Below are 100,881 nucleotides of genomic sequence, written 5' to 3'. Positions count from 1 at the left end.
ATGTAGATATGGAAGTTTTTTATTTTGGCTTTTTCTTTGTCAAGAGCCTTTGTAAAGTCCTATTAAGTATGTCATGACCAAATTAAGGTCAAGCTTATTAATGAGGTGAAGACATCATGATTAAAAGGATTCTATTACTTTTTTTACTAATGGAACTTGGGGTCATTGGTTGGTTTTTTAATCAAAGTCACCGAGTGGAGGAGGACATGACTCATGGTCAGCCTATTGAATTCCAGGAAGAGACGAATGATGAACCAGTGGCAACAAGTCAACTAATAGAGCAGGCAAAACAGCTGTTAGCCTTAACACCAGATGTTTTACATGAACTGCATCAGTTTGGACAAGTACAGGATGAAGTGATTGATTCAAACCTTTTACAAGAATTGGATCAGCTGCAATTAGAGACAGGTAGTTCACTTGATTTAAATGATCAAGGGTTTCAAGAAGTATTACAAGAACTGCTAGAGGACCCTTCTAATAATGAAAAGATTGAGGTTTTTTATCATTGGCTGAAGGACCGAGTTGCTGAGAATGAGGAGAAAATACTTGAAGTGATAAATAATGAGGACTCATTTCATGAGAAAAGAGTGTTAGAGTAGGTGGATATCTAATCTGTTTGAAACGCAACAAGTTTTAGAAACGAGCCCTCTTACAAAGATGGGTCTTTTTGGTATCTAAAAATTTTTTTATATTTTAATAAATCCAAGTGGCTGTTATGTTTGTTGGTTTTTTCGACGTTGATGTCAAATTTAAACAGAGTAAAATGTCAAAAGTCGGGTTTTTTTATCGAAAGAAAGAAGCTATAATAAAATTCATAGAAAAAATAGACATCGTTAGTTTTTACTTATAAAAAGATTTATTAGAATCGCTCAGGCGTGGGTCATAGATAGAGCTCCAGCACCCATTACTCGAGGAAAGAGCTTTTATTTGTTGGGGCATAGAGGTGCTTGCGCCTTATATTCTATACATTAAATTTGGGGGTAAAGGAATGTCATATCCCAACGGAAAACTAAGTGAAGAAAAAGTATTTAAAGATCCTGTGCATCGGTATATTCATGTGCGGGATAAATTAATTTGGGATCTCATTGGTACACCTGAATTTCAAAGACTTCGTCGCATTAGACAACTCGGAACAACTTACTTAACCTTCCATGGAGCAGAGCATAGCCGGTTTAATCACTCATTAGGTGTTTATGAAATTATCCGTCGTATTATTGACGATGTTTTTCAAGAAAGACCAGAATGGGATGATAACGAACGTCTATTAACCCTATGTGCAGCACTACTACACGATTTAGGACATGGGCCGTTTTCGCATGCTTTTGAAAAGGTCTTCCATTTAGATCATGAGGATTTTACAAGAGCTATCATTTTAGGAGATACACAAATTAATAAAATTTTGCTAAAAATGGGTGCTGATTTTCCTAAAAAGGTTGCGGAAGTGATTGCAAAAACGTATAAGAATAAGCTTGTTGTTAGTCTCATTTCAAGTCAGATTGACGCAGACCGCATGGATTATTTGCAACGCGACGCTTATTTTACAGGAGTTAGTTATGGTCATTTTGATATGGAGAGAATTCTGCGTGTCATGAGGCCAAGGGAAGACCAAGTTGTGTTTAAAAAGAGTGGAATGCACGCGGTTGAGGATTATATCATGAGTCGCTATCACATGTATTGGCAGGTTTATTTTCACCCCGTTTCAAGAAGTGCGGAAGTGATTTTAACGAAGATTTTACATCGTGCGAAGCAACTTTTTCAGGAAGGCTATCAATTTAAAACAGAACCGAAGCATTTTTATTCTTTATATAAAGAGGATGAGAAAATTACAGTTGCGGATTATCTAAAGTTGGATGAATCTATCATTTTATTCTATTTCCAAGCGTGGATGGAAGAAGAGGATGAAGTGTTGTCGGATTTATGTAACCGATTTGTACACCGTAATTTATTTCAATATGTAGAGTTTAATCCCCATTTACAAATGCAGCAGTGGTTAGAGCTGATTCAGCTTTTCAAAAAGGCTGGAATTGATCCGGATTATTACTTAGTTTTAGATTCCTCATCCGATCTTCCGTATGATTTTTATCGTCCTGGTGAAGAGGAAGAACGTCTACCGATTCATTTGCAAATGCCAAATGGTGAACTTCGTGAATTATCACGTGAATCTGAAATTGTAGAAGCCATTTCTGGTAAACGACGTACGGACCATAAACTATATTTTCCGCAGGATTTTATTGAAGACCTTTCAAGCAAGAAAAAGGTGAAGGAACAGATCTTAGAGATACTAAAGAAACCATATTAGAGCTTGTTCAAAATGGTTGACCGGAGCTAGGAAGCTTCTGAGTTCCGTTAAGTTAACGAAGAATTGGGTATTTTGAACATCCTCTACTAAAGAGAGAAACAAACATACGCGAGAGAATGTATGTTAGATAGATAAATGTCGGAGTAAGGAGTGTTGGTGGTTTGTTAAAGGATCATATCAAGGTAATGAAGGTTTTTGCTGAAGCAGGGGAAATTATCGGTCGAAAAAAGCTTCAAAAAATGGTATTCATCGGGAAAAAGCTTCAATTCCCTTTCTATGAGCGTTATGATTTCCATTTCTATGGACCCTATTCTGAAGAATTAACGCTACGAATCGAAGAGCTATGCAACCTTGGTTTCCTTCAGGAAATGAAAGAAAAAAAGGGTGGCTACTTCCAATATCGTTACTCTTTAACCGAAATTGGGGAGCAGTTCTTAAGTCAAAATGATTTTGAAATGCCTGCTCTAAACGGCTGTATGAAAGCCATGAACGACCAAAGCTCTCGCTTCTTAGAACTAGTGTCCACGGTCCTCTACTTCGAAGATCTAGAAAAAGAAGAAGTAAAAGAAAAAGTGTTCACCCTAAAGAGCAAGCAGCGCTACACAGAAGAAGAAGTCGAAGAAGCCTATCACTATATCGAAACCTTAAAAACAAAAGTTCATTAATAGATGTTGGGGGTCTGGTTCTATGCCGCGTTGTCGTGATGACGCATTAACGCATCGAGGGCCAGGCCCCCGATGCGTTAATGCGGTAAAGTGTTGGTTTGACATATTTCTACATAATGATTGATAGTCTTATTGTATAATAGGCACAGTTGATTTTTGAAAAGAGCTATGGAAAAGGGGACTTATATGGATTTTCTTCCGTTTATGAATTTGGATGTACAGACGATTATTTACTTTATTGTGACGTTATTGATTGCTTTTACGTTGCATGAGTTTGCGCATGCGTATGTGGCGTATAAGTTTGGTGATCCTACTGCGCAGAAGCAGGGGAGGTTAACCTTATCTCCTCTTAAGCATTTGGATCCGATTGGGGCGATTGCTCTGTTTATTTTAGGGTTTGGTTGGGCGAAGCCTGTGCCGGTTAATCGGTTTTTCTTTAAGAAACCGAGGTTGGCGGGGGTGTTGGTTTCCATTGCGGGACCACTTAGTAATGTGCTGTTAGCTTTGTTGGCATTGTTTATTTGGTTTGGGTTAATGAAGATCGGTGTCTATAATAGTATTCCGGATCATATAGAGGAGATTATATACGGGTTCTTTAATACATTTATCTCAATCAATATTGCGTTATTTGTGTTTAATTTACTTCCTTTTCCTCCGCTTGATGGGTATAGAATTATTGAGGATCTCGTACCACCCACCGTTCGAGCTAAACTGACTCAATATGAGCAGTACGGAATTATCGTTTTTCTAATTTTAGTCATTACACCTCTTGATCAATATACCATTACACCTATATTTAACACGGTCATTCCGTTTGTAGCAGATTCATTATCTGTATTTGTGCTCACTTTGTTGAATATGAACGGCTAATTTCGGTAAAATGAACTCATAGAGGAGGTCGACTTTAATGGATCAAGAAAAAAAGAAGAAATCGATTGGTTTTAATATAATAAAGAATGACCCTACTGATGGACATGGTGGTTTTGGTGCTGGCGGGGCACTAAGCCTTGAAAATATTTCACCAGTTTTTGTTGATCCTGAAGAGGGAGAAGCATTTGTTGACATCGGTGCGATGCATGCGAGAAGTGTCGTCGAAAAAGGAATTAAGTTTTTGCCAGATCGTGATAAAGTTCCATCTGGAAAACTATATTGGCTAGTGTGGGTAACAATTGAGCGTTTAGAAAGCGGACCTTATTATGCTGGCGTAACCGCATGTGAAATGACAGTGAACCGAGAAGCACGTAGAGGGTATAAATCACTGCCGGAGCATGTAAATAGAATGGATAAATCGTTGAAGCGTCAAATTATCGTCTCACATATGGACGATGCATCCAAACGAGTTCTAGCGGATTTTTTACAGAAACATGATAAAGGAATGTGGGATCGTTCTCTACCACAATTAAAAGAAGATTTAACAGTAGAAGCATAAAACGACAATTTTATGACATTTTGATGAACGTTTTCATTTTTTGTTGAGCTTTTGTATGAAAAAAAGTACACTTATTTTACAGTATTAACACACTGTAAAACTAGGACACAAAAAACCGAAGGAGACTCTACTCCTTCGGTTTTTTGCATTTATGGTGTAAACCAATTCATAATCTTCTTAAAAAATCCTGGCTTTTCCTTTTTTTCTTCCTCTAGAAGCACAGGTTCCTCTTCGTATTGATGAGGTAAATGATCCTGACAATATTCAGTCGGCTCGGTGCCCTTTGTATAATAAGTTAGTCTTACAACAGGGCAGGTCTCTGTAGCAAGCATACCGTTATCCGGATTTACATAAACACCGACTACACCAGAAGTAGGTTTAAAGGCATGAACAGGCTGATCCTTCAGTGCCTCTTCCATAATAGCTGCCCAAATCTCTTTTGAATAACTTTTTTCCGAAACTAAATCAATCGTGTAATCTCGGTCATAGCCAACCCAAACCCCTGTTACGAGCTTTGGAGAATAGCCAATCATCCAGCTATCTGTACTAGTCGTTCCTGATTTTCCAGCATAAATTCTTGTCAGCTGGTCACTAATTGTCCGGCCAGTTACTTTTGTATAATCATTTAATTTTTCATCGAACATGCCAGTCATCATATGAGTGGTGACAAATGCCGCATCTTTATCCAGTACCTGCTCTTTAGAACGTTCACTCTCGTATATGACCTCTCCGTGGTGATTCTCAATTTTCCTAATAAAGGTAGGTTTAATTCTTTTTCCACCATTAGCTAGAATTCCATAGGCATTCACCATGTCCGCCATTTTGACAGTAGAGGTACCTAATGCCAAGGAAGGGATGGAAGGCAGATTGCCTGTTATACCAAGTCGCTTACTAGTATCTACAAGGGCGTTAATTCCAAGAGACATATGAGTTTTGACCGCGAATACATTGTCAGATAGCGCGATCGCCTGAGCGAGCGTAATATTTTCATTCGCATAATAATCGTTGTAATTACTAGGTGAGTAAGTTCCTTCTCCATACTGAAAGGTTGTATACTCGCTTCGCAGTGTAGTTGAAGGGGTAAACCCTTGCTCTACCGCTGTATAGTATAAAAAGGGTTTAAACGTAGAGCCTGGCTGACGTTTTGCTTGAGTGGCACGGTTAAACTGACTTTTCGAGTAGTCTCTTCCCCCGATAAGTGCTTTCACTTCTCCTGTAGAAGGATGCTGAATCATAACTGCTGCCTGTATCTCAGAGGCGGGGTCAATGATTTGCTCCATTTTTTCCTCGGCAATGGCTTGAAGTTCAGGATCAAGGGTCGTGTAGATTTTTAATCCACCCATTTGAATGGCTTGATCAGTCAGGCTAGTAATTGACTTAAATTCCTCTTTAGCAGCATCCTGAAAATAAAGGGCAATATCCCGACTTTTCACATCAAACTTACCGTAAAGGGTTAACTCTTCTGCTAACACTAGCTCTTTCTGTTGCTCATTTAATAGTTGATTTTCCACCATGGAAGTTAGGATGACTCTTTGACGTTTCTTAGCATTTTCAGGGCGGTCAATCGGTGAATAATGACTTGGACCCTTTGGAATTCCTGCAAGCATGGACGCTTCATTTAGCGTTAAATCCTTCGCCGATTTGTTGAAATAATAGTTTGAGGCAGCCTCAATCCCATAAGCACCATGGCCGTAATAAATAGTGTTTAAGTACCCCTCGATAATTTGCTCTTTCGTATAATTCATCTCAATGCGAAGCGTGTATAGAGCTTCCGTGAACTTTCGCTTCCATGTTTTTTCATGCTCTAAAAATAGGTTCCTTGCATATTGCTGTGAAATCGTACTAGCACCCTGCACCTTGGCCATCGCCTTAATATCAGCTAACGCAGCCCCGGCAATACGAACATAATCAAAGCCTTGATGATCATAGAAACGCTTATCTTCAATGGAGATTGTTGCCTGAATAATATGAGGGGAAATCTCAGAAAGTGGCACCCAATATCGAGTCTGACCCTGATGGCTCTCTCCAATCACCGTACCATCTGCTCCATAATAAATCGTAGATTGTGGAACCGCTAAAGGCGGAGGTCCCTCCACCTTTGCATACAATAATAATCCTAGCATCCCGACAAAACCTAAGATTAATAGAAACATACCGATAAATACGAATGCTCTCACATATTTTAACGTTAACCGTAACCGCTTATTTGTAATGACCTCCACCTAAATCACCTGCCTACCGTATACCGTCTATAAAATAAAGTTCTAACAGAAAACGTAAAAGTTTAAGAAACAAAGACTCTAACAGTATTGAGAAAAAAAGCGGAGTTTAAACCTGAAATGCGAGATTTTATCACTTTAAAGCATCGGGGGCCAGGCCCCCGATGCGGTAATGCTTTACTGCGTTGATGAGCCATGCGAGGTGGTAGACCAATTGTAGGTGTAAGTATGGAGGGACGTTCACAAATTTTATACTTGCATTTTTAGTAGATTACTCTATACTTTGATTTGCTGAATATTTTTACAGCAATGGTTCACTTTACATAGAAGAGGATAAAGTTGGTTTTTATTCGACCCAAACGGGTACGATAACATAGTAGGATGTAGCTTTGTATAAGGCATATATTAGAAAGGTGTGACTGTTATGGGATTATGGTTTACAGAGAAGCAAACTGAGAATTTTGGAATTACGTTAAAGATTAAGCAAACCTTACATACGGAACAAACTGATTTCCAAAAGTTAGATATGGTAGAAACAGAAGAGTTTGGCAATATGTTATTACTTGATGGAATGGTTATGACATCTCAGAAGGATGAGTTTGTGTACCATGAGATGGTGGCGCACGTTCCTTTATTTACTCATCCAAATCCAGAGAATGTACTTGTTGTTGGTGGAGGAGACGGAGGCGTAATTCGTGAGGTGTTAAAGCACCCAAGTGTGAAGAAAGCGACTCTTGTTGATATTGATGGAAAAGTAATTGAATACTCTAAGAAGTACCTTCCTGAGATTGCAGGTAAGCTTGAGGACCCACGTGTAGACGTGAAGGTTGGCGACGGATTCATGCATATTGCGGAGAGTGAAAATGAGTATGACGTGATCATGGTTGACTCTACGGAGCCGGTTGGTCCAGCAGTAAATCTGTTTACAAAAGGTTTTTATGCGGGTATTTCAAAAGCGTTAAAAGAAGATGGAATTTTCGTAGCTCAATCGGACAACCCTTGGTTTACACCAGATTTAATTAGAAATGTACAACGAGATGTTCGTGAGATTTTCCCATTAACTCGTCTTTACATTGCGAATATCCCGACATATCCAAGTGGAATGTGGACATTCACAATGGGGTCTAAAAAATACGACCCGTTAGAAGTAGCAGAAGATCGTTTCCATGAAATTGATACAAAGTACTATACAAAAGAGTTACACAAAGCAGCCTTCGTATTACCGAAGTTTGTTAGTGATTTAACTAAGTAATCACTAAGAGGGAGGGTTTTTCCATGCGTTTTGATGAGGCCTATTCAGGTAATGTTTTTATAAAAAGTCACTCTAACTTTGAAGAAAGTAGTGTCGTTCTATACGGTATGCCAATGGACTGGACTGTTTCTTATCGTCCAGGGTCCCGTTTTGGTCCAGCTAGAATCCGTGAAGTATCAATCGGACTTGAAGAATATAGCGCATATTTAGACCGTGAGCTCGACGAACTAAACTACTTCGATGCTGGTGATATTCCACTTCCTTTTGGAAATCCTCAAAAGAGCTTAGATATGATTGAAGAATTTGTGGACAAGGTACTAGCTGAAGGAAAGTATCCACTTGGAATGGGTGGAGAGCATCTTGTATCATGGCCTGTCATTAAAGCCATGTACAAGAAATACCCGGACTTAGCTATTATTCACATGGACGCTCATACAGACCTTCGTGAAGACTATGAAGGAGAGCCACTTTCTCATTCTACGCCAATTCGTAAAGCAGCAGATCTAATTGGTCCAGAGAACGTCTTCTCTTTTGGTATTCGTTCTGGAATGAAAGAGGAGTTTCAGTGGGCAAAGCAGGTCGGTATGCATATTTCGAAATTTGAAGTACTTGAGCCATTGAAGGAAGTTCTGCCAAAACTTGCAGGTCGTCCAGTTTATGTAACAATTGATATTGATGTGCTAGATCCTGCACATGCACCAGGAACGGGAACGGTGGATGCAGGTGGAATTACATCAAAAGAACTGCTAGCTTCTATCCATGAAATTGCGCATTCTGACGTGAATGTCGTGGGATCTGACTTAGTAGAAGTTGCACCAATTTACGATCACTCTGAACAAACCGCCAATACAGCTAGCAAAATCATTCGTGAAATGCTATTAGGCTGGGCATTGAAAAAATAGACAGATTTTTAACACAGTAAAGCGGTGGGGGACAGGCCCCCACCGCTTTACTGTGTTAAAACATAAAATCCGAGGTGTTTCTGCCTCAGATTTTATTTCTTGTAATCAGTGATCCATTCTCTCTAAACCTTCGTTAGCTAATGGAAACGATTAAAAGGGAGAGGTTTATATGGCATCAAAATTTGCAAGAACGTTGGGTATCATTTTTATCGTATCAGGAATTGTAGGGTTCTTTCTTCCTCTTGAAGCAATTTTTCATCTAACCCCTGTGCATAATATCGTTCATTTACTATCCGGGGTCATAGGTGTTGCAGTTAGTGGAAGTGAGTCAAGAAGTGTTTGGTATGCCAAGGTGTTTGGATTCGTCTATTTACTCGTCGCGTTTTTAGGATTATTTACACATGAATTTGCTGGCATCATCTTCTTAATGGCGGATAATGTACTTCATTTCCTTATCGCTTTTGCTTCAATTTATGTAGGGTTCAATTCTGCTTCACAATCTAAAAATGTAAACGTAAATGTCTAGACAGAAAAAGGAAGCCTAGTGCAAGGCTTCCTTTTTATTTGGTTAACGTCACTAATCCTGTAAAACAGAGTTCAATGAAAAATCTGTGGAGTCGTAATGTCCTGTTGTTTTTCAGTAATCATTATATTATGTTCCCGGTTGATAGACGCAAAAAATACATCCTCAATGTCAGTAATTCCTTTTTGATTAAGTGCGTGATAGAGCCATGCTGTACTTAAAGAAAATTCGTCCAACACACTTTCATAAAGCTTTCCTTCCACAATGACAGGATAACCAATTGATATACTCGGATCTACTACCCCAAGGTCCTTCCGTGTAACAGGAGTATGAGCGGCCTTTTTCAAGACAGACAAATTCCCACTACCTTCAATGATCGCCAAATGTACTTCGCTAATATCAAAAACATCCTTCTCCCTCAGCATCAATAACAAATTATCTATGGAATATTGAATGCGATTAATGTTCCTAACCACAAACGCTCCATCTTGAATGACAACGACAGGTTCAAACGTAAGTCTCCGTCCAAACAATCGGTTATGAATCTTAAGCCTCGCCACAAGTTTCTGAAAGATAGCAATAATAACAATAGCGAAAGCAGTATGTAAATGTTCAATCTTTGGGTCCGCAATATCTGCCCCCACCACAGCCCCCAGTGTAATAATCGCTAAAAAATCAAATACCGGCAACTGCCCAATCGACCGTCTACCCATATATAGCGTCATAAACAAAACAAGGGGCAATATGGTAACAATTCTGCCAAAAACAATAGCCAATTCCTTTAACGTATCCATCAAAACATCCTCACCTCTATGTCATATTTTTCTACCAACTATGCAAGATTATTCGGGTGGTGACAGGCACCGCCCGAAATTTGTCGATTTTCCTTCACGCTGTTGAAAGTTTACTAAGATATCTATATACTTATAAAGTTATAATGGATAAAGGTGTGAGATGGTTGGGACAAGCGATAAAGATACCGGTTGAGATCTTGTTTTCTAGTGAAATAAAGGATCAAGATGAGAGAGCTCATGTATCATTCGAAACAACTGGACTATATTACATAAAAGAAGGTCAATACTATTTAATGTTTGAGGAAAGGCTGGAAGGGCAGGGGCCGGTTAAGACGACGGTTAGATGGAGCGAAAAAGAGGCCTGGATTAAAAGGTCTGGCTCTGTGAATATGCGGATTCCTTTTGAGCTTCATAAGAAAACAAAGGGGATTCATGAAACACCGGAGTTGAAATTTGAAGTAACGGCTCATACTGAAAAGCTTATACATACTTGGGATGAACAGAATCAAAGCGGGCAGTTTGGCTTGACTTATACGTTGAGGATGCAAGGGCAATTAGTTGGACTATATAAGCTTACGATAGATTTTAAGGAGGAATAAGTCATGAATGTTGTGGATCAAATAAAAGAACGTTTGAAGGAAGAAATTAAGGCCGCTGTGTTAAAGGCAGGATTAGCGACGGAAGAGCAAATTCCAGATGTAATCCTTGAGCTACCGAAAGAGAAGGCGCACGGTGACTATGCTACGAATATGGCGATGCAACTTGCGAGAGTCGCGAAAAAGGCACCTCGTGCGATCGCTGAAGACATCGTCAAAAACATTGATCAATCCAAAGGCTCTATTGAAAAAGTAGAGATTGCAGGACCTGGTTTTATTAATTTCTATATGAATAACCGCTACTTAGCGGATCTAATTCCTGCCATTTTAGAAGCAGGTGACAACTACGGTCAAACAACAGCAGGACAGAATCAGAAGATTAATGTCGAGTTTGTATCTGCCAATCCTACAGGTGATCTGCATCTTGGCCATGCACGTGGAGCAGCAGTAGGGGACTCTTTATGTAATATCCTTGAAAAAGCTGGGTATGACGTAACTAGAGAATACTATATCAATGATGCTGGTAACCAGATTCACAATCTTGCTATGTCGGTCGAAGCACGTTATTTCCAAGCGCTAGGTCAGGAAAAGGAAATGCCGGAAGATGGTTATCATGGCGCTGATATCATTGGAATCGGTCAAGAACTTGCCAATGAATTTGGTGACAAATACGCTAATGCAGGGGAAGAAGAACGTTATAAATTTTTCCGTGAGTATGGCTTAAAGTACGAGCTTGCTAAGCTTCAAAAAGACTTAGAAAACTTCCGTGTTCCATTTGATGTATGGTATTCAGAGACATCTCTTTACGAAAATGGAAAGATTGATGAGGCACTAAACACGCTTCGTGAAAAAGGAATGATTTTTGAACAAGACGGTGCTACTTGGTTACGTTCAACTGATTTTAAAGACGATAAAGACCGTGTGTTAATAAAAAATGATGGGTCATATACATATTTAACACCAGATATTGCTTATCATAAAGATAAGTTAGAAAGAGGACATGAAAAGCTAATTAATATTTGGGGAGCCGACCACCACGGCTATATTCCTCGTATGAAAGCGGCGATTCAATCCCTTGGTTATGATGAGAAAGCATTAGAAGTCGAAATCATTCAAATGGTTCAGTTATACCAAGACGGCGAAAAGGTGAAAATGTCAAAACGTACGGGGAAAGCTGTTACCCTTCGCGAGCTAATGGATGAAGTAGGAGTAGACGCGATGCGTTACTTCTTTGCGATGAGAAGTGCTGACTCACACATGGATTTCGATATGGATTTAGCTGTTTCAAAATCCAATGAAAATCCTGTTTACTATGCACAATATGCGCATGCGAGAATTTGCAGTATTTTACGTCAAGGTGAAGAAATGAATCTACAAGCAGCTGGAGATTTAAACCTTGATTTAGTTCAGTCTGAAAAAGAAATTGAGCTCTTAAAGAAGCTGGGCGAGTTCCCGGCTGCCGTTACAGAAGCAGCTGAAAAAAGAATGCCTCACCGTATCACCAATTATGTATTTGAACTAGCATCTACTCTTCACAGTTTCTATAACGCTGAAAAAGTTCTAGATGCGGAAAAGCTGGAGTTAAGTCGAGTACGTTTTGCTTTAATGAAGACGGTTCAAATTACGTTGAAAAATGCTTTACTATTACTTGGCGTTTCTGCTCCAGAGAAAATGTAGTCCTAAATAGAGACAGGCGGTACAAAGAAAGGATGTCATCTTATCTATGAAGGAAGTTATTCTAGCATTAGGTACAGGGGTCATTGTTGGTTTTTTATTCGCACTATTGAAGCTTCCCATTCCAGCGCCACCTGCTTTAGCAGGTGTAACAGGAATTGTGGGTGTGTATTTAGGATATAAGTTATTTATGTGGCTAGGCCCATTATTGCCTTGGGTAAAATAAAGGCTCTTTTCTAGAACTTTGTTGCTTTTTGATTAAACTGATTTTTTAAAGCTTAGAAAAGAGCGACTCTCTAAATTTAAAGCAGGGATTTTGTCTTAACATGTTTTACGAAAGCAACAATCTAGACGAAAACAGCCAAAATAAAAAAGAATCCTTCTCCTGCTTGGGAGAAGGATTCTTTTTACCATTCAACAGCCCCGCCACTAATACGCTTTACACCACGAATCTTCGAAACATCTTCAACAAGTGCAAGCAGTGCCCGGTCTTTTTCCTTCGCCTCGATCATAATATCAAAATCCTCACCCATTGATTTAGCTAATGTAAGGAAAGGCATAATGAATTCAAGGCTCACGTTGTCAGCATGATGCCTAAACTGCTTTTCTGATTTAGGTGATGAGATATGAACCTTTGGAATCAGTCCGAAGTCTTTCCACGTGTCATAAACTTTTGGAAGAAGGTCTTCAAGAGATTCTTCTCCTTCATTCGCCATATGGTGATGATAATCAAACAAAAGAGGTACCTCATGCTTTTGACAGACATGTAAAGTTTCAGCAGTTGTATAGGTTTTATCATCATTTTCTAATGTCATTCTTTTCTTTATATGACGCGGGAGAAGCTTAATATTCTCGTCAAACCGCTTCAAAGCTTCCTCTTTGTTCCCATACGCCCCACCAACATGAATATTAATTAAGCAACGATCCTCTACACCCATTGCCTTAAACATATTATAGTGATATTTCATATCTTCTACAGCATTCAAGGTCACCTGTTCCCGGTCACTTGTAAAAAGCGTGAACTGATTAGGATGAAGACTAACTCGCAAGTGGTATTGCTTCACCAGCTCTCCTAATTCCTCAAAATCTTCTTTCAAATCTTTCATATAATTCCACTTCACCTCTGGGTGTGTAGCAAGAGGAACGATGGACGAAGACATTCGATAAAGTTCGATTTCATGAGAAATGTTATAAAGCAGTGCACGCTTCGTATTGCGTATATTTTGCTTGGCAACCTCAATAAGCCTCGTTTTTCTTTCACCTTTTTTTAACTTCTTCCAGTTGGTAAACGTGATAGTTTTAGAAGGTGAGCTATCATATAAAGAAAGGGCAGTCGATACATACCCAAACCGAATTCGCACAACTCATGCCCCCTTATAATAATCCCGAAACAAGTGTAGAAAAGGCTTCTTTTCCTCGTTGAAGGAAAGAACGGTTATCCAGAAATTCCAGCGTCACTTCTTCCGAGAATTCAATATCGTGCAATAGCTTTTGTTTGACGTCTTTCACAAATTCAGTGTCGTATATAAAACAATTGATTTCATGATTTAAATAAAGACTGCGTTTATCAAAATTAGCCGTTCCGATATCGCAAACTTCTTCGTCGACCACGATAATTTTTGCATGAAAAAAACCAGCATAATACCGATATACTTTGCAGCCTGCTTGCAGTAACGGTTTAAAATAAGGAAATGCAGCTTCTCTGACTAAAGGGTGATCGGCCTTTAAAGGAACAATGATATTTACATGAACCCCTCGTTTAGAAGCATTTAGAACTTCCTGAAATAAGGCAGGACTAGGAATAAAATAAGGCGTTCCAATTGTAATTTCGCTTTTTGCCTGTTTAATCAGGTCGATAAAAATTTGCTCTAGATAAACAGCATTGGTAGGCACAATTTTATGAAGAAGTTTCCCAGCAAGTGGGCTTGGATAGTAGGAAGAGTTGGTCGGAATCACATCATTAGTGGCATCATCCCAGTCATAAATGAACTGCTTTTGAAGGTCTTGTACCCCTTCTCCTTCGATTCTTAAATGATAGTCTCGCCATTCACCGAGCTTTGGATCTAATCCAATATACTCTTTGCCAATGTTGAACCCGCCTAAATACCCGATTTTCCCATCAATTACGGTGATCTTACGATGATTTCGCTCATTAATTGAATAAAATAAAAAGGGTAGTTTCGGTATGTGACAAAAAGAAAAAAGAACTCCATTCTCTTTTAGGTCCTTTTTTTGCTTCTTCGTAATATTTTTGCTTCCAATTCTATCTAATAAAAGCCTCACTTCGACTCCTTCCTGCGCTTTTTTCATAAGTAAGTCGAGAAAACGCTGACTGACATAATCATTCTTAACAATATAGAAAAGGATGTGAATATGATGATTCGCTTCACTAATTTTTTTGTAAAGATCATCATATAACTCCTGCCCTTTTGTAAATAAAGTAAGATTGCTTTTTCTAAGAGGAAATTCTGGCTTACTTACTCTTTTTATATGATAAAAACGGCCAAGCCTGTAATCAATCGCAACCCATAATAATATAATGAAAATAGCGAGCAGGATAAGTTCCATTACTATGCCCTCCCTAGTCATATGAGTAATGAACGCTGAATGTTAGTTTCACCTAAAGTAAAGAATTGATTCATTTACAAATAAAAGCATATTGACTGAATGCTCATTCATATTATAATAGAGATAAGAGTTTAGTAGTCTGAAAATTAATACGCTTCTGGCAATGACTAAGAATAAGACAGAGAAAGGGGTCATCCTATGAGTGGACTATTGTGGGTAAATTTAATTGCTTTCCTTGCTGTAACCGCTTACGCTGTACACTTGTTTGTTTATTTAATTCGGACACGCCTAGCCTACATTAAATTAGGTAGAAAAGTGGAGTTCGATGGAAAGTTTAAAGAACGTATGGAAAAAATCTGGGTCAATGTATTTGGGCAGAAAAAGCTTTTAAAGGATAAGAAAAGTGGAATTATACATGTGATGTTCTTTTACGGATTTATCCTTGTCCAATTTGGAGCGATTGATTTCATTGTGAAGGGAATATCACCAGGTTCACATTTACCGTTAGGGCCATTGTATCCTGCATTCACTTTCTTCCAAGAGATTGTAACGTTCATGATTTTAGTAGCAGTTGTATGGGCATTTCACCGTCGTTATGTGGAAAAGCTTGTTCGATTAAAGCGAGGCTTTAAATCAGGCTTAGTCCTTCTTTTTATCGGTGGACTAATGATTTCTGTTCTTTTAGGAAATGGAATGGGACTTGTCTGGCATGAACATGATCTAACATGGAGTGAGCCAATTGCTTCAGGATTTGCCTTTTTATTAGGTGGAATTGGAAAAACAGCATCGATAGTTGTGTTTTATATTGCATGGTGGATTCACCTTTTATTCTTACTAACTTTCTTGGTGTATGTACCACAATCCAAGCACGCTCATTTAATCGCAGGACCTGCTAACGTATTTTTTAACCGCTTATCAAAACCAGGTAAGCTTGAGAAAATTGATTTTGAAGATGAAACGAAGGAATCATTTGGAGTTGGGAAAATTGAAGAATTTACTCAATCACAATTAATTGATTTATATGCCTGTGTGGAATGTGGACGCTGTACAAATATGTGTCCGGCAACTGGTACGGGAAAAATGCTTTCACCAATGGATTTAATTTTAAAATTACGTGACCATTTAACGAATACAGGTGCTGTGGTGACACAAAAATCACCTTGGGTACCTGCAGTAGCATTCTCGAATACGCAAGGTAACCAATTAGCTATGATGGCTTCTGGTAAAGGGGTAGAAGAGTCTGCAAGTGCGCTTGATATGTATAGCCCGAGCCTGATCGGTGAGGTCATTACAGAAGAAGAGATTTGGGCCTGTACGACCTGTCGTAACTGTGAAGATCAATGTCCAGTTATGAACGAGCATGTTGATAAGATTATTGACCTTCGTCGTTATTTAGTATTAACAGAAGGGAAAATGGATGCAGATGCTCAGCGTGCAATGACGAACATTGAACGTCAGGGTAACCCATGGGGCTTAAATCGCAAAGAGCGTGAAGATTGGAGAGACGCTCGTGAAGATGTAGTCATTCCAACTGTGAAAGAACTAAGTAAGCAAGGTGAAGAGTTCGAATACTTATTCTGGGTTGGATCGATGGGTTCATACGATAACCGTAGTCAAAAAATCGCGCTATCTTTTGCAAAGCTTTTAAATGAAGCGGGTGTGAAGTTTGCGATTTTAGGAAATAAGGAAAAGAACTCTGGAGATACGCCTCGCCGTTTAGGAAATGAATTTTTATTCCAAGAACTTGCGACGAAAAATATTGAAGAGTTTGATAAAAATGAAGTTAAAAAGATTGTCACAATCGATCCTCATGCTTATAATATCTTTAAGAACGAGTATCCAGATTTTGGATTACAAGCAGAGGTGTATCACCATACTGAGCTATTAGCACAGCTTGTAAAAGAGGGACGTTTAAAGCCGCAGTATGAGGTGAACGAAACAATCACGTTCCATGATTCTTGTTACTTAGGGCGTTACAACGAAGTATATGATCCGCCTCGTGAAATCTTAAAGTCCATTCCAGGGGTGAAGCTAGTGGAAATGGAGCGTAACCGTGAAACGGGTATGTGCTGTGGAGCTGGTGGAGGCTTAATGTGGATGGAAGAGCATTCAGGAACGCGTATTAACGTAGCCCGTACAGAGCAAGCATTAGCTGTAAATCCTTCCGTCATTAGTAGTGGATGTCCATACTGCTTAACGATGATCAGTGATGGAACAAAAGCGAAGGAAGTAGAAGAAACCGTTCAGACTCTTGATGTTGTTGAGATTTTAGAGAAGGCTGTAGTCGGTGAAGTGAAGGAATTAGCTTCTTAAATTTTAGTCTAAGTCTAGCAATCTAGGAATATATATAAGAGGTGTACGATCTGCGTACACCCCTTTTTTGGGAAATGCCTGAGCGAGCGTTCAGTCGACTTAAATAGTTCTGGGTAGATAGGATATGACTTTTTTGTTTTAGTAGTTTGTGTAAGCGTTTACCGTTGTTTTGGGAGAAACTGGTGTCTCAAAATAAATTCTATAGAAAAGTTAAATGGGGGAGAGCAAATGGGGAGAACAGTCATTCTAAGTGGAGTACGTACACCTTTTGGAAAATTTGGTGGCGGTCTTAGTTCATTTTCTGCAGCAGAACTGGGTGGTTTTGTTGTAAAGGAAGCATTGAATCGAGCAAACGTTAATCTAGAAGACGTACAGGAAGTGATTTTAGGATCTGTATTACAAGGCGGACAAGGTCAGCTTCCTTCCCGACAGGCATCTAGACACGCCGGCTTACCTTGGAATGTAAAAACAGAAACGATTAATAAAGTGTGCGCTTCTGGCATGCGTAGTGTGACGTTAGCAGATCAGATGATTCGAGTAGGCGATGAAGAAGTCATCGTTGCTGGAGGGATGGAGTCGATGAGCAATGCTCCGTATATCCTACCGAAAGCTCGTTTTGGGCTTCGCATGGGAGATGCCGCTGTGACGGATCTAATGGTCTATGACGGATTAACCTGTTCGTTTGAAGGTGTACACATGGGTGAATACGGAAATGGTGTAGCGAAGGAAATGGAGCTTTCTCGTGAAGACCAAGATGCATGGGCCTATCAAAGTCATCAGCGCGCTTTACTGGCAATCGAATCTGGAAAATTGGCAGAAGAAATTGTTCCAGTAACGGTACCCGTTCGAAAGGGAGAGCCTTTGGAAATTAACAAGGACGAAGCTCCAAGAAAAGAAACTTCATTGGAAGCTCTAGGTAAACTCAAGCCAGTGTTCGGTACAGAAGGTACCATTACCGCTGGAAACGCACCAGGAATCAATGACGGAGCAGCAGCACTTGTCTTAATGAGTGAAGAAAGGGCCGAACGTGAAGGTAGAACTCCACTCGCAACCATACTAGGTCATACGGCAATAGCAGTGGAAGCAAAGGACTTCCCTAAAACACCAGGTCTTGTCATTAACGAACTGTTAAAGAAAACAGGCAAGACGCTCGAGGAAATTAACCTGTTCGAAGTCAACGAAGCCTTCGCAGCAGTAGCTCTTGCAAGCAAAGAAATCGCAAGCTTAGACCCAGCCAAAGTTAACGTCAACGGAGGTGCTGTCGCCCTAGGACACCCAATCGGTGCAAGTGGTGCAAGAATCATCATCACCCTCGCCCACGAACTGAAAAGAAGAGGCGGCGGCATCGGCATCGCCTCCATCTGCAGCGGCGGAGGCCAAGGCGACGCAATCATGATCGAAGTAGCAAAGTAACGCGGTAAAGCATCGGGGGCCTGTCCCCCGGCACGGTAATGCGTTAAAGGGATGGGGGTCTGTCCCCCAACACGTTAATAGGCTAAAGCAAATGCGCATATATGATATAAAGTTATTCATTTACATAAGGAGGCGTAGAAAATGATGAACGTTCAAAGAATCATGGTAATAGGTGCAGGACAGATGGGATCAGGAATTGCACAAGTTTGTGCGATGGCTGGTTATGACGTCATTCTACATGACCTGAAAATAGATTTTGTAGAGAAGGGACTTGGTGTCATCCAGAAAAACCTTACTCGCCAAGTGGAGAAGGGTAGATTAACCGAGGATGAAAAAGGTTCAATCGTAGATCGCATTAGTAGTTCAACGGATCTGACTAATGCTCGAAACGTTGATTTAGTAATTGAGGCAGCTGTGGAAAACATGGAAATCAAAACAAAGCTGTTTGCTGAGCTAGATCAATTGGCACCTCAGCATGCAATCTTGGCTACTAATACCTCCTCCTTACCGATTACAGAAATCGCCGCAGCAACGAACAGACCTGAACAGGTTATTGGCATGCATTTTATGAACCCTGTACCTGTCATGAAGTTAGTAGAAATAATTAGAGGGCTGGCTACTGCAAACGAAGTTTATGAAGCCATTGAAGAAATCACAAAAAAACTAAATAAAGTACCAGTTGAAGTGAATGACTTCCCTGGTTTTGTTTCAAATAGAATTCTCATGCCGATGATTAATGAAGCAATATATACCCTTTATGAAGGCGTGGCATCAGTAGAAGCCATTGATGAAGTCATGAAGCTTGGTATGAATCATCCAATGGGCCCACTTACATTAGCGGACTTTATTGGTCTAGATACTTGCTTATACATTATGGAGACACTTCACGATGGATTTGGTGATGACAAATACAGACCATGTCCACTTCTACGTAAATACGTAAAAGCCGGTTGGTTAGGAAAGAAGACGGGAAGAGGTTTCTACACGTACGAATAAATTAACTGCTTTAACACTTTAATGGAGTGGGGGCCAGGCCCCCGTTACGGTAGTGTCCTAAAGGGAGGCGTGCAACATGAATTTACTTTTCACTGAAGAGCAAGAAATGATGAGGAAGATGGTACGGGATTTTGCAGAAGGAGAGATTGCTCCTTATGTAGAAAGGATGGAAGCTGGTGAGTTTCCACGTCCCGTTTTAAAGAAGATGGGTGAGCTTGGATTGATGGCAATCCCGGTGCCTGAGAAGTATGGAGGAGCAGAGATGGATTTTATTTCATATATCTTAGCCATCCACGAAATTTCTAAGGTTAGTGCTACCGTGGGAGTTATTCTATCAGTTCACACCTCAGTGGGAACGAATCCAATTTTATATTTCGGTTCCGAAGAACAAAAGCAGAAATATGTACCTAAGCTTGCTTCAGGTGAATATTTGGGTGCATTTGCTTTAACGGAGCCAAGCTCAGGATCGGACGCAGCGAGTTTAAAGACTAGAGCCATAAAAGAGGGGGATAACTATATCCTTAATGGTTCAAAAGTGTTCATTACAAACGGAGGAGAAGCGGATACGTATATCGTGTTTGCTAGAACCAACCCTGAAATTCCAGGAAGTAAAGGAGTTTCTGCCTTTATAGTAGAAAAGGACACACCTGGTCTATTAATTGGTAAAGATGAACATAAAATGGGGCTCCATGGATCACGAACAGTTGAATTAATCTTTGAAAACGCGAAGGTGCCAAAAGGTAATCTCCTTGGTCAAGAGGGAGAAGGATTTAAAGTTGCAATGGCTAACCTTGATGTAGGGAGAATTGGTATAGCAGCCCAGGCACTAGGTATCGCAGAAGCGGCTTTAGAGCATGCCACTGAATATGCGAAGCAGAGAAAGCAGTTTGGGAAACCAATTATTGAACAACAAGGGATTGCCTTCAAGCTTGCAGATATGGCGACAAGTGTGGAAGCTGCCAAACTACTAATCTACCGAGCTGCAGAGCTACGAATGCAAGGGAAGTCATGCACAATGGAATCTTCCATGGCAAAACTCTTTGCTTCAAGAGCAGCGGTAGAAGTAACGACTGAGGCCATTCAAGTATTCGGTGGTTATGGTTACACAAAAGATTATCCAGTTGAACGTTTCTTCCGAGATGCGAAAATCTGTGAGATTTATGAAGGAACAAGTGAGATACAACGGATTGTTATAAGTAAAAATCTATAGAACACTGTGACGTATTAACGCAGTGGGGGCCTGGCCCCCGGTGCTTTAAAGTGATAAAGAACTACTAACTCAAGGAGGAGAAACAATATGCAATTTAGACTTACAGAAGAGCATGAAATGATTAGAAAGATGGTTCGTGATTTTGCGAAGAATGAGGTGGCTCCGACTGCTGCTGAGCGTGATGAGGAGGAGCGATTTGATCGCGAGATTTTTGATAAGATGGCGGAGCTTGGGTTAACTGGGATTCCTTGGCCAGAGCAGTACGGTGGAATTGGCAGTGATTATTTAGCGTATGTGATTGCTGTGGAAGAGTTATCGCGTGTGTGTGCGTCTACTGGGGTGACGTTGTCGGCACATACTTCATTGGCTGGTTGGCCGTTGTTTAAGTTTGGTACGGAGGAGCAGAAGCAAAAGTATCTTCGTCCTATGGCTGAAGGAGCGTCTATTGGGGCTTATGGTTTAACGGAGCCTTCTTCTGGATCGGATGCGGGTGGCATGAGAACGTATGCCAAAAAAGATGGAGACGATTATATTATTAACGGCTCTAAGATCTTTATCACAAACGGTGGAGTAGCTGATTTCTACGTGGTGTTTGCCGTGACTAACCCTGAGCAAGGAACTCGTGGAACGACTGCATTTATCGTGGAGAAAGATTTCCCAGGTTTCTCGGTTGGGAAAAAGGAAGCTAAACTAGGAATTCGTTCATCTCCTACTACGGAGATCATTTTTGAGGATTGTCGTGTACCAGCTGAAAACATCCTTGGTGAAGTAGGTCAAGGATTTAAGGTGGCGATGATGACGCTTGATGGTGGCCGTAACGGTATTGCAGCTCAAGCTGTTGGGATTGCCCAAGGTGCACTCGATGCAGCAGTAGAATACGCAAAAGAGCGTAAGCAATTTGGTAAGCCAATAATTGAACAACAAGGTATTGCTTTTAAGCTTGCGGATATGGCTACAAGCATTGAAGCGGCAAGACTATTAACCTATCAAGCTGCTTGGCTAGAATCACAAGGACTTCCTTACGGGAAAGAATCTGCTATGTCTAAGCTATTCGCTGGAGATACAGCGATGAAGGTAACGACAGAAGCCGTTCAAGTATTCGGAGGCTATGGCTATACAAAGGATTATCCGGTTGAACGTTTTATGCGTGATGCTAAAATTACGCAAATTTACGAAGGAACACAAGAAATTCAACGTCTCGTTATTTCAAGAATGCTCGCAAAATAATAACGAGAATCTTTTAAAAACAACTAAACACAATGAACTCTAGTACAGGCGGTGAGAAGGATGAAACAGAACGTTCATGCATCTGTGAAAGATGAACGTTTAGTCGAGATTAGAAGAAATCAAATGATTACAGGTGCTGTTTCCTTATTTAAAGAAAAGGGCTTCCACCGCACGACAACGAGAGAAATTGCCAAAGCAGCCGGGTTTAGCATTGGAACCCTCTATGAATATATAAGAAAAAAAGAAGATGTTCTGTACCTCGTTTGTGATCGTATTTACGATCAAGTCCGTGAACGGCTTAACCAGGACATCGACCCTAACCAAGGAAACATCGACAACCTAAAAAAAGCAATCTCTAACTATTTTATCGTAATGGATGAAATGCAGGACGAAGTACTCGTCATGTACCAAGAAGCGAAGTCCCTTACAAAAGACGCGCTTCCGTATGTCCTAAAAAAAGAGCTAGAAATGGTGGAGATGTTTGAATCTATTTTATCTAGCTGTGTAAAAAATGGGGAAATTAGCCTGACCGATCACGAAAGAAAACTCATCTCTCACAATATATTTGTTCAAGGACAAATGTGGGGATTTAGAAGATGGGTGCTACAAGGGCTATATACATTGGAAGAATATACAGAACTACAAATTCACAATTTGCTAGAAGGTATTCGCTCAAAATAGCAATAGGAGGTTTCATGATGGTCCAAATTTATAAACCTAAACACCATATACGTTTTGTTACCGCATCAAGTCTATTTGATGGACATGATGCTTCCATAAATATCATGCGTAGAATCATTCAATCTACTGGCGGAGAGGTCATCCATCTTGGCCATAATCGCTCGGTAGAAGAAGTAGTAACAGCAGCCATTCAAGAGGATGTTCAAGGAATTGCCATCTCATCCTACCAAGGAGGACATGTAGAATACTTTAAGTACATGTATGACTTGTTGAAAGAACGAAATGCTTCCCATATCCGAATCTACGGCGGTGGCGGAGGTGTAATCATTCCAAGAGAAATCAAGGAACTTCACGATTACGGGATTGCTCGTATCTTCTCACCGGAAGATGGGAGAAAGCATGGTTTACAAGGAATGATTAACCAGATGATAGAGGAGTGTGATTTTCCGACGGTCACCTCTATTGAAAATGAACTAGAGGGCTTACAAGAGGGAAACACTCAAGCAATTACTAGACTTATTACAATAGCAGAGAGCCAAGTGAGTGCAGAAACAAAACAACCAGACGCACAGGCTGTACTAGAAAAAGTAAAAGAGCTTGAGCAAAATGTACCGGTCCTTGGAATTACCGGAACTGGGGGAGCAGGAAAAAGTTCATTAACTGACGAGCTAGTTCGACGCTTCTTAAATGAAATACCAGAAATAAAAATTGCAGTCCTATCCGTTGATCCAACTAAGCAAAAAACGGGCGGAGCGCTATTAGGTGACCGAATTCGTATGAACGCAATCTTTAATCCAAGAGTTTTCATGCGAAGCTTAGCGACACGTGGATCAAAGTCCGAGCTTTCATTAGCCATTAAAGATGCCATCTCCGTTGTAAAAGCTGCAAATTTTGACTTAATCATCGTTGAAACGAGTGGAATTGGTCAGGGTGATGCAGAAATTACGGAGATCTGTGATGTATCCATGTATGTGATGACAAGTGAGTTTGGTGCTCCTTCACAGCTTGAAAAGATTGATATGATTGATTATGCAGACCTCATTGTCATTAATAAATTTGAGCGAAAAGGCTCAGAGGATGCAAAGAGTCAGGTTCAGAAGCAGTATCAGCGCAGTCATATGCTGTTTGAAACAGACCTTTCGGAAATGCCGGTTTATGGCACCATTGCAAGTCAGTTTAATGATAAAGGAACGAACTCCCTATTCGCTGCGTTAGTCGAAGTGATTAATCAAAAATGCGAAAAGCAATGGAGTTCCACTTTTTCAAAAGATAATGTAGTAGAAAAGCAAAACGTCATTATCCCAAACAATCGTCGTTATTACTTACGTGAAATTGCTGATGCTGTTCGAAACTATCATAAAAAATCTGAAGAGCAGGTAGAAGCGGCACGAAAGCTTTTCCAACTAGATGGGGCTATTGAAGCACTAGAAGGTCAAGAACAAACTGTCCTTGCTTTAAAAGAAGCTCGTGAAAAATTCGAGTTCAAGCTGTCACCAGAATCGAAAAAGCTAATTGAAACATGGCCGAAGGTAAGAGAAAGTTACTCTGGAAAAGAATATATTACAAAAGTTCGTGATAAAGAAATCGTGACGAAACTGACGACAAAGAGTTTATCAGGACTGGATATTCCAAAAGTAGTGTTACCGAAGTTTGCAGATTATGGTGAAATTCTACGTTGGATTTATAAAGAAAACGTTCCAGGTGCCTTTCCTTATACAGCAGGAGTATTCCCATTTAAGCGCGAGGGTGAAGATCCGAAACGTCAATTCGCAGGTGAAGGGACACCAGAAAGAACGAACCGTCGCTTCCACTATCTCTCTAAAGATGATACGGCTAAACGCTTAAGTACGGCTTTTGACTCTGTAACGTTATACGGAGAGGACCCAGATTATCGTCCTGATATTTACGGTAAAGTCGGGGAAAGTGGAGTTAATATATGTACACTAGAGGATATGAAAAAGCTGTATGACGGCTTTGATTTGTGCGCACCTTCTACTTCTGTATCCATGACTATTAATGGTCCAGCTCCTATTATATTAGCTATGTTCTTTAACACGGCCATTCACCAGCAGATCGAAAAACGTGAAAAAGAGCTTGGTCGAATTTTAACAGTGGAAGAATATATAGAAGTAAAAGAGTGGACATTGCAAACCGTTCGTGGAACCGTTCAAGCTGATATTTTAAAAGAGGACCAAGGGCAGAATACGTGTATTTTCTCAACGGAATTTGCACTTAGAATGATGGGGGATATTCAGCAATACTTCACGGATCATAAAGTAAGAAATTACTATTCTGTTTCTATTTCTGGCTATCATATTGCAGAAGCGGGCGCAAATCCGATTTCTCAATTAGCATTTACTCTGTCAAATGGATTTACCTATGTCGAATACTATTTAAGTCGTGGAATGAATATTGATGATTTTGCACCAAATCTATCATTCTTCTTTAGTAATGGTTTAGACCCTGAATATACGGTGATTGGCCGTGTCGCAAGAAGAATTTGGGCAGTAGTTATGAGAGAAAAGTATGGAGCAAACGAGCGCAGCCAAAAGCTAAAGTATCATGTTCAAACAAGCGGTCGTTCCCTACATGCTCAAGAAATTGATTTTAACGACATTCGTACTACGTTACAGGCTTTAATGGCAATCCATGACAACTGTAATTCGTTACACACAAATGCGTACGACGAAGCCATTACGACACCAACAGAAGAGTCGGTACGCCGAGCAATGGCCATTCAAATGATCATCACAAAAGAACATGGCCTGACTAAAAATGAAAACCCACTTCAAGGTGCTTTTATTATTGAAGAATTAACAGACCTTGTAGAAGAAGCTGTGCTACAAGAATTTGAAAGAATCAACGACCGTGGTGGCGTGCTTGGAGCAATGGAGACTCAATACCAACGTGGAAAAATACAAGAGGAATCCATGCACTACGAAATGAAAAAGCATTCTGGGGAGCTTCCAATCATCGGAGTAAATACCTACCTAAATCCAAACCCACCATCCGATGAAGACCTAGATAATATCGAGCTAGCCCGTGCTTCACAAGGAGAAAAAGAACAACAAATCAAAAACCTTACATCCTTCCATCAACAACATGAAGGCCAAGTAGAAGAAGCATTAAATAAATTGAAGAAAGTCGCAGTTACAGGCGGCAACATCTTCGAAGAATTACTAGAAACCGTCAAAGTAGCAAGTCTCGGCCAAATCACAAGAGCCCTCTACGAAGTAGGCGGACAATACAGAAGAAATATGTAAATCTATAAGCAACGGTCATAAGAGGAGTTGGTGAACTCCTCTTATTTTTTCGTCCATTCGACAAATTTCGGGTGGTGACAGGCACCGGTCGAAAAAAAACGTTACACATATATAGCATAATTGGTATATTTTTGTTTATAATGAAAAGTATGTTTGCTATAGGGTTTATTCTACATAATAGACTTTTAGAGGAAGTATACGAGGTATGGAGAAAGGGAGTGCTATGACTTGAGTTTAGCGAATTACTCACAGGAAGAAATTAAGCAGTTGTCAATGATTGAGCTGGCTTATGAAATAATGATTTCAGGGAACAAGCAAGCAATCGTCTTTAGTGATCTGTTTAAAGAAATTGTTAAGCTTCTAGAACTTTCAGAAGAAGAGGCTCAAAAACGTATATCACAATTTTATACGGACTTAAATATAGATGGACGCTTTATTGCAGTTGGAGAGAACAAGTGGGGACTAAGAAGTTGGTATCCATATGATCAAATTGAGGAAGAAATCATTCCAGCAGCGAAGCCGAAGAAGAAGCGTAAAGCTTCAGAAGATGATGAAGATGATCTAGACATCGACGGATTCGATGAAATCGATGAAGAAGATTATGATGAATTAGATGATCTAGACGAAGAAGAAGATCTTCTAGATGACGACGACGATGATGATGACGATGATGACGACGACGATTTAGATGATGATCTTCTAGATGAGGATGATTACGACTTAGACGAAGATCTTGAAGATGATCTAGACGATGACGATGAAGATTTAGACGACGAAGATGAGGATCTAGATGACTTCGATGATGAGGAAGATGACAACAAATAATCTCCTCTTGACTTTTTAATGGCCTGTCTATAAAATCATATTTGGGCTCTAGAAAAGCAGACGTTTAACACGTTAATTACAAAAGCAAAAATTGCTCCCTTTACAAAAAGGTGTAGCAGTTTTTGCTTTTTTTATTTTAAAAATCTAAAATTAAGGCATTTTATTAATAGAGTTGTTTACATAGAACTTCGACTAAGTAAGTGCCGTTAGACAGAGAAGGGGGATCAACATGACAAAATATATTTTTGTAACAGGTGGAGTTGTATCATCATTAGGAAAAGGAATCACAGCCGCTTCTTTAGGGAGACTATTAAAAAATAGAGGGTTAAATGTAACGATTCAAAAGTTTGATCCATATATAAATGTCGATCCTGGTACAATGAGTCCATATCAGCATGGTGAGGTTTTTGTTACGGATGATGGCGCAGAAACGGACCTAGACTTAGGACACTATGAGCGTTTTATTGATATTAACCTAACAAAATACTCGAACGTGACAACAGGTAAAATCTATTCAACGGTTCTGAAGAAGGAAAGACGTGGAGATTACCTAGGTGGTACAGTTCAGGTTATTCCTCATATTACAAACGAAATTAAAGAACGTGTATTCCGTGCGGGAAGAGAAACAAATGCAGATGTTGTTATTACTGAAATCGGTGGAACAGTAGGGGATATTGAATCACTTCCATTCCTAGAAGCCATTCGCCAAATCAAGAGTGATATCGGTCGCGATAATGTTATGTACATTCACTGTACATTAGTTCCTTATATTAAAGCAGCGGGTGAGTTAAAAACAAAGCCAACTCAACACAGCGTAAAAGAGCTTCGCAGCTTAGGGATTCAGCCAACGGTTATTGTCGTTCGTTCAGAAATGCCAATTTCACAAGATATGAAGGACAAGCTTGCTCTATTCTGTGATATCGATCCGAAAGCTGTCATTGAAGCACTTGATGCTGACACACTATACTCTGTTCCATTATCTTTACAAGCACAAGGTTTAGACCAAATTACGTGTGATCACCTAAAACTTAACTGCAACGAAGCGGATATGACAGAGTGGAAAGAACTTGTAACGAAAGTAACGAACCTTTCTAAGAAAACAAAAATCGGCTTAGTAGGAAAATATGTTGAGCTTCAAGATGCATATATTTCAGTAGTAGAAGCTCTACGCCATGCAGGTTATACGTTTGATAGTGATATTGAAGTAAAGTGGATCAATGCAGAACAAGTAAACACAGAAAATGTAAAAGAGTTACTAAATGACGTGGATGGAGTGTTAGTTCCAGGTGGATTCGGGGACCGTGGAATTGAAGGGAAAATCGCTGCCATTCAATATGCTCGTGAAAATAAGGTGCCATTCCTTGGAATCTGCTTAGGGATGCAACTTGCTTCCATTGAATATGCACGAAATGTTCTAGGTTTACGTGGGGCGCATTCAGCAGAAATTGATCCTAATACACCGTACCCAATTATTGACCTTCTACCAGAACAAAAAGACGTAGAAGACTTAGGTGGTACACTTCGTTTAGGTCTACAACCTTGTAAGCTACAAGAAGAAACATTGGCATTTACAGCTTACCAAGATGAAGTGATTTATGAGCGTCATCGTCACCGTTATGAGTTCAACAATCAATTCCGTCAACAAATGGAAGAGTCAGGTTTTGTTTTCTCAGGAACAAGTCCAGATGGTCGCCTTGTTGAAATCATTGAAATTAAAGATCACCCTTGGTTTGTGGCATCACAATTCCACCCAGAGTTTATCTCTAGACCAACTAGACCACAACCATTATTTAGAGATTTCGTACAAGCTTCATTACAGAACAGCGAAAAATAAAGATTATAACAAAACCCTCTTCCTTTTTCGGAGAGGGTTTTTATTATTTTCAGGAAGACAGTCTACTCTTCGTCATACTCCGCTAAAATTTCTTTAATCGTAAACATTAATCCGTAATAGGCATATATAGCAACCATTGTACTTGGTAATCCATATCGGCTACCATCCTCATCAGGAATAAGACCCTTGGTTAGATAACTGTTAATATGAACATCTGCCAATTGATGTAAGCCTTCTTCTTCTTCATTCACAATGCTTGAAACAGCTACCGTCAATACACCTTGTTCGGATAAGGATTTTATCAAGGTAATCGCCTGTTCATCATGTGCATAGCGAGCAAAAAGTAGTACCCGATCAAAGGGCTTGATCATAGCGGGTTTTCCATTTTCAACATAAGATTTAAATCCTTCTAGTTTTTCAGGTCCTGCAATAGCTGTCAGTTCAGCTGCTTTTAATTCTTCCATTCCATGCACATATACAGAGCCATCTCCTACTAACGCTTGAGACAGTAAACGAGCTCCCTCTTCCAAATGAAACTCTTCTTTTTCTTCTATCTTTTTAAAAACACCTTGTAACTGTGTCGAAAATATTTTTAACATGAACTCACCTCTACATTTATAGTTAAATGTATTATATCGAACTATGTAAAAAACATAAAAAGATAGAATTTAGTAGGAATTTGTCGGAAACTAATTTCGACAGAAAAAAGGATATTTAGATAAGAAGAGAGAATTACATGCAATAGCAAGGTATTCGTAACTGTCTTTGAACCGAAAAATCGGTCTTAATAGATAAAAACTAACTAGGAGTGTTAACAAATGAAAGAAAAAATACTTATTGTTGATGATCAATTTGGAATTAGAATTCTGTTAAATGAAGTTTTTCAAAAAGAAGGATACCAAACCTTTCAAGCTGCTAATGGGTATCAAGCACTTGAAATTGTCGATAAGCATTCTCCTGACTTAGTCCTGTTAGATATGAAAATTCCTGGAATGGACGGAATTGAAATCTTAAAAAGAATGAAGGCAGTTGACCAAGAAATTCGTGTAATCATTATGACAGCTTATGGTGAGCTAGATATGATTCAAGAAGCAAAAGACCTTGGTGCGATCACTCATTTTGCAAAGCCATTTGATATTGATGAAATCAGAGAGGCTGTTAAAAAGCACTTGCCAATCCGTTCTTAATCGGTTGAACATAGCTGTAGCCTTTAGCAAATAGTCCAGGGAGAGAAAATAGGGAACACCCCTAATTACCCTCTGGAATTATTTGCTTTTTAGGGCTAAACGGGGCGCTTGCGCCTTTTGTTCATAGTTGGTATGCTATGTACAGTTAAGCTTCAACATTCAACCTGTTACATATTTATCCTCGAAAATGAGAAAAATAGGCCAGATCGAATAATTAAGCTTAGGTAGTAGGATACATAAGGAGGACAAAATAATGCCTTTAGTTTCAATGAAAGAAATGCTAGAAAAAGCAAAAGCAGAAGGATATGCAGTAGGTCAATTTAACCTAAATAACCTTGAATTTACTCAAGCTATTCTGCAAGCTGCACAAGAAGAAAATTCACCTGTAATTCTAGGTGTTTCAGAAGGTGCTGCAAAATATATGGGTGGTTTCAAGACAATTGTTGGCCTTGTAAATTCTTTAATGGAAGAATACAAAGTAACAGTACCAGTAGCCATTCATCTTGACCACGGTTCAAGCTTTGAATCATGTGCAAAAGCGATTCATGCTGGATTCACGTCAGTAATGATTGACGCTTCTCATCATCCATTTGAAGAAAATATTGAAACAACTACAAAAGTAGTAGAACTTGCTCATTTCCACGGAGTTTCAGTAGAAGCTGAACTTGGTGTTGTAGGTGGACAAGAAGACGACGTTATTGCTGAAGGCGTAATCTATGCAGATCCTAAGGAATGTGAAGAGCTTGTGAACCGCACAGGTATTGATTGTCTAGCTCCAGCTCTTGGTTCTGTTCATGGACCTTATAAAGGTGAACCAAACCTTGGATTCAAAGAGATGGAAGAAATCGGGAAAGCAACAGGCGTTCCGTTAGTACTTCATGGTGGAACAGGAATCCCAACAAAGGATATTCAAAAAGCGATTTCTTTCGGTACGGCAAAAATTAACGTAAATACTGAAAACCAACTTGCGTCTGCTGCTAAAGTTCGTGAAGTACTAGAAGCAAATCCAAACATGTACGATCCACGTAAATATTTAGGACCAGCTCGCGATGCTATTAAAGAAACAGTTAAAGGAAAGATGAAAGAATTCGGTTCATCTAACCGCGCATAACTGAAAACCGCCTACCATAGGCGGTTTTTGCTATCATTTAAATAAGGGGGAAAAAACATGAAATTCTTTATTGATACAGCTAATATTGATGAGATTAAAGAAGCAAATGCGTTAGGTATTCTTTCAGGTGTTACAACGAATCCATCCCTTGTTGCAAAGGAAAAGGGAGTAAGTTTTGAAGATCGTCTTCGTGAAATTACGGCAGAAGTATCTGGTTCCGTCAGTGCAGAAGTAATTAGCTTAGATGCAGAAGGTATGATTAAAGAAGGTCGTGAGCTTGCAAAAATTGCGCCAAACATCACAATTAAGGTACCTATGACTCCAGACGGTTTAAAGGCAGTAAAGGTATTTAGTGAAGAAGGCATTAAGACAAATGTAACGCTAATCTTCTCTGCAAACCAAGCGTTGTTAGCAGCGAGAGCGGGAGCAACCTATGTATCTCCATTCCTAGGTAGACTTGATGATATCGGTCATGATGGCTTAGAGCTTGTTAGCAAGATTGCTGAAATCTTCATTGTACATAATCTTCCAACCGAAATTATTGCGGCTTCTATTCGTCATCCTCAACATATTACTGAAGCGGCTCTTCGAGGAGCTCATATTGCAACCGTACCACTAAAAGTCATTCTGCAACTTTTCAATCATCCTTTAACTGAAAAAGGCATTGAGCAGTTTCTAGCAGACTGGAATAATCGTTAATACATCACAGTAGAAGCGTTGGCTTCTGCTGTTTTTTTATGTAGAGCACCAAACCTATACAAAACGTTAAGTCCGAACAGGTCTTTCTGGAAATAAACAACTAATCTCAAGCACTTAATTTTGTATTCACTTCAACCAGACCATGATATGATGGTATGTAGTTTGGAAAAAAGTGACTAAGTAGATAATTTGTCGCAATTTTTCCTTTTGATTACATATTTTTTAAAATTTCGTGTAAACTAAGGGTTAAATGATAGGTTAAGTATATGTCCAGAGCCATAGAAAATATAGAAGGGAGTTCTATATGGAAAAGCTAAAAATCGAAGGTGGAAACAAATTAAATGGGACAGTTAGAGTGAGTGGAGCAAAAAATAGTGCAGTAGCTCTAATTCCTGCAACGATCTTGGCTGAATCTCCTGTAATAATAGATGGATTACCAAATATATCAGATGTACAAACGTTAGCTGACTTGTTAGAAGAGATTGGTGGAACGGTTTCTGTGAATGAAGGTGAGATTATTGTAGATCCTTCAAGAATGATCTCTATGCCACTGCCAAATGGAAAAGTGAAAAAGTTACGTGCTTCTTATTATCTAATGGGTGCTATGCTTGGTCGTTTTGGAAAAGCGGTTGTGGGCCTTCCGGGAGGATGTCACCTTGGACCTCGTCCGATTGACCAACATATCAAAGGTTTTGAAGCACTTGGGGCAACAGTGACAAATGAACAAGGCGCCATTTATTTACGTGCAGATGAATTAAAAGGGGCAAGAATTTATTTAGACGTGGTCAGTGTAGGTGCAACCATTAATATTATGCTTGCTGCCGTTAGAGCAAAAGGTCGGACAATCATTGAAAATGCGGCAAAAGAGCCTGAGATTATTGATGTTGCCACTCTATTAACAAGTATGGGAGCTAAAATTAAAGGTGCTGGGACAGATGTCATTCGTATCGATGGTGTAGAATCATTACAAGGGTGTCGACATAGTATTATCCCAGACCGTATTGAAGCAGGTACATACCTTATTTTAGGTGCAGCCATGGGTGAAGAGGTTGTCATTGATAACGTAATTCCACTGCATTTAGAATCATTAATTGCGAAGCTTCGTGAAATGGGCGTGTCCATCGAAACAAAGGATGATAAGATTTTGGTGAGAGGAAACGACACATTAAAAATGGTCGACATCAAAACACTTGTTTATCCTGGATTCCCAACGGATCTACAACAACCATTTACTTCTCTATTAACAAAAGCACAAGGATCTGGCGTCGTAACGGATACGATTTATGGCGCAAGATTTAAGCATATTGATGAACTTAGAAGAATGAATGCTTCGATAAAGGTAGAAGGTAGATCGGCAATTGTGAACGGACCGTCTTTATTACAAGGCGCTAAGGTTCGGGCAAGTGACCTTCGTGCAGGAGCAGCTCTTGTCGTAGCGGGTCTTATGGCAGAAGGGATTACAGAAGTAACAGGTCTTGAACATGTTGACCGTGGCTATGAAAACCTAGTCGAAAAACTAAATGGATTAGGCGCTGTAATCTGGAGAGAGAGTATGTCAGAACAAGAAATTGAACAACTTCAAAATTCTTAATATTTACCTATAAAAATATGTTATACTAATTGTGTAAATACACATTATTGGTATAACATATTTTTTTATATAGAATAAGGGGAGAGATCTGAGATGGAACGTAGTTTATCTATGGAGCTTGTTCGTGTAACAGAAGCAGCAGCACTTGCATCTGCTCGTTGGATGGGAAGAGGTCTAAAGAATGAAGCGGATGATGCAGCAACTTCTGCTATGCGTGATGTCTTTGATACGGTTCCAATGAAGGGAACTGTTGTCATCGGTGAGGGAGAAATGGACGAAGCGCCAATGCTCTATATTGGTGAGAAATTAGGTACAGGCTATGGACCAAGAGTGGATGTAGCAGTTGATCCTCTTGAAGGCACAAATATTGTTGCCACAGGGGGCTGGAATGCGCTAGCTGTTCTTGCCATTGCTGATCACGGTAATCTATTACATGCACCAGATATGTATATGGATAAAATTGCAGTAGGACCAGAAGCAGTCGGGAAAATCAATATTAACGCTTCTGTATTTGAAAACCTGCAGGCTGTGGCAAAGGCTAAAAATAAGGATATTGAAGATGTTGTGGCAACTGTTCTAAATAGACCTAGACATGAAAAAATTATCCGAGAAATTAGAGAAGCCGGGGCACGTATAAAATTAATTAATGACGGTGATGTTGCTGGAGCAATTAACACGGCTTTTGATCATACCGGTGTTGATATTTTATTTGGATCAGGCGGTGCGCCAGAGGGAGTTATTGCAGCGGTTGCGCTTAAATGTTTAGGCGGGGAAATTCAAGGAAAGCTTTTACCACAAACAGAAGAAGAGCTTATTCGTTGTCGTAAAATGGGAATTGAAGATGTAGACCGTATTCTTTATATGCATGACCTTGTTAAAGGTGATGATGCAATCTTCGCAGCAACCGGAGTAACAGACGGAGAGCTTTTACGAGGAGTGCAATTTAAAGGATCCATTGGTACAACTCAATCTCTAGTTATGCGCGCCAAGTCAGGGACAGTTCGATTTATTGATGGAAGACATAGCTTGCATAAAAAGCCTAATCTAGTAATTAAACCGTAGTAGAAATGAGGAGCTCCGACAAAATGTTACGAGCTCCTTGTTTTTTTGACAAGTAAAACTTGGACAAGCACGGAACTTGTCATATGTTTTATGTCTTTCAGCAGTTGATTAAAACGCTATGTTAAGGGTAAAATAGGAATTGCTACGTATTTTCATTCGCTTATCATACTTCTTCAACCTAACTTCGAAGAAATCTTCTTATTTCTTTTCCTTCCATCATTTAGGTCCGATTGTTTGAAAGTAAAGATGGATAACTTAAGCGCTTGCATGTAACGTACAATAATTATGTCAAAAGAGTGGTGTTCACATGAGTAATAGTCTTACTCTATCAAGTTTAGAAGAAATGAAATTAAAGGATTTATATGAACAGGCCCGTCATTTTAAGGTGTCATATTATAGCAAACTTACTAAAAAAGAATTAATATTCTCTATTTTAAAAGCACAGGCTGAGAAGGACGGCTTCATGTTCATGGAAGGTGTTCTAGAAATCATTCAGTCAGAAGGTTTTGGATTTTTAAGACCGATTAACTATTCACCGAGTTCAGAAGATATATATATTTCTGCGTCACAAATTAGACGTTTTGATTTGCGTAATGGTGATAAAGTATCAGGAAAAGTAAGACCGCCAAAAGAAAATGAGCGTTACTACGGTCTACTTCATGTGGAAGCGGTAAATGGTGATAATCCGGAATCCGCTAAGGAACGTGTTCATTTTCCAGCCTTAACTCCTTTATATCCAGATCGTCAAATCGTTCTGGAGACAAGCCCTACACAAACATCAACTAGAATTATGGATATGATTGCTCCAGTTGGATTTGGTCAGCGTGGATTAATTGTGGCGCCTCCAAAAGCAGGTAAAACGATGCTGATTAAAGAGATTGCCAATAGTATTACAACAAATCATCCTGATGCTGAATTGATTGTCCTTCTTGTTGATGAGCGACCAGAGGAAGTAACGGACATTGAACGTTCGGTTGCCGGTGATGTTGTAAGCTCAACATTTGATGAAGTGCCTGAAAATCATATTAAGGTAGCAGAACTTGTTCTTGAGCGTGCAATGAGATTGGTTGAACATAAAAAGGACGTTATCATTTTAATGGACAGTATTACTCGTTTAGCGAGAGCTTATAATCTTGTCATCCCACCAAGTGGTAGAACACTTTCAGGGGGAATTGATCCAGCTGCTTTCCACCGTCCAAAACGTTTCTTTGGTGCAGCCCGTAACATTGAAGAGGGTGGTAGCTTAACAATCCTAGCAACTGCTCTAGTCGATACAGGTTCACGTATGGATGATGTTATCTATGAAGAATTTAAAGGGACAGGAAATATGGAATTGCATTTAGATCGTTCTCTTGCAGAAAAGAGAATATTCCCTGCCATTGATATTCGTCGTTCTGGTACAAGAAAAGAAGAGTTATTAATTTCGAAAGATCATTTAGAGAAGCTTTGGACCATTAGAAGAGGTCTTACTGACTCACCTGACTTTGTTGAGCGTTTCTTACGTCGTCTGCGTCAATCAAAGACAAATGCCGAATTCTTTCAGATGATGGAAGAAGACAAAAAAGGCTTGAGTTCTAATCGCTCATAATTTGGTAAGAAGTCTATCTTTTAAGACGGTTGCAAAAGAAGCACTGTCCTGATATAATTTCCTCATGTGTGATTTTAGTAGTGAGATATATGCATCTTGCTATGATCTCACTTACGTTATGAAAACTTACTCTGATTCAAAAACGGTTTCAGGGCAGAAGGAGATGAAAAGAACATGAAACAAGGAATTCACCCAAACTATAAGAAGATTATGGTTAAGTGTGCTTGCGGAAACGAATTTGAAAGCGGATCTGTATTAAATGAGTTAAAGGTTGAGGTTTGCTCAGAATGTCACCCATTTTATACTGGACGTCAAAAGTTCGCTAGTGCAGATGGTCGTGTAGATAGATTCAACAAGAAATATGGTCTTAAGTAATAATATCTTTTGATATTTTAGCTTTACCCATATGAGAAGATAGGCAGGCAAGTGTTCATCCCTTGCTTGCCTTTTTACTTGAAGAAAATTCGAAAATACTTAGATATAAATTGGAAATGAAATATACACATTCCCTGGTTAGGAAAACAGGTATAATAATAAATATAGTCATTCATTAAGTAACAAAAACGTGAAGACGAGAAGAAAGGGAGAGACCGTCTTATGTATGAAATGAGAAAAAGTGGTTGGATCGAGGTCATCTGTGGAAGTATGTTTTCAGGAAAATCGGAGGAACTCATTCGACGTGTGAAGCGTACACAATATGCCAAACAACAGGTGCTGGTATTTAAACCGGCTATTGATAATAGATACAGCGAAGAAAACGTAGTTTCACATAACGGTACGGCTGTACAAGCCCGCCCAGTTTCATCTTCTCGTGACATTTTAAAGCAGACTACAGCGGATGTGGATGTTGTAGCCATCGATGAGGTACAATTTTTTGATGAGTATATTGGTGAGGTAGCTCAACAATTAGCGAACCAAGGTCATCGTGTCATTGTGGCAGGTCTTGATCAAGACTTTAGAGGTGAGCCTTTTGGTCCGGTTCCGGATTTATTAGCGGTTGCGGAACATGTGACAAAGCTTCAAGCGGTTTGTTCATCTTGCGGGTCTCCAGCAAGTAGAACGCAGCGTCTAATTAACAATGAACCAGCATCATATGATGACCCTATTATTTTGGTAGGTGCATCTGAATCATATGAGCCACGTTGCAGACATTGTCATGAAGTGAGAAACACACCTTCACTTATAAAAGCAACATTAAATTCATAATATTTTCCATGTAAAGCAGCTTTCACTCAGGGTAATCCTACTAGTAGGAGGGATATCATGAGAATAAAGCTGCTTTTATTTTGGTGTATTATTCTACTACTAGCCGGTTGTAGCAATGTAAAAACCACCCAAGACCAAAATGGTGCTAACTTAATGAGCTATGACGGTGGAATAGATGGCTTCTATGAACGTGACCTTGATGACGATGGAGCGTTCCCAAATAACCAAAGTTCAACAAACTATATAGAACTCACAGAAGATCGCCCAACTATCGGAACAGACCAAGATAAAATTAGAGAAGTCGTTGATACATTTGACGGGGTAACCCCTGGATCTGTATTCATAAACGGAAATAAAGCTTATGTCACTGTACACTCTACTGATTCATACTCCGAAAAAGAGCGAGACAAGCTGCGTCATAAGTTACTTCATGACATTACCAAAGCCGTGCCACGCTATCAAATTCTTGTGCGTGTTCATGACGGAGACGGGGAGTAACAAAAAAAACAGGTGGTGACATAAATCGGGTGGTGACAGGCACCACCCGATTTATGTCGATTTTTCTTGCAGGAATTTTAAAGATTTAATAGAAATACTTAAAGATCTTCCAACAGTATTGTTTTCGTGCGCACACATCACACCTAAATAAAATAGAGGTGAAAGAATGGCAAGAAAAAGACGTGTGTGGCATCCAGAGATGATTTATCATGTCGTTTCCCGTGGGAATCGAAGGGATGCTTTATATTTAGACGCTAAAGATCATAAAACATTTTTGTGCATCCTCAACCAAACGCACCTAACATGCCCCGTTCAGATTTACTCGTATTGCATGATGACAAATCATTATCACCTTCTCATTAAATCTCCTTTATATTCAATTTCAATGGTTATGGCAATGATTAATAAGAGGTATGCAAGTTATTTTAATAATCGCTATAGATTGACTGGACATGTATTTGAATCGCGGTTTTTTAGTGAGCCCGTGATCTCAAAGCATGGGTTATTAGAGGTAAGTCGTTATATCCATTGGAATCCTGTTACCGCTGGGGTGGTTCGCTCACCACATGACTATGAATGGAGTAGTTATCGTTATTATGGCTCTAGAAAGGTAAAGCCCCCTCGCTTTTTTGAGCCCAATTGGATTTTGGAGCATTTCCATGGTTCACAGAAAGAAGGAAATGAGAAATATAGGTTCTATTGTATGCTAGCGGATGATGAGCAACGAAAGGAGTTTTTGGCAAGGGAGATGGTGAATACGAGATAAAGAAAATTCGACAAGTGCCTGTCACCACCCGAGTTTGCTTTGACTACCTATTTTCTCTATACTATAATTAGAATGTTATGGCTAAAAAATGAGGTGAATGATTGTGTTAGATCGATTACAATCTGTTGAAGATCGTTACGAGAGACTGAATGAGCTATTAAGTGATCCAGATATCGTAAATGATCCAAAGAAACTGCGTGAATATTCTAAGGAACAATCTGATATACAAGATACCGTTATGGCGTATCGTGAATATAAAGATGTGCACGAGCAGCTGCAAGATGCAAAGGCGATGCTTGAAGAAAAGCTAGATGCTGAAATGCGTGAAATGGTAAAGATGGAAATTAATGAATTAGAAGACCGTGAAGAAGAGCTTACGGAACGTTTACGTATTTTACTTTTACCGAAGGATCCGAATGATGACAAAAACGTTATCGTTGAGATTCGTGGGGCAGCTGGTGGAGATGAGGCTGCTTTATTTGCTGGTGATTTGTATCGTATGTATTCACGTTTTGCAGAAGCGCAAGGCTGGAAGACAGAGGTTATCGAAGCTTCTTCTACAGGTGTCGGTGGATATAAGGAAATTATTTTCATGATTAACGGAAAAGGTGCTTACTCAAAATTGAAGTTTGAGAATGGTGCCCACCGTGTTCAACGTGTACCGGAAACTGAATCTGGTGGACGTATTCATACTTCTACTGCAACGGTAGCAGCGCTTCCGGAAGCTGAAGAAGTAGAAGTGGACATTCATGAAAAAGATATTCGTGTAGATACGTTTGCTTCAAGTGGAGCAGGTGGACAGTCCGTTAATACAACGATGTCGGCAGTACGTCTTACGCACATTCCAACCAACACAGTTGTTTCTTGTCAGGACGAAAAGTCTCAAATTAAGAATAAAGAAAAAGCGATGAAGGTATTACGTGCACGTGTTTACGATAAAATTCAAAGAGAAGTACAGGCAGAACTAGATGCAACTCGTAAGTCTGCTGTTGGTACAGGTGACCGTTCGGAACGTATTCGTACGTATAACTTCCCGCAAAACCGTGTAACGGACCACCGCATTGGTCTAACGATTCAAAAATTAGATCAAATTCTTCAAGGGAAGCTTGATGAAGTAATTGATACGTTAATTATGGAAGATCAGGCATCACGCATGGAGCAAGCAGAATAAATGTTTACAAAAGTGTATGAAGCCCTAAACTGGGCTTCTTCTTTTTTAGAAGAAGCAGGACGAGAAGCGAAAGCGGGAGAGCTTCTCTTGCTACATATTTTAAAGATGAACAGAACGCAACTTTTTATGGAAATGAGAGCAGACCTAACCGAGGAGCAGCGAGAAGAATTTATGAAATCCGTTCAACTCCATCGTAACGGGATACCGGTTCAACATATTATAGGACACGAGGAATTCTACGGACGTCGATTTGAAGTCAACCCGGAAGTATTAATACCGAGACCAGAAACAGAAGAATTGGTGTTAGGTGTTCTTGATCGATTAAAGGAACACTTCCCTGAAAACGAAAAAATATCGTTAGTTGATGTTGGAACAGGCAGTGGTGCGATTGCCATTACTCTATCATTAGAAGAGCCGCGCCTAGAAACGTTTGCTATAGATATTGCTGAGGTTTCATTGGAAGTGGCACGACAAAATGCTCAACAACTACATGCAGACGTGAATTTTATGTGTGGTGATTTATTATCACCTATAAAAGAAATCAGTAAAAAGATAGATGTAGTTGTATCCAATCCTCCCTATATACCAAATGATGAACTTCTTTCCGATGTTGTAAAAGATCATGAGCCACATCGAGCTCTTTTCGGAGGACAAGATGGACTTGATTTTTACCGTCGCTTTATGACGGAGCTGCCTGAAGTATTAAACGATAAATCACTAGTAGCTTTTGAAGTTGGAGTTGGCCAAGGTGAAGTGGTCGCTTCAATGTTAAGAGCCACGTTCCCAACAGCTACTGTTGAAGTCAAGGATGACATTAACGGTAAAGACCGAATGGTATTTGCTTTGGTTCAAAACTAGTTTTATGCAATTAATTCACGTTTCTGTGCAATTCGGACGAACTAGTGTGCAATTACTCTCAAGTTCTATGCGATTTTTTAAAACAACTGTGCAATGCACTAAATCTACTACTAAAAAACGACCTTGTTCTAACCAGCAAGGTCGTTTTTTTTTCACAATTCCTCCCCTCAGTAAATATTTCTACTAAAAAAATCTAAGATTACTAGTTTAAGATGTTACTTTTCTGTCTAGACTGTTCTACTGAAGGGATGGTGCAGAGGAAAATGAGAAAACATACAAAACTTGCTATTATATATATTTTATTATTATTTATAGGTGCTACATTAACAGTGAATATGAAACCGGTAGAGGCAGAGGTGACGGTACCGGTCGTGATACCAGATGAAGCAATTCGACTTAGAATACTAGCAAATAGTAATTCAGATGAGGATCAAGTATTAAAGGAAAAGGTTCGAGATGAGGTAAACAAGGAGATTACAGTTTGGGTTGAGGAGTTAACATCAATCCAAGCGGCTAGAGATCTCATTCAAAGTCGTCTTGGTGACATTGAGCAAATTGTAGAAAAGGTGTTACAAGAAGAGAATAGTGATTTTGAATATACGGTTGGCTACGGAAAGCAAGTCAAGTTTCCTACTAAACTATATGGCTCTTATCTTTATCCGGCTGGTGAATATGAGGCAATCCTCATTACGATTGGAGAGGGTCAAGGTAATAACTGGTGGTGTGTCCTGTTCCCTCCACTTTGTTTCTTGGACTTTGGAAATGGTGAAGCGGTTGATGCAGCAGAGGGTGAATCAAAAGAAAATAATGTACAAGTAGTAGTTGAAGAAGAACCAGAAGTAGAAGTGAAATTCTTCGTAGTAGAATGGTTATCTAAACTTTTTAGTTAAACAATCTAGTAAAATGGTCTATTTTTTCCACAACTCTCATAGTTTAGTACTAAAGAACAATGATGAGGGGGAAAGAAAGATGACAACCATTATTCGTACGGCAGAACCAAAAGATTTAGGAGAAATGATGTCATTCTTAGGACAGGCTCAAGTGAGTACAAAAGGATTGGCTGAGCAGATTGATCATTTTATCGTATTAGAGGATTTAGAAGGAACGATGCTTGGTACATTAGGCATTCAGCGAATCGAACAGGATGGATTACTAAGATCTCTAGTGATTTCACCCAAAGCTGAACAAACAACCATTCTTGATATGTTTCAACAAATATTAAAACTAGCAAAAGAAAAAGAACTAAGACGCTTGTACTTGGCGACAAATAAAATTGTATCGATTGAATTCTTTACATTACTAGGGTTTCGCAAAACAGAAAAGCATGAATTACCGAGCTATATACTAGAAGCAGACCATGTGGTTGACTCATTAGCGTTAGAAGAAACAGTTATCATGGAGTTTGTAATCTGAGTTATCCACTAAGTTATACACAATAGGGGAGAGTTATCCACAGAATTGTGGAAAACTCTCCTCTTTTTGTGTATAAGTAGCTCTATTTTTATGAAAATAGGTAGTAATGTTTATAATTTGAATCAATTATGTTTTAATAGTGTAAGAAATTTCTCGTACTAGAGGTGTTTAGAATGGAAACAAAGAAATGGGTTGTGGATATAGAGGGTAATTTATCCACAACTTATCCACATATTAAGGAAGCAGCTGAACTCTTGAAGAAAAATGAAGTCATTGCTTTTCCGACAGAAACGGTTTACGGGTTGGGGGGGAATGCTAAAGAGACAGAAGCTGTTAACAAAATCTTTCAAGCGAAAGGTAGACCTAGTGACAACCCGTTAATTGTTCATATTGCCGACCAGGCCCAACTCCAAGAATTTGTATCAACAGTTCCAACTGTTGCTCAAAAGCTAATGGACCACTTTTGGCCTGGCCCATTAACAATCATTTTACCAGCCATTAAAGACGTGGTATCAGAAAGAGTAACAGCAGGGTTATCCACAGTGGGGGTTAGAATGCCAGATCATCCTGTAGCTCTTGCTCTATTAAAAGAAGCAGGATTGCCTTTAGCTGCACCAAGCGCTAATTTGTCAGGAAAGCCAAGTCCTACTTCAGCCAAACATGTCTGGAAGGATTTAAATGGTAGAATTGCAGGAATTGTGGATGGTGGGATAACGGGGGTTGGTTTAGAATCAACAGTCATTGATTGTACGAGCGTACCACCTATCATTTTAAGACCAGGCGGCGTAACAAAGGAACAAATACAACAGGTGATCGGAGAGGTGAACATTGATCCAGCTTTAACAAAAGAGGATGAGGCACCTAAATCTCCTGGAATGAAGTATACACACTATGCACCACAGGCTCCTCTGCAGATTTTTGATGGTAGCGTTACATTTGTTCAAGAAGCAGTGAATCGAAGTAAGAGTTCTGGTCGTAAGGTTGGTGTGTTAGCAACCGATGAAACGAAGCAACAATACGAGGCAGATGTCGTCATCTCTTGTGGATCCAGATCCGACTTATCCACAATTGCTAACCGGTTATATGATTCATTACGAGCTTTTGATGAAACAGATGTAGATATCATTATTAGTGAATCTTTCCCTAAAACAGGTATTGGTGAAGCAATAATGAACCGTCTTGAAAAAGCAGCAACACTTCCAATCCAGCGAGAAGAATAAATTTTCTTCTATTTTCACTTGGACTTGCATAAGTTGAAGTAGCAAGTCCAAGGAGGTTGGAAATAGAGATGTCATCTATATCAGGAGAAGTACTAACATTATTCATTATGGCATTTGCACTAGGAATGGACGCCTTTTCTGTTGGGCTTGGAATGGGATTAATTCCACTTCGATTAAAACAGATTTTTTACATAGGAATTACAATTGGCCTTTTTCATGTATGGATGCCATTAGTGGGAATTGTAATTGGTAGCTTTTTGTCAGATCAATTCGGAAATATAGCGTCTATTGTAGGTGGAGTGCTGTTACTACTGTTAGGAATCCAAATGATTATATCTTCCTTCAAAAAGGATGATGAGCCAATGATTACACCAAAGGGCTTTGGGTTACTCATTTTTGCGCTCAGTGTTAGCCTAGATAGTTTTTCTGTTGGATTAAGTCTTGGGATCTATAAGGTTCCTGCCATACTAGCGATTTTAATGTTCGGCTTTGTCAGCATGGTGTTAACATGGGCTGGTTTGTTACTAGGAAGAAGAGTACAGGAGTGGCTGGGCTCTTATGGTGAGGCGCTAGGGGGAAGTATTTTATTTGCATTTGGAATCAAACTATTATTACCTTTATAGAGAGCGCTTTTTTAGGAAGGAGTTTTATGTTTGATCAACCTGTTGTTTGTATGTACAGGAAATACGTGTAGAAGTCCGATGGCTGAGGCCATTGCTAAACAACATGCACAAGAAATGAATATAAAGTCAGCGGGCGTTTTCGCTGCAGATGGAAGTCCAGCTTCTACAAATACAGTCGAGGTACTAACGGAGAAGGGTATTACAATAGACCATTCTGCAAAGCTTTTAACAAAAGAGCTTGTGGACTGGGCGAATTATATTTTTACGATGACTCATTCACATAAGCAACTTGTCATGAAGCAGTTTCCTGACTCTTTGCCGAAAGTGTATACGTTAAAAGAGTTTAGCCTTAATCAGCTAGGGGATGTGGTCGACCCTTTTGGAGGACCGATTGAGGTGTATCGTGAAACCTATCAAGAGCTGAATGAAAGTATCCAAGCTTTAGTAAAGCAGCTTGAAAAGGATCATAATAAATTCTAAGCCTGGCGAAAAGCCATTTGATAATACGTAAAAAACGCTTTAGTATAGAGGTAGCAAGATATATAGATGAGGTGTGAATATGAAGGTAGCAATCGCGTCAGATCACGGTGGAATCAATATCCGTGAGGAAATTAAAAAGTTAATGGAAGAAATGAATATTTCTTTTGTGGATTTAGGCTGTGAATGTAGTACATCTGTTGATTATCCTGATTATGCCCTTCCGGTAGCAGAAATGGTTGCAAAAGGTGAAGTAGACCGTGGAATATTAATTTGTGGTACAGGAATTGGCATGAGTATCGCAGCTAATAAGGTACAAGGGATCCGTTGTGCACTCGTTCATGATATGTTCAGTGCAAAAGCGACAAGAGAGCATAATGACAGTAATGTATTAGCAATGGGTGAGCGTGTAATTGGTCCAGGCCTAGCGAGAGAGATTGCAAAAATTTGGCTGACTACTGATTATGAAGGTGGTCGACATGCCAATCGTGTTGAAAAGATTACAAGTTATGAGCAATCACTTCAAACGAAGTAGGGGTTTATCTATATGAAGCATGAATTAGATACATTAAAAGAGCAGCTCCATCAAATTATTTCAGATTTTCAAACACAAACCAATTTATCACACAATAAGATAGTTGTCATTGGCTGCAGTACGAGCGAGGTCATCGGTGAACGAATAGGTACAGCGGGTACGGAGGAGGTAGCAGGGTTAATCTTTGAAGAGCTAAAGGTACTTGCAAGCGAAACGAAAGCTCATCTCGCATTTCAAGCATGTGAGCATATAAATAGAGCACTGATAGTTGAAAGGTCGACTGCCGTTCAATTCTCGTTAGAAGAAGTAACGGTCATACCGGTTCGAAAGGCTGGGGGAGCAATGGCTACGTATGCCTACAACCATTTTGCCGACCCGGTTGTGGTAGAATTCTTAAAGGCGGATGCTGGTATTGATATTGGAGACACGTTCATTGGCATGCACCTTAAACATGTCGCCGTGCCTATTCGTGGAAAGCTCAAGGAATTAGGTTCAGCTCATGTAACAATGGCCACTACTAGGCCGAAGCTTATCGGTGGTGCAAGGGCTGTTTATACACAAGATGATCGTAATCTCTCCTGTTAAGCTGGAGGAGATTACGTTTTTTTTTTTTTTTTTAGAAATAGTAGCTTGAAAAAACAACAAATTTTTAAAAAAAAACCTTAATTTACCAAAAGTATTCCAATGCCTGTTATAATAAAAGTTAAAAAATGGAGAGGTACGACATGAAAACGAAACAACCTTTTTTTCGTAAATTTAAAAACACAATTATAAAACCAAGTGAGTATCCGATTATGGTTCAGGAAGGTGTCAAAAGAGCAATTCTTTACTTGCTCCTTCTTACTCTTACAGTAGGTCTAATTAGTGCGGTCTTTCATTCTGTAAGTATGGCAGTTTCGTATAATACCTTCTTAGACACGTTAGAAGAGAATGTCCCAAATTTCACGTTTGAAAATGGAGTGTTAGACGTTGAAGGGGATGAGCCCTTAATCTTTGATGATGAAGTGGGTGGAGGTACAGTTATCATCGATGATACGGGTACGTATACAAGAGATGACATCGACTCTTTATTAGAGGAATATACGTCCGTATTGTTAGTGACAGATCGTTACTTCGTGACAGTTGAAGGGGCGGAGAAGACAGAATTCAGCTATGCTGAATTTGGAGATCTATCTTTTGATAGAGCGATGATTCTTGAATTCCTTCCGTATTTATCATGGGTTTTAGTGTTAGTTGGAGTGGCTATTTTCTTCTGGTTCTTTATTAGTAAGTTAGTAATGGGCTTACTATATGCTTTATTTGGTATGATTGCAGCTAAAATCTTGAAGAAACGTTATACGTATGGCCAGCTATACAGTATGGGGTTATACGGAATAACAGCTCCAAGTATTATAGCGTTAGTTGCTTCAGTGATCGGGTTTAGCTTGCCATGGCTTTTATATGTCGCGATTTTAATGGTGTATTATGTGCTAGCGATTCGCTCTATTAATGATGTAGAAGTAGAAGCGGAAGAGATTGTGGAGTAAATGTGTTGATACTTTATTGAGATAAGGTTATCTCGGTTAAATTGTTGCTTTCGTAAAAATCCTCCAAGCCGGATTTTTACTGACTAGTATAATGTCTTCTGCTTTTCATCTATAAACTCAGATAAAGTAGTTTAAAAAGTAACAAAGTTCCCTAGATAAAGACGAACATTAATTATCCTTATATAATTAATGATTCGTCTTTTCTCGCGTAAAGAAAGATGTTAGAATGAAAAGGTATTGTGTTACATATAGGTTATTTGCTTCGTCTTGTTGCTTTGGAAGTTCTAGTGATTCGCTCGGCTGCAACAGTAACAATACCTAGACAAAGCCTACATATAAAAGGGGGATTGGACAATGAGTACGTTAAGTAATCAAGATCGACTAGTGTTTGAAGCAATAGAGGCTGAACGAAAAAGACAGCAGGACAAAATCGAGCTAATTGCTTCAGAAAATTTTGTCAGTCAGGCTGTAATGGAAGCTCAAGGATCCGTCATGACAAATAAGTATGCAGAAGGTTATCCTAGCCGTCGTTATTATGGTGGTTGTGAGCATGTCGATGTAGTAGAAAACTTAGCTCGTGATCGTGCAAAAGAACTTTTTGGTGCAGATCATGCGAATGTCCAACCTCACTCAGGTGCACAAGCAAATATGGCTGTTTATTTTACGATTTTACAAACCGGTGACACGGTTTTGGGAATGAATTTATCTCATGGAGGCCATTTAACACATGGAAGCCATGTTAATTTTAGTGGAATTCAATATAATTTTGTTGAGTATGGTGTTGACGAAGAGACACACCGTATCAATTATGAAGATGTGTTAGAAAAAGCTAGATTACATAAGCCGAAGCTTATTGTTGCCGGAGCAAGTGCGTACCCAAGAGAACTAGATTTTGCAAAGTTCCGTGAGATCGCCGATGAAGTGGGTGCTTATCTAATGGTGGATATGGCTCATATTGCTGGATTAGTAGCAGCTGGACTTCATCCTAATCCTGTGCCATATGCTGATTTTGTGACAACAACGACTCATAAAACATTACGTGGACCACGTGGTGGTATGATTTTATGTAAGGAAGAGTTTGCGAAACAAATTGATAAGTCCGTTTTCCCTGGAATTCAAGGTGGACCACTTATGCATGTGATTGCAGCGAAGGCTGTTGCATTTGGCGAAGCTCTACAGGAAGACTTCAAAGTATATGCAAAGCATATTATGGATAATGCAGCTCGTCTAGCAGATGCGCTTAAAAAAGAGGGGTTAACGATTGTGTCTGATGGAACGGATAATCACCTACTATTAGTAGATGTTCGTTCTCTAAACATTACAGGTAAACTAGCTGAGAAAGTACTAGATGAAGTGGGCGTAACGGTTAATAAAAATACGATTCCATTTGATCCAGCTAGTCCTTTTGTGACAAGTGGTATCCGTATTGGAACAGCTGCTGTTACTTCAAGAGGATTCGGTCTAGAAGAAATGGATGAAATCGCATCTATTATTGCGTTAACTCTTCGTGATCCAGAGAATGAAGCGGTTCTAAAGGAAGCATCTCAACGAGTGTTAACTCTAACTGAAAAATTCCCTTTATATGTGTAAGGATTTGTACAGGTGGTAGACTATGAAGGTCTACCGCTTTTTTTATGTCTAATTTCGTCGTGACAGGTGAGATTTCTGCACGCAAAGGAACGGTGTAATTAGAAAACGCCAGAAAAGGTCTTAACTGATAGAATTACTCTTAAGTAAGACGACTGATAATAAACAAAATTTAGATGTACGAAGACTTGCCCTCACGGTGCTTTTTCTGTAAAATCAATGAAGGTTAGCGCATGCACCCTGTTAGATCTGGAAAACCGCTGGGTGCTAAAAGCAAGTTTAGAAAGGGAGCTGACATAAATGAGCAAAGTTTATGTGTTTGATCATCCACTGATTCAACATAAGTTATCATATATTCGTGATAAAAAAACAGGAACAAAAGAGTTTCGTGAATTAGTAGACGAAGTGGCAAGCTTAATGGCATTTGAAATTACACGTGACCTACCATTAGCAGAGGTTGACATTGAGACGCCAGTGGCTATCGCAAAATCAAAGGTAATCGCTGGGAAAAAATTAGGACTCATTCCTATACTGCGTGCTGGTTTAGGAATGGTAGATGGGATCCTGAAGTTAATTCCAGCTGCAAAAGTTGGACATGTTGGATTATACCGTGACCCAGAAACACTTCAACCAGTAGAGTATTACATAAAACTGCCTAGTGATGTAGAAGAAAGAGACTTCATCGTCCTTGACCCGATGCTTGCAACAGGTGGTTCTGCAGCTGAAGCAATTAACTCCTTAAAAAAGCGCGGTGCTAAAAACATCAAGTTAATGTGTATTATCGCTGCACCAGAAGGAGTCGAAGTCGTTCAAAAGGCACATCCAGACGTAGACATATACTTAGCTGCCATGGATGAAAAGCTAAACGATCACGGCTACATCGTTCCAGGATTAGGAGACGCGGGCGACCGTTTATTCGGAACAAAATAATGAAAAGAACTTTAACACAGTAAAGGAGTGGGGGCCTGTCCCCCACTCCTTTACTGTGTTAAAGCGAAGTCCCTTCCTCAATATGAGAATGGAATACAGTATTGTGGAGCACGCTATGGTAAGAGGTGGGATAAATGCTTAAATTAGTCAAGGTATTGTTTTTAACAACATTGCTAGTTACTTCGATTGTACCGACTATTTCTGGAGCAAGTTCCGTCTTTTTGTTTCCGGAACGTCCTCCACTGCCAGCGGATCAGGGGGATGAAGTTGAATCTGTCATTGTTCTGACGGAGCCTTCAGAGAAACAAAAAGTCATTGAAAAGTTGAATGATTTTCCTTCAGTTACAATTTCATCAGTTTTCTCTACAGTCTTTGATGGGGTTTCGCTTTCTGGTCGAAAGCGGGATATTAAGAAGATTGCTTCTATTACTGGTGTGATAGATGTATATCCAAACCATCAGTACCAGGCGACCATTGAGAAAAGTGTGCCTTATATAGGAGCAGAGAATATTAGAAGCTATTTGGATATTCACAATCATAGGTTGACGGGGGAAGGGATAAAAGTCGGTGTCATTGATACTGGTGTCGATTATTCGCATCCTGATCTTCGTAGAAATTTTAAGGGAGGCTTTGATCTAGTCGATCATGATAAAGATCCAATGGAGACAAAGGCTTCTCAAGGCATGCCAACCCTACATGGTACCCATGTAGCGGGCATCATTGCAGCAAATGGAAAAATTCATGGTGTTGCTCCTGAAGCAGAGATTATTGCGTATCGAGCGCTTGGACCAGGAGGTATGGGCACTTCAGAGCAAGTGATAGCTGCCATTGAAAAAGCTATCAAGGATAAAGTGGATGTTATTAACTTATCTCTCGGTAATAATGTAAATGGTCCAGATTGGCCAACTAGTCTTGCGTTAAACAAAGCAGTAGAAAGTGGGATTGTTGCGGTTACCTCTAGTGGTAACTCTGGTCCGGAGATGTGGACTGTGGGCTCACCAGGAACTGCGTCTAAGGCAATATCTGTTGGTGCGTCAACTCCCCCTATTCAAGTACCTTTTCTATCATTTAGTGAAAGTAACATAACAAAGCAAATTGAGTTAACACCGATGCAAGGTGCTAAACCGTGGGAATTTTCAAAAGAAGTAAAGCTAGTAAAAGCGGGAAAAGGATATCCTGAAGAAATTCCCAATAATGTAAAAGGAAATATAGCACTCATTGAAAGAGGAACTATTCCTTTTACTGAGAAGGTCATGAATGCTTATGAAAAAGGAGCAGCAGGAATCGTTATCTATAATAATGTACCGGGTAGTTTCGCCGGAGGACTTGAAATGGAGTTCCCAATTCCGGTCGTGTCCATCTCGAAAGAAGACGGTGAGTATATTCAAAAAGAACTTGTTACCACATCATATATCCATACAAAATTTAAAAAAGTTGAAGATAGTATGGCTGACTTTAGTTCTAGAGGACCGGTTACGTACACATGGGATATCAAACCAGACGTAGTTGCCCCTGGAGTGGCCATTACAAGTACGATTCCGAACGGCTATATATCACTTCAAGGAACAAGTATGGCAGCCCCGCATGTCGCAGGTGCAGCAGCTCTTGTCAAACAGGCTCATCCCGACTGGAATCCAGAACAAATTAAGGCGGCTCTGATGAATACAGCAAAGCGACTAAAGGATGGAGCAGTACTATACGAACCAATAGTTCAAGGGGCGGGAAGGATTCAGATAGACCAAGCGGTAAAAGCAGATACCCTTGTGTACCCAGGCTCTATTTCGTTTGGAATGTTTCACCAAAAAGATCCACGTACCGAAAAGCAAATCACGCTGACAATTGAAAACCTTAGTAATAAAAAGAAAGAGGTTACCTTTAAGCAACCTAGAGCAGAAAATGGCCTACAATGGAAACTACCTTCTACATTTACATTAAGTTCGATGGAAAAACGAAAATTGACCATTACACTAGATATTTCTCCGTTTGTGTTAAAAGAAGGTATCTATTCAGACTGGCTAACGATCTATGAAGAAGGAAATCCAATTCACGTGCCTTACTTGTTTGTGGTAGAGGAACCTAACTATCCTAGGATTATGGGTTTCCAATTCGGACCTGGTGATAAGCCAGATTCATTTATCTATGAAGCCTATTTGCCAGGAGGTGCAGAGGAATTTGGTATTGCTTTGTATGATCCAGACTCATTGCGCTTTATTAAATTTCTCGATTTTACAAAAGATGTATCAAGAGGAATAGTGAAGAAGGAGTTAGTAAAAGAAGAGATTGGAGTCAGTGGTACGTTTCAAGGTTTGGTCTTTGTAAAATTTAAAGGTAAAGAGGATACAATTGAGACGATGATTACTATTGATGATTCTTATGTGTTAAAAAAATAAGTCTTAATTAGAAAGTGTTTTCTATTAATATTTGGGGATAAAAAGTTCATAACTGTGAATAATTGTAACGATGGTCACTGCGGTTGATTAGGAAGGTTCTTCAGTATAGAAGATAATTCCTTCCTCTTTATGCTTATAAATAAAGATGGGCTTGATGGTCATCTTCACATAAGAGTGCGATAGTTAGCTGCAAAAATAAATGTGAACATTTTGCAAACACCAAAAAGGGGTGTATAACTTTTTCAAAGTAACACATTGACATTGACAATACCCTATTGTATGCTTACAAAGGGTATGATGATAAGGGTTACAAGCGAGATTTACCAAGGGTTTTCCCTGAATTTTCAGACAAAGAAACTTGTCCGAAGGGAGAGCATTTATGCCCCAAAAGAATAGACATCCACTTCATGCGATGGCTTTAATGACTGCTATACTTTCACAATTAGTTGGTTCGATTTTAATTGGAATCTTCGGAGGAAGATGGATTGACCAAATGATTGGAACCTTTCCTCTATTTTTAATTATCGGCCTCCTCGTAGGACTAGCAGCAGGGGTGTTTGCGATGTTGAGGTTGGTTAGTCACTACTTCTCAGGAGAATAAATTCAATGTCCGATCTAAAAGGCATCTATGTAAGGTATAAAAAATACATATTTTATTTGCTAGCTTTATATGTACTAGGATGGGGATTCACACCTTACCAAGCTGTTTTTTTAGGGCTTATACTGGGTACAGCATTGAGTTTATATAACTTGTGGGTGATGGTCCGGAAAACAGAACGATTCGGACAGGCTGTGGCAGAAGGAAGAAGTGCAAGATCGATTGGTACCTTTACAAGACTAGCGTCAGCGGCGTTAGCAGTGTTAATTTCGTACCGATATCCAGAGTTATTTCATATCGCTGGAACAATTGTGGGATTAATGACTTTATATATTGTCATTATGATAGATATTATCATCCAAACTATACGTAAGAACCTGGAAGAGAGGTGAATACAATTTGGAACACGCAGCTCCTAGTATTGAGTTATTTGGGCTTTGGTTTAGTTTGTCAAATATGATGATGACGACTATTGCGGCTGTTATTGTGTTTATCATCGCTATTATTGCTACTCGTTCATTATCTATGAAACCAACTGGGGTACAAAACTTCATGGAGTGGGTAATGGATTTTGTAAGAGGTATTATCAGCAGTACGATGGACTGGCATACAGGAGGTAGATTCCTAACATTAGGGATGACACTATTAATGTATGTATTTGTAGCCAACATGGTTGGTCTACCATTTGCCATCATAAATGATGCAACGCATGAGCTTTGGTGGAAATCACCTACAGCAGATCCGATGATCACATTGACATTAGCTGTAATGGTGGTAGCTTTAACACACTTCTATGGGATAAAGATGAAGGGTGCTTCTGAATATGGGCGAGAGTTCTTCAAGCCGATGGCATTCTTATTCCCACTAAAGATTATTGAGGAATTTGCAAACACCCTAACATTAGGTCTTCGTTTATACGGAAACATTTTTGCAGGGGAAATTCTACTTGGATTATTAGCAGGGTTAGCTGTAAACGGCTATCTTGATGGTGTCGGAAGTGGAATCGTAGGTTCACTTGTTGCAGCAATACCAATGTTGGTGTGGCAAGGATTTAGTATTTTCGTAGGTGCAATTCAAGCATTTATCTTCGTTATGTTAACAATGGTTTACATGGCGCACAAAGTGAGTCATGACCATTAATTATATTTAATTCATGATTAAAAAAATATTTTCAACATTTTAAGGAGGACTTTTATAATGGGTTTATTAGCAGCTGCAATTGCAATTGGTTTAGCGGCACTTGGTGCAGGTATTGGTAACGGTTTAATCGTATCTCGTACAGTTGAGGGGATTGCTCGTCAACCAGAATTACGTGGTACACTTCAAACAACAATGTTCATTGGGGTAGCGTTAGTTGAGGCGATTCCGATCATCGCGGTTGTTATCGCGTTCATGGTATTCGGAGCTAATGCTTAATAATTAAGCTTTTGCAGTGGTCAAAAGCATTGCTTGATACCACTGCAGCTGAAAATGGCGAAGTAACTTCCTAGTGAATCTTCGCCATTGCTTTATGTTTGTATATGAGAATTTATCAACATCAACACGACATGTTGAGAAATGTAATGGAACTCTTCGAAGGGAGTGAACAATGTGCCGTTCAATTTAGATTTATTTATCCTTGGTGCTGGAACTGGTTTTGAATTAAATACTGGCGATATCTTATACCAGTTATTTATCTTCCTTGTTCTTTTAGCACTTTTACGTAAGTTTGCATTTGGTCCTTTAATGGGTATTATGAAACAGCGTGAACAACACATTTCAAGTGAGATTAGTTCTGCTGAACAAAGTAATGCGGAAGCTAAGAAGCTTGTTGAAGAACAACGCGAAATGCTAAAGCAATCTCGTCAAGAAGCTCAAGAGCTAATTGAAAATGCGAAGAAGCTAGGCGAAGAGCAAAAGAATAGCATTATTCTAGAAGCTCGCACAGAAGCAACTCGTATTAAAGAATCTGCAGTTAAAGAAATTGCACAAGAAAAAGACCAGGCAATTGCTGCTTTACGTGAGCAAGTTGCTTCATTATCTGTTCTAATTGCGTCTAAAGTTATTGAAAAAGAACTTAACGAGCAAGATCAACAAAAGTTAATCAATGATTACATCCAAGATCTTGGAGAAGCACGATGAGTAACGGTACAGTAGCGAAACGCTACGCGACTGCTCTTTTTCAAGTAGCTAAGGAACAGAATATTCTAGAACAGGTTGAAAACGAACTTTTAGCAGTGAAAACTGTTTTTCAAGAAAATAAAGAATTACTATCCGTTCTAAACCATCCAAAAGTATCAAAGGTGACGAAGAAATCATTAGTTAAAGATAGCTTTGCAAATGTTTCTGCACCTGTACTTAATGTATTGTTAATTCTAATTGACCGTCATCGTCAAGCTATTATCCCTGGTGTTGTTGACTTCTTTATTGAAGAAGCGAACAACGAAAGAGGAATTGCGGATGCAAAAGTATACTCTGTAAGAGAGTTAACAGAAGATGAAAAAACTTCGTTATCACAAGCTTTTGCAAGCAAAGTTGGCAAGGCATCACTTAGAATCCAAAACATAGTAGATCCTACCGTTCTAGGTGGAGTGAAACTTCGAATTGGTAATAGAATCTATGATGGTAGTGTTAGCGGTAAACTAGCTCGTGTGGAACGAGAGTTATTGAATAGATAGGGGTGAAATTCATGAGCATTAAAGCAGAAGAAATCAGTGCGCTGATAAAAAAGCAAATCGAAAACTATCAGTCTGAAATTGAAGTAAATGATGTGGGTACTGTAATCCAAGTTGGGGACGGTATCGCTCGTGCTCATGGCCTCGACAACGTCATGGCTGGAGAACTTGTAGAATTTTCAAACGGTGTCATGGGTATGGCACAAAACCTAGAAGATAACAACGTAGGTATCGTTATCCTAGGGCCTTACAAGGAAATCCGTGAAGGTGACGAAGTACGTCGTACAGGCCGTATCATGGAAGTACCAGTAGGTGACGCGTTAATTGGTCGTGTAGTTAACTCATTGGGTCAACCAGTTGATGGTTTAGGTCCAATTGAAACGTCAAAAACTCGTCCGATTGAAAGTCCAGCACCTGGTGTTATGGACCGTAAATCAGTTCATGAACCATTACAAACAGGTATTAAAGCGATCGACGCTCTAATTCCAGTTGGTCGTGGACAACGTGAATTAGTAATCGGTGACCGTCAAACAGGTAAAACTGCGGTTGCAATCGATACGATTCTTAACCAAAAAGATCAAAACATGGTGTGTATCTATGTTGCAATTGGTCAAAAAGAATCAACTGTACGTGGAGTAGTTGAAACTCTACGTAAGCATGGTGCTCTTGATTACTCAATCGTTGTAACAGCATCTGCATCTCAACCAGCTCCATTATTATACCTAGCTCCACTTGCTGGTGTAACAATGGCTGAAGAATTCATGCACAATGGTAAGCACGTATTAATCGTATATGATGATTTATCAAAGCAAGCGGCAGCATACCGTGAGTTATCATTACTATTAAAGCGTCCTCCAGGTCGTGAAGCATATCCAGGGGATGTATTCTACTTACATTCACGTTTACTTGAGCGTGCTTCTAAGCTTTCTGACGCAAAAGGTGCAGGTTCCATTACAGCACTTCCGTTCGTTGAAACACAAGCTGGTGATATCTCAGCATATATTCCAACAAACGTTATCTCTATTACAGATGGACAAATCTTCTTACAATCAGATTTATTCTTCTCAGGTGTACGTCCTGCAATCAACGCAGGTTTATCCGTATCCCGTGTAGGTGGATCTGCGCAAATTAAAGCGATGAAGAAGGTTTCTGGTACATTACGTCTTGACCTTGCAGCATACCGTGAACTTGAAGCGTTCGCTCAGTTTGGTTCTGACCTTGATAAAGCAACTCAAGCGAAGCTAAACCGTGGTGCTCGTACAGTTGAAGTATTAAAGCAAGGATTAAATAAGCCACTAAAAGTAGAAAAGCAAGTTGCAATTCTTTACGCTTTAACTCGTGGATTCTTAGATGATATTCCAGTAGGAGATATCACTCGTTTTGAAGAAGAATACTTAACTTGGTTAGAGCATAACCGTAAAGAGCTTCTTGACCACATCGTAACAACGAAGGATCTTCCAAGCGATGAGGACTTTGCTAAGGCAATTAACGACTTTAAGAAAACTTTTGTAGTTTCTGAGTAATAGATTACGCTAAGCAGCATCAGTTGCTGCTTAGCCAATTTACTGTTTTTTCAGTAAATGACAAATCGGTATTTTTAAAAAAGGTGGTGAAAACCTTTGGCATCCTTACGTGATATAAAATCAAGAATTACTTCAACAAAAAAGACAAGTCAAATTACAAAAGCGATGCAGATGGTATCAGCATCTAAGTTAAACCGTGCTGAAAACAATGCAAAAGCTTTTGTTCCTTATATGGAAAAAATTCAAGAGGTTGTAGCTAGCGTCTCTCAAGGGACTTCAGGTGTATCTCATCCAATGCTTCAAACGAGAACGGTTAAGAAAACAGGTTATATCGTTATTACGTCTGACCGTGGTCTTGCTGGTGCATACAACAGTAATATCATCCGTGCTGCTTATCAAGCGATGACAAGTCGCCATAAGTCTAACGATGAGTTTGCTGTCATTGCGATTGGTAAGATTGGACTTAACTTCTTTAAGAAGCGTGGAGTAAATGTAGTTTCTGAAATAACTGGTTTGGGTGACCAACCATCATTTGCAGATATTAAAGAAATTGCGAATAAAGCAGTGGGAATGTTTGCAGATGAAACATTTGATGAGTTATATCTATACTACAATCACTTTGTAAGTGCCATTGAGCACCAAGTAACAGAGAAGAAGCTTCTTCCTTTAACTGATATTGCTGCATCTACTAAGCTAACTTCATATGAATTCGAACCTTCACAAGAAGATATTCTAGAAGTTTTACTTCCGCAATATGCTGAAAGCTTAATCTATGGATCTTTATTAGACGGAAAAGCAAGTGAACACGCTGCCCGTATGACGGCGATGAAGAGTGCAACAGATAATGCTAAAGAGTTAATTAATAGCCTTACATTATCCTATAACCGTGCTCGTCAAGCAGCAATCACTCAAGAAATCTCAGAAATCGTTGGTGGAGCAGCGGCTCAACAACAATAGAAAAGCGGAAGCGCCCCGTTTAGTCCCGACAAGTAAATGTTCTGAAGACAAGGAAAGGGTGCTTTTCCCTTTCATTGACTTCAGGTAATTTAACCTAGGAAAAAGTGATTTTCTTTTTCACTCGAGGGACTGGGCGCTGGAGCTAGACATAAACAAAGTCTAAAAATTAATGTATTACTAGTAAGCTAGGAGGGAAAACGATGACAAAAGGACGCGTTACCCAAGTTATGGGTCCTGTTGTAGACGTACAGTTTGAATCTGGACATCTTCCTGAAATTTATAACGCCCTTACAATTAGTCATGCACCAACTGGTGAAAACGAAGTAGCGATCAACTTAACACTTGAAGTTGCTCTTCACCTTGGTGACGACACAGTTCGTACAATTGCAATGGCTTCTACTGACGGAGTTGTTCGTGGTTTAGAAGTTACTGACACTGGAGCACCTATCTCAGTTCCAGTTGGTGATGTAACACTAGGTCGTGTATTTAACGTATTAGGTGAAAATATTGACCTTGATGAGGCAATTCCTGCAGGTGCTCGTCGTGATGCAATTCACAGACAAGCTCCTACATTTGAAGAGCTTTCAACAGAGGTTGAAATCCTTGAAACTGGTATTAAAGTAGTAGACTTACTAGCTCCTTATATTAAGGGTGGTAAGATCGGTCTATTTGGTGGTGCCGGTGTAGGTAAAACGGTACTAATCCAAGAATTAATCAACAACATCGCTCAAGAGCACGGTGGTATCTCGGTATTCGCTGGTGTAGGTGAGCGTACTCGTGAAGGAAATGACCTTTACCACGAGATGAGCGATTCTGGAGTTATCAAGAAAACAGCGATGGTATTCGGACAAATGAACGAGCCACCTGGAGCACGTATGCGTGTTGCGTTAACTGGATTAACAATGGCAGAATTCTTCCGTGATGACCAAGGTCAAGACGTATTATTCTTCATTGATAACATCTTCCGTTTCACTCAAGCAGGTTCAGAGGTTTCTGCCCTTTTAGGTCGTATGCCTTCAGCGGTAGGTTACCAACCAACTCTTGCTACGGAAATGGGTCAATTACAAGAGCGTATTACATCGACTAACAAAGGTTCTATCACGTCAATCCAAGCGATTTACGTACCTGCCGATGACTATACGGATCCAGCTCCTGCAACAACTTTCGCTCACTTAGATGCAACAACTAACCTTGAGCGTAAGCTTTCTGAAATGGGTATTTACCCAGCGGTAGATCCACTTGCTTCTACTTCTCGTGCACTTGCACCTGAAATCGTAGGAGAAGAGCACTACAATGTTGCTCGTCAAGTACAGTCTACTTTACAACGTTATAAAGAATTACAAGATATTATCGCAATTTTAGGTATGGATGAACTTTCTGACGACGATAAGTTAGTTGTTCACCGTGCTCGTCGTATCCAGTTCTACTTATCTCAAAACTTCCACGTTGCTGAGCAATTTACAGGTCAACCAGGATCTTATGTACCTGTAAAAGAAACAGTAAAAGGATTTAGAGAGATCCTAGATGGTAAATACGACCACCTACCTGAAGATGCGTTCCGTCTAGTTGGACGTATTGAAGAGGTTGTTGAAAAAGCGAAATCTATGGGTGTAGAAGTTTAAAAAACGGACATAGGAGGTTTATGATATGAAGACAATCAAAGTCAGTGTAGTGACTCCTGATGGACCCGTTTATGAATCTGATGTAGAGATGGTAAGCACAAAAGCTCAAAGTGGAGAACTTGGTATTTTACCAGGACATATTCCAATGGTAGCGCCTCTTGCAATCGGAACAGTACGTCTTAAAAATGAAGGTGGTACAGAGCTTGTTGCCGTAACAGGTGGATTCCTAGAAGTTCGTCCTGATAAAGTAACAGTACTTGCCCAATCAGCAGAACGCGGAGCCGACATCGATGTCGCTCGTGCTCAAGCTGCAAAAGAGCGTGCAGAACGCCGTTTACAAGATAAAACTGCAGAAACCGATCTACGTCGTGCTGAACTAGCTTTACAACGTGCAATGAATCGTTTAAAAGTTACGGGACGTATATAGAATAAAAGCCTTAGGTGACTACTCACTTAAGGCTTTTTTGCTGTCCTTTAGAGAAGAAAAGGTGCCTGTCACTTGTCGAATAAATATCTGTCCCCCTTTTTCTAAAGGATTATCCAAGGTTTATCGACACGAATATATGTAAGTGATATAATGTTTACGGTTACAAGGAAGAATTATGAAATTTGTGTGAAACTATAATTGGAAATGGCTGGTTGAAAAGGGAGGCGATCAAAGTGGAATTATTAAATCTATACCAGAATAACTACCTAATTGTACTGATTTTCATATTATTAGGTATCATCTTACCTGTTGTTGCACTGACAGCTGGTCGTATATTACGTCCACATAAACCGAATGATGCAAAATTAACAACGTATGAAAGTGGAATTGAGCCTTTTCATGATGCGAGAGTTCAATTCAACGTTAGATATTATATCTTTGCGTTAATGTTTGTCATTTTTGATGTGGAAACCGTCTTTCTATATCCATGGGCTGTTGCATATGAAAGCCTAGGAATTTTTGCACTTATTGAAATGCTCATATTCGTCGTCATGTTATTAATTGGATTAATCTATGCATGGAAGAAGGGTGTGCTGAAATGGATTTAAAACTAGAGAATATTACACCTGAAGAAATGGAAGAGCTACAACGCAATGTATTTATGTCAACACTTGAAGAGCTAAAGGCTTGGGCTAGAAGTAACTCTTTATGGCCGTTAACCTTTGGTCTAGCTTGCTGTGCCATCGAAATGATGGGAGTAGGGTCTTCTCATTATGATTTAGATCGTTTTGGGTCATTCTTTCGTACCTCGCCTCGTCAATCAGATGTCATGATTGTATCAGGTACAGTGACGAAAAAAATGGCGCCTGTTTTAAAGCGTCTTTATGACCAAATGCCGGAACCAAAATGGGTGATTGCGATGGGATCCTGTGCAACGGCTGGTGGACCATATGTGAAGTCATACGCAGTTGTTAAGGGCGTTGACCAAATTGTGCCGGTTGACGTGTATATACCTGGTTGTCCTCCAAATCCAGCAGCCTTAATCTACGGTATAAATAAATTGAAAGAAAAGATTCGCTATGAAGCTAAGACTGGGAAGCAGGTGACTAGTCGATGAGTGATGAAAAGAGCCTTGAACAGCAAAAACGGGAAGCAGCGCAAAAGGCAAAGGAAGAAGCGCTACGTCGTCTAGCTGAGAAAAAAGCTCAAGCAGAGTCTGGTGAGGTTACACCTGCACCTGCTGAAAAAACAAAAGAAGAACTAAAAAAAGAAGCAGCCGCGAAAGCAAAAGAAGCTGCTTTAAAAAAGCTAGCTGAAAAGCAAGCACAACAAGCTGAGGAAACGGTAGAAGAAGCACCGGCTTCAGCAGAAAAAACAAAAGAAGAGTTAAAAAAGGAAGCAGCCCAAAAGGCAAAAGAAGCTGCTCTAAAAAAACTAGCTGAAAAGCAAGCTGCTGAAAGTACAATTGACCAAACGGATGAAGAAGATGCCGATTTGGCTAAAAAGAAAGCAGCAGCTGCTGCAAAAGCAAAGGCAGCGGCAGCAGCCAAGGCAAAAGCTGCAGCATTAGCGAAACAAGGTAATACTGAATTAAATGATTCAGAAGAGATGGATGATGAAGCAAAAGCGAAGGCGAAAGCCATTGCAGCAGCGAAAGCAAAGGCCGCTGCAGCCGCTAAGGCTAAGCTTGCTGCACAAGCAGGCGAATCAGCAGGAGACGATGAAAAAGCAAAAGCCATTGCAGCAGCTAAGGCAAAAGCAGCAGCAGCAGCTAAGGCAAAAGCAGCCGCACAAGCAGGCGGAGCTTCAGGAGACGATGAAAAGGCAAAAGCAATCGCTGCCGCGAAGGCAAAAGCAGCAGCAGCTGCAGCAGCAAAGAAAAAAGCGGCTCAATCAGACGAAGTAGCTGCTCCAGAGGAAGAGCAAAAACCTTCTCCTAATCAACCGTACTTAGATAAATACGTTAAGGTGATCAATGAACACCTTGGTGATGTATTAGAAGAATCATATATTAACCGATTATCAAAAGATGTACCTACCTTACTTGTGAAAAAAGAAACGTACTATAAGGTTGCAGAATTCCTAAAATTTAATGAGCAACTAAGCTTTGAATACTTATCTGAGTTACATGGAACTGATTATGTGACTCACATGGAAATCTATGTTCACTTTTATTCTTACAAAAACCGTCAGTCCGTTGCTTTAAAGGTCAAGATTGACCGTGATGAGCCAGTAATCGACTCGGTTGCTGGATTATGGGAAGGTGCTAATTGGCCTGAACGTGAAGCTTATGACTTACTTGGAATCATCTTTAAAAATCATCCAAACTTAACGAGAATCATGCTTCCAGAAGACTGGGTAGGACATCCGTTAAGAAAAGACTATGAACCGTACGATGTGGAGGTGTAGTCATTGATTCGCACAGAAGAAATGCTACTAAACGTAGGTCCACAGCATCCTAGTACACACGGAGTTTTCCGAATCGTACTTAAAATTGATGGGGAAACCATTATTGAAGCTACTCCAGTAATCGGATATTTACACCGAGGTACAGAGAAGCTTGCTGAGGATTTACAATATACACAAATTATTCCTTATACAGACCGAATGGACTACTTGTCCGCTATGACGAATAACTATGTCATTTGTCACGCCGTTGAAACGATGATGGGGCTTGAGGTGCCAGAACGTGCTGAATATCTACGTGTATTAGCGATGGAGCTTGGCCGTGTAGCGAGTCACCTCGTATGGTATGGTACATACTTACTAGATATTGGGGCAGTCAGTCCATTCCTTTACGCATTTAGAGAAAGAGAAATGATTATTAACCTACTAAATGAACTATCAGGTGCTCGTTTAACCTTTAACTATATGCGTGTTGGCGGGGTAAAATGGGATGCACCAGAAGGCTGGATTGAAAAGGTGCGTGATTTTGTACCTTATATGAGAAAGCAATTAGCTGGCTACCATGACTTGGTAACAGGTAACGAAATCTTTATGTCCCGTGTAAAAGGGGTAGGAAAATATACAAAAGAAGAGGCACTGTCTTATTCATTAAGTGGCGCAAATCTTCGTTGTACAGGTGTGAAATGGGATCTCAGAAAAGATGAGCCATATTCAATCTATGACCGCTTTGAATTCGACGTACCGGTAAGAGAAGAAGGTGACTGTTGGTCTCGTTACCACTGCCGTATGGAAGAAATTGAAGAATCGTTAAAAATTATCGAGCAAGCTGTTGAGCAGTTCCCACAAGAGGGAGACATCATGGCAAAGGTTCCAAAGATTATCAAAGCTCCTAAAGGGGAAGCATTTGTACGAATTGAGTCTCCTCGTGGAGAAATTGGTTGCTACATTTCTAGTGATGGCAAGAAAGAGCCATACCGCTTGAAGTTTAGAAGACCATCATTCTATAACCTGCAAATCTTGCCTAAACTCCTTGAGGGTGAAAATATGGCGAATTTAATTGCAATCTTAGGTGGAATTGACATCGTGCTTGGGGAGGTTGATGGTTAATGATCGAAGGTTTATTACAATCAGCTCCAAGTCTAACAAACTTTCTTATATTTTTTGGATTAGCAGCGGCATTTCTTATGGTCGTTTTAGGATTCGTAACGTATGGGATTCTTGCAGAACGTAAAACAATGGCATTCATGCAAGGTCGTATCGGTCCTAACCAAGTAGGTGGTCGTTGGGGTTTACTTCAAACAATTGCCGATGTACTTAAGCTTTTACTAAAAGAAGATACAATTCCTAAACTTGCCGATCGTCCATTATTTATCATGGCACCGGTTATCGCATTCACACCAGCATTCATGGTGTTAGCAACCATTCCATTTACAGATTCATTCCAGTTTGCTGATATTGGAGTAGGACTTCTCTATTATGTAGCCATCTCAGGAATAACGACGATTGGTATTGTGACAGGAGGATGGGCTTCTAATAATAAGTATGCCTTAATGGGAGGAATGCGTGCAGCAGCACAGATGATTTCGTATGAGATCCCATTAGTCATGTCAGTCATTGGGGTAATCCTATTATCAGGAAGTCTAAATTTAAATGATATTGTGGCAGCTCAGGCTGAAACAATGTGGTTTATCTTACTTCAACCAATTGCCTTTATCGTGTTTTTTATCGCATCGGTTGCTGAATTAAACCGTACACCATTTGACTTACCTGAAGCAGAATCCGAGTTAGTTGCCGGTTTCCACGTAGAATACTCAGGGTTTCGCTGGGCATTCTTCATGCTAGCTGAATATGTTTACTTATTCGCCATGTCAGCACTAACAACTGTTTTATTCTTAGGTGGCTGGTTACCTCCATTTGAATTCTTAAGCTTTATCCCAGGAGCCGTTTGGTTCTCACTAAAGTTCATGTTAATTGTCTTCCTACTCATGTGGATTCGCTACACATTCCCACGTCTACGAGCAGACCAATTAATGGAATTCGGCTGGAAAGTACTACTTCCCGTAGCACTAGGTAACATCTTCTTCACAGCACTTATGAAGGAATTGTTTTTTTAATAAACACCTAAGGTTTTACTAAGTAAGGTTGTTTAAAGACCTTGTTGATTTATTGCACTGTTGATTGTAGTGCAGGGATGCGAGACTCCTGCGGGAAAAGCGCGGCTCGGGAGACCCCACAGGCGGGACGCCGAGGAGGCTCCCGAGCCCGCCCGCGGAAAGCGAGCGTCCCGGAACGGAAATCAACAACTGAGTTTAAACTTTACTAAAAATATGACTAAAAGAATGACTCAAAAGGGGTGTGAAAAAGCATGCTTGGATTAGCGAAAGGTTTAAAATATACCCTTCAAAACTTATCAAAGAAAAAAGTAACGTATGATTACCCAAACGAACCACTTCCTCTTCCAGACCGTTTCCGCGGTATCCAAAAGTTTTACCCGGAAAAGTGTATCGTTTGTAATCAGTGTGCGAATATATGTCCAACAGACTGTATCCAACTAACCGGTAAGAAGCATCCAGACCCTACGAAAAAAGGGAAAATTATCGATACGTATGATATTAACTTTGAAATCTGTATTCTCTGTGACCTATGTACAGAGGTTTGTCCAACAGAAGCGATTATCATGACAAACAACTTCGAGCTTGCCGAATACAGTCGCGATGACCTTTTCAAAAATCTAGAGTGGCTAGATGAAAATGATACGAATATACGGAAGGAGAATAAAGCATGAGTGGCGAATTTATCGCATTTTTAGTGTTAGCGTTAATAGCTATTGCGGGTGGCGTCCTCATGATTAACCTTACGCAAGTCGTTCATATGGTCGTAGCACTCGTTTTCTCATTTGTTAGTATTGCAGGTATTTATGTATTACTGTCGGCTGAATTTGTGGCAGCCGTACAAATCTTAATCTATTCTGGCGCCATCACGATCATCATGCTATTTGGAATCATGTTAACGAGACATAATGATCGTAGTGAACCAAAATCAAGTATGGGGAAAAAGCTCTTCATACTAGGTGGAATTGCCGCATTTGCGGTTTCTGTATATTTCGGAATATACACTCTAGAATTCCCTAACCAAGCAACAGAGCTTCATGTGGAAAACACGAAGCAAATTGGAGTGGCATTATATACGAAATATATAATACCGTTTGAATTAACATCTGTTGTGTTACTCGTTACCTTAATTGGAGCCATCATTTTGGCAAAAAGAGACGACAAAAAGGAGGCGAATGACGAATGAGTACTATTCCGTTATCTGCCTACCTCGTATTAGCATTAATTCTTTTTTGCATAGGCTTATATGGAGCCTTAACGAAACGAAACACCGTCATCGTACTAATTTCGATTGAATTAATGTTAAATGCAGCTAATATTAACTTCGTAGCATTTAGTAAACATGGAATGGCGCCTGATATTACAGGTCAAATTTTCTCTCTTTTCTCCATTACGATAGCAGCTGCTGAGGCCGCCATTGGTCTAGCCATCTTAATCGCTTTATATCGTAATCGTTCAAGTGTTAATGTGGATGAAATGAACTTGTTAAAGAAATAGTTTTTGAACGAAACTCCTAAAAATCAAAAAGGGGATTGTGATACAAATGATGGAAATGGCTTGGTTAATACCGCTTTTTCCGCTTGCCTCTTTTTTAACACTACTTCTAATCGGCAAACGGATGAAAGAAGGAAGTGCATATGTAGGCATGCTGTTCACGTTTCTCTCGTTAGTCTTATCGGTGGTTGTTCTTTTGAACAGATTGACTTCGCCGAATGTAAAAGCAGAATTTACGTGGCTTTCGATTGGAGACTTACAACTTACAGCTGGCTTTGAAGTGAATCAACTGAATGCGTTAATGTTGTTTATTGTTTCACTTGTTAGTTTTCTCGTACATATGTATTCAAAAGGTTATATGCACAGTGATGAAAGATTTCATGTGTTTTTCGCCTATTTAGGCTTATTTACATTCGCGATGCTAGGCTTGGTTCTTTCACCAAACCTACTTCAAACGTATATTTTCTGGGAACTCGTAGGGCTAGGATCGTTCTTATTAATTGGATTCTATTTTTACAAATCAGATGCAAGAGCTGCGGCGAAAAAAGCATTTATCATGACTCGTATTGGTGATGTTGGTTTACTAATCGGGATGATTCTACTATTCTGGCAGGTCGGCTCTTTCGAGTATGATGAAATTTTTGCTGTCGTTGAAGCAGGTGGAATTTCATACGAAATGATCACGTTAACGGCGATACTCATTTTTGTAGGGGCAATGGGTAAGTCAGGTCAATTTCCACTTCATACTTGGCTTCCTGATGCGATGGAAGGTCCAACCCCAGTATCTGCTTTAATCCACGCAGCAACAATGGTTGCAGCAGGTGTGTATCTAGTTGCTGCATTATTTCCATTATTCGCAGCAAGTGAGACGGCTTTATATACAGTAGCAGTGATCGGAGCATTTACAGCGATCTTCGCTGCTTCTATTGGTCTTGTGCAAACAGATATTAAACGAGTACTAGCTTACTCAACAGTGAGTCAGTTAGGTTATATGATGCTTGCATTAGGTTCTGCTGGTTATGTTGCAGGTGTATTCCACTTAATGACGCATGCGTTCTTTAAGGCTCTACTATTCCTTGCAGCAGGTAGTGTCATCCATGCGGTTCATAATCAAAATATTGAAGAGATGGGCGGCCTTTGGAAAAAGCTACGTATTACAGCACCGCTTTTCTTAATTGGTACGTTAGCGATCAGTGGGGTTCCACTATTCTCAGGTTTCTTTAGTAAAGAAGAAATTCTTGTAGCGGCTTGGGCTCACGGAAATTATGGATTATTTACGCTAGCCATAATTGCAGCCTTTTTCACCGCTTTTTATATGTTCCGTTTATTCTTCCTTGTCTTTACAGGGGACCCAAGAGGAAACCAAAAGCATGTTCATGAATCTCCAACTGTCATGACATTCCCAATGATTGTTCTAGGTGTCCTAGCTGTATTTGCTGGTTATGTGAATACACCATGGTTTGGTACCTTCCTTGGAGACTGGTTAACGGCAGACAATCACGCCCTTGGACATCATATTGATGCGCCATTATGGATTATGGCTGTTGCGACGATTGTCTCAGTAGGTGGAATCTTACTGGCTTATATGATTTATGGAAATAAAACAATTTCTCGTGATTGGTTGAGCGGAAGCTTCCCGGCTGGTTACGGAATTCTTAAAAATAAGTACTTTGTTGATGAGTTTTATCAAATGACAGTCGTATATGCGACAAAGACGTTTAGCTTATTCCTAAAATACATTGAAATTTTCCTCATCGAAGGAATTGTAAAAGGAATCAAAGTGATGGTGACATCGATTGGTCGTGTTGGAGCTTCTGTTCATAACGGCCAGGTACAAACATATGGTGCCGTTGCATTTGTTGGATTAGCTCTTCTTCTCATCGTGTACGTTTTAGCAGGGGGGTATTTAGGATGAATGCGGTGAATGAATCATTTCTACTTTCACTCTTAATTTTCTCCCCGGTACTCGGAATGCTAGTTTTAGCATTTATACCAAAAACAGAGGAGAAAACCTTAAAGTTAGTAGGCTTTCTTAGTACGTTATTACCACTAGGCTTAGCTCTAGTCATTTATGGCCAATATCTTTCTGGAAAAGCGCTGAGCTCTTTTTCGGAAGTATATGAGTGGATCCAGATTGGTAATTTTGAAGTGTTTAAGGGACGCCTGTTTGCTGTAGATTATGAGTTAGGCGTGGACGGGTTTTCACTTATTCTACTTCTTCTAACGACTATATTAGCGACATTATCGTCGATTGCAGCCATTCATATTAAGAAGGAATGGAAAGGTTATTTTCTACTATTTCTTTTACTTGAAGTAGGAATGCTAGGTGTCTTTGCTGCAGAGAACTTAATTTTATTCTTTATATTCTTTGAGCTTACGTTGATCCCAATGTTTTTCCTTATCGGTAAATGGGGTTATTTTGACAGAGAAAAGGCAGCGTATAGCTATTTAATTTATAATGGCCTTGGTTCAGCAGTATTGTTAATTGTCATTATGGTCTTGTTTTCAAGAACAGGTACAACGAATATCGCGTTACTAGGCCAAATTCTAAATGGTGAATATGAAGCACAGCAGCTCATCTTACCATTTACCCCTGAAATTCGTTGGGGATTATTTATTAGCTTACTTATTGCGTTTGGGGTAAAGCTACCAATTTTTCCATTGCATAGCTGGATGCTTCGTGTTCACGTGCAAGCACCACCTTCCATTGTAATGCTTCACTCAGGGATTCTATTAAAAATTGGAGCCTTTGGTTTAATTCGTTTTGGAGCAGGATTATTTCCGGGTGAATATGAATCCTTTGCTGTCGTGCTAGCCATTCTTGGTGTGGTTAACTTGTTGTATGGTGCATTTTTAGCCTTCATTCAAGATGACTTTAAAATGGTGTTAGCTTACTCTAGTATTTCACACATGGGAATTGTACTAATTGGGCTTGCTGCATTAAATGATGCAGGAATCCAAGGAGCTATTTTCCAAGTGGTATCACATGGATTAATCTCAGCACTACTATTCTTCCTAGTGGGTGTGATGTATGAAAGAGTTCAAACAACGATGCTTGGTCACTTAGGTGGACTGGCAAAAATTATGCCAATCACGGCTGGCTTCCTGTTAACAGGAGCAATGGCTTCCCTAGGATTACCTGGTATGTCTGGATTCGTCAGTGAATTTATGGCCTTCTTAGGATTATTTAAAGAAATGCCAATTATCGCAGCAGTTGGTACAATCGGTATTATCATGACAGCCGTATATTTATTGCGTGCTGTACTAAATATGACGTTTGGACCATTAAATGAAAAGCTTGAAAACAAACCAGACCTTAAAGGTGTAGAATTTATACCAGTACTAGTACTAGTAGGGTTAATTGTGTTAATCGGTGTATTCCCTTCCATATTAACAGTACCTTTACAGTCTACGGTTGAAACGATTATGTTAGGAATAGGAGGTTGAGAGGGATGGATTTACAAACATTATTAAGCATCGAATGGGGAGCAATGGGCCCTGAATTTATCATCCTGGGTGTCGCGACCCTTCTCTCTCTACTCGACTTATTTTTAAAACCGAGTGTAGATCGTAGACAATTTGCTTGGCTTGGGTTTGCTGGGATTATCGTAGCTTTTGGAGTACTACTTACTCAATTAAATGATCCAGCCATTCAAATTCTTGATAATACGTATAGACTTGATTCCTTTTCGAAGCTTTTTAAAATTCTATTACTATTAGGTGGAGCCTTTGTCATGCTTCTTGCAGCAGACTATGACCCAATAGAAAAGCTTGAGTATAGAGGCGAGTTTTACTATCTTTTCTTAACTGGCCTTCTAGGGGCTATGATGATGGCTTCAAGTGGAGACCTCATTACACTGTTTGTAGGATTAGAGCTTTTATCGATTTCTTCATATATTTTAGCGGGGTTAAGGAAGAAGCATTTACCTTCTAATGAAGCAGCGATGAAGTATGTCATTAACGGTGGAATTTCGACCGCTATGGTTCTGTTTGGAATGAGCTATGTATATGGGTTAACAGGCTCTACTAACTTAATAAAAATTAGTCAACGAATGGAAGGACTCTTGTCTGAGGAATTCCAGTACATTACGATCATTTCCTTTGTCATGATATTCGTAGGGCTTTCTTTTAAATTAGCGTCCGCACCTTTCCATATGTGGGCACCTGATGTATATGAAGGTTCTCCAATGCCAGTAACAGCATTCCTAAGTGTTGTTTCCAAAACAGCAGGGTTCGTCATCATTCTAAGAATTTTCTTAACGATCTTCTCTAAAACACCTGGAGAAGGCGGAACGACAAGCTTACTTGTTTCCATGGGTGACTATATCGCCATTATTGCTGCTGTGACGATGATTGTAGGAAATACCATTGCTTTACGTCAGCGAAATGTAAAGCGATTATTTGCTTACTCTAGTATCGCGCATGCAGGCTATGTATTAGTAGCTTTTATGGCATTATCACCATTTATGCTTGATTCCATTTGGTTCTACTTGCTAGCATATGGAATGATGAACTTCGGTGCATTTGCGATTCTGCAATTAGTCGTTTCTAAAACGGGTAAAGAGGATATTAGTGAATTTACAGGTCTATATCGGAAATCACCATTAATGGCCATTGCTTTTGGAGTATTCATCATTTCGTTAGCGGGTATTCCAGGTACAGCAGGGTTTATTGCCAAGGTAAATATTTTTACAGGTACGTTATTAATGGAGCATTTCCTACTTGCAAGCATTATGATTGGTGTAACCGTCATTTCCTATGTGTATTATTTCGGCTTATTAGGTCAAGTATTCTTCCGTCCAGCTACCAATCCGGAGCCAATTAAGTTCCCGGTTAGTACAGCCATCCTCATCGTATTATGTGTTGTGGGAACAATCGGACTAGGAATCTTCCCTAACCTGGCTTTAGATGTCTTTTACCAACATGGAAAATTTAGCTTAGACTTTTTCCAATAACAGTAGAATGAGAGGCTCTTTCGTGGGCCTCTTTTCTGTTTAGTTGAAAATTTTAGTGAATGAGCAGGCAAAAGAAATTTTTTAATAAAGGAGTAAAAACAATGGTCGATCAGTTTATTGGGCAGCAGGCCCTAATTAGTATGATTTCTCATCTATTATTTATTGTCATCACATGGTGGGCGCTTCAAGCAGTGAGAATTGAGGTTTTAATCAAACCGAATCACGTTTATCAAGCAAGAGTCATATTATTATTAGTAACAATTGCAGTAGGCACAACAGTAAGTAATTTTTTCCTAGATTATTTATTGTGGTCACAGCAATTGCCTTATTTATTTTAAAAGTGGTTTAAACCGTGCCTTTTGGGGGCATGGTTTTTTAATTAGGCTCTTCGTATGGATGGTTGCTTTCGTAAAAATCCCAAAGTCGGATTTTTACTTACTAGTATAATGTCTTCTACTTTACATCGAGCTTTCTAAAAAGATGGCTGTGTTAAAGGATATTGTTGATTTTTGCACTGTTGATTGAAGTGGAGGGATGCGAGACTCCTGCGGGAGAGCGTGGTAAGGGAGACCCCACAGGCGAGAAGCGCCGAGGAGGCTCCCGAACCCGCCCGCGGAAAGCGAGTGTCCCGAAACGAAAATCAACACTGAAGATTAACAGAGCCAAAAAGATAAATAAGTCAATTCTCAAAATAAGCTTAACTTCGGATAAAGTAGGTTAAAAGCAACAAAGTCTTAGAAATGAGCCTTAATTAAGGCCAATTACAGCCTTAACTGAAAAAATCTTCCTAAAAGAGTAGGGTTTTACCAAGTATGCAACCATAAGGAATCGTAAAAAATGAATATATGGAGAAGGAGTGAACGGGAACGATTTTGTTGGAAGAATTTGAAGTGGATTAAGAAACTTTTTTATTTGAAATCCGTCCATTTAATGAAAACAATTTATTACCCTCATAAAGAAGAAACCACGATCGTACTTTATCTTGCAGCTATAAGCGGTTGGGAAAGCTTTTAAAAATTATCTGTGTCAGAAAATGACAAAGTTCATGTATTTTTTACAAAAAACACCTTGTACAGAATGGAAATACAGTGATAAGATTGAAGAGGTTTTATGTTTTTTTATTTGTGCGGACTTTCTGAACAAAAATCTTTGTACAATAATGAAATTTAGTCTAGAGAGACATTTGTCTCGATTCCTGCATATACTAAGATTGTGGAATGAAAGATCTAAATAAACGTAAAAAAGTAAAAGATCTTATGAACCTATCATGGGCTTATTTCTACGTTTGAAGTAGGAACGGAAGCCTGAAAAGATGAATATTAATATAGAGAAATTGGACGCGGAGGGGAATACCTTGGAAAAAATCATCGTCCGTGGCGGTAGGCAGTTAAGCGGTACTGTTAAAGTAGAAGGTGCAAAAAATGCCGTTTTGCCTGTTATCGCTGCATCCATATTAGCTAAAGAAGGTAAAAGTATCATTTCTGATGTACCTGAACTTTCGGATGTTTACACGATTAATGAAGTGTTACGCCAGCTAAATGCAGACGTAGTATTTGAAAATGGTCAAATTATCGTTGATGCGACAAAAGAATTAACAACAGAAGCTCCATTTGAGTACGTTCGTAAAATGAGAGCATCTGTATTAGTAATGGGATCATTGCTTGCACGTAACGGTAAAGCAAGAATTGCCTTACCAGGTGGATGTGCCATTGGATCTAGACCCATTGATCAGCATTTAAAGGGTTTTGAAGCGATGGGTGCGGAAGTCAAGGTAGGTAATGGTTATATTGAAGCTGAAGTAAAAGATCGCTTAGTTGGAGCTAAGGTTTACTTTGACACACCAAGTGTTGGTGCTACTGAGAATGTCATGATGGCAGCGACTTTAGCAAAAGGAATTACGACATTAGAAAATTGTGCAAAAGAACCGGAGATTGTAGATTTAGCCAACTACCTTAACAAAATGGGTGCTAAGATCCGCGGTGCGGGAACAGGTACCATTAAAATTGAAGGTGTTGAACAGTTAACGGGTGCTGAGCATAATGTCATTCCTGACCGTATTGAAGCAGGAACCTTTATGGTAGCAGCTGCGATCACGGGTGGAAATGTATATGTGCAAGGTGCTGTACCTGAACATTTAAGCTCATTAATTGCGAAAATGGAAGAAATGGGTGTTATTATTCAGGAAGAAGAAGATGGACTTCGAGTTATTGGTCCTGAACACTTAAAAGCAGTAGATCTTAAGACAATGCCACATCCAGGATTCCCAACTGATATGCAGTCACAAATGATGGCCCTATTATTAAAAGCAAAAGGCACGAGTATGATTACAGAAACTGTATTCGAAAATCGTTTCATGCACGTAGAAGAATTCCGTCGTATGAACGGAGAAATCAAAATTGAAGGACGTTCGGTTATCATCAATGGACCAGGAACACTTCAAGGTGCTGAAGTCTCTGCTACTGATCTTCGTGCAGGTGCTGCATTAATTATGGCTGGTCTGATTGCTGATGGATATACACGAGTTGGTGAATTAAAGCACCTTGACCGTGGATATGTGAAGTTCCATGAAAAACTAGCTGCATTAGGTGCGGACATTGAACGTATTGTAGAAGAACAGCCACAGACAGAACAAGAAATTAAAGTTTCAGATATAAATGCATAAATACTAAAAAGGGAGCTAGGTAGAGCTTCCTTTTTTTGTTGTTTCATTTAATAAAATTCTATACGTACCAGCCTATATAAAAGTGTATGCGAAATAATATAAAACATTCTTTACAGTAATATTACATAGTTATCTGAAAACAAGGAGTAATTCTAGTAATAAGTTTTAAAAGAGTTAAGAGATTTAGTCATAATAGTTTGTCCACCTCCATAAAAATGATAGTAAGCAACTTGATTTACATAAATACTTGGATGGAGGCTGGAAAACGTGAAACCGTTAAAACCAATGATTATACTAGGGTCAACCTTATTCGTTATTACGTTAATCGTACCAAGCATATTAGTCGCACCATTTACAGAAGAAACAAAGGGATCGTTAGTAGAGGATTTACAACCTCAAGTATTAACAACTGCCGTTGAAAATACGATTCCTGTTTCGGTACCGGTCTATCGTACAGCCAAGAAGGTTATTGAAGAAATACCCATTGAACAATATGTGGTGGGAGTAGTTGCATCTGAGATGCCAGCAGAATTTGAAGAAGAAGCATTAAAAGCACAGGCATTAGCGGCACGAACCTATATAGTAGAGCAATTACTGAGTGAAGGAACGATTGGAATTCCAAAGGGTGTCGAGGGAGCAGAAGTAACAGATACAGTTAATCACCAAGTGTATAAAGATTTAGCTGACTTAAAAGCCCACTGGAAAGGTGATTATGACTGGAAGCTAGAAAAGATTACAAAGGCCGTAAACGACACGGCGGGACAAATCCTAACCTATGAAGGATCACCAATCTCAGCCATGTTCTTCTCAACCAGTAATGGATTCACGGAAAACTCGGAAGACTATTGGACAAACGAGTTTCCTTACTTACGAAGTGTGGAGAGTAAGCACGGTGATGAGCAATCACCAAAATATATAACAAGCACATCCATTTCAGTAAGCCAATTCGAGAAATTATTAGGCGTTAGAATAGGAAACAGCAGTGAAATCGGAACCATTACCGCCCGTACAGAAGGAAACCGAGTAGCATCTGTGAAAATTGGAGACAAAACCTTCTCAGGTCGAAGAATCCGTGAAGACCTAGGTCTATACTCTTCTGATTTCAGCTGGGAACGAAAAGGTGATCAAATTATAATTACAACAAAAGGCTACGGCCACGGAGTAGGAATGAGCCAATACGGAGCCAACGGACTCGCCCAACAAGGAAGAACCTACGAAGAAATCGTCCGTCACTACTACCAAGGAATTGAAATCACCCCAGTCACCCCGTTTTTAGACAAATTAACGGCGTTTAAATAATCAAGTCTAAACAGTAATAAAACAATAAATACAATTGCTTTACCACATTAACGCATTGGGGGCCAGGCCCCCAATGCGTTAATTCGTTAAAGTAGGAGTTTTCTCGACAAAAAATTGATAGCTTTTAGGTCCAGGGAATAAGGATATGGTTTTGGTAGTTGTTAAGAAGGGTGGTGGATTACCATTCACGTAATAGTGGTAGCTGCTCCAGTGGTATTGAGTGGGATGTTCAACAATTTCAGCATGGACGGGGTTCATGTGAATATAACGACCAGCGTCTACAAAGTATTTTTGAGAGTCAATCAGCTTGGCACCATATCTACCTTGGAAGACGTGACCATCAAGTTCATATTTCTTATTGAAGTAGTTGGCATAGGAAGTTTGAATGGACCACATGATTTGAGGAATGGGAGTATGGGTCGTTTCTAGAAGTAGGTGAAGGTGGTTTGACATGAGGCAATAGGCGTGGAGATGAAATGGGGTCTCTACTTGCGTTTCAGCAATTAAGGATAAATATTTTTCGTAATCATACGGGCTGTTATAAATGTTAGATCTCCTGTTTCCTCTACTAGTAATATGATAGATTGCTCCAGGAAACCAGACTCGTGGTCTTCTGCTCATTACATCACTCCTTATTTTTGATAACTATTTATTAGGTATTAAATATAGAAAATCCTGCTTTCCTGAATAAGAAACCAATACTTTTATAAAAAAAATTACTATCTATGAATAATACAAACAAGTTTGTCGAAAAATAAAATTTAAATTTTTTTTAATAAATGTATAGATTTACGAGATTCTGTTCAGAATGATTGTTGAGGTGATGATAATGATGAGAGAGGAAGAAAACAAAAATCCTCGTAAGTCAAAAAACAATTTATTTAAAAAACGTTGGGTATTCCCGGCAATCTATCTTTTAAGTGCAGCAATCATTCTGACAGCCGTATTATGGTATCAAAACAGTACGACTGAGTTAGCGGATCCTACTACAGAAACAGAAACAGAAGTACCAGGAACTGCTGCAGGAAATGAAGAGTCTGTACCAGTAGTAAGCAATGTTGAGAAGTTCTCTATGCCTGTCGTTGACCCTAATTCTATTGAAATCCAGAAGCACTTCTACGATGACGAAGCAAGTGAAGAGGAACAGGAAGCAGCCCTAGTATTCTATAATAATACGTACACTGGTAACACGGGTATCGATATTGTAAGCAAAAACGGGGAAAGCTTTGATGTAGTAGCATCACTAAGTGGTACTGTTACAGCGGTTAAGAAAGATCCATTACTAGGTTATCTAGTAGAACTTGATCACGGTAATGGTGTGACAACAATGTATTCAGCTTTAGAAAATGTAAAGGTTGAAGAAGGTTCCAATGTTGAGCAAGGCGAGCTTTTAGCTACTGCAGGTCGTTCTTTATATAACGAAGAAGCAGGAGTTCATGCTCACTTTGAAATCCGTAAAGACAATGAGCCTGTTAATCCTTTAGACTTCTTCGAAAAGAATCTAACTGCACTACAAGAAATGAAAGAAGCTGCAGCTGATACAGAAAAAAATCAAGAAGAAGTAGAATCTTCTGAAGATGCAACAGATGAAGAAACAGAAGAAGACGCTGCTGACGAAGAATCACCTGAAGAAGGTGAAGAAGATGCAGAGGGAGACACAGCTGACACTCCAGATGCATCCATTGGACAAGCTAAAGCTTAATCTAATCTACAAATTCTCGTTAACAACACAACAACTTGATACAAAACCTATCCATACAGTGTGGATAGGTTTTTTTCTGTTTTAACGCTTTAAACCAATGGGGGCCAGGCCCCCACCGCTTTAAAGCGCCGGGGGCCTGGCCCCAACAATAGTAACGTATTAAAGTAATAAAGGTAGGTGTATATTTTACAATTTTCTGATATAATTATGCCAAGATGTTTCGGTATACGAAATGTATATAGATAAGAGGAGGAAGTTAACATGGATTATTTATCGCACCCTTATTCATCACAACGCGTAACGACTGTTGCTAGAAAAGGTATGGTTGCTACTTCACAGCCACTTGCTGCTCAAGCTGGTTTGGATATATTGAAAAAAGGTGGAAATGCAATAGATGCTGCAATTGCGACAGCTGCTTGTCTAACAGTAGTTGAACCCACTTCAAATGGTATTGGCGGAGATGCTTTTGCTCTAGTTTGGGTAAAGGGAGAGCTTCATGGCCTAAATGCTAGTGGACCAGCACCGAAGAATCTATCAATTGAAGCTGTAAAAGAGCGTGGCCATGAAACGATGCCTAAGCTTGGATTAATTCCTGTTACAGTTCCTGGCGTACCAGCAGCTTGGGCTGAACTATCAAAGCGATTTGGTAAACTACCTTTATCAGAAGTACTAAAGCCTGCCATTGAATATGCAGAAAACGGATTCCCGTTATCTCCAATTCTTGGTAAGTACTGGGGTTATGCTTATAAAGCGTATCAGCAAGCGGCTACTGGTGATGAATTTAATGGATGGTTTGAAACGTTTGCTCCTAATGGACGTGCACCAAAGATTGGTGAAATGTGGAGTTCTCCTGGTCACGCGTCAACACTAAGAGAAATTGGTGAAACGAACGCTGAATCTTTCTATAGAGGAAATCTAGCAAAGAAAATAAGTGATTTCTCTAAACAACACAATGGGTTTATTACAGAAGAAGACCTTGCTGATTACCAACCAGAATGGGTACAGCCAATCAGTGTAAACTATCGTGGCTATGATGTATGGGAAATCCCACCGAACGGTCAAGGCTTAGTTACACTTATGGCCCTAAACACATTAAAAGGGTATGAGTTTTCAGAAAGAGATAATCTGGATACGCTACATAAGCAGTTTGAAGCTATGAAGTTAGCATTCACAGATGGGAAAAAATATATTACTGATCCTAGAAAGATGAAGGTATCAGTAGAAGACCTATTATCAGAATCTTTTGCTGATCAAAGAAGATCATTAATCGGAGAAGAAGCTGTTACCCCAGAACCGGGTACACCATCTAAAGGTGGTACAGTTTACTTAGCAACAGCGGATGAAGAAGGGAACATGGTCTCCTTTATCCAAAGTAACTACATGGGCTTTGGTTCCGGAGTAGTCGTACCTGGAACAGGCATCTCACTTCAAAACCGTGGGCATGACTTCTCACTAGACCCAACACATGATAATGCACTAGAACCTGGTAAGAAAACCTATCACACTATTATTCCTGGCTTCCTAACAAAAGGTAATGTACCAGTAGGACCATTCGGTGTAATGGGTGGCTATATGCAACCACAAGGTCATTTACAAGTCGTTATGAACACAGTTGACTTTGGTCTCAATCCACAGGCAGCTCTAGATGCACCAAGATGGCAATGGACAGAAGGAAAGAAGTTCCAAGTCGAGCCAAACTTCCCACTACATCTTGCTCAAGCTCTAGCAAGAAAAGGACATCAAATTGAAGTGGCACTAGACACAGGAGGATTTGGCCGTGGGCAAATCATCTGGCGTGACCCAGAAACAGGCGTCCTTACAGGTGGTACCGAAAGCAGAACCGATGGGTCTATCGCTTCGTACTAAAAATAACTGATACTAATAAACAAGGCAGGGGAGGCGTTCATGCTTTACCTCTTTAAAGCATCGGGGGCCTGGCCCCCGTCCCTTTAAAGGATTAAAGTACAACTCGCTCCCCTATCATATAGAGGAGGAACCAGGGATGAAGAAGTTGTTATTAACGGGGTTTGTTCCGTTTTTGGAATTTAGGGTGAATCCGACAGAGGAGATTGCAAAGGCGTTAGACGGTAAGGTGATTGGGGACTATGAGGTCGTTGGTCGAGTGTTACCGGTGGAGTTTAGTCAGACTGCTGTTCGGGCGATTGAGTTATATGAAGAAGTTCAACCAGATGTGGTAATTCATTTAGGGTTAGCGGGTGGTCGTTCGAAGATTACACCTGAGCGAATTGCGATTAACTGTTCGGATGGAGCAGCCGATAACAGTGGGGTTGTCTTAGAGGATGCAACGATTAAAGAAGATGGTCCAGACGGCTACTTCTCGACACTTCCCATTCGGAAGTTTGTAAATGTATTAAAGGAAAACAATCTACCTGCTACAATCTCAAATTCTGCGGGTACCTATCTATGCAATTTTGTCATGTACAATACTCTTCATTATATTCAACAACAAGGTAAACAAACGAGAGCTGGCTTTGTCCATATCCCAGCTTCTCATGAATTAAGCATTCAGCAGCCTTCTGTGCCAAGCTGGTCACAACAGGATTTGCAGCGTGGAATTGAATTAATGATTCAATCACTAGATTAGGAGGAACAGAAATGACTTTTTCTATTGTTGGTTATGATCCAGAAACAAAAGAACTAGGGATTGCCGTACAGTCTAAATTCCTTGGTGTCGGTTCAGTGGTACCTTGGGCAAAAGCGGGGGTAGGCGCTGTGGCGACCCAATCCTATGCGAATACAACGTATGGACCAAAAGGCTTGGAGTTAATGGCCTCAGGAAAAACGGCTCAAGAAGCACTAGATGCTCTAACATCCGAAGACGAACAAGCAGAATTTCGTCAGGCTGGAATTGTAGATGCAGAGGGGAATGCAGCAACTTTTACCGGTGAAAAGTGTTATGACTGGGCAGGCGGTGTCACGGGTAAACACTTTGCTGCTCAAGGAAACATTCTTGTAAGTGAAGAAACCGTGCTAGCAATGGCCAAAACATTTGAAGCAACTAAAGGTACCCTTGCAGAGAGACTATTAAAAGCACTAGATGCCGGACAAGACGCAGGCGGCGACAGCCGTGGCATGCAATCAGCAGCACTATTAGTCGTAAAAGAAAAGGGGGGCTATGCTGGTTACAATGACCGCTATATTGACCTCCGTGTCGACGAGCACCCAGATCCTATTAAAGAATTAATTCGGATTTACGAGCTTCAGCAATTATACTTTGCTCCAACGAAAGAGGAGAACATCCTAGATATTGTTGGAGATGTAAGAACTAATCTAGTAACCCAGCTTAATCGACTTGGGTACCTTAACACACTAGAAGTAAGCGATGAAGAACTCTATCAATCCCTGACAACGTATATCCATACAGAGAATTTTGAAGGTCGCGAACAAGAACAAGGAAAAATTGACCGAGAAGTATTAAATTATATGAATAAATAAAGCGAACGAGGCTAGTCATTAATTGTAGACTAGCCTCGTTTTATGTAGAAAAGTTTCAAGAGGGTTCATCTTGACGGTAAATAGAAAGTTTTGGATAATATAATTATTGTAAAATTAGAAAAATTTTACTATACATAATCATTCCATTTAAGGTATGATTAACCAACATAATGATAACGCTTACAAAAGTTACAGGAGGAATAAGTTATGATGTTGATCCTCATCTTACTCATCACTGGATTTTCGCTTTTTTATACGTTTAAAAAAAGGAAGCCACAGCTTCTCGTTCTACCTTTCTTATTTCTATTTATCTATTTTATTGTTGAAATCGCGCTAGTTCCTGCGCCTTTCATAGACACTATTAAGTTTATTTTTGCGATTGGCTAAAAATCTTGAAAGGTTGTGATCTATGGAAATACAATGTCCCAGTTTTAGTTGGTTTCTCGCTAATTAATTTGGAGGTGATGAAATGAAGAAGATTGATAAAAGTGTAGCGGATGCCTATTTCCGTGAGAAAACTAGAAATATTATCATTTATCTTATTATTTGGTTCATCGTTTCATTTGGTGTTGTCCTCTTTGCAGAACCGTTATCCAATTTTACATTCTTAGGCTTCCCATTCCATTATTACATGGGAGCACAAGGATCAATTTTAACCTTTATTATCTTATTGTTTGTAAATGCAAAAGTTAGTGACAAAATTGATCAAAAATATGGCATTGATGAAGCTCAAAATGAAATGTTGAGCGCTGGGAAATCACTAGACCACTAATAGAGGACGTTGTATAAAGGGGGAATGATCGTGGATTTACAGTTTTTTGTATCTTTATCCATTATTCTGGCAACATTTGCTCTGTATATCGGTATCGCTTACTACAATAAAGCAACTGCTACGTCGGACTTTTACGTAGCAGGACGAGGGGTACCACCTATTTTTAACGGAATGGCCATTGGTGCTGACTGGATGAGTGCTGCTTCCTTCATTGGATTGGCAGGAACGGTCATGTTACTAGGCTACAACGGATTAGCCTATATTATGGGTTGGACAGGTGGATATTTATTATTAACTTTCTTACTGGCTCCACAATTAAGAAAGTACGGGCGTTACACAGTTCCTGAATTTATCGGAGATCGCTATGAGAGTCATTCAGCTCGTATCATTGCGGCTATTTGTACCATCGTAATCAGTTTTACATATTCGATTGGTCAGTTGTCAGGTTCAGGGGTTGTTATTGGTAGACTCTTTGAAATTAATGCGGCAACGGGAACAATGATTGGTGTTGTATTAATTGCCATTTATGCAGCATTCGGTGGAATGAAAGGAATTACCTGGACTCAGGTTGCACAATATATCATCCTCATCATCGCTTACTTAATTCCAGTTATTTTCATGTCTCTACAATTAACAGGGAATCCAATACCTTGGATATCATATGGAAATATTGTGAATGAATTAGGCGCATTAGACCGTGAACTAGGTGTATCGGAATACTTTGCACCTTACTCATCAGGGTCTAAGTGGCAGTTTTTAGCACTACTATTTACATTAATGGCAGGAACAGCTGGGCTTCCTCACGTTATTGTTCGATTCTATACCGTTTCAACGATGAAAGCAGCTCGCTGGTCAGGAGCATGGGCATTATTATTTATTGGACTTTTATACTTATCAGCTCCAGCCTATGCGGCTTTCTCTCGCTTTATTTTAATGAAAAAAGTAGCTGGTCAACCGATTGATCAATTACCTGCATGGACTGAATCTTGGGTAAACACTGGAAAGCTTAAACTTGCTGATACAAATGGGGACGGCATCCTTCAATGGGCTGAACTAATTATTGATCGGGACATCGTGGTTATGGCAACCCCGGAGATTGCAAACCTAGGCGTGTTTGTCATTGGATTAGTGGCAGCGGGTGCGATGGCTGCGGCTCTATCAACAGCGGGTGGACTTTTAATTGCTATTTCCTCTTCCTTTGCTCACGATATTTACTACCGTGTGTTAAAGCCAGATGCATCAGAAAAAAATCGTCTAGCTGTAGCAAGATGGACGATTGTAATTGCAACAGTGATTGCAGGTATTGTTGCTCTAGACCCACCAGGAGCAATTACGCAAATTGTTGCTTGGGCCTTCGCTCTTGCATCAGGAACATTCTTCCCTGCCCTTTTACTCGGCATTTGGTGGAAGAGATCAAATGCTCAAGGGGTTACAGCTGGAATGATCGTTGGTCTAGCAGTCACTCTCGCCTACATCTTTGCAGCTAAAGCAGGGGTATTCACGATTCTAGGTATTATAGACACGGGTGCCGGAGTCTTTGGTGCGGCTGCCGCGATTATTACAAACATTGTCGTGTCACTAGCAACACCTGCTCCATCATTAAAATCTCAGGAAGAAGTCATGGATCTACGTTATCCTGAACAAATGAGCTATAAAGATGGAGAAGTGTGGATGAACGACTCTAAATAATCTAAATCAAAAGCTGTCTTAGGACAGCTTTTTTTCTTGTCTATCTATATGGATGTAATTCATAATAAAAGTAAAGTAGCACATGACCAGGAGTAAATATGAAGACAATCGTTAAGTTTTTCTCAGTTTCAATTATTTTAGTGGGACTCATACTAATATCATTATCTATAAAAGAACTATACCAATCCAATCAAAGTCAAAAGAATGCGATGGCAAAAGCAGAACAAGTCATACAGTCTGCTACAGCCAAACAGGTTCAATCTTCTCAGTTCATCATAGAACAACCGTCTAAAGGTGACGTGATAGGTACACTGGAGATCCTAAAGCTTAATTCCACATTACCTATAATAGAAGGAATAGATGAAGAAGAGCTTGAGAAGGGAGTCGGGCATTATCCCGGAACAGCTTTACCTACTGAAAAGAATCAAATCGTGTTATCAGGTCATCGGGATACTGTATTTAAAAATTTTGACCAACTAAACCTAGGAGACATCTTCACTTTAAACGTTTCATACGGTTCATATCATTATAAAATTACGAAGACAGAAATTGTGGGCGCTAATGATCTTAGTGTTATCACTTCTGACTATACGGAGGAAATACTAACCGTCACAACTTGCTATCCATTCGGATTTGTGGGGAACGCTCCTAATCGATATATTATAACTGCCAATAGAATAGACTGAAGTAAAAAGGCATTCTTTCAAATAATAATGGAAAGGATGCTTTTTATATAAGGCTCTTTTCTAAAACTTTGTTGCTTTTCCATCTTATAAATCAGCAATTTCGCCATATTTAATACGATTAGACTGATTTATTAAAGGTAGAAAAGAGCAACTCTCTAGATTTAAAGCAGAGACTTTATACGAAAGCAACAATCTATACGAAAACAGCCTTATATAAAATTTTAATACGTTTTACTGTGAAAATGTTAAATACATATATGACTCTTTCAATATACAAAACCATCAATCTATATAACCCTTCAAATCTAGCAAGTCCCCAGTTCGACATATTTCCCAGAAAATAAACCCTATCCGACAATATACACTCTATTAAATCATTTCTAGTAGAAAAGTCAGCTGCTACAAACGAGTTCGCTTCAAAATAAATTTGTACTAATTCTGGAAATTCTTACATATTGCATTAACAGGGCGAAAGTTTCTAAAAAATCAGAGAAAACCCTTGTCCTAATTGACTTTTTAGCATATATCCGCAACCAAGCTAATAAAATGTTACAAACCTAACAAAGAGAGTGTTTGAGGTGAGGGATCGTAAATTGTCTTCGAAGGATCCAAAAAATAAATTCCTCTAAGATGAACGAGCATAATTCCTTCTTCGTAGCTAACTTACACGAGTCTCATTTCACACTTCTCACATCCAAATTAGGGAGGCGAGTAGTGTGCACGATTACATCAGAGAGCGTACTATCAAGATTGGGAAGTATATCGTGGAGACAAAGAAGACTGTTCGCGTGATTGCGAAAGAGTTTGGTGTTTCCAAAAGTACTGTTCATAAGGACTTGACGGAAAGATTACCAGAAATTAATCCAGAACTAGCGAATGAAGTAAAGGACATTCTTGATTACCATAAATCAATTCGTCATTTACGTGGTGGTGAAGCAACAAAGCTAAAGTATAAGAAAGAAGAGCATGAAGAGGTAGTAAAATAAGCTGTTTTTTTCAGCTGAAAATGCGTTGTTTTATCAGTTTTCGACATACTCTTTCAAATTTTCCTTGATTTTTTCTGTGAACTCATATACTCTTCGTCAAATTGTGATAATATATCTATAGAATATTATCGTTGTGAATTTGCAAGGAGGACAAAGGGAATGTTTGCAAGGGATATTGGAATTGATTTAGGCACGGCTAATGTATTAATACATGTTAAAGGAAAAGGAATTGTTCTTAATGAGCCATCAGTAGTAGCGATCGACCGTAATACTGGGAAAGTCCTTGCAGTTGGTGAAGAAGCTAGACGAATGGTTGGACGTACACCAGGGAATATAGTTGCGATTCGTCCTTTAAAGGATGGAGTTATTGCAGATTTCGACGTAACAGAAGCAATGCTAAAGCATTTCATTAATAAGCTTAATGTAAAGGGCTTTCTTTCAAAACCACGCATTTTAATTTGCTGCCCAACGAACATTACGAAGGTAGAACAAAAAGCAATTAAAGAAGCTGCCGAAAAAAGCGGTGGGAAAAAAGTGTATCTAGAAGAAGAACCAAAGGTTGCGGCTATTGGTGCTGGTATGGACATTTTTCAACCAAGCGGTAATATGGTAGTTGATATTGGCGGTGGTACAACAGATATCGCAGTTTTATCTATGGGAGATATCGTCACCGCCTCTTCAATTAAAATGGCCGGAGATAAATTTGATAATGAAATCCTTAATTACATTAAGCGTCAGTACAAGCTGTTAATCGGTGAAAGAACAGCTGAAGATATAAAAATTAAAGTCGCTACTGTATTCCCGGGTGCTCGTAACGAGGAGATCGATATTCGTGGTCGAGATATGGTTTCAGGCTTACCAAGAACAATTACTGTTCGCTCAGAAGAGATTGAGAAAGCTCTTCGTGAATCAGTTGCTATTATTGTACAAGCTTCTAAAGGTGTTTTAGAGAGAACTCCACCAGAACTTTCAGCTGACATTATTGATCGTGGGGTTATCTTAACTGGAGGAGGAGCGTTATTACACGGAATCGATACGCTTCTTTCAGAAGAACTTCGTGTTCCTGTGCTAATTGCAGAAAACCCTATGGATTGTGTGGCAATTGGAACAGGAATTATGTTAGATAGTATGGACAAGCTTCCTAGAAGAAGCTTTGCATAAGGCTCTTTTCTAGTACTTTGTTACAGCCTTGTACAAAGGCCTGTATAGAGAAAATAGCTAATTTTGGTTAATGAGATTCGTTGTAAACTCCATTATAATAAATGTATGGATTAGTTCGAGAGGAGACACTTTATGCTTAGAGGCTTTTATACAGCAGCATCTGGAATGCTTTCGCAACAAAGAATGACAGAAATGCTTACTAATAATATGGCAAACGCAAATACACCTGGTTTCAAAGCAGATCAGGCAAGTATGCGGGCGTTTCCTGAACTATTATTACAACGAATGAATAACCCAGGCGTTCCTAATACAGATCGACAACTACCAGGGGGACATACAATAGGGTCTATCAACACTGGATCTTACGTTCAAGAAACAATACCGAACTTCATCCAGGGTGATTTGCAAGATACGGGTAGGAAAACGGATATTGCTTTATTAGACTTGAATGTGCCAATTGATGTTTTAACTGGTCAAAAGTCATCCCTATTTTTTAGCGTACAAAATGCAAACGGTGAAAATAGATATACAAGAAACGGTAACTTTACCATTGATGGACAAGGCTACTTAACCACAAATGAAGGTTATTATGTTCTTAACGAGAACAATCAAAGAATAAATATTGCGAGTGGTGAATTTGCTCTTCAAGAAGACGGAACCATTCTTGAAAATGGACAAGTAGTCGGAAGAATCAATATCGTGCTAGCGGAAGACCCTAATTCCTTGATAAAAGAAGGAAATGGTCTATTTCGTACTGAAGATGGACAAGCTCTTCAAACAGCTATCGGGAATCAGGAAGTGGCGTATTCGCTAAAGCAAGGGTTTATTGAACGTTCCAATGTTGATGCTGCTCAGACGATGACACAGATGCTTTCTGCATTTCGTGCTTTTGAAGCAAACCAAAAAGTTCTCCAAGCTTATGATAAAAGCATGGAGAAGGCTGTCAATGAAATTGGCCGATTATAAAAGGTTGAAAAGGTGATAATATGAATCGTTCGATGATAACTGCAACGAATACGATGACACAACTTCAAAAGCAACTGGACAACATTAGTCATAACATTTCTAACGTTAATACAGTCGGATATAAAAAGCGTGAAACTAACTTCCAAGAGCTTCTTTTCCAACAGTTTAATAACCAACCAATTGACAGAAATGAAGTAGGTCGATTAACACCGAATGGAATTAGACAAGGAACGGGCGCTAAAGTTTCTCATACAAGTCTACAACTTAACCAAGGCAATATTATCACAACAGAACGTATGCTAGATATTGCATTACTGAAAGAAAATCAATTTTTTGAAATAGAAGTCGATGGACAAACTCATTATACAAAGGATGGTTCCTTTAGTCTCTCGGTTTTACCAAGTGGTGAGACTCAGCTTGTAACGAGCGATGGTCACCCAGTGTTAAGTGAGACGGGTGCGATTATTTTTAGAGAAGGCCAAACAGGATTCTCCATTAGTAATAATGGGGAGTTGACCGTAAATTATGAGGATGGTTCTTCTGAAGCATTTGACCTGTCCATCGCACAAATTCAACGCCCACAACTTCTACAATCTGCAGGAAGCAATTTTTATGCATTGCCTAATTTGGATAATTTAGGTATTTTAGAAGTAGACGTATTTGCGGCAATTAACAGAAACGATATTTCAGTTCAACAAGGTGCACTGGAGCAATCGAATGTTGAACTACAAAAAGAAATGACGGAAATGATTAATACTCAACGATCTTACCAATTTAACGCTAAATCCATTTCAATCGCAGATCAAATGATGGGTCTGGTGAATGGAATTAGATAAGTGTTATGAAGGGGAATAAGTATATGATGCCAAGCGTAGAAAATGTAGAAGTAAAGACACGTGAAGATGTGAAAAAGAATAAAAAAGAGCGAAAAGAAAAGGCTGCGAAAGAGAAACCAGTTAAGATTCGCATACGTCTTTTTCCTATATGGCTACGTTTACTCATTATTGTTCTTCTTTTGGGATTAAGCTTATTGGCAGGAGTAGCTGTTGGGTATGGTATAATTGGGAACGGCGAAATCAAAGATGCCTTTGAAGAGTCGACCTGGACACATATTATTGATTTAGTGAAAAAGAAATAAGGTAAAGGAAGGAGACGACTCCTTCCTTTTTTGCACGTTTATGCTTATAATACAAAAAACACCTATACATACAAAAGGAGAATGATTTATGCTGGACATTAACCAAATTAAAGAGGTCATTCCACATCGTTACCCATTTTTATTAGTGGATAAAGTGTTAGAAATGGAAGAAGGAAAGCGCGCTGTTGGTATTAAAAATGTAACGGCTAATGAAGAGTTTTTTAATGGACATTTTCCCGACTATCCCGTCATGCCAGGAGTATTAATTGTGGAAGCATTGGCACAAGTCGGTGCTGTTGCCATGCTAAGCAAAGAGGAGAATAAAGGTCGTCTTGCCTTTTTTGCAGGCATCGATAGCTGTCGTTTTAAAAGACAGGTAGTCCCTGGTGATCAACTACGTCTAGAAGTTGAGATTACTCGTCTAAAGGGACCTGTTGGTAAAGGAAAAGCAACAGCGACAATTGATGGGGAACTCGTTTGTGAAGCAGAAATTATGTTTGCATTAGGTGAAAAGAAGGAATAACTAAATTTATGAAGTCATCTATCCATGTAGGATAGGTGACTTTTATTTTTTTTCGCATTTATTTTTCTGTATGCAAGTTTTTACTATTTTGGGGCAACATAATCAAGGACCAATAGATGGTGGTCATAAAAAATATCGTTCATGAAAGGATGGTTAAATATGAGCAAAAAATGGTTAATGTTACTTACAAGCTCTCTTTTAGCTGCATTTTTAATGACAGGTTGTGCAGTTGACGATCAAGATCCAGCACCTCCAGGAGAAGAGGATAATGGAATGGAAACAGAAACAGAATTAGAAAACGACATTGAGGATGCTATTCCTGGTGGAGAAGGAAACGGTGCAGACGAAATGACTCCTGCTGATGAAACAACGCCTGGTGACAACGAAATGGAAGAAGGCACACCTGGTGAGGAAGACGAAGGGCTAATGGAAGACCCAGAAGAAAATATGGAAGAAGGTACTGAGAACGGAATGGGTACCGAAGAAGAAAATAAATAAAAATGTAAAGCAGCCATGTGTAATACATACACATGGTTTTTTATATGTTTTAACGAAAGCTTGTCGAATTTTTCGTCTTAGTGGATTAGAAAATATATCATATCTAGTATATTTGTCTCATTTTTACAATAGTGTAAAGTAATGTTAACAATCTTGTATTATAGTAAGTTTGGTGGTGTAGGAATCCAAATAACGATCTGTGGAAAAAATCCTACTAAAAAACAGTTGGAAGGGGAATGAAATTGAGGTCTTCAAAACGAATGACTAGTTTTCTATTAATCTTTACGTTTTTAGTTAGTTTTTTTACACCAGCTATTCCAGGGGTGAAGGCAGCAGCGGGAACTAAGGCTACAGATTTATTTATCTCGGAGTATATTGAAGGTAGCAGTTTTAACAAAGCAATTGAGATATACAACGGGACAGGTACGGAAGTCGATTTATCGGCTTACTCAGTAGAGACTTACTTTAACGGGAGTACAACTACAACAGCCACTTTAAAACTTAATGGAATATTAGGGAGTGGAGATGAAGTAGTTATTGCACATCCGAGTGCTAATGCAGAGATTTTAGCGAAGGCTGATGTTACAAACGGAAGTGTAGCTAACTTCAATGGCGATGACGCAATCGTTCTTAAAAAAGCTGAAACAGTTATTGACTCATTTGGACAAGTTGGATTTGACCCAGGTTCGGAATGGGGTGGAGTGACGCAGGATGATACTCTTGTTCGTAGAGCTAGTATTTACTCTGGCGACACAGACCCATCTGACGTATTTGATCCAAGTCTTGAATGGGATGTTCATCCAAAGGATACCACTACATATTTAGGCTCACATAACAGTGCAACAACGCCAGACCCACAACCAGACCCATCAACAACCATCTCAATTTTAGAAGCACGTAAACTGACAAACAATACAACCGTAACAATCCAGGGAGTAGTGACAGCTGATAACTCTGCCATTGGTGGAGGTAAACTATCAACGTACCTTCAAGATGAGACAGCTGGAATCAACATCTACTCTTCGACATCTCAAGATCTAAAAGAAGGAGATTTAGTTAAAATTACTGGATCTCTTGCTGAATATAATAAATTAAAAGAAATTATCCCTACATCAATTGAAGTGTTAGCTCAAAATCAAGAGCTGCCACAGCCAAAATCTATCAATTTAGCAGAATTACAATCTGCAACAACTGCAGAACCACTAGAAGGTCAATTAGTAAAATTAACAGGCTTCGTATCATCAGTTCCTAGTTCACCTGCTGGTGGTGGATATAATGTATCGTTTATTGATGCTGATTTTAACAGCACGACTCTTCGTGTTATGCAAGGAACAAATGCCATTACTGCGCTAGAAAAAGGTAAATGGTACGAGGTTACAGCGATTGTCAGTCAATATAACACGTATCAAATTATTCCTCGTAAAGCTGAAGATATTGTTCTAGCAAGTGAACAACCGGAAGCACCTTCACAAGCGGGAACCTATTCATCTATCGTCAAGTCTGTAACAGATGGTGACACCATTAAGCTTGAGATACCTGTTTTAGGCGCAGATACAGTTCGTTATGTAAACATTGATACAGCGGAAACCTATCATACACCTAAAAATGAGTTAGATCAAAATCAATTAGAGTATGGAAATGCTGCAAAAGCATATATGAACACGTTATTAAAAGCTGGGGATGAAATCCTTATTAAGGTTGGGGAAGAAGCAACTGATGCGTATGGTCGCTTATTAGGACAGGTCATTCGTAAATCAGATGGTCTTAACACAAACCTTGAAATGGTCAAATCAGGAAACGCGGTAACTTATTTCATATGGCCAGTTGGAGATGAAGCTGACTATACGATGTTCCAAGCAGCTGTAAAAGAGGCAAAAGATGCTGGAATTGGAATATGGAACCTAGCTAATCCTCTTCTTGAACTACCATTTGAATTCCGTGCAAGAGAGCAAGGTAAAGGCTTATCACGTTATGTAGGGAATTCAGATACAAAACGATATGTGCAACCTGCTGACTTCAATGAAGTACCTGTAGAAAAAAGAGTGTTCTTTGCAAGTCCAGAAGAAGCAGAAGCGAATGGATATAAGGCAGTAACTGCAGAACAACCTGTAGAGGATCCGAATGGTTCTCAAGATAATATTGCTTTACAATTACTAAGCTTAAATGATTTACATGGCAAGATTGACCAAATGTATCAAGTTGATACTAATGGTGATGGTGCAATGGAATCAGTAGGGAGAATGGATTACGTAGCTGCTTACTTAAAGCAACGTGAGGCTACAAACCCTAATACACTAATTGTTCATGCTGGAGATATGATTGGTGGAAGCTCACCTGTTTCCGCTTTACTTCAAGATGAACCAACGGTAGAAATTATGGAAGCGATCGGCTTTGATTTTGGTACGGTTGGAAATCATGAGTTTGATGAAGGGACTCAAGAATTTTTACGTATGGTTAATGGTGGAGATCATCCAGGTGGTAAAGGAACAGAAAACTATGATGGTATGAACTTCCCTAATTTATGTGCAAACTGTATGTCAAAAGAAACGCACCAACCCATTTTACCTCCTTATGCCGTGTATGAGGTTGAAGGAGTGAAGGTTGGATTTATTGGAGTTAACACAGTAGCTACGGCGAATATGGTAATTCCATCTGGAATACAGGATATTTATTTTTCTGATGAAGCTACAGCAGTAAATAAAGCAGTAGATGAACTACAAGCTCAGGGGATTGAAGCCATTATCGTACTAGCTCACATGCCAGCTTCACAAGAAGGAGAAAGTGCAAAAGGTGATGCAGCAGACTTAGCAAATGAAGTACATGATGCAGTTGATATTATCTATGCTGCACATAACCATGAGATTGTAAATGCAGTCGTTGATAATAAGTTAATTGTTCAAGCGTTAGACTATGGTAAAGCATTTTCAGATGTGGATATAGAAATAGATTCAACTACAAAGGACATTGTAAAAAAGAATGCAGAAATCGTATATGTAAACCAAGCTGGAATCACTCCAGACCCAGAGGTTGAAGCAATTCTTGCTAAGTACGCTGCACAAACGGCAGAAATTATGAATCAAGTAATTGGTATGGCTGGGAAAGAGTTAAAAGGCGGTTACGCAGCAAAAGGTCTTATTGGTGATAATGCGTTAGGAAACCTTATTGCGGACGGAATGGCTTGGGCGATGAAATCTGACTTTGCATTAATGAACGGTGGAGGAATCCGGGACAATATTAATGCTGGAGAAATTACGTGGTCTGAACTGTTCAATGTCCAACCTTTTGGAAATACTCTCATTAAAGTGGAGATTACCGGTGCAGATCTAGAACAGATGATTAATGCTCAATTTTCATCGTATGGTCCAGATGTATCTATTGGAGGATTCAGATACACGTGGGATATTTCAACGAATAAAGTAGTAGATATCTATCTACCAAATGGGTCAAAGATTGATAAGACAGCTACTTACACTGTTACAGTGAACAATTACATGTATGAGCATAGCAGGGATAAATATAAGCTTCGTGCACTTGGAGAAAACCCAGTACAAGGGCCGATTGATCTTGATGCAACAGTAGAGTTTGTGAAAAGTTTTAATAACAGCCCAATCAATTATGTTGCGGAAGGTCGCATTTCTCAGGTGATGCCAATAAGTGAAACAGCAAAAGAAGTAAAATTACCAGAAGGTGGAGTCATTGATTTCAGTGGAGCAGTGTTTTCAAATTCAACACCTGTCACTGTTACCCTTAAGCCAGTTGTTACGGAAGATCTAATTTTTAACAACGGTGCTTATTCTATCGCCGGTATGATTCTAGATATTCACGTTTCTGATACATTTGATGGAGAAGTCACGCTGAAGTTCCCATATGATTCTTCAATGGGTACGGAAAATAGCCTAGGTATCTATCATTATAATAACGGGACATGGGTATACCAACCAACGAAGATTGTAGATGGTTACTTAGTTACTACCGTCTCTCATTTCTCTATTTATGGTGTATTGAAGAAAAATGATGTTGAGGCACCGGTTACAACATACTCTTTACCAGAAGGGGATTTATCAACAGGAGCCTATATTGATCATGTAACATTACATCTTGCAGCTACAGATCAAATGGCGGGCGTAAGTAAAACAGAATATCAAGTGAACAACGGAGAATGGAATATTTACCAAGCAAACAACGGGATCGTTGTTGATGCAGAAGGTAACACAACGGTTACGTTCCGCTCAACAGATAGTGTTGGAAATGTTGAAGATGTAAAAACTGTCAATGTGACAGTCGTAAAACCAACCATATACAATGTAAAAATATTTGTCCAAGAAGCCGATGCAAACAATGGCATGAAGACTTCGACAACAGCCAAACTTCAAAAGGTAGAACGTGAAAAAGGAGAAAAAGCATATAAAGAGCTGCAAAAGGTACGTGAACACCTTGAGAAAATGAACAGCAAACTATTTAACGAAACCGACAAAGCAGATATTCTCAAGCTGATTGAATATATTATAGAAAATAGTAAGCTATAAACAAGAAAAGCTTCTCTCGTATGGAGAGAAGCTTTTTTAAGTAGAAAAATAAACATGACAAATTATATAATCACTCAAACCAGTCATCAGTAAAATATTGAAACACGGCATCCATCACAATATCATCTAAATAGCGGTCGAGTTCTTCTTCCGTTAATTTGATGAGATCTTCTTCATTTACTGAAACATTCATGAATGATGTTTTCATTTGCATGATTTTACTCCTCCAAATACGCGCTCTTTACATAATTAGACTCTTATTCTAGTAAAAGGTTACAAGGAAAATGAAATTTTTTTTATGAACCTAGTAAAGAAAGAGAATCTAAAAATACAATCCACGAAGAGAAGGTACCTATTAAAATAGCGAGCCAAAAAAAGGCGACATATCTGGGCCATGTTTTAGGCTCTGTCATGGAATAAAAGAAAAGAACAGAGATGAAGACCCAAGTTAGAAAAATAATACTCGCTAGCATAAAAATAAAAAAAGCAGTCCATCCTGACGACCATGCACTATGTATAAATAAGTAAGCAGGAACGGATAGAGCAAATGGTGTAGCTAGAATAAATACAATAGATTGAACGAGAAAAAATGCGAAAAATTGCTTAATATCTTTTCCAACTTCTATATTTGGAATCGCAATAATTTTATCTTTTATTGGTAGTAATGGTTTCATGATATCCATGCTGATCCCCCCTGTTCTTATGGTAACAGGGGAAAACTGTGAATTTTGCTGAACGTTGTCGAACGGGTAAAACTTTTCCAATCGTTACCAAATAATACTTTAGTACTAGTATGATAGACCATTAGGGTAATAGTATTTCTTGCAAAAATTTGTCAAAATGAAATAATAAACCTTTCAAAAGGTTTTGCCCAAGTTGGTTAGTGCTTCGCTCATTCGACCAGTTTGGGCTTTTTAATATGCAAAAAATGAGGTACGATATAAATTAACAGAATATTAGTATAATACATGTACATAGGTGGGGATTTCGTGACAAAAAAGCAAATGTTTTCCTTTATAGATAGTCCTGACCGTATATTTATGACAGTGATTTCATTGGTTGGTTGGTTTTGTGTGGGTATACAGCTAATTGCCATTGATACATGGAACGACCCTTGGATTTATGGTTTACTTCTTATCTTTTTTTTAATATGTGAATATTATCCAATGCCAGTATGGCGAGGCTTCTCTTCTATTAGTTTTCCTGTCGTTTTTGTTATCTACTTTATTTATGGACTACCCATTGCTGTGTTCAGTTATGCATTAGTGATGTTTTTGATTAGTATTATAAAGCGACGCCCCTTACGGATAATATTCTTTAATCCATCGCAATTGCTATTAAGTCTATATATCGGAGCTGTTATATCTGATTATATAATGACTTCCTGGATCAGTTTATCCAATACGGTTTTCTCACAAATCGTAGAGCTCGCCCTCATGTCCATCATTTTTTACATTGTAAATAATTTAATTGTGGATATTGTCCTACTTTTAAGACCTCAACACTATCCTTATAAAGTATGGAAGCAAAAGTTTCTTTCAGAGCTTAATAGTCTTGGAATATCCTTTGTATATGCTTGTCTATTTATTATCCTAGGTAGTCAGAACAGGGGACAAATAGATGTATTCACTTTTTTCTTCTTCTTTTCTCCACTTGTGGGACTGGCTTTACTAAGCTCATCGATTGTTCGCATAAGAAAGGAAAGAACTCGGTTAAAAGCATTGTTTTCACTTACTTCCAATTTAAATAAAATGCTACCGGATCATAATTGGCTGGATGTGTTAAAAACAAGTTTTCATGAGTTGATTGATGTAGAGGCTATGATCTTATGGACAAATGAAAACGGCAAATGGAAAATGAGTTCGCATAAAGGAAAGGTAAGTACAAAACCACTCACAATGGAAATGGTGGAACAGCTTCAAACGCTAAAAGTACCGTTAGTCATTACCGATCGAAAATATGAATCACTTCTAACGGATATCTATTTTGAACAAAAACAAAGAAGTTTTGTGTATGCCCCTCTCGTGATAGATCAGGAAACGGTTGGCGTATTTGCGATAGCACGAAGTAGAACAAAAGCCTTTGGACACGAAGAAATACAGGCGATTGCTACTCTTTCCAATCAGCTTGCAGTTATTCTTAAAACGAGATTATTAATTGAGGAAAAAGAGAAAAGAAGTATAGTAGAAGAACGAAACCGAATCGCCCGTGATATCCATGACGGAGTGGCTCAGACGATAGCGGGGGCCCTAATGAAGCTAGAAACGGCTCAAAGGAAATGGGAAAAATCACCAGAAGAAACTAAAATTTTAGTAATAGATAGTATGGATAAACTGCGAGGCAGCTTAAAACAAATCAGACAGTCGATCTATGCATTGAGACCGTATATAACAGAACGTGTTGGTCTGCAATCAGCCATTAAGCAACGAATAACAGTATTTGAAAAAGAGACGGGTCTTAGCTTTACCTATGAAGAACGAGGTGAAAACCTGTCATTAAGTTCTATGGTTGAAAAAATCTTATACGATACGTTTCAGGAAAGTGTTCAAAATATTATCAAGCATGCCCATGCCACAAAGGTAGAAATTCTATTAAGTTATCAAAAAGAACATATTTTACTACGTGTCAAAGATAACGGAGTAGGGTTTTCGTTAGTGGAAGCTATGATGAAAGCACAAAAAGAGCCTCATTTTGGAATTCTGCAGATGAATGATGCGGCAGAACGGATTGGTGCTTCATTACAAATAGACAGTAAGCCAGAGCAAGGAACAGAGATTTCGATGATGGTTCCACGAATGGGAATAGAGGAGGGGTTTGAATATGATCAAGCTAATGTTAGTGGATGATCACGCCATACTAAGAGATGGTTTGAGAAACCTGTTAGAAATAGAGAATGATATTGAAGTTGTAGGTGAAGCGGTTTCCGGTGAGGAAGCCATTCATAAGGTGAAGGAATGTAACCCTGACGTGGTCCTGATGGATATCAATATGCCGAAGATGAATGGTGTGGAAGTGACGGGGATTTTAAAGAAACTTTATCCGGAGAAAAAGGTTCTAGTCTTGACGATGCATAGTCACGATGAATATTTTATGGCAGCGATTCGTGAAGGAGCCGATGGTTATTTATTAAAGGATGCTCCGTTTGATCAAGTGATTGATGCCATTCGCACCGTGGCAAAAGGTGAATCAGTTATTCACCCATCGATGACCAAAAAGTTGTTAAGTTTTCACCAACAAAAAAGCCAAGAGGATGAAGATAACACCCTAACAGACCGTGAAAAAGAAGTTCTGCAGTGTTTGGTAGATGGATTAAGTAATAAGGAAATTGCCGAGAGATTGTACATTAGCGATAAAACGGTAAAAATTCATGTTAGTAAAATTTTTAAAAAGCTGAATGTAAAAAGCCGGTCTCAGGTTGTCATTTATGCTGTTCAGCATCAACTAGTAAACTTGCCAGAGACTACGTAGTTAGTCTCTTGTTAATTCAGAATATTCTATATACTACTAAAGTAGTATACAGAATAGTACCTATGTTCAAAAAAGTTACCCCATAAGCAGAATAGCCGTAGGGACTTTACTATTAGATAATAAGGAAAATGGGTAAAAATTATTAGTAGGAGGGTTTATTTTGAAATTAAAGGCACTATTGTTTTCATTCGTTCTTTTAATTGCTACTTTTTACACAGCCATTCCTGTCACAAATGCTGGGTACTCCCTAGAAGAAGGGGTTATCGATCCAGATTTAACAGACATCTTAAAAACAAAAATTGAGCCGATTGATGTAATCGTTACATTCCGCGGTGACGGATCTCCCACAGAGTCCCAATTAAAGCTATTGTCTGATTTAGGGATTACAAAGGGTGTAACATTTAAAAATTTACCATTTGCTGGTGTGTTAGCAACACCTGAGCAAATTTTAGCTCTTGCAAAGAGTTCTGAAGTATTCTCTATTTATGATAATGAAAAGGTAGAATACGAAAACGCAACTGGAACGGAACTTACAGGTGTAGACCAACTTCGTAAGGATGACACATTACGTAAGTTAAATGGAGGTCTTCCTGTATCTGGTAAAGGAATTGGAGTAGTTGTCAATGACAGTGGAATTGACGGTACTCACCAAGATTTAGAATATGGAAGCCATGTGGTTCAAAACGTAATGGCGTCAATCAATTTAAATTCACTTAGTTCTTTATTACCGATTACATACCAAGAGAACGTGGTAACGACTGATTTAACGGGTGGTCACGGAACTCATGTTGCTGGTATTGTTGGGGGAACAGGTGCTAAGTCTAGTGGGAAATATGAAGGAGTTGCACCAGGAGCTGACATAATTGGATACGGTTCTGGCGCAGCAATTGCAATTTTAGATACTCTAGGTGGATTTGACTACGCGCTTACTCACCAATTTGAATATAACATTCGTGTCATCACAAACTCATGGGGAACAACAAGTGATGCGGGTACTGATTTTGATCCATTCGATCCGATTAACGTAGCGACAAAGAAGCTATATGATCGTGGAATTGTAACTGTATTCTCAGCTGGTAACTCTGGACCAGGCGAATCAACAATTTCTGGTAACTATAAGAAGGCTCCTTGGGTTATTACAGTAGCAGCTGGAACAAAGCAAGGAAAGTTAGCTGACTTTTCATCTCGTGGAGTAGATGGTAAAGGTGGAACAGTTGTTGTTGACGGCCAAACATTTACATGGGAAGACCGTCCTACTGTAACAGCTCCAGGTCAGGATATCGTTTCAACGAGAGCAGCAACGGTTGATCCTACTATGTATTTAGGACTTTCATCAGATGCGGAGACGATTGATCCAGCACATCTTCCATATTACTTATCATTAAGTGGAACATCGATGGCTGCACCACATGTAGCTGGGGTTATTGCTTTATTACTTGAAGCAAATCCAACTTTATCTCCTAGTGAGGTAAAAACTATTCTACAGAACACTGCTACAAACATGCCTGGTTATGAGAAGTGGGAAGTTGGGGCTGGGTATGTGAATGCCTATGCAGCAGTAGATGCAGCTTTTACAAACCGTGATTACGGAACAACAGTCAATGCGAACCAAACTTTTAATGCAAAGGTTGATATGAATACAGAGAGAACGCCATTCACAATCAACTACAGCTCATTAAATTTAACAGGTAATTCTTATACATTTGACGTAGAACAAGGATTAACGGAACTAACAGCTCGTATTAGCGCAGACGGATTAATAGGACTTACAGGAAATACAGTTAATCTTGTTTTAGTTGCACCAGATGGAACGGAATATAGCTCAGGAATTTACTTATTATTCCCGATATATACAGATCGTACGGTTCAAGTAACGTCACCTCAAGCTGGAAAGTGGACAGTGAAGTTAGAAGGATTAGATGGAGTCGCATTAGATGAAACAATCTCTGGGGAATTGGCATTTAAGAAAGCGACTGGTTTTACTGGATTAAATGACATCGCGGGTCATCCAGCTGAAACTGCGATAAAACTAGGTGTAAGTGAAAGATTACTGGATAGTGATTCTGCTAGAAACTTCCGTCCTAATGACTACTTAAAGCGAATTGATCTTGCTAAATACGTTGTCATGGGTGCAGGAGTAAGACAATACCTTCCATTATCAGGTGTAGCAACTTTTAAAGATGTAAAAGGCGCAGATGCATCATTTGCTGAAGCGGTTGTAGCAAAAGGAGCAGCCCTTCGTGATGTAGCGTACAATGGAAATGGAGTGATCCTTCCAACAGCAGATGGAAAGTTCTCACCTAATGATAGTGTTACTCGTGCAGAGCTTGCCTACACACTCGTTCAAAACCTAGGACTTCAAGCAGAAGCAGTAGCAAGAAACAATGACACGCTAACTGTACAATACGGAAGCCAAAGAGTTGCCATCTCTGACGCTTCAGACGTACCATCACACCTTCGTGGTTATGTTCAATTAGCACTAGACCTAAACATCCTAAATGCTTACTTCAACGTAACTCAAGGTCCATATGATCTACAACCAAAAGTAACAGCTACATTTAAGCCAACTGCTCAAGTAACAAGAGGAGATTTCGCAGTCGCGATTACTCGTTACTATGCAGGGTACTAAAAGATAAAGAGATAACATACTTCAACATATTAACGCATTGGGGGCCTGGCCCCCAATGCGTTAATTCGTTAAAGCGGTAACTGTCAGTACTACTTTAATAATACTTTTGTACGACTCAAAGATAGTACCCCTGTTTCGCCAATTTACGCCCTTTGTGGAATAGGTTTAGGCCCTTTTTCTTGTGATAATGGTAGTGTGTAAAAAGATACATGAGGAAAGGGTGAAGGGAAAGTGAAGAAGTTTGTCAGTCTTATTCTTGCGATCGTTATGGTTTGCTCAATCAGTTTTACGACAACAGCACCAACACAGGCATCTAGTGTAGCTGTCATTGGTGAGTCATTACAAAAAGCTCTCTCTGATGTAGGCCCACATCAGGTTATTGTTACATTTAAATCTAAAGGTGCACCAACTCAAGATCAGTTAAGTCTTTTAGATCAACTGGGTGTCAAAACAGGTGTTACCTTACATTCACTTCCGATGGCGGGGATTTTAGCCACTAAGTCTCAAATTGAGAAATTAGCTTCAAATGATCAAGTATTATCAATCTACTTAAATGAAAAACTTGATTTTGTAAATGATGTAGACACTTCTATCACTGGAGTGGATAAGGCTCGTAAAGATGACCGTTTACGTAAGCTGAACGGAGGCCTTCCTGTTTCAGGTAAGGGAATCGGTGTTGTTGTCAATGATAGCGGGATTGACGGTACACATAAGGACCATGAATTTGGTAGAAATCTTGTACAGAACGTTTTAGGTACGACTAACTTAAATGCATTAGAACCTACTTTATTACCAGTTTCCTATGTGGAGGATGTAATCAACACTGACACTAATTCCGGACATGGTACTCACGTAGCTGGTACTGTAGGTGGAACGGGCGCAATGTCCAGTGGTAAGTATGAAGGGGTTGCCCCAGGCGCTGACCTGATTGGATACGGTTCCGGTGGTGCTCTACTTATTCTTGATGGTATCGGTGGTTTTGACTACGCAATCACTCATCAAGCTGAGTACAATATTCGTGTTATTACGAACTCTTGGGGTTCTTCAGGTGGATTTGATCCATTTAACCCAATCAATATTGCGAGTAAAGCAGCCTATGACCGTGGAATTACTGTATTATTTGCAGCAGGAAATTCAGGACCAGGTGAAGACACACATAATCCATATGCAAAAGCTCCTTGGGTTATCTCTGTAGCTGCAGGTCAACATGACGGAACTCTAGTAGACTTTTCATCTCGTGGTACTAAAGGTGTTGGTAGTACGTTCACAATCGACGGTGAAGAGTGGACATGGGAAGATCGTCCAACGCTGACAGCACCAGGTGTAGATGTTATTTCAACTAAGACGGTTTCACCGTTAAACCTAATCTCTACAGATTCAGACGCAGCTGCGATTGAAACAGCCTACCTACCTTACTACACTGTGAAGAGTGGAACATCTATGGCTACTCCACATGTAGCGGGTATTGTTGCTCTTTTACTAGAAGCGAATCCATTGTTGTCACCAGCTGAAATTAAACAATTACTTCAAGACACAGCAACAAATATGCCAGGTTATGAGTCTTGGGAAGTAGGTGCTGGATATGTTAACGCCTATGCAGCAGTTGACAAGGCTTTTACAAATAAGTCATATGGTAAAACAGTTAATTTATACAACGATTTTAATAGCAATGTGGAAAGTGAGACAGTACGTCAAGACTTTTCAGTAGATTATAATCCATTAACACTAGTATCTGATAACTCTTACAAGTTCAATGTAGAAGCTGGTCTTTCTAGCCTAGTGGCAAAAGTAAGCGGTGAAGGATTAATTGGCGAAGGAAATCCAATCAATCTTGTCTTAATTTCACCAGATGGAACAGAATATAGTTCAGGGATTTCTTTACTGTTCGCCCTTGAATATGATAGAACGGTTTCTGTCACTAACCCAGCACCAGGTGAATGGACTGCTGAGGTTAGAGGGTTAAGAGGTAACGTGGTAAACCCACTAGGAGCAGCAACACCAGAGCTTGTAAAAGGTACACTTGCTTTTACAAAAGTAAGTGGTTTCTCAGGACTTAATGATATTGAGGGACATCCAGCAGCTGATGCGATTAAATCTGCTGTAAATGAGAGACTAGTTGATGGTAATAGTGATGGAAGCTTTAAACCAAATGCTAAATTACTTCGAAAAGATTTAGCAAAATACTTAGTGATGGGTGCAGAAATCCGTCAAGCTTTACCGGAAGCATCTACATTTAATGATGTAAGTGCAGCAGATGCACCGTTTATTGATGCTGTAACAGCAAAAGGTGCAGCATTCCGTGACGTGAATCACACGTTCAAGGGAGTAGTTCTTCCTAAAGCGGCTGGTAGCTTTGCTCCAAATGGAACGGTCACAAAAGCTGAACTGGCTTACTCACTTGTTCAGGCACTTGGTTTAGAAGCTGAGGCAAAAAATGTAACAGGCAATCTTACGGTTCAGTATGGTAATGAGCGTGTGACATTAAAAGATCAAGCTGATATTCCGGCAGAGCTAAAAGGCTATGTTCAACTAGCATTAGATTTAAATATTTTAAATGCGAGCTTCAGTGTGGTTCAAGGTCCGTATGACCTACAACCAACTGTACAGGCAAGCTTCTCTCCAGCAACTGAAGTAACAAGAGGAGACTTTGCGGTAGCAATTACTAGATATTTTAATGCGTATCTGCAATAAAAATAAAAAACGGATGAAACCCATGTGGTTTCATCCGTTTTGTTTTATAGAGGCTGTTTTCGTAAAGATTGTTGCTTTCGTAAAAATCTCAGGAAGCCGGAATTTTGCTCGGTAGTACAGTGTCTAGTGCTTTAAATAGAGAGAGTTGCTCTTTTTCTAAC

At 39.4% G+C, this 100,881-nt stretch carries 95 protein-coding genes; 87 read left to right on the top strand and 8 right to left on the bottom strand.

Annotated elements, in window-relative coordinates; translation table 11 throughout:
* Positions 1 to 116 precede the first annotated feature (116 nt).
* The 5 genes from LT143_RS16140 to LT143_RS16120 all read left to right on the top strand — a co-directional run bounded on the left by LT143_RS16140 (position 117) and on the right by LT143_RS16120 (position 4,393).
* On the top strand, positions 117 to 599 hold the full coding sequence (locus LT143_RS16140) for a hypothetical protein (protein ID WP_246944552.1): 483 nt from the start codon (positions 117 to 119) through the stop codon (positions 597 to 599).
* A gap of 389 nt (positions 600 to 988) precedes the next feature.
* Complete coding sequence (locus tag LT143_RS16135; RefSeq protein WP_246944551.1) at positions 989 to 2,299, top strand: HD domain-containing protein; 1,311 nt, start codon at positions 989 to 991, stop codon at positions 2,297 to 2,299.
* Positions 2,300 to 2,460: 161 nt separating this feature from the next.
* A complete protein-coding gene (locus tag LT143_RS16130; RefSeq protein ID WP_246944550.1) occupies positions 2,461 to 2,964 on the top strand; it encodes a YwgA family protein in 504 nt (167 codons plus the stop codon).
* A 186-nt stretch (positions 2,965 to 3,150) separates the two neighbouring features.
* The gene (locus LT143_RS16125) at positions 3,151 to 3,834 is read left to right on the top strand and encodes a site-2 protease family protein (RefSeq protein ID WP_246944548.1); all 684 of its coding nucleotides are present in this window, start codon (positions 3,151 to 3,153) and stop codon (positions 3,832 to 3,834) included.
* Positions 3,835 to 3,871: 37 nt separating this feature from the next.
* Positions 3,872 to 4,393, top strand: coding sequence for a YwhD family protein (locus LT143_RS16120; protein ID WP_246944547.1), 522 nt, complete (start codon positions 3,872 to 3,874; stop codon positions 4,391 to 4,393).
* Between the two features lie 149 nt (positions 4,394 to 4,542).
* Here LT143_RS16120 and LT143_RS16115 read toward each other — a convergent pair whose 3' ends face one another.
* The gene (locus LT143_RS16115) at positions 4,543 to 6,615 is read right to left on the bottom strand and encodes a transglycosylase domain-containing protein (RefSeq protein ID WP_246944546.1); all 2,073 of its coding nucleotides are present in this window, start codon (positions 6,613 to 6,615) and stop codon (positions 4,543 to 4,545) included.
* A gap of 421 nt (positions 6,616 to 7,036) precedes the next feature.
* Here LT143_RS16115 and speE point away from each other — a divergent pair, with 421 nt between their 5' ends.
* The 3 genes from speE (at position 7,037) to LT143_RS16100 (ending at position 9,292) form a co-directional block, all read left to right on the top strand.
* Positions 7,037 to 7,864: a spermidine synthase gene (gene speE / locus LT143_RS16110; protein WP_246944545.1), complete on the top strand. Its 828-nt coding sequence runs from the start codon at positions 7,037 to 7,039 to the stop codon at positions 7,862 to 7,864.
* Positions 7,865 to 7,887: 23 nt separating this feature from the next.
* On the top strand, positions 7,888 to 8,766 hold the full coding sequence (gene speB, locus LT143_RS16105) for an agmatinase (RefSeq protein ID WP_246944543.1): 879 nt from the start codon (positions 7,888 to 7,890) through the stop codon (positions 8,764 to 8,766).
* 169 nt (positions 8,767 to 8,935) lie between these two features.
* Positions 8,936 to 9,292 (top strand): DUF4383 domain-containing protein, encoded by a 357-nt coding sequence (locus LT143_RS16100; protein ID WP_246944541.1) that lies wholly within the window; start codon positions 8,936 to 8,938, stop codon positions 9,290 to 9,292.
* Positions 9,293 to 9,363: 71 nt separating this feature from the next.
* On the opposite strand, the gene LT143_RS16095 is transcribed toward LT143_RS16100, so the two are convergent.
* A complete protein-coding gene (locus LT143_RS16095) occupies positions 9,364 to 10,083 on the bottom strand; it encodes a DUF421 domain-containing protein (RefSeq protein WP_246944539.1) in 720 nt (239 codons plus the stop codon).
* Positions 10,084 to 10,247: 164 nt separating this feature from the next.
* Here LT143_RS16095 and LT143_RS16090 point away from each other — a divergent pair, with 164 nt between their 5' ends.
* Genes LT143_RS16090 through LT143_RS16080 form a run of 3 tightly spaced genes read left to right on the top strand, consistent with a single transcriptional unit; the run spans position 10,248 to position 12,579 of the window.
* Positions 10,248 to 10,682, top strand: coding sequence for a YwiB family protein (locus tag LT143_RS16090; RefSeq protein ID WP_246944537.1), 435 nt, complete (start codon positions 10,248 to 10,250; stop codon positions 10,680 to 10,682).
* A 3-nt stretch (positions 10,683 to 10,685) separates the two neighbouring features.
* On the top strand, positions 10,686 to 12,356 hold the full coding sequence (gene argS, locus LT143_RS16085; protein WP_246944534.1) for an arginine--tRNA ligase: 1,671 nt from the start codon (positions 10,686 to 10,688) through the stop codon (positions 12,354 to 12,356).
* 46 nt (positions 12,357 to 12,402) lie between these two features.
* Positions 12,403 to 12,579 carry a XapX domain-containing protein gene (locus tag LT143_RS16080; RefSeq protein ID WP_246944531.1) on the top strand — a complete coding sequence of 59 codons (177 nt, stop codon included), beginning with the start codon at positions 12,403 to 12,405 and terminating at the stop codon, positions 12,577 to 12,579.
* Positions 12,580 to 12,760: 181 nt separating this feature from the next.
* Here the strand turns inward: LT143_RS16080 and uvsE are convergent, their stop codons facing one another.
* Both uvsE and cls read right to left on the bottom strand, forming a co-directional pair.
* Positions 12,761 to 13,714 (bottom strand): UV DNA damage repair endonuclease UvsE, encoded by a 954-nt coding sequence (uvsE, locus tag LT143_RS16075; RefSeq protein WP_246944528.1) that lies wholly within the window; start codon positions 13,712 to 13,714, stop codon positions 12,761 to 12,763.
* Positions 13,715 to 13,727: 13 nt separating this feature from the next.
* Positions 13,728 to 14,921 carry a cardiolipin synthase gene (cls, locus tag LT143_RS16070; RefSeq protein WP_246944525.1) on the bottom strand — a complete coding sequence of 398 codons (1,194 nt, stop codon included), beginning with the start codon at positions 14,919 to 14,921 and terminating at the stop codon, positions 13,728 to 13,730.
* Between the two features lie 198 nt (positions 14,922 to 15,119).
* Between cls and LT143_RS16065 the strand changes: the two genes are divergently transcribed.
* The 9 genes from LT143_RS16065 (at position 15,120) to LT143_RS16025 (ending at position 28,683) form a co-directional block, all read left to right on the top strand.
* Positions 15,120 to 17,234, top strand: coding sequence for a (Fe-S)-binding protein (locus tag LT143_RS16065; RefSeq protein ID WP_246944522.1), 2,115 nt, complete (start codon positions 15,120 to 15,122; stop codon positions 17,232 to 17,234).
* Positions 17,235 to 17,462: 228 nt separating this feature from the next.
* Positions 17,463 to 18,647 (top strand): acetyl-CoA C-acetyltransferase, encoded by a 1,185-nt coding sequence (locus tag LT143_RS16060; RefSeq protein WP_246944519.1) that lies wholly within the window; start codon positions 17,463 to 17,465, stop codon positions 18,645 to 18,647.
* Positions 18,648 to 18,791: 144 nt separating this feature from the next.
* Positions 18,792 to 19,643, top strand: a complete 852-nt coding sequence (locus LT143_RS16055) for a 3-hydroxybutyryl-CoA dehydrogenase (protein WP_246944560.1) — start codon at positions 18,792 to 18,794, stop codon at positions 19,641 to 19,643.
* A 76-nt stretch (positions 19,644 to 19,719) separates the two neighbouring features.
* Complete coding sequence (locus tag LT143_RS16050; RefSeq protein WP_246944516.1) at positions 19,720 to 20,853, top strand: acyl-CoA dehydrogenase; 1,134 nt, start codon at positions 19,720 to 19,722, stop codon at positions 20,851 to 20,853.
* An 87-nt stretch (positions 20,854 to 20,940) separates the two neighbouring features.
* Positions 20,941 to 22,080, top strand: a complete 1,140-nt coding sequence (locus LT143_RS16045; protein WP_246944513.1) for an acyl-CoA dehydrogenase — start codon at positions 20,941 to 20,943, stop codon at positions 22,078 to 22,080.
* Between the two features lie 60 nt (positions 22,081 to 22,140).
* Positions 22,141 to 22,761 carry a TetR/AcrR family transcriptional regulator gene (locus LT143_RS16040; RefSeq protein WP_246944511.1) on the top strand — a complete coding sequence of 207 codons (621 nt, stop codon included), beginning with the start codon at positions 22,141 to 22,143 and terminating at the stop codon, positions 22,759 to 22,761.
* Positions 22,762 to 22,778: 17 nt separating this feature from the next.
* A complete protein-coding gene (gene icmF / locus LT143_RS16035; protein ID WP_246944509.1) occupies positions 22,779 to 26,024 on the top strand; it encodes a fused isobutyryl-CoA mutase/GTPase IcmF in 3,246 nt (1,081 codons plus the stop codon).
* A 228-nt stretch (positions 26,025 to 26,252) separates the two neighbouring features.
* Entirely contained in the window at positions 26,253 to 26,849 is a 597-nt protein-coding gene (gene rpoE / locus LT143_RS16030) for a DNA-directed RNA polymerase subunit delta (protein ID WP_272495830.1), read from the top strand.
* Between the two features lie 229 nt (positions 26,850 to 27,078).
* A complete protein-coding gene (locus LT143_RS16025; protein ID WP_246944506.1) occupies positions 27,079 to 28,683 on the top strand; it encodes a CTP synthase in 1,605 nt (534 codons plus the stop codon).
* A gap of 62 nt (positions 28,684 to 28,745) precedes the next feature.
* Here the strand turns inward: LT143_RS16025 and LT143_RS16020 are convergent, their stop codons facing one another.
* The gene (locus LT143_RS16020) at positions 28,746 to 29,282 is read right to left on the bottom strand and encodes a DUF2529 family protein (RefSeq protein WP_246944504.1); all 537 of its coding nucleotides are present in this window, start codon (positions 29,280 to 29,282) and stop codon (positions 28,746 to 28,748) included.
* 219 nt (positions 29,283 to 29,501) lie between these two features.
* Between LT143_RS16020 and LT143_RS16015 the strand changes: the two genes are divergently transcribed.
* The 47 genes from LT143_RS16015 to spoIID all read left to right on the top strand — a co-directional run bounded on the left by LT143_RS16015 (position 29,502) and on the right by spoIID (position 73,829).
* On the top strand, positions 29,502 to 29,870 hold the full coding sequence (locus LT143_RS16015; protein WP_246944502.1) for a response regulator: 369 nt from the start codon (positions 29,502 to 29,504) through the stop codon (positions 29,868 to 29,870).
* Between the two features lie 253 nt (positions 29,871 to 30,123).
* Positions 30,124 to 30,981, top strand: coding sequence for a class II fructose-bisphosphate aldolase (locus LT143_RS16010; protein WP_246944500.1), 858 nt, complete (start codon positions 30,124 to 30,126; stop codon positions 30,979 to 30,981).
* Between the two features lie 57 nt (positions 30,982 to 31,038).
* A complete protein-coding gene (gene fsa / locus LT143_RS16005) occupies positions 31,039 to 31,680 on the top strand; it encodes a fructose-6-phosphate aldolase (protein ID WP_246944499.1) in 642 nt (213 codons plus the stop codon).
* A 304-nt stretch (positions 31,681 to 31,984) separates the two neighbouring features.
* Positions 31,985 to 33,271 carry a UDP-N-acetylglucosamine 1-carboxyvinyltransferase gene (locus LT143_RS16000; RefSeq protein WP_246944498.1) on the top strand — a complete coding sequence of 429 codons (1,287 nt, stop codon included), beginning with the start codon at positions 31,985 to 31,987 and terminating at the stop codon, positions 33,269 to 33,271.
* 93 nt (positions 33,272 to 33,364) lie between these two features.
* Complete coding sequence (glpX, locus tag LT143_RS15995; protein ID WP_246944497.1) at positions 33,365 to 34,333, top strand: class II fructose-bisphosphatase; 969 nt, start codon at positions 33,365 to 33,367, stop codon at positions 34,331 to 34,333.
* Positions 34,334 to 34,640: 307 nt separating this feature from the next.
* Entirely contained in the window at positions 34,641 to 35,921 is a 1,281-nt protein-coding gene (rho, locus tag LT143_RS15990) for a transcription termination factor Rho (RefSeq protein WP_246944495.1), read from the top strand.
* A 174-nt stretch (positions 35,922 to 36,095) separates the two neighbouring features.
* Entirely contained in the window at positions 36,096 to 36,296 is a 201-nt protein-coding gene (gene rpmE, locus LT143_RS15985) for a 50S ribosomal protein L31 (RefSeq protein ID WP_246944493.1), read from the top strand.
* Positions 36,297 to 36,518: 222 nt separating this feature from the next.
* Entirely contained in the window at positions 36,519 to 37,127 is a 609-nt protein-coding gene (locus LT143_RS15980; protein ID WP_246944491.1) for a thymidine kinase, read from the top strand.
* Between the two features lie 57 nt (positions 37,128 to 37,184).
* The gene (locus LT143_RS15975) at positions 37,185 to 37,625 is read left to right on the top strand and encodes a hypothetical protein (protein WP_246944489.1); all 441 of its coding nucleotides are present in this window, start codon (positions 37,185 to 37,187) and stop codon (positions 37,623 to 37,625) included.
* Positions 37,626 to 37,791: 166 nt separating this feature from the next.
* On the top strand, positions 37,792 to 38,391 hold the full coding sequence (locus LT143_RS15970) for a transposase (RefSeq protein ID WP_246944485.1): 600 nt from the start codon (positions 37,792 to 37,794) through the stop codon (positions 38,389 to 38,391).
* 103 nt (positions 38,392 to 38,494) lie between these two features.
* Positions 38,495 to 39,562 carry a peptide chain release factor 1 gene (gene prfA, locus LT143_RS15965; RefSeq protein ID WP_246944482.1) on the top strand — a complete coding sequence of 356 codons (1,068 nt, stop codon included), beginning with the start codon at positions 38,495 to 38,497 and terminating at the stop codon, positions 39,560 to 39,562.
* Entirely contained in the window at positions 39,563 to 40,420 is an 858-nt protein-coding gene (gene prmC, locus LT143_RS15960; RefSeq protein WP_246944477.1) for a peptide chain release factor N(5)-glutamine methyltransferase, read from the top strand.
* Positions 40,421 to 40,683: 263 nt separating this feature from the next.
* The gene (gene spoIIR, locus LT143_RS15955; RefSeq protein ID WP_246944474.1) at positions 40,684 to 41,310 is read left to right on the top strand and encodes a stage II sporulation protein R; all 627 of its coding nucleotides are present in this window, start codon (positions 40,684 to 40,686) and stop codon (positions 41,308 to 41,310) included.
* Positions 41,311 to 41,389: 79 nt separating this feature from the next.
* Entirely contained in the window at positions 41,390 to 41,833 is a 444-nt protein-coding gene (locus LT143_RS15950) for a GNAT family N-acetyltransferase (RefSeq protein ID WP_246944472.1), read from the top strand.
* Between the two features lie 173 nt (positions 41,834 to 42,006).
* Complete coding sequence (locus LT143_RS15945; RefSeq protein ID WP_246944470.1) at positions 42,007 to 43,053, top strand: L-threonylcarbamoyladenylate synthase; 1,047 nt, start codon at positions 42,007 to 42,009, stop codon at positions 43,051 to 43,053.
* A 68-nt stretch (positions 43,054 to 43,121) separates the two neighbouring features.
* Positions 43,122 to 43,676 (top strand): manganese efflux pump MntP, encoded by a 555-nt coding sequence (locus tag LT143_RS15940; protein ID WP_246944467.1) that lies wholly within the window; start codon positions 43,122 to 43,124, stop codon positions 43,674 to 43,676.
* A gap of 30 nt (positions 43,677 to 43,706) precedes the next feature.
* Positions 43,707 to 44,156: a low molecular weight protein arginine phosphatase gene (locus LT143_RS15935; protein ID WP_246944466.1), complete on the top strand. Its 450-nt coding sequence runs from the start codon at positions 43,707 to 43,709 to the stop codon at positions 44,154 to 44,156.
* Positions 44,157 to 44,235: 79 nt separating this feature from the next.
* Complete coding sequence (rpiB, locus tag LT143_RS15930; protein WP_246944464.1) at positions 44,236 to 44,688, top strand: ribose 5-phosphate isomerase B; 453 nt, start codon at positions 44,236 to 44,238, stop codon at positions 44,686 to 44,688.
* Between the two features lie 12 nt (positions 44,689 to 44,700).
* The gene (locus tag LT143_RS15925; RefSeq protein WP_246944462.1) at positions 44,701 to 45,273 is read left to right on the top strand and encodes a TIGR01440 family protein; all 573 of its coding nucleotides are present in this window, start codon (positions 44,701 to 44,703) and stop codon (positions 45,271 to 45,273) included.
* Between the two features lie 140 nt (positions 45,274 to 45,413).
* The gene (locus LT143_RS15920; protein WP_246944460.1) at positions 45,414 to 46,214 is read left to right on the top strand and encodes a DUF1189 domain-containing protein; all 801 of its coding nucleotides are present in this window, start codon (positions 45,414 to 45,416) and stop codon (positions 46,212 to 46,214) included.
* A 354-nt stretch (positions 46,215 to 46,568) separates the two neighbouring features.
* On the top strand, positions 46,569 to 47,804 hold the full coding sequence (gene glyA, locus LT143_RS15915) for a serine hydroxymethyltransferase (protein ID WP_246944457.1): 1,236 nt from the start codon (positions 46,569 to 46,571) through the stop codon (positions 47,802 to 47,804).
* Positions 47,805 to 48,101: 297 nt separating this feature from the next.
* On the top strand, positions 48,102 to 48,731 hold the full coding sequence (gene upp, locus LT143_RS15910) for a uracil phosphoribosyltransferase (protein WP_246944454.1): 630 nt from the start codon (positions 48,102 to 48,104) through the stop codon (positions 48,729 to 48,731).
* Between the two features lie 134 nt (positions 48,732 to 48,865).
* A complete protein-coding gene (locus tag LT143_RS15905; RefSeq protein WP_272495828.1) occupies positions 48,866 to 51,121 on the top strand; it encodes a S8 family serine peptidase in 2,256 nt (751 codons plus the stop codon).
* 379 nt (positions 51,122 to 51,500) lie between these two features.
* A complete protein-coding gene (locus LT143_RS15900; RefSeq protein WP_246944450.1) occupies positions 51,501 to 51,722 on the top strand; it encodes an AtpZ/AtpI family protein in 222 nt (73 codons plus the stop codon).
* A gap of 5 nt (positions 51,723 to 51,727) precedes the next feature.
* A complete protein-coding gene (locus LT143_RS15895; RefSeq protein WP_246944448.1) occupies positions 51,728 to 52,111 on the top strand; it encodes an ATP synthase subunit I in 384 nt (127 codons plus the stop codon).
* A 7-nt stretch (positions 52,112 to 52,118) separates the two neighbouring features.
* Positions 52,119 to 52,859 carry a F0F1 ATP synthase subunit A gene (gene atpB, locus LT143_RS15890; RefSeq protein WP_246944445.1) on the top strand — a complete coding sequence of 247 codons (741 nt, stop codon included), beginning with the start codon at positions 52,119 to 52,121 and terminating at the stop codon, positions 52,857 to 52,859.
* A gap of 57 nt (positions 52,860 to 52,916) precedes the next feature.
* A complete protein-coding gene (atpE, locus tag LT143_RS15885) occupies positions 52,917 to 53,135 on the top strand; it encodes a F0F1 ATP synthase subunit C (protein WP_246944443.1) in 219 nt (72 codons plus the stop codon).
* A gap of 174 nt (positions 53,136 to 53,309) precedes the next feature.
* A complete protein-coding gene (atpF, locus tag LT143_RS15880) occupies positions 53,310 to 53,840 on the top strand; it encodes a F0F1 ATP synthase subunit B (RefSeq protein ID WP_246944440.1) in 531 nt (176 codons plus the stop codon).
* Positions 53,837 to 54,376: a F0F1 ATP synthase subunit delta gene (locus tag LT143_RS15875; RefSeq protein WP_246944437.1), complete on the top strand. Its 540-nt coding sequence runs from the start codon at positions 53,837 to 53,839 to the stop codon at positions 54,374 to 54,376. The genes atpF and LT143_RS15875 overlap by 4 nt, the downstream gene beginning before the upstream one ends.
* A gap of 11 nt (positions 54,377 to 54,387) precedes the next feature.
* A complete protein-coding gene (gene atpA, locus LT143_RS15870; RefSeq protein ID WP_246944434.1) occupies positions 54,388 to 55,896 on the top strand; it encodes a F0F1 ATP synthase subunit alpha in 1,509 nt (502 codons plus the stop codon).
* A gap of 96 nt (positions 55,897 to 55,992) precedes the next feature.
* Entirely contained in the window at positions 55,993 to 56,853 is an 861-nt protein-coding gene (locus LT143_RS15865; RefSeq protein WP_246944430.1) for a F0F1 ATP synthase subunit gamma, read from the top strand.
* Positions 56,854 to 57,053: 200 nt separating this feature from the next.
* Positions 57,054 to 58,475, top strand: a complete 1,422-nt coding sequence (atpD, locus tag LT143_RS15860) for a F0F1 ATP synthase subunit beta (RefSeq protein WP_246944427.1) — start codon at positions 57,054 to 57,056, stop codon at positions 58,473 to 58,475.
* Between the two features lie 25 nt (positions 58,476 to 58,500).
* Positions 58,501 to 58,902: a F0F1 ATP synthase subunit epsilon gene (locus LT143_RS15855; RefSeq protein ID WP_246944424.1), complete on the top strand. Its 402-nt coding sequence runs from the start codon at positions 58,501 to 58,503 to the stop codon at positions 58,900 to 58,902.
* A 233-nt stretch (positions 58,903 to 59,135) separates the two neighbouring features.
* On the top strand, positions 59,136 to 59,510 hold the full coding sequence (locus tag LT143_RS15850; RefSeq protein ID WP_246944421.1) for an NADH-quinone oxidoreductase subunit A: 375 nt from the start codon (positions 59,136 to 59,138) through the stop codon (positions 59,508 to 59,510).
* Complete coding sequence (locus tag LT143_RS15845; RefSeq protein WP_163180379.1) at positions 59,501 to 60,019, top strand: NuoB/complex I 20 kDa subunit family protein; 519 nt, start codon at positions 59,501 to 59,503, stop codon at positions 60,017 to 60,019. Before LT143_RS15850 ends, LT143_RS15845 begins: the two co-directional genes overlap by 10 nt.
* Entirely contained in the window at positions 60,016 to 61,311 is a 1,296-nt protein-coding gene (locus LT143_RS15840; RefSeq protein WP_246944418.1) for an NADH-quinone oxidoreductase subunit C, read from the top strand. The genes LT143_RS15845 and LT143_RS15840 overlap by 4 nt, the downstream gene beginning before the upstream one ends.
* A gap of 3 nt (positions 61,312 to 61,314) precedes the next feature.
* Complete coding sequence (locus tag LT143_RS15835) at positions 61,315 to 62,415, top strand: NADH-quinone oxidoreductase subunit D (RefSeq protein WP_246944415.1); 1,101 nt, start codon at positions 61,315 to 61,317, stop codon at positions 62,413 to 62,415.
* Positions 62,415 to 63,422: an NADH-quinone oxidoreductase subunit NuoH gene (nuoH, locus tag LT143_RS15830; protein WP_246944412.1), complete on the top strand. Its 1,008-nt coding sequence runs from the start codon at positions 62,415 to 62,417 to the stop codon at positions 63,420 to 63,422. Before LT143_RS15835 ends, nuoH begins: the two co-directional genes overlap by 1 nt.
* 251 nt (positions 63,423 to 63,673) lie before the next feature.
* Complete coding sequence (gene nuoI, locus LT143_RS15825; RefSeq protein WP_246944409.1) at positions 63,674 to 64,093, top strand: NADH-quinone oxidoreductase subunit NuoI; 420 nt, start codon at positions 63,674 to 63,676, stop codon at positions 64,091 to 64,093.
* Positions 64,090 to 64,605: an NADH-quinone oxidoreductase subunit J gene (locus LT143_RS15820; protein ID WP_246944407.1), complete on the top strand. Its 516-nt coding sequence runs from the start codon at positions 64,090 to 64,092 to the stop codon at positions 64,603 to 64,605. Before nuoI ends, LT143_RS15820 begins: the two co-directional genes overlap by 4 nt.
* Positions 64,602 to 64,916: an NADH-quinone oxidoreductase subunit NuoK gene (gene nuoK, locus LT143_RS15815; RefSeq protein ID WP_246944405.1), complete on the top strand. Its 315-nt coding sequence runs from the start codon at positions 64,602 to 64,604 to the stop codon at positions 64,914 to 64,916. Before LT143_RS15820 ends, nuoK begins: the two co-directional genes overlap by 4 nt.
* A 46-nt stretch (positions 64,917 to 64,962) precedes the next feature.
* Positions 64,963 to 66,828, top strand: a complete 1,866-nt coding sequence (gene nuoL / locus LT143_RS15810; protein ID WP_246944404.1) for an NADH-quinone oxidoreductase subunit L — start codon at positions 64,963 to 64,965, stop codon at positions 66,826 to 66,828.
* On the top strand, positions 66,825 to 68,360 hold the full coding sequence (locus LT143_RS15805) for an NADH-quinone oxidoreductase subunit M (protein ID WP_272495827.1): 1,536 nt from the start codon (positions 66,825 to 66,827) through the stop codon (positions 68,358 to 68,360). Before nuoL ends, LT143_RS15805 begins: the two co-directional genes overlap by 4 nt.
* 5 nt (positions 68,361 to 68,365) lie before the next feature.
* Positions 68,366 to 69,868: an NADH-quinone oxidoreductase subunit NuoN gene (gene nuoN / locus LT143_RS15800; RefSeq protein WP_246944403.1), complete on the top strand. Its 1,503-nt coding sequence runs from the start codon at positions 68,366 to 68,368 to the stop codon at positions 69,866 to 69,868.
* A 101-nt stretch (positions 69,869 to 69,969) separates the two neighbouring features.
* Positions 69,970 to 70,206 carry a DUF1146 family protein gene (locus LT143_RS15795; protein WP_246944402.1) on the top strand — a complete coding sequence of 79 codons (237 nt, stop codon included), beginning with the start codon at positions 69,970 to 69,972 and terminating at the stop codon, positions 70,204 to 70,206.
* A 1,016-nt stretch (positions 70,207 to 71,222) separates the two neighbouring features.
* Positions 71,223 to 72,530 carry a UDP-N-acetylglucosamine 1-carboxyvinyltransferase gene (gene murA / locus LT143_RS15790; RefSeq protein ID WP_246944401.1) on the top strand — a complete coding sequence of 436 codons (1,308 nt, stop codon included), beginning with the start codon at positions 71,223 to 71,225 and terminating at the stop codon, positions 72,528 to 72,530.
* A gap of 267 nt (positions 72,531 to 72,797) precedes the next feature.
* Entirely contained in the window at positions 72,798 to 73,829 is a 1,032-nt protein-coding gene (gene spoIID / locus LT143_RS15785) for a stage II sporulation protein D (RefSeq protein ID WP_246944400.1), read from the top strand.
* A 78-nt stretch (positions 73,830 to 73,907) separates the two neighbouring features.
* On the opposite strand, the gene LT143_RS15780 is transcribed toward spoIID, so the two are convergent.
* A complete protein-coding gene (locus tag LT143_RS15780; protein WP_246944398.1) occupies positions 73,908 to 74,450 on the bottom strand; it encodes a transposase in 543 nt (180 codons plus the stop codon).
* 211 nt (positions 74,451 to 74,661) lie between these two features.
* On the opposite strand from LT143_RS15780, the gene LT143_RS15775 reads away from it, so the two are divergent.
* The 16 genes from LT143_RS15775 (at position 74,662) to LT143_RS15700 (ending at position 91,932) form a co-directional block, all read left to right on the top strand.
* Positions 74,662 to 75,531 (top strand): stage II sporulation protein SpoIIQ, encoded by an 870-nt coding sequence (locus LT143_RS15775; protein ID WP_246944396.1) that lies wholly within the window; start codon positions 74,662 to 74,664, stop codon positions 75,529 to 75,531.
* 261 nt (positions 75,532 to 75,792) lie between these two features.
* On the top strand, positions 75,793 to 77,397 hold the full coding sequence (locus LT143_RS15770; protein ID WP_246944394.1) for a gamma-glutamyltransferase family protein: 1,605 nt from the start codon (positions 75,793 to 75,795) through the stop codon (positions 77,395 to 77,397).
* A gap of 136 nt (positions 77,398 to 77,533) precedes the next feature.
* Complete coding sequence (pcp, locus tag LT143_RS15765; protein ID WP_246944391.1) at positions 77,534 to 78,136, top strand: pyroglutamyl-peptidase I; 603 nt, start codon at positions 77,534 to 77,536, stop codon at positions 78,134 to 78,136.
* 11 nt (positions 78,137 to 78,147) lie between these two features.
* Positions 78,148 to 78,987, top strand: a complete 840-nt coding sequence (locus tag LT143_RS15760; protein WP_246944389.1) for a DUF1028 domain-containing protein — start codon at positions 78,148 to 78,150, stop codon at positions 78,985 to 78,987.
* A 207-nt stretch (positions 78,988 to 79,194) separates the two neighbouring features.
* Positions 79,195 to 79,374, top strand: a complete 180-nt coding sequence (locus tag LT143_RS15755; protein WP_246944387.1) for a hypothetical protein — start codon at positions 79,195 to 79,197, stop codon at positions 79,372 to 79,374.
* Between the two features lie 82 nt (positions 79,375 to 79,456).
* Positions 79,457 to 79,759, top strand: a complete 303-nt coding sequence (locus tag LT143_RS15750; RefSeq protein ID WP_246944386.1) for a DUF4212 domain-containing protein — start codon at positions 79,457 to 79,459, stop codon at positions 79,757 to 79,759.
* Positions 79,760 to 79,789: 30 nt separating this feature from the next.
* The gene (locus LT143_RS15745; RefSeq protein WP_246944385.1) at positions 79,790 to 81,448 is read left to right on the top strand and encodes a sodium:solute symporter family protein; all 1,659 of its coding nucleotides are present in this window, start codon (positions 79,790 to 79,792) and stop codon (positions 81,446 to 81,448) included.
* Positions 81,449 to 81,546: 98 nt separating this feature from the next.
* The gene (locus LT143_RS15740) at positions 81,547 to 82,134 is read left to right on the top strand and encodes a class D sortase (RefSeq protein ID WP_246944384.1); all 588 of its coding nucleotides are present in this window, start codon (positions 81,547 to 81,549) and stop codon (positions 82,132 to 82,134) included.
* A 716-nt stretch (positions 82,135 to 82,850) separates the two neighbouring features.
* On the top strand, positions 82,851 to 83,120 hold the full coding sequence (spoIIID, locus tag LT143_RS15735) for a sporulation transcriptional regulator SpoIIID (protein ID WP_163180361.1): 270 nt from the start codon (positions 82,851 to 82,853) through the stop codon (positions 83,118 to 83,120).
* 159 nt (positions 83,121 to 83,279) lie between these two features.
* Positions 83,280 to 84,281 carry a rod shape-determining protein gene (gene mreB, locus LT143_RS15730; RefSeq protein WP_246944383.1) on the top strand — a complete coding sequence of 334 codons (1,002 nt, stop codon included), beginning with the start codon at positions 83,280 to 83,282 and terminating at the stop codon, positions 84,279 to 84,281.
* A gap of 132 nt (positions 84,282 to 84,413) precedes the next feature.
* On the top strand, positions 84,414 to 85,247 hold the full coding sequence (locus LT143_RS15725) for a flagellar hook-basal body protein (protein WP_246944382.1): 834 nt from the start codon (positions 84,414 to 84,416) through the stop codon (positions 85,245 to 85,247).
* Positions 85,248 to 85,267: 20 nt separating this feature from the next.
* Positions 85,268 to 86,083 carry a flagellar hook-basal body protein gene (locus tag LT143_RS15720; protein ID WP_246944380.1) on the top strand — a complete coding sequence of 272 codons (816 nt, stop codon included), beginning with the start codon at positions 85,268 to 85,270 and terminating at the stop codon, positions 86,081 to 86,083.
* 23 nt (positions 86,084 to 86,106) lie between these two features.
* Positions 86,107 to 86,385, top strand: coding sequence for a DNA-directed RNA polymerase subunit beta (locus LT143_RS15715; RefSeq protein WP_336296624.1), 279 nt, complete (start codon positions 86,107 to 86,109; stop codon positions 86,383 to 86,385).
* A gap of 88 nt (positions 86,386 to 86,473) precedes the next feature.
* On the top strand, positions 86,474 to 86,908 hold the full coding sequence (gene fabZ / locus LT143_RS15710; protein ID WP_246944378.1) for a 3-hydroxyacyl-ACP dehydratase FabZ: 435 nt from the start codon (positions 86,474 to 86,476) through the stop codon (positions 86,906 to 86,908).
* Positions 86,909 to 87,067: 159 nt separating this feature from the next.
* Positions 87,068 to 87,406, top strand: coding sequence for a hypothetical protein (locus LT143_RS15705; protein ID WP_246944375.1), 339 nt, complete (start codon positions 87,068 to 87,070; stop codon positions 87,404 to 87,406).
* Positions 87,407 to 87,648: 242 nt separating this feature from the next.
* Complete coding sequence (locus tag LT143_RS15700) at positions 87,649 to 91,932, top strand: 5'-nucleotidase C-terminal domain-containing protein (RefSeq protein WP_246944372.1); 4,284 nt, start codon at positions 87,649 to 87,651, stop codon at positions 91,930 to 91,932.
* Between the two features lie 70 nt (positions 91,933 to 92,002).
* On the opposite strand, the gene LT143_RS15695 is transcribed toward LT143_RS15700, so the two are convergent.
* Positions 92,003 to 92,146, bottom strand: a complete 144-nt coding sequence (locus LT143_RS15695; protein WP_246944369.1) for a hypothetical protein — start codon at positions 92,144 to 92,146, stop codon at positions 92,003 to 92,005.
* 82 nt (positions 92,147 to 92,228) lie between these two features.
* Complete coding sequence (locus LT143_RS15690; RefSeq protein ID WP_246944366.1) at positions 92,229 to 92,615, bottom strand: hypothetical protein; 387 nt, start codon at positions 92,613 to 92,615, stop codon at positions 92,229 to 92,231.
* Between the two features lie 306 nt (positions 92,616 to 92,921).
* Between LT143_RS15690 and LT143_RS15685 the strand changes: the two genes are divergently transcribed.
* The 4 genes from LT143_RS15685 (at position 92,922) to LT143_RS15670 (ending at position 100,720) form a co-directional block, all read left to right on the top strand.
* Complete coding sequence (locus tag LT143_RS15685; protein WP_246944364.1) at positions 92,922 to 94,778, top strand: histidine kinase; 1,857 nt, start codon at positions 92,922 to 92,924, stop codon at positions 94,776 to 94,778.
* The gene (locus LT143_RS15680; protein ID WP_246944362.1) at positions 94,753 to 95,400 is read left to right on the top strand and encodes a response regulator; all 648 of its coding nucleotides are present in this window, start codon (positions 94,753 to 94,755) and stop codon (positions 95,398 to 95,400) included. Before LT143_RS15685 ends, LT143_RS15680 begins: the two co-directional genes overlap by 26 nt.
* A 160-nt stretch (positions 95,401 to 95,560) precedes the next feature.
* Positions 95,561 to 98,029 carry a S8 family serine peptidase gene (locus LT143_RS15675; protein WP_246944359.1) on the top strand — a complete coding sequence of 823 codons (2,469 nt, stop codon included), beginning with the start codon at positions 95,561 to 95,563 and terminating at the stop codon, positions 98,027 to 98,029.
* A 231-nt stretch (positions 98,030 to 98,260) separates the two neighbouring features.
* Positions 98,261 to 100,720, top strand: a complete 2,460-nt coding sequence (locus LT143_RS15670; RefSeq protein ID WP_246944355.1) for a S8 family serine peptidase — start codon at positions 98,261 to 98,263, stop codon at positions 100,718 to 100,720.
* Positions 100,721 to 100,881 lie beyond the last annotated feature (161 nt).

Origin of the sequence: Bacillus pinisoli, from assembly GCF_023036475.1 — a bacterium.
GTDB lineage: Bacteria > Bacillota > Bacilli > Bacillales > SA4 > Bacillus_BS > Bacillus_BS pinisoli.
Note: the sequence above shows the minus strand (reverse complement) of the source record. Positions and strands in the feature narration are given on the sequence as shown.

What these genes read in the sequence shown, in the direction of transcription:
- LT143_RS16140 (WP_246944552.1), top strand. Translation starts at nt 117, where the DNA reads ATGATTAAAAGGATTCTATTACTTTTTTTACTAATGGAACTTGGGGTC.
- LT143_RS16135 (WP_246944551.1), top strand. Translation starts at nt 989, where the DNA reads ATGTCATATCCCAACGGAAAACTAAGTGAAGAAAAAGTATTTAAAGAT.
- LT143_RS16125 (WP_246944548.1), top strand. Translation starts at nt 3,151, where the DNA reads ATGGATTTTCTTCCGTTTATGAATTTGGATGTACAGACGATTATTTAC.
- LT143_RS16120 (WP_246944547.1), top strand. Translation starts at nt 3,872, where the DNA reads ATGGATCAAGAAAAAAAGAAGAAATCGATTGGTTTTAATATAATAAAG.
- speE (WP_246944545.1), top strand. Translation starts at nt 7,037, where the DNA reads ATGGGATTATGGTTTACAGAGAAGCAAACTGAGAATTTTGGAATTACG.
- speB (WP_246944543.1), top strand. Translation starts at nt 7,888, where the DNA reads ATGCGTTTTGATGAGGCCTATTCAGGTAATGTTTTTATAAAAAGTCAC.
- LT143_RS16100 (WP_246944541.1), top strand. Translation starts at nt 8,936, where the DNA reads ATGGCATCAAAATTTGCAAGAACGTTGGGTATCATTTTTATCGTATCA.
- LT143_RS16095 (WP_246944539.1), bottom strand. Translation starts at nt 10,083, where the DNA reads ATGGATACGTTAAAGGAATTGGCTATTGTTTTTGGCAGAATTGTTACC.
- argS (WP_246944534.1), top strand. Translation starts at nt 10,686, where the DNA reads ATGAATGTTGTGGATCAAATAAAAGAACGTTTGAAGGAAGAAATTAAG.
- LT143_RS16080 (WP_246944531.1), top strand. Translation starts at nt 12,403, where the DNA reads ATGAAGGAAGTTATTCTAGCATTAGGTACAGGGGTCATTGTTGGTTTT.
- cls (WP_246944525.1), bottom strand. Translation starts at nt 14,921, where the DNA reads ATGGAACTTATCCTGCTCGCTATTTTCATTATATTATTATGGGTTGCG.
- LT143_RS16065 (WP_246944522.1), top strand. Translation starts at nt 15,120, where the DNA reads ATGAGTGGACTATTGTGGGTAAATTTAATTGCTTTCCTTGCTGTAACC.
- LT143_RS16060 (WP_246944519.1), top strand. Translation starts at nt 17,463, where the DNA reads ATGGGGAGAACAGTCATTCTAAGTGGAGTACGTACACCTTTTGGAAAA.
- LT143_RS16055 (WP_246944560.1), top strand. Translation starts at nt 18,792, where the DNA reads ATGAACGTTCAAAGAATCATGGTAATAGGTGCAGGACAGATGGGATCA.
- LT143_RS16050 (WP_246944516.1), top strand. Translation starts at nt 19,720, where the DNA reads ATGAATTTACTTTTCACTGAAGAGCAAGAAATGATGAGGAAGATGGTA.
- LT143_RS16045 (WP_246944513.1), top strand. Translation starts at nt 20,941, where the DNA reads ATGCAATTTAGACTTACAGAAGAGCATGAAATGATTAGAAAGATGGTT.
- LT143_RS16040 (WP_246944511.1), top strand. Translation starts at nt 22,141, where the DNA reads ATGAAACAGAACGTTCATGCATCTGTGAAAGATGAACGTTTAGTCGAG.
- icmF (WP_246944509.1), top strand. Translation starts at nt 22,779, where the DNA reads ATGGTCCAAATTTATAAACCTAAACACCATATACGTTTTGTTACCGCA.
- LT143_RS16025 (WP_246944506.1), top strand. Translation starts at nt 27,079, where the DNA reads ATGACAAAATATATTTTTGTAACAGGTGGAGTTGTATCATCATTAGGA.
- LT143_RS16020 (WP_246944504.1), bottom strand. Translation starts at nt 29,282, where the DNA reads ATGTTAAAAATATTTTCGACACAGTTACAAGGTGTTTTTAAAAAGATA.
- LT143_RS16015 (WP_246944502.1), top strand. Translation starts at nt 29,502, where the DNA reads ATGAAAGAAAAAATACTTATTGTTGATGATCAATTTGGAATTAGAATT.
- LT143_RS16010 (WP_246944500.1), top strand. Translation starts at nt 30,124, where the DNA reads ATGCCTTTAGTTTCAATGAAAGAAATGCTAGAAAAAGCAAAAGCAGAA.
- fsa (WP_246944499.1), top strand. Translation starts at nt 31,039, where the DNA reads ATGAAATTCTTTATTGATACAGCTAATATTGATGAGATTAAAGAAGCA.
- LT143_RS16000 (WP_246944498.1), top strand. Translation starts at nt 31,985, where the DNA reads ATGGAAAAGCTAAAAATCGAAGGTGGAAACAAATTAAATGGGACAGTT.
- glpX (WP_246944497.1), top strand. Translation starts at nt 33,365, where the DNA reads ATGGAACGTAGTTTATCTATGGAGCTTGTTCGTGTAACAGAAGCAGCA.
- rho (WP_246944495.1), top strand. Translation starts at nt 34,641, where the DNA reads ATGAGTAATAGTCTTACTCTATCAAGTTTAGAAGAAATGAAATTAAAG.
- rpmE (WP_246944493.1), top strand. Translation starts at nt 36,096, where the DNA reads ATGAAACAAGGAATTCACCCAAACTATAAGAAGATTATGGTTAAGTGT.
- LT143_RS15980 (WP_246944491.1), top strand. Translation starts at nt 36,519, where the DNA reads ATGTATGAAATGAGAAAAAGTGGTTGGATCGAGGTCATCTGTGGAAGT.
- LT143_RS15975 (WP_246944489.1), top strand. Translation starts at nt 37,185, where the DNA reads ATGAGAATAAAGCTGCTTTTATTTTGGTGTATTATTCTACTACTAGCC.
- LT143_RS15970 (WP_246944485.1), top strand. Translation starts at nt 37,792, where the DNA reads ATGGCAAGAAAAAGACGTGTGTGGCATCCAGAGATGATTTATCATGTC.
- prmC (WP_246944477.1), top strand. Translation starts at nt 39,563, where the DNA reads ATGTTTACAAAAGTGTATGAAGCCCTAAACTGGGCTTCTTCTTTTTTA.
- spoIIR (WP_246944474.1), top strand. Translation starts at nt 40,684, where the DNA reads ATGAGAAAACATACAAAACTTGCTATTATATATATTTTATTATTATTT.
- LT143_RS15950 (WP_246944472.1), top strand. Translation starts at nt 41,390, where the DNA reads ATGACAACCATTATTCGTACGGCAGAACCAAAAGATTTAGGAGAAATG.
- LT143_RS15945 (WP_246944470.1), top strand. Translation starts at nt 42,007, where the DNA reads ATGGAAACAAAGAAATGGGTTGTGGATATAGAGGGTAATTTATCCACA.
- LT143_RS15940 (WP_246944467.1), top strand. Translation starts at nt 43,122, where the DNA reads ATGTCATCTATATCAGGAGAAGTACTAACATTATTCATTATGGCATTT.
- rpiB (WP_246944464.1), top strand. Translation starts at nt 44,236, where the DNA reads ATGAAGGTAGCAATCGCGTCAGATCACGGTGGAATCAATATCCGTGAG.
- LT143_RS15925 (WP_246944462.1), top strand. Translation starts at nt 44,701, where the DNA reads ATGAAGCATGAATTAGATACATTAAAAGAGCAGCTCCATCAAATTATT.
- LT143_RS15920 (WP_246944460.1), top strand. Translation starts at nt 45,414, where the DNA reads ATGAAAACGAAACAACCTTTTTTTCGTAAATTTAAAAACACAATTATA.
- glyA (WP_246944457.1), top strand. Translation starts at nt 46,569, where the DNA reads ATGAGTACGTTAAGTAATCAAGATCGACTAGTGTTTGAAGCAATAGAG.
- upp (WP_246944454.1), top strand. Translation starts at nt 48,102, where the DNA reads ATGAGCAAAGTTTATGTGTTTGATCATCCACTGATTCAACATAAGTTA.
- LT143_RS15905 (WP_272495828.1), top strand. Translation starts at nt 48,866, where the DNA reads ATGCTTAAATTAGTCAAGGTATTGTTTTTAACAACATTGCTAGTTACT.
- LT143_RS15900 (WP_246944450.1), top strand. Translation starts at nt 51,501, where the DNA reads ATGCCCCAAAAGAATAGACATCCACTTCATGCGATGGCTTTAATGACT.
- LT143_RS15895 (WP_246944448.1), top strand. Translation starts at nt 51,728, where the DNA reads ATGTCCGATCTAAAAGGCATCTATGTAAGGTATAAAAAATACATATTT.
- atpE (WP_246944443.1), top strand. Translation starts at nt 52,917, where the DNA reads ATGGGTTTATTAGCAGCTGCAATTGCAATTGGTTTAGCGGCACTTGGT.
- LT143_RS15875 (WP_246944437.1), top strand. Translation starts at nt 53,837, where the DNA reads ATGAGTAACGGTACAGTAGCGAAACGCTACGCGACTGCTCTTTTTCAA.
- atpA (WP_246944434.1), top strand. Translation starts at nt 54,388, where the DNA reads ATGAGCATTAAAGCAGAAGAAATCAGTGCGCTGATAAAAAAGCAAATC.
- atpD (WP_246944427.1), top strand. Translation starts at nt 57,054, where the DNA reads ATGACAAAAGGACGCGTTACCCAAGTTATGGGTCCTGTTGTAGACGTA.
- LT143_RS15855 (WP_246944424.1), top strand. Translation starts at nt 58,501, where the DNA reads ATGAAGACAATCAAAGTCAGTGTAGTGACTCCTGATGGACCCGTTTAT.
- LT143_RS15845 (WP_163180379.1), top strand. Translation starts at nt 59,501, where the DNA reads ATGGATTTAAAACTAGAGAATATTACACCTGAAGAAATGGAAGAGCTA.
- LT143_RS15840 (WP_246944418.1), top strand. Translation starts at nt 60,016, where the DNA reads ATGAGTGATGAAAAGAGCCTTGAACAGCAAAAACGGGAAGCAGCGCAA.
- nuoH (WP_246944412.1), top strand. Translation starts at nt 62,415, where the DNA reads ATGATCGAAGGTTTATTACAATCAGCTCCAAGTCTAACAAACTTTCTT.
- nuoI (WP_246944409.1), top strand. Translation starts at nt 63,674, where the DNA reads ATGCTTGGATTAGCGAAAGGTTTAAAATATACCCTTCAAAACTTATCA.
- LT143_RS15820 (WP_246944407.1), top strand. Translation starts at nt 64,090, where the DNA reads ATGAGTGGCGAATTTATCGCATTTTTAGTGTTAGCGTTAATAGCTATT.
- nuoK (WP_246944405.1), top strand. Translation starts at nt 64,602, where the DNA reads ATGAGTACTATTCCGTTATCTGCCTACCTCGTATTAGCATTAATTCTT.
- nuoL (WP_246944404.1), top strand. Translation starts at nt 64,963, where the DNA reads ATGATGGAAATGGCTTGGTTAATACCGCTTTTTCCGCTTGCCTCTTTT.
- LT143_RS15805 (WP_272495827.1), top strand. Translation starts at nt 66,825, where the DNA reads ATGAATGCGGTGAATGAATCATTTCTACTTTCACTCTTAATTTTCTCC.
- nuoN (WP_246944403.1), top strand. Translation starts at nt 68,366, where the DNA reads ATGGATTTACAAACATTATTAAGCATCGAATGGGGAGCAATGGGCCCT.
- LT143_RS15795 (WP_246944402.1), top strand. Translation starts at nt 69,970, where the DNA reads ATGGTCGATCAGTTTATTGGGCAGCAGGCCCTAATTAGTATGATTTCT.
- LT143_RS15780 (WP_246944398.1), bottom strand. Translation starts at nt 74,450, where the DNA reads ATGAGCAGAAGACCACGAGTCTGGTTTCCTGGAGCAATCTATCATATT.
- LT143_RS15775 (WP_246944396.1), top strand. Translation starts at nt 74,662, where the DNA reads ATGAGAGAGGAAGAAAACAAAAATCCTCGTAAGTCAAAAAACAATTTA.
- LT143_RS15770 (WP_246944394.1), top strand. Translation starts at nt 75,793, where the DNA reads ATGGATTATTTATCGCACCCTTATTCATCACAACGCGTAACGACTGTT.
- pcp (WP_246944391.1), top strand. Translation starts at nt 77,534, where the DNA reads ATGAAGAAGTTGTTATTAACGGGGTTTGTTCCGTTTTTGGAATTTAGG.
- LT143_RS15760 (WP_246944389.1), top strand. Translation starts at nt 78,148, where the DNA reads ATGACTTTTTCTATTGTTGGTTATGATCCAGAAACAAAAGAACTAGGG.
- LT143_RS15755 (WP_246944387.1), top strand. Translation starts at nt 79,195, where the DNA reads ATGATGTTGATCCTCATCTTACTCATCACTGGATTTTCGCTTTTTTAT.
- LT143_RS15750 (WP_246944386.1), top strand. Translation starts at nt 79,457, where the DNA reads ATGAAGAAGATTGATAAAAGTGTAGCGGATGCCTATTTCCGTGAGAAA.
- LT143_RS15740 (WP_246944384.1), top strand. Translation starts at nt 81,547, where the DNA reads ATGAAGACAATCGTTAAGTTTTTCTCAGTTTCAATTATTTTAGTGGGA.
- mreB (WP_246944383.1), top strand. Translation starts at nt 83,280, where the DNA reads ATGTTTGCAAGGGATATTGGAATTGATTTAGGCACGGCTAATGTATTA.
- LT143_RS15725 (WP_246944382.1), top strand. Translation starts at nt 84,414, where the DNA reads ATGCTTAGAGGCTTTTATACAGCAGCATCTGGAATGCTTTCGCAACAA.
- LT143_RS15720 (WP_246944380.1), top strand. Translation starts at nt 85,268, where the DNA reads ATGAATCGTTCGATGATAACTGCAACGAATACGATGACACAACTTCAA.
- LT143_RS15715 (WP_336296624.1), top strand. Translation starts at nt 86,107, where the DNA reads ATGATGCCAAGCGTAGAAAATGTAGAAGTAAAGACACGTGAAGATGTG.
- fabZ (WP_246944378.1), top strand. Translation starts at nt 86,474, where the DNA reads ATGCTGGACATTAACCAAATTAAAGAGGTCATTCCACATCGTTACCCA.
- LT143_RS15705 (WP_246944375.1), top strand. Translation starts at nt 87,068, where the DNA reads ATGAGCAAAAAATGGTTAATGTTACTTACAAGCTCTCTTTTAGCTGCA.
- LT143_RS15695 (WP_246944369.1), bottom strand. Translation starts at nt 92,146, where the DNA reads ATGCAAATGAAAACATCATTCATGAATGTTTCAGTAAATGAAGAAGAT.
- LT143_RS15690 (WP_246944366.1), bottom strand. Translation starts at nt 92,615, where the DNA reads ATGGATATCATGAAACCATTACTACCAATAAAAGATAAAATTATTGCG.
- LT143_RS15680 (WP_246944362.1), top strand. Translation starts at nt 94,753, where the DNA reads ATGATCAAGCTAATGTTAGTGGATGATCACGCCATACTAAGAGATGGT.